This is a genomic window from Paenibacillus sp. Y301, from assembly GCF_059445505.1.
The window spans coordinates 288,358-382,556 of the sequence record NZ_JCAIUL010000004.1 but is presented as its reverse complement, the minus strand read 5'-3'; the positions used below and the strand labels follow the sequence as shown (position 1 = coordinate 382,556).

Below are 94,199 nucleotides of genomic sequence, written 5' to 3'. Positions count from 1 at the left end.
TGGGCCGTGTCTCAGTCCCAGTGTGGCCGTTCACCCTCTCAGGTCGGCTACGCATCGTCGCCTTGGTGAGCCGTTACCTCACCAACTAGCTAATGCGCCGCAGGCCCATCTGTAAGTGGCAGATTGCTCCGCCTTTCAGTATCTCCTCATGAGAGGAAACAAATTATCCGGTATTAGCTACCGTTTCCGGTAGTTATCCCAGTCTTACAGGCAGGTTACCTACGTGTTACTCACCCGTCCGCCGCTAAGTTGTTTTGGAAGCAAGCTTCCAAAACAACTCCGCTCGACTTGCATGTATTAGGCACGCCGCCAGCGTTCGTCCTGAGCCAGGATCAAACTCTCCAAATTATATTGATTTCAAATCAGCTTTGCAGTGATTTGGAATCAATTTAGAAAGAGCGATATGCTCATTTAAAACAAACTGACGAGAAATTACTTTCTCTATCAAATGATTTCTCATTTGTTTTGACTTCACTTTCGTGAAATCTACTCACTCGTTGTTCAGTTTTCAAAGACCAATTTGTTCATTTTGTTGTTACCAGTTGTTCTCGGCGACAACTTCTATAATATATCATGCTCGCCGCCATTTCGTCAAGAAGTTTTTTTCAATTTCTTTTTCAACGACTGATTACTGACTTGTAATCTGTGTCTCCTGTTTAATGGGGCGAGATATAATTTAACACAGAAACTATAGCAGAGTCAAATTTAATTTAAACAAAAAATATATGTTAAAAAAATCCTAATTCGTCTATTCATTAATAGTTTCTGCTAATAACAGATTGATGTGCTTTTATACAAAAAAAATAAGGAAAAGTATATTAACTCTTCCTCGAAGTCAGCTTCATATTATACTATATAGGATATCTTGGTTACTATGTGATTTCACTTCGTTCCCAATCTTCACTTCTTTAATAATCGATCGATATACTAACTTACGGAGTACAAGTGGTAGTTCTGCACCCATGATGTCTAATTCCGGATGTTGAATCAAGTCTTCTATACTCCATGGTTTTGTGCGACTGCCCATTACTTTTATGAGTAAAACGGAACACTCAGCCATTTTGGATATTACGGAAAACTCACAACCCAAGAGTACCAACTCGACTCGTTGCTTCAATGTTTCTTGGCTGACCGTTAATTCTTCATATAGTTTATGCACAGCTGTTTTTAATCCGCGTACTTGTTCCCATACATTAGCCTGAGGGCGAATCCCTCTTTCAATTAATTCAATTCGTGCCCAATGATGAAGGGATTGTATTACGCTATGGTAAGCATCCATAATATGACCTTCGTTCATATAACGTTTAGCTTCTAAGTATAAGCACAGAAATCGTGAGAACTCCAAGAACATTTCTTGATCACGAAGGGGTTGCTTAAATTCCTCAAATTCTAAACAAAGATTCGCTAGACATCCATCCGTATCCAATACGATATCACCCTCTAACAAGCATTTGACTATATCACTTTTCTCACCTGCTATGAGCCAACGTCTAAGTAATCTCAAGCTTACATATAACACCTGGCAACGTTTCCCCCCGAACATAACATGTTTGACTATGCTCTGCTCTGAGCTTTGTACTACTAACAATAATAGTTCAAAATCATGAAAAAGAGGGCCTTGGAATTTATGATCATGTTGTTGGTACACGATTGCTCCTAGGGTTTCTTCATCAAATGCCTCTTTATACTGTAAATACAGGTTTGATAATTCCACGATTCCCTCCATACATTCCTTGGCGAAAAAATGCCATTTCAGTTATACTATATTTCTACATGAGAATACGAGTTCCTTCTTAGAAAATGAATTATATTATTCTATAGGTTAGGGTGAACATAACCATGATGTTTAAGTCCGCAAAAATTAATGCATTCCGTACATGGGGGCTATTATTAACGATGATTGGCATGGGACTTATGATCCTAGGAACAGCAGGTATCGTGTTCTGGGGGCACTCCGGTAAAGCCTTTGCTGCAATAGGTCTTGTCATCGGTCTGATTGCCATGGTAGGAAGTCTTGGTATTTACTTCTGGGCTGGTATGCTATCTACAAGTGCCATCCAGATCCAGTGTCCACAATGTAGTAAGTTAACAAAAGTGTTAGGTCAAACCGACCGCTGCATGTTCTGCAGAACTATACTGACATTGGATCCAAAAATCGCCAATATCACTGCTGAAGAGTTGGAGAAGGAAATTACCCAACAATCTTTCAAAGGATAGCGTGATACGAATTTTTTCTATTATTACAATAAAACCGGCTCTCCTTAAAAGGATGCCGGTTTTATTGTGAAATTATACTTAGGTATGATGATAATGATGTCAATAAACGTAATACATACATTCCTCTTTAAGGATTAATCGACTTAAGAACTTCCCACGCTTTTTTATTAGCGAAGCTTCGATTCCATGAACCGATCCCTCCGAGCTCCAAAGTCTTAGCTAACTCTACTCTCGATTTCAAAGATACTTCGTCTTCAATCCATATCTTCTTAAGTACATTCTCTTCCTTATACTCAACGTAATTCTGCTTAGGACTCTCTAAATAAGTGGGTTTCAGCTTCTTCGTCTTTATAATGTCAGCTACAGAATCCATACTTAAGGCTTTAGAACTAACCTTCGTTTCTCCATCTTTAATCTCTTCACTCCATACGCGCGTATACAAAGGAATGCCAAGAATTAGCTTCTCTGGAGGCACCTTATCTTCCAATAGGATACGTTGCATTGACGACTTCACCCAAGGGAGTGATGCAACTGAACCTGCTACTGGGCTTGATGCCCAATGCTCATCATAAGCCATTACAATAAGAAAATCTGTAACTTCTGCTAGTGCTTGTCTATCTAAAAAAAGAGACCACATTTCACTTTTTGATTTAGGTGTTACGTCTATCGATACAATGAGTCCTTTAGCTTCCGCAAGTGGTTTCAATTCACGTACAAACTGAGTGATGTTATTGCCATCTTTCGTATACACATTCTCGAAATCAAGATTGATACCATCCAATTCATATAAATCTGCATACTGTAACATCTGTTTGATAATGTTTATTCTACTTACAAAGCTACTCATTGCTTTAGATGTCAGATCGGGTTCAAAACTATTGCTAAGAAGTCCCCATACCTCCATGTTCTGTTTATGTGCCCATTTGACATACTCCAGATCTGCTTGGCTTCGTACATTTCCTTCTCCATCAATCATACTGAACCAAGTAGGACTTAGTACGTTAACGCCTGGAAGTTTTCCAATGGATTCAGGAGTAGGCTTCTTCTGGTATACAGCTTCCCATACCAGATTAACCTTTTTCCCTTTCCAACTTCTCTCCGCACGTGTAGGTGATGGAGTAGGCGATGCTACTATTTTGCTCTCTCCCATAACTACATTAGCCTTCTTGATATATCCTGTATAACCGTTATCCAATTGTACATAGTACCAATCTTCTTTCGTCTCCCATACCCTTAATTCAGTCCCATGAGGTACATCTGAAATAATAGGAGCATGGATCGAATCTTCTTTACGCATCGCGATTGTGTTATCTTCCTTACTCGCCTTGACCGTTCCCATTGGGATACTTTCTCCCGCTTTCATAAGTATAACGGCACCTGTGTTGGTATCCTCATGCACAGCCAATCCGTATAGTTCTTTTAGTAGGCCTATAGGTAGGTACATTATGCCATCTGACTCTTCAGGAGCAACTCGGAGCTGAGTAGGTTCATTGTTTATTTCGGCTTTCGTCTGATCTGTAGTCAAATAAACTAACTTCTCCAAAGTTGTAATAATGATGGATTCTGTCTCCGATTCATATTGGATATGAGGATCTATTTCCTCCTGTAACATCGGTAATGGAAGTTTTAAATCTTCACCCGTCCCCAAAGCGGAGTATTCAAGTAATTCACCTTTCACAAAAATGGGACTACCCTTCCCTTTCCAATCAGGTTCTACATGCTGGGTGTTAGGAGCAATTTGCGTATATGCATAATACCCAGCTATCAAAATTAGACAACCAATCAAAAATGGACCGACTCGCCTTTTTCTCATCGTACTGTGACTTTGTTTTCTTCTCATCAACCTATAAACCCTCCGTAAACCCATGATTGTGAAATCTTAGAATAAAAAATAAAACATGAAGAATCCTTCTAGGAATCCACATGTTTTATAACGCTTCTTACTACCTTAATGTTTCTTGCACTTTTCACAGACTCCGTAAAGTTCCATTCTTAATCCTTTTACTTGAAAACCTGTTGCCTCTTCTGCTACGTGTTCTACATCAACCAATGAAGGATACATGAAATCCTCAATTTTACCACACTCTTCACAAATCACATGGTAGTGCTCCGACACATTCGCGTCAAAACGACTTGATGAATCGCCGTATGTCAGTTCACGAACCATTCCAGACTCCATAAACATCTTTAAATTATTATAGACTGTTGCTACACTCATACTAGGGAACCTAGGTTCTAAAGCACGGTATATCTCATCAGCTGTAGGATGAGTCATGGATTCCATTAAGAAGTCTAAAATCGCATGGCGTTGGGGTGTGATCCGGACACCGGTCGTTTTCAATTGTTCCAATGCATGTTGAACTCTTGTTCCCATCTATCCTGCCACCTTTATAACATCTAGATTAGTATCATTATTATTATATTACGGTTATTATCTGATAATTGTCAACGATAGGCCTTCCTCTAAATCCTAGTTATAGAAATATTATAAGGCATTCATTCAAAAGCTATTCACATTTAAATCGCTATTTCCCTCTACACGAATGTCATATTCGCCTTCTCCAACGGTTCCGTAAATGGTTTTATTTTCAATTGTAAATGCCGGTATAGAAGAAATAATATTGCCAAATGCAATGGAGCCTTTTAATTTATAATTTGCTTCTAATGGTAAATGTAGATTCATGACACCCACAGCACTATAGATATCCCAATCTCCGCCGATCTGATGAGAATACACGGTGATCCCACCATTAAGAGATTCAATCTTCAATTTCTTTTCAGGTTGACTTGCGTATATATTCCCATTCTTCGTCCTGATATCGACATCGTTGTGCGCACGTATAGCCGATATATTACCCACCTGTGTCGATAACTTGAGTGTACCAGATATATCTGTAGCTTCCATATTACCTTGGCTTGAGGTGATTTCAACATTCCCTTCAACCTTAACCGTTCGAACGATACCGTTTGAAGTCTCACCTTTAACGTTTCCTAACACATTATATAGTTCTAACTTCCCGTTAGCACTTTTCAATGAGATATTCTCAATGGCATTTACATTCACAAGTTTGATATTGCCATTCATCGTTTGAACTTCTAAATTGAAACGTCTATTCTCTGGAAGTGCAATGTCGAGATTCATCCTAGGTTGCCGTTTACCCGACTGCCCATAGGCTTTCCCTGATGCTATAATATTAATAGTCTTACCTTCAGTAACCTCAAGTAATGACTGTTCAAATACATCCTCTCTTTCAGGACCTGTAATCTGATCAATCCATACTTTAGTGGAAACTTGTATATTATCAATGGGTTCACGATGTAACAAAATATCACCGTTTATATTATTAATTTTGATATTCTCACTGTCTAGGGCCACGGGTATGACTTGATCCTCTTTATTAAATTCTGCTCCGTCTTGTTCGCTGTAGTCTACTGCCGAAGCAGTCAGGTTCAGACTCACTTTATTCCACAAATATAAATAGTGCTCTTGTTGAGTCACAATGAATACACTAGCGGTTAAAAGAATGGATAAGGAAAGACCTTTAACATCAAGGCGGATCCTAGATCCATTGCCTTTTTCAGATCTCCTCAATAAATAGATAAGAATGGATTCAACTCCCCACATGATCGCTATGAGAGGCCACCATTTAAGCAAAAGAAGCATGTATTCACTCCCTTGCACTTCATCTATGATCAACAACGTTCCTGTTATCATTAATAAAAGTGCTGCCGTATAGCGTCCCACACGAATTCTGTGCTGTTTACCATTCACTCTCATCCCTCCCTTTTCCTAAGTAGAGCTTTTCTTTCTTTGAATTACAACTTCTCTAACGATTAGTACGAAACCAATAGCGACTATTCCACATGCGATGCTTATTTGTCCATAACGTTCAATATATAACCCTAGCCAACTAGGCTTCTGATGAAATAAGGTTAAGATAATCCCACCCATCACAAGTAAAATACCGAAGGAGATACTTCCTTCACCCGCAAAAGGGTTATGACGTCTTTGACCTGTTCCATCAGTCACATCTAAATCTTCTTTTAGACGTCGAGTAATCGTATAATCTGCTGCTTGAAGCACATCGTAAAGATTATAGAAATAAGAAATAGGAATCATTAGTCCCAAAATAATCAAGAAAGGTACATTGATATGCATCCCTGTAGATGAAAAATATAGCAAAGCTGAGCAATCTAATATAAGAGCAAAGATAAAAGATATCCCTTTTTTAAATAACCCTAAATATATATGTCCCAAACCAGGTAAAAGTGCTGCTAACAACCCTGCTACAAACTTACGTTTACGCGTGACAAATCTCCTTGAACGCTTTGTAGGTTGATGCTGTTTCAAGGGTTCATTCATTGTGGATGATTTCTGTTGCAAGAGGTCCATCTTTAGTATCCCTCCTTTGCCTAATACTGTTCTAAAGATAATTTAGATAATACCTCATTACGTACTTATAGTAACTGGTAAACAATTGGGTACTGTATATTTACCCACCAAGTAAAACAAGCATCCACGACAAATGACCTCGCCATCCTATAGCGGCGAAGAAACGTTTAGCATTGAAATATAAGCCTATTTAGAAGCAAAAATAATTATCATTTGTGCTATTTATATAAAAACGGGTACGTTCCCAAAGGAATGTACCCGCTTATTCATTAGGAATCCATTTATTCTAAGGATATCATCGTTACCCCAACTAAACTCTGGATTTTGTACGATATATAGATGGGATCAAAAGTACGTTTAATTAAGACATGCATCGTAAGTTCAATCGTCGTCCCTGGAGGCTGTAACTCTCCATAAGGTGCCGTGTTACGTTCGTTCACAATACATTTCTTGATCGTAAAGCCCTCTTCTTTAAAAAGCGTAGAGACATCGTCAAGAAAACCGGGAGAGCTTGTGGCGTGAATGGTCACGATGTGCAACTTATTTCCTTTAATATATCGTTGCTCGATTTTGTTGAACAATATCAATGTCAATAAAATTAAGACCGTAGCTGTTATAGCAGCAAAGTTAAATCCAGCACCCACAGAAAGTCCTAGTGCAGCTACAACCCAGACTGATGCAGCTGTTGTTAGTCCCGTAATGGATTTCCCAGTAAATAGAATAGTTCCTGCCCCTAGAAATCCAATACCAGTAATAACAGCTGATGCTAGCCGCGCTGGATCCATACGAATATTCGTTTCATTTGCGAATTCTGCGAATCCATAAATGGAGAGCATCATAATAAGAGTCGAACCCAAACACACCAGAATATGTGTGCGTAGTCCTGCCGCTCGGTTAGAACTTTCTCTCTCTAATCCGATAAGTCCACCTAACAGCATGGATAATAGTAACCGAAGGAAAATATGAAGATTATCGATTAACCAAGGATTATTCACACGTAGCCCTCCCTTAAGAAAATAAAGATCAACTATTTATGAGGAATAGGAAGAAGTTACTGATGTCTATGAAAGGTAGTCAATTCAACACCTGGCGCAACTTCATAGGTATCGAAAGGAATAAAGCCATACTTTAGATATAACGTAAACGCTGGAGCATTCCGTTTGCCTGTAGAAACGATAAATAATGGAACGTCAGTATGGGAATCAAGAACGTATTGAATCAATCTGCTTGCAATCCCTTTACGGAAATGAGAGGGGTGTACCATCATTCGAGTGATCATCATTGTTCCTGGAGTCTCGCTACTTATGGCTATAGCTCCTTCTAGTACACCGTCTTCATCTACTTCACCATAGAAAGTCTCGCCGCATTGACTAAGTGTCTCTGTGGTGTCCAATAGCGGAGGAATATCGTTAAATCCGATAATCTCGGCTTCTAATCGATAAGCAACTTGCTGTAACCGCCATATTTGGTGAACAACATCTTCATCAGTTAATACAAGTTCTATGATCATACTTCATTCTCCATTCCAAAAACATGGTAGCTACCTCCGTATTTATAGACAAAAGAGCCTGTCATGATCGACAAGCCCCTAATTGACTTCACGTTTAACGGCTTAGAACATCAATAAGCAGCTTATTGACCAATCCTGGATTTGCCTTACCCTTGCTCTCTTTCATTACTTGCCCCACAAGGAATCCAATTGCCTTCTGTTTACCCGCATTGTAATCTTCTATCGATTGCGGGTTAGCCGCTACGACCTGTTCTACAATACTAAGGATCGCTCCTTCGTCACTGATCTGAACTAGACCTTGTTCCTCAACAATCTGTTGTGGTAATCTCCCCGACTCCAACATCTCTTTAAATACGATTTTGGCGATTTTATTGCTGATCGTTCCTTTCTCAATCAGACCGATCATCTCACCAAGTCCCTGTCCAGAAACCTGTACCCCAGACAGCTCAAGGTTACTGCTATTTAGATATCCTAGCAGATCACCCATAATCCAGTTAGATACAGATTTCGCATCCCCTGTATACTTCAAACTCTCCTCGAAGAAGTCTGCTAAGGGTTTAGATGCTGTAATGACTGCTGCATCATAACTAGGTAAACCATATTGAGACGTATATCGTTCTTTACGAGCATCCGGTAATTCAGGGATCGATGAACGTATACGCTCTTTCCATGCATCATCAATATCCAAGGTCACAAGATCTGGATCTGGGAAATAACGATAGTCATGAGCTTGCTCTTTGCCACGCATGGTAATCGTCTTTCCTTGTCCTTCATCCCATCGTCTTGTTTCCTGGACAACGACTCCACCATCATCCAGAATTTCAGCTTGGCGGAATTCTTCATATTCCATGCCCTTCTGTACACCACGGAATGAGTTCATGTTCTTCAACTCTGCTCTTGTACCGAACTCCTTCTGTCCGTATGGACGAAGACTGATATTGGCATCGCACCGAAGAGAACCCTCTTCCATCTTCACATCAGACACTTCGCAATATTGCATAATGGCTCTGATTTTCTCGAGATATGCACGAGCTTCTTCAGGGGAAGACATCTCTGGCTCAGATACAATTTCAACTAGTGGTGTACCTACGCGGTTAAAGTCCACTAATGATGCATAGCCACCGTCGATATGCGTCAGTTTGCCTGCATCTTCTTCTAGGTGAAGACGAGTGATACCAATTCTCTTGGTCTCTCCGTTCACTTCTATATCAACCCAACCATGTTCACCAATCGGTTGGTCGAATTGGGATATCTGATACGCTTTAGGTGAATCGGGATAGAAATAGTTCTTCCGATCAAACTTACTTCTGTCACCAATCGTACAATTAAGAGCCATGGCTGCTTTCATTGCATAATCCACCGCTTGGCGATTCAATACTGGCAATACGCCGGGATGTCCAAGACAGATAGGACACGTATGGGTGTTCGGTGGTGCTCCGAATTCAGTCGAGCAACCACAGAAAATTTTGGAATTTGTATGTAACTCAACATGGACTTCTAGTCCAATAACTGTTTCATATTTGGATGTAGACACGCCTTATTCCCTCCTTTTCTACGATAGATCGCTACACGTTAGGTCGTTTCGTATGATGATCCGTATTCTGTTCGAAGGCATGCGCTACACGTAGCATTGTAGACTCATCAAATGCCTTACCAATGATTTGCATACCGACTGGCATGCCATCTGCGAAACCACATGGAACACTTACAGCAGGAACACCTGCAAGACTGACCGGAATGGTTAGAATATCATTTAAATACATCGTAAGCGGATTATCTACCTGCGAGCCTAATTTAAAAGCTGTCGTAGGAGCCGTTGGTCCGATGATAATATCATACTTCTCAAATACTTGATCGAAGTCACGTTTGATTAATGTACGTACTTTCTGTGCTTTTAAATAATAGGCATCATAATACCCAGAACTTAAGGCATACGTACCCAACATGATCCGTCGTTTCACTTCTGGACCAAACCCTTGACTACGAGACTCGTGATAAAGATCAAGTAGGTTCGCTGGGTTCTCTGCACGAACGCCATATCGAACACCATCGAATCGCGCCAAATTCGAAGAAGCTTCAGAGGATGCAAGCAAGTAGTAAGTAGCTACTGCATATTCCGTATGTGGTAAGGAAACTTCTTCCCATACTGCACCCAAGCCCTCAAGTACTTTCAAGGCATCCATAATCTTCTCTTTAACTTGAGGATCGACACCTTCACCCATGTATTCCTTCGGTACAGCAATACGAAGCCCTTTGACATCTCCAGTTAAAGCACTTAGATAATCAGGAATAGTCACATTGGCTGATGTTGAATCCATAGAATCATACCCAGCAATAGCCTGTAATACGTAAGCAGAATCTTCAACGTTCTTCGTTATTGGTCCGATCTGATCTAGTGAGGAAGCAAAGGCTACTAATCCAAATCGTGATACCAAACCATACGTTGGCTTCAAGCCTACGACACCACAATATGAAGCAGGCTGGCGAATGGAGCCTCCTGTGTCGGAACCGAGTGTGAAATAAGCTTCACCTGCTGCTACAGAAGCAGCAGAACCACCACTAGAACCACCTGGTACATAGTCTAGATTCCACGGATTACGAACAGGATGGAAACTTGAATTCTCGTTAGATCCGCCCATAGCGAACTCATCCATGTTCAATTTACCAAGGATCACGGAATCGGCATGACGTAGTTTCTTCGTCACAGTAGCATCATAAACAGGGTTAAAGTTGCGAAGGAATTGACTTGCACAAGTCGTACGCAGACCTTCAGTCACGATATTGTCCTTAAGACCCACAGGTAGCCCGAACAGTAATCCCCGCTCCCCGCCTGCATTCAGTTGGTCATCTAGTCTACGTGCTGTAGCTCTTGCCTTCTCTTCATCTAACGTAAGATAAGCCCCAACACGGTTATCACGTTCATGGATCGTCTTGAATGCCTGATCCACCAAATCCGTAGGAGACAATTCTCCGTCATTCATCTTGTTATGTATTTCAGATAATGTATAATCGAACAGGCTCAACTGTAAATCCTCCCTTCCATAATAAGACCCTTATTCCAAAACGGCCGGAACTTTAAATTGTCCATCTTCATCTTCAGGTGCATTAAGGAGTACCTTCTCAATCGGTAAGCTCTCGCGTTGCTCATCCTCACGCATGACGTTGCTAAGATGAAGAACGTGTGTGGTCGGTTCAATACCTTCCGTATCCAATCCATCTAACTTCTCTGCATATTGCAAAATCGCATTCAACTGCTCTGTAAACATTAGCTCTTCCTCCGAGCTTAAGTTAAGTCTCGCAAGCTTGGCCACATGTTGAACATCTTGGCTCGATATATTCATGTAATTTCTATTCCTCCCTATTCTTTCTCAAGTAGTACAGGATTAAAGCCACTGGCCTCAGGATAATGTTTATAATTATAGGATAGAACTTATCACAATTCAATCACATGGAATCAACAACCTTATTCTTATTAGCAAAAAGAGTCGGCATATGCCGACTCTTCTATATCCATGCACGAAGATTTACCTGTTTAATAAATTCTGCCTGGGACAATGCTTCTGTCGAAAGCATCTCGTCTTCTTCAACAGATTCTGGATCGCCGTTCATCACATGATGAAATAGCTCCTCATTATATGTCGCCAATGCGTAATCGATTAGCGCTTCTTGTGTTGTACGCTCAACTTCCTCTTGCATGAGCCTTTCTTCCAGCTCAACATCATCATTAGGTACGAAAAAGTTACGATTCACTTTCGGTACACGAATGACATAATCAAATGCATTATCGGGATTGCGGTCATAAGCAATAATATAACCATATTCACCGATCGGAAGATTCTGCTCAAAGGCGTCCTCGACGATTACAATTTTTTCCCCAATACGTAGCATCGTCTACCTCCTAGATGTCAATAAGATAATCTATAGTCTACTAAAAAAAGATAGTGGTGTCTATGGTAGCTATAAAGATTAACTCGTAACTAGTTGGGAAGTCCCCTTCGTTGGAGGAGACGGGATGCGCCAAGAAGTGAAAGAACAATGATACCCATGGTCATTATTGAGCACATAACGATGGAAGATATGGATACAACATTACCAATCAACGCTTCTGTAGCAAGGCTTGTTAGGCGTGCTGGGCTCCATACCAACCATTTAGGAAGAATGCTGTGCAAAAGTGAAAGTAAGGCTAGAATAGCTATAGTGACGAATGCCGCTGGCGCTCCTCTCAGAATGGTACTAAATAAGAGAGTAATCGTCACCCCTAATATAAGCCAAAGAGCATATAATCCAAATGATAGTAGACCACTCTTCCACGATAAAGCCCCTATCATTTGATAGGTATAGTAGAATGCCGCCACATATCCAACACCAAAGGCAATGAGTAACTGTGTACATAGGGCAAACCACTTAGCTATGATGATAGAAAGAGATGAAATAGGTCGTACCATAATTAATTCTGCAGTTCCCCCATAGCGTTCCCCTGATACACTATTCATACCTGCAAGTACGAGGATTAGAATACCTAGTGTGCTATATTGGCTTAACACTTGAACCATTACCTCCGATGGGGCTGGTGTCGTATACAATGAGAACATCTCTGGTGGGACTCCCCCAGACATTTGCAATATATCCGGCATAAATAGGCTTACAACGGGCTGCATAATTCCTAAGAGGGCAAATACGATGGGAATCCATAGGAGTTTGAAGCTACGGGACATGTCTAGCAGTTCTTTTCGATAAAATATCCATGAGCCTTTCATTGCCCACTCACCACCTTAACAAACATATCCTCTAACGTAGAGCTTCCAGCTTCGAACTTCACAAGAGGAATATGTTTCTCCATAGTTTCTCTTATAAGTTCATCTCTTGCGGATCTCAGATCATGGACTGTTAGTTCCGCAATATCTCCCTTCATCTCGGCCTGTATGACATACGGTTTATCCTTCAACGAATGAAGCCATAATAATGCTTCCTGTTCTCTCTCCACTTGAACGATCACTTGGGGCTGGCGGTACTTCTCTCTTAACGAAGTGAGAGATCCTTGTTCCGCTAATTGTCCTTTGGCCATAACAAGGATATCATCACAAATCTCTTCAGCGTCATGTAGAACATGCGTGGAGAATAAAACGGTTGTCTCTTCCCTGATTTGACGAAGAAGGTTAATCACTTCCCTCCGTCCAATAGGATCAAGGGCAGAGACCGGTTCATCAAGCAATAATAATCTAGGTTCATGAACGAGTGCTTGCGCTAGTCCGAGGCGTTGTTTCATCCCTCCAGAATATCCAGATATCCGACGTTTAGCTGCATCTAGTAATCCAACCTTCGCAAGGACAATATTTGCTCGATCGGCAGCTTCCTTTGGGTTCATACCACTAAGTCCAGCTGCAAACCGAATATATTCTTGGCCGGACATCCAGCCATAAAATGTAGGATGCTGAGGCAAATATCCAAGCCACCTCCGATAATCTGTGACCCCAGGCTGTTCGCCAAAGATGATCTCACCTGACGAAGGTTGAATAAGCCCTGCAAGCATTCGCAAAGTCGTTGTTTTCCCCGCACCATTAGCGCCTAATAAAGCCACACATCTTCCTTGTTCTAGCTGAAAGGTTAATCCTTTAACAGCACTTTCTTTACCGTAACTCTTGGTCAGTCCTGTCACGCTTAGTAAGCCCATTACGCTTCTTTCCTTCCAATAATGAAATAGAGAATGCTGCCAACTATATTTCCACATACAATAATAATGACCCATATCCACTTAGGACCTAGAACCTTTTCAGCTTTAAAAAGAGATATCAACCCAATCACAGCAAGGACAAGCTGTAGAATTAAGATCGGTAGAATTAATGGTAAATAAGCAACTATTTCTTCCATATTAATCGTCCTTTCTTGCATGTGATTTCTTACGTTCATCAGGTAACCGAACGAAAAAGAGGTAAATCAGGATGGGTGTAGGTACATTCATTAACCCCCATATTCCCCAGAACCATCGCCACTTCCCACGTTTACTAGCATCTATAAACATCCATGTTCCTTGTAACAACACAATCGGAACGATGATTACATAAAACCATAAGGGTAGTTCCTTAAGTTCACTCATTCCATTCCCTCTTTTCTCCGCTGAACGAAAAACCGTATAACAATACCAACGGCCACACTAAAACCTATCCCCTGAATAAGCCAAAGACTCCAAGGAGCTGAGTATGCTAATAGCGTGCCACTGCCAAGGACGAATAATGAGACTAACCAGAACAGCAACAACTCCAACACCATCGATTTCCGACGTCTTTTTTGGAAAGTTTCCTTAATATGATCCTTCACCTGTTCTTTGGAGAGCAGCGAAGGATGATCCAGTACATGATCCATTCTATCTAAACTTTGTCTTAGTTCGTTGAGGATCATCTCTTCCTCCGTTCCTTTCTCATCTGTCCAATCCATGGTTATCTCATCTCCTCTCTTAATTGGCGAATACCCACCGCAACTCTTGATTTAACAGTTCCAGAGGGTATGCAGAGCATCTCTCCAATTTCCTCATAGGTATATCCATAGTAATGTTTAAGTAATACAGCTACGCGATGTTCCGTGGTTAGTCGTGCTAACGACTCTAATATATCGTCCCATTCCTCATTCTTGCTCTCAAACTGCCACTTCATCTTACGAATACCTCGCTCCTTAAAGAGCCAACTTTTCTCTCTCTTTTTACGACGCATCTGATCAATATATAGCCTGGTCCCTATCGTCATGAGCCAAGAAGAGAATGAGGAGGAGCCATCATATAAGCGTATTTTCTCGATACAACGGATCATGGTATCTTGTGTAAGATCCTCTGCCATAACTGGATCCATCGTCACTTTGACTAAGTATTTATATATAAAAGCGTAATGTTCATGTATTAGATCCGCTAGAACATCAACATCTCCCTGCTTCGCAAGTTGGATTCTATCTTGTTCCTCTGTCCTCATCTTCCACCCCTCTTCCATCCACGACACATATAATACGAATAGGTTCACCATTTCGTTCATTTCTCTTTCAATACATACAAAAAAGTTCAAATCTATAACGGTGTTTATAAAATGTATTGATTGTCGCAACCGTAGCGGAGATGACGGAATTGTCCTGGAGAAGCGTTAGTGGTCGCCTACAAGCTTTCTGTAGGAAAGCTACTCCGAAAGCATATGCTTTGTACTCTGATTTCTACCGCCAAGCGGTATATAATCAAGAAATCAGAGTACAACAGCGCTCGGAAGGACAATCCGGCATCGTAGCGTCAAGCTACTCAACACTTTTTTAAGCACTTGTTTTAGTTTTGAACAAAAAAATAAAACACGCAAACCGGGATCAATTCCTCAGCTTGCGTGCTTTTTTGGTTTGTAATTCAAATAACTAACAAGATTGTAACCACTTTGTCATCTTTTGTACAGGTAAATATTCCTATTTCAAATCATATGTTACACGTACGGGTTATTAGAACGTTCATAGCCAATCGTTGTCCGTGGGCCATGACCTGGATATACTTTCACTTCATCTTTTAGTGTAAACAACGTATTGTGTATCGAATCAGACAAATCCCGCTCTCTACCCCCATGAAGATCCGTACGTCCTACCCCAAGTCGAAATAATACGTCACCGGAGAAAAGATCGTCTCCAACAAGGAAGCTAACACTTCCGGGAGAATGCCCTGGTGTATGATACACCGCGAATTGATGCCCTATAAGCTCCAATTGTTGTCCTCCAGCTAAATCATACTCCGCAGGATCGGTAGACAATGGTGGTGAAACCTCTGACCACATTAAAGAGCCATTCAATTTAGGCGTTGTAAGCCAATCACTTTCTAAATCATGTAAATAGACCGGACAGCCTTTGAGTTTACGAATCTCGTCGACTCCACCCATATGATCGAAATGGGCATGGGTTAAGAGAATAGCTTCGATCTCCAAGTTCTCAATTTTTCTAATAAGTGCAGCAGGATTCATACCCGGATCTATAATAATGGCCTTGCCCTGTTCTTCATTCGTTAGCAAATAGCAATTCGTCTGTAGGGGACCTAAGGAGTAACTATCCATTTTTAACATCGTTATTATATTCCCGATATCAATTCGCGCAGTTCTTTAAGAATAGCTGCACGGATATCTACTCCTTCTCCATAAGCATCGACCATTTGTGAACGTACAATAGCCATATTCTCGGCATAATCTGCTGCTTCACGATCTGGATTCTCTTGCTTAAAGGCAATCATGTATTGTTGCACATGTTTCGGACGAGGTCCCCAAGACCCTAGAACATGTCCTCCGGTATCTACAAAGATGACTACAGGAACTGATCTTCCGCCCATGGTAAGGAATTCGTCCATCACATCGAAGTTCTCTTCAAGGATCAAGACTTCAGTAGGAATCCCTGCAGTGTCTAGTGCATGGAATACCACCGGTACATTACGCACCACATCTCCACACCAATCCGCAGCCAGAATGAGTACACGTAAATCATCGCGATGATTCAAACTTCCAAAAAATTCGCGTTCTAGAGTACTGTCCCATACGAATTCATCATAGTTGGCTTGGAACGTCTCTTTATTCTTTTGCATGCCGTCTATAAATTGTTGGGGAGAAATCCCGGTTCTAAGCTTATCAGCCAAATTAGTTCTCATAGACTCATCCCTTTCTTCTTGTTTCTAACCCACTTCATAAGGAAATATACAATTAATAAAGCAAGCGCTATTAAGAGAATCGGTGTAATGTAAGGGCCTGCTGTTTCATCAATATTCTCCCACTGTGCTCCTAAGTAATTCCCTAGATATACAAACAAAAATGACCAAGGGATAATTGCCAGAGTCGTTAATGCCGTGAATTTACCTAGATGCATACGAGACATTCCTGCTGGAATTGAAATCGCATGTCGTACAATCGGAATAAATCGTGCTGTGAAGATCACGCCTGCACCATATTTTTGAAACCATGCTTCTGACGCATCGATCTGTTTCTTATGAATGAAAATATATTTCCCATATTTCTCGAGTATAGGTCGACCACCATAACGGCCAATCCAATACACAAATATTTGGGCTATAACTCCGCCAATGACACCAAATAAGACAGCTCCAAAGAAATTAATTTGGCCCGTAAATACAAGGTAACCGCCATAAGCAAGTACAATTTCACTAGGAATAACCTCTACCATCAATCCAATCATGATACCGAAATAACCTAAACTCTGAATCCAATGAAATAACTGATTAACCATTTCTGAAATAAGCTCCACTCTGTCCCCTCTTTCATTATGTATTTTTATAAGCTAATGAATCTCCTATCCTAATTCCTATTCTAGCATAGAGAGGACATCCCTTCTACTTGAGCCCAATTAATGTAATATGGGTGTCTTCCGTCTATCTTCACGCATACGTTGTGGATGAGAGGAGTGAGGATAATGCCCACTAGTCATACGTCAAAAAATGATAGACCCCTTCCAACACCACGTGGGATTCGTAGAGCTTGTAATAAAGAGCTGTACCGTACACTCAAACGAATGAAGACACATATTCCAGAGCCACTGTTAAAACAAGGTGAAGAATATTACTACCGTAAGGTCATCGGAAATCTAATCTGGATTCATGAGAATCATAGCAACCGTAAAATGCAATACCAGTGGTGGGAGCGTGAGGTCAGCGAAGAATTAGCAACAATGTGGCAAGTCGACCACGAGAAGTTGTGTCACGCCTTTCGCGATGCTTTCGGAGGTTAAGGATTAGATGGTTATAAATCGGGCAGCGATTGTGCCAGCATATCCAGCTGACTGCCCCATTTCTTAGCTTCCTTTGTTAATAGAAATTGTCTATCATTATGTAATTGTTCTTGGTGTCGCACTAATTCTTCAACCTTATCCTTGTAATCGTTATACTGGCTAACCCCTATTCGGACCAATCGATCGGATTCATCTCGATCCCCTCTAGATAATTGATCGAGGGATAAGGTAAGTAATCTCTCCAGACTATGACTTTGTTTATCCGTATTGTAAGGATCTAAAAGAATGCTCTTGGACAACCATTTTATATATGGCTCACTTTCACCTAGCTCTCCATAAGCGTATGCTAACTTCCATACTAGACCAGGATGTTGTGGGGAATAGGATAAGCTTTGTATCAGTATCGGGATCGCTTCCTTCGGTGTAGATATCTGCACGAACTGAAGTGTTGCATCCGTGTTCATCGGATTCCAGCGTAAGGAAGAACGAAGTAGTCTCTGAGAAGATTCAGCATCCTGCGTCTGCATAGCTTGTTTCTGCAAAATACTACTCATCTCTCCACGAAGGGATAATCCAGTCAAACCTAACGTTATACATAACCATATAATACAAATGACTGTTGGCATGATTAAGTTCAAACGATATCGAGTAGATAAAGACTCTACATTTGGAACCGAAATATCAGTGTCACTTGCGGTAAGTGTAACTCCTTGATGAGCATGATTGCGATACGAGAATCCCCATGCTGCTAACCAAAAGATTAGAAGCCATACGAGCCCAAAACTCCAATCAAAATCTACTGCTGCGTGAAGAACGAATACCAAATAAGTAGGTACTAATGTGCGTTGTTGCTTATATAACATCCAACCGATCCCAATCAACATGAACACCACAATCATAAATCCAATCATTCCGGTATTTAATAAAAGGTCTAGGTATCCACTATGAACTTCACTTCCTACATAGGGTTGGGACTGTATCGAAGCATAAGACATCCGCCAAGTATATCCTCCTTGGCCTAACCAGGGTGCTTGTTGAACTAGTCTCCATGCATCTCGGTAAATGACCCAGCGTGCTGATACCGTTCCATAGTTTGTGGTGAGTCTCTCGTTCACCGTCAACCAGACTGTAACACAACTCGCGATCCATAGAACCACAGCAACGAACATCATCATGATCCTTCGAGTACGAGGATGGCTGAGATGGCTATTGAGCAAGAACTCGCGACTATGTGAAGTAGAGAATGTACGAGCGCGGCCGTGTACCAGCCGCGACAGTCCTAGGCCGGCGAGCGTGCTGCCGGCCCACAGCCCAGCCAGCCACAATAGGCTGGGCCAAAGAACTGGAGCCAGCTGCACCTGTGCCAGCTGGCGGTACAACAGAGCCGCGCCTAAGCATGGCGCGGCAGCAAGAACGAGCGGCGGCACCAGCCTCCGCCGCTCAAGCACGAAGCCGGCGGCCGCGGCCACGCCGGCAGCCACCCAAGCGCCGCGCGACTCGCTGAGGAGCAGCGCGGCGGCATAGGGTGCTATCGGCAGAATGCCTAGTAGCACCCTAGGGTTGGTGGGCCGCTGCTTCATAAGCGGCACCAATGCGAATAGCCGCTCCAACAGGAAGGCGGCCATGATCGCACCGAATGTGTTGGGATACTGGATCATCCCAGCTAATCTTGCACCTGTAGCGCTTATTTCAGGATTCGATGTGAACACAATATTGAAAGGAATATGTATAAGTCCGTAGATATCAAAGATGGCACTAAGTGAAAGTAATAATCCCATACTATGCCAGCCTACTTGAAGGAGAGTTCTCCCCTCTTTCTTGGATCCCACAGCATAAGCTATAACAGCAACCGTCCCTAGCCATCCCCATTTCAACAGTTCAACGGTCGTCCCTTGAGCAGATAGCGGTTCAGATAATCGATGTATGACAAATAGGATCGTTATAAGAAAAGGACATAGGAGTATCCAAATATCAGGAAGTTTCGTTGTATTCTCCCCGATCTTATTGCTCCGAGTTAGCACAGACATGCCAAGGACCAAGGAGATCATACTTATCCCAAGTACAACCCTATATAAGTCCGTTGCAAAAAAGGCCCCTGTCTGCAAGCAACATACAACACCCATCACAAGCAAACCAACACCTGATAATCTTCGCTCCCAACGATTCATATGAACAACCATCCCATCCCATTCGATATTGAACCTATTAAACTTTCACATCGTTTCACAAGCATAAACGGCTTCGCCGTCCTTTAGCGGCGATGAAACGTTTAGCGTTGAAATATAATCCTATTTATAAGCAGAAATACTTATAAATTCTTATATTTAAAAAAAACCGCCCAGCACGGGCGGCTCTTTCTTTATTATAGGAAGTTATGGATATTGTTATACTTCATTCTACTGACGATTAGATCCGGATGGAAGAAGATCTGCACAGGCCTTTTCTAAATAAGGAGATATATGCAGGAAATCACGGAACTCCGTGTATTCTTTCCATAACTGAGTCCGATCACCACTATCCCCTTTTACTGCTCGAATAAGGATATTCTTGGGGGTATGTTCCATGTCAATAAACTCTAGCAGTTGCGTACGGTAACCCATAAGATCTAACAATTTAGCACGCACACCATCTGTCGCAAGCGCAGAGAATCGTTCCTTCAATATGCCATGGGATAGCAACGGGTCTAACAAGGAATTCTTCACTTGATTGAATACTTCATGTTGGCAACACGGTACAGATAGAATAACCGATGCATCCCACCGAATGGCTTTCTCAAGTGCGGCATCTGTTGCTGTATCACAAGCATGAAGAGTGACTACCATATCGACCTTCTCTAGTTCGTTGTAATCTGCGATGTCTCCCACAAGGAACTTTAGATTACTATACTCCAATTTGCTAGCTAACTGATTACAATGTTCAATGACATCTACCTTCAGGTCTAGTCCAACCACATTCAACGTTCTTCGTTCTTGAATAGCTAAATAATGATAAAGCGCAAATGTTAAATAAGATTTACCACAACCGAAATCCACAATGGTCAATGGACTATCCTCAGGCAAGTTTGGAAGAACATCCTCGACCATCTCGAGAAAGCGATTGATCTGTCTGAATTTATCATATCTGCGAGCCAATACTTTACCATCTTCATTCATGATTCCGAGTTCTACTAAGAAGGGAATCGGTTGTCCCTCTTCTAGTACATACTGCTTCTTTCGATTATGAGATAAGTCTGCTTCTGTCTTAGAAGGAGATTTGGTCAGAATCGAGACCTTGAACTTCTTGCTAATTAGAATTTGATAATCCGCTTCAGAAGTACAGATAATTCCTTGACGGAACGTCTGCTCAAAAAGTTCTTCTAAAAGAAGTGTAGCTTCCGAAGCCGTGACATTCTTATGAACCACCTTGTTACTGTAATAATAAGCAAATTGATAATGCAGTACTTTTTTCAGCTCTACCAGTTTAATCTGTACTTTGGTATATGAAATGCCTTCTTTCTTGCGAAGTTGGCTTATCGTTGCCGTAATCATAGAAGAGTCGTCAATCACCTGTTGAATAAGTTTGCGTAATGATTCCAAAAGAGTACATCTCACTTTCTAAAAGTTTGTCTTATCCGTTACAATACCATATTAACTTGGCTCATCCAAATCATTCTTACTCCTATTTTGCTGCATTTCAATTAACCCTTCCATCACTTCCACTCTTGGAAGCCTACCTTGCTCTAGCCTTTCATCTTCTTGACCCGTGAGTCGTTCATAGAATGAGATCCCCTGTGCTGGATCGATTCCGTCTTGTTCTAAAAGACGAAACAACCCATCCTCAGCTTCTGCGTAACTTCCTATTTTCTCATGATATTGAAATAATAGAAGCTCTGTTTTTAACGGAAGGCGATAATCCTGGGTCTGTGTCCGGAGGTTAGCAATCTGTTCTGGGAGGTGTAACAACTCCTTATTTGCACCATGAATATCCGCAATTAAATATAGATGTAATGATTTCATATAACGTGTCAGACCTTCATCGCTTTGTCCTAGTTCCATATATATTTTTCCCTCTTCATTTAGAAGATACGCAGCACCCTGTAGCTTGTCAGATTCAACCGTACCGCCAAAACGAAACATATCCGTTATTTCTTCCGCTGGTAATGAATTTAACAGACGTGAATTAAGAAGAAACTCTTTACTCATTAATTCATCTATTTCCCATAGGGCCTCTGTATGTTTCCGTTCCTTTTTTAAATCAAATACTTTGGCAACCATTTGGGTCATTTCCTCAATCATCCTAATGATGTAGTCTTTACGAAACATATAAATCCCCCTTATAATCCCCAATTTCCGTACGTTTCTTGTTCCACTCATCTTCGATTGTAAGTCATTCATACAAGCAAATCCAGTAAGCTCGCAACGAATGATGTCCCATCCATCGTCACAAAAAATCCGAAGGGCTCAAAAGCCTCCGGATTTGTATGACAATTCGTTATGAAGTTAGTTATTTTTCACCTTGTCCATAAAAGAAATAATACGATTAGCCAACTGATCAGGTGCTTCAATCATACTCATGTGTCCTGCCCCTGCAATCGTTACTTGAGTGACATTAGGTTGGTCCACGGTAAATGTCTTATCTTGTGAAATAATGCCATCCTGTTCTCCTGCAACAAGTAAAACGGGAAGAACGGATGCTGACAACACATCTCGACGATCCGGACGTTCACGCATGGCCATTGCAGCACCAGAAGCCCCCTGCGGTGGTGTTCTATACCCAATTTCTTTTGCAATGTTTATCCATTCTGGATGTGATTCCACATGATCTGGAGCAAATAAACTAGGAATCATGTTATCCACAAAAGATGTGATTCCTTGCGTCTGTATACTACTTACCGCCAGAAGACGTTTCTCCTTTGCCTCTTCACTATCCGGGAAAGCGGTAGAGTGAATAAGTCCAAATCCATTCAATCTAGAGGAATAACGCTGAACAAATGATAGCGTAATATATCCACCTAGCGAATGCCCTAAGAGAGTTACTTTGGAAAGCTCCAGTGAATCTAATAAGTGAAGAACATCATCCGCCATTTGCTCAATCGTATATGCTCCCATGGGCGCATCTGAACTTCCATGACCTCTCAGGTCAGGTACGATACAGCGATAGTGATCGGATAACAATGGAACAACTTGATCCCAATATTCCGAACTTCCACAGAATCCGTGCAGCAGCACTAGAGGTTCTCCTTGGCCTTGTTCTTTATAACAAATTGTATTTCCATCACATAATACTTTTTCCATAGTTAGTCCTTCTTTCTGTTTCGTTCTGTATCGTTTCATATGTACTATTAATCCAAGAAGCGTCATCTTGAAACCGTTTAATTAATAATTCAAGATTCCGAAGCCTTTCATTATAGATCGCGAAATTTGTTGAGCCATGTTCATAACTTGATATAATGAAGTAACTTGCAATGTCCAATAAGGTCTAGGACCGTTCGAATTGACCACTGCAGCTACACTATAGTCTCCTACAGCAGGAAGATTCAATCCGACGGATTGAGCCGGTTGTAATGGTTCGCTAGAGATGTAATAAGATCCTATAGCCGTCGTTTGTCCTAAGCATGCATCGATCGCAATAATAGTATGGTCCGATGGTACTTCTGCTAATCGATCTTCCAGATTACCTGCGTCACATGGCATGGCGAGACTTCCCACGACATGAGGAATTCCATATTCCAATAGTTGGCTTCCCACAAGTGGCCCCAAGGCATCACCTGTAGATCTGTCCGTTCCAATACATAGGAATGTAATGTTATCTAAGGAATGCTCTGCTGCGATATGATGAAAGAACTCAACTAATTGCATCTCATTCTTCTTTTTAGAGTGTCCATTTGCAACATTTACAAGATGTACATCCCTTACCCTCATTGATTCGATCCCCTCCATCATAGGAATTCATTAGAAGTGCTAATTACCTCATTGTATTCCATAATAGAAGCCTTGAGAAGTAACTTAGACGATAGGATTACACCTGAATCATGGAGTGATTAGTGAAGACATGTTACAATACAGGAAGTGTATTTCATATCAAGAGAGGATGGTCCCATTAATGGATTTATCGAATAAAACACCAGAAAATATTGAATATATGATTGAAGAGATTAAAACAAAGTTAAGAATGGCAAGTGGAGCAGCTATGCAGGCTTCCGCATTCTCAATAGATTATTACGAAGATATACAAGATATATACGAATTAGTTATGAAGAAGAATAACCTTAGCATTTCGGAAGTAGAATCCCTTGTATCCGAACTTGGACGGTTACGCCGTCAGTAGAATGAAAGACATAACAATAAGGGTGCCCTAGCCATCATTATGGTATAGGAACACCCTCTTTGTTATGATATAGACTTTTAGATACAACTACTCAAGGAAGATCTACAAGAATGAACTCCGATTTCCCCTCGCTACTACTTCCTTTAATATGCAAATCACATGATTTATGAATTCGTGCTGCGTCTCCTGGTTCTAAATGAAAGGTACCCTCATCGCACTTTATTTCTAAATGACCAGAAATAAGATAGAGATGTGTTCTTCTCTCCTCTTTTTGCGGAAAAACAAGTTCTTGTCCTGTCTCCAAAGTTGGTAAGTAGATGGATACATCTTGTTGGATAGACAATGAATGATCTTCTGGTTTAATGACATTCTGACCAACGACAACCGGTGCCCATTGATTAGTCATTGCCTCTTTAGAGAAATCCCTGTATTCCCATCTTGGTTCTAAATTAGGTTGAGAGGGCAGAAACCACATTTGCAAGAAGCGAACAGGCTCTGTAGTTGATGGATTAGTCTCAGCATGGCTTACTCCTGTTCCTGCACTCATAACCTGAACGGTACCTGCTTCTAATACGTGTTGATTGCCCAGATCATCCTCATGTTGTAACGTTCCTGAGATAACTAGACTCACAATCTCTAGATCATGATGTGGATGTTTCTTAAATCCTTCTTGAGGTTGTAACTGATTATCATTAAGAGCAAGTAGGCAACCGAAGTGGGAATTACTCGGATCATCATAGTCTGCAAATGAGAAGCTAAATTCACTATGAATCCAACCCTTCTCCGACGTATGGCGTTCTGCTGAAGTTACGATCTTAATCATTTCAAAACACCTCCATAGTTTACATAAATTGATTGTGTGAATTTGATATTTATTACTTACCCGTGGCTATATTACTTCAATCATTTTAAAAAAAGCCTATGAATGACTTCCTATAGATGGGCTGATTTCTGCCCCTTAATTCAAGTTATAAGAAGAATTAACCTTGTTTCATCCGTCCTCCTGTAGTTTAATTAACAAGTAAGCAAGACAACAACAACATAACATTTAAACCTAAGGAGGTCTTACTATGTGGGGTATAATTATTAGTATAGTAATGGCAATTATTATCGGATTTATCGGCGACGCGCTGGTAGGTAATAATATGCCGGGAGGTATAATAGGATCTATGATTGCCGGTTTTGTCGGAGCATGGATCGGAGCTTGGTTATTTGGTAGTTGGGGTCCTCAAATTGGTGGATTTGCAGTAGTACCAGCGATTCTGGGAACAGCCATTTTTGTTTTCTTACTAGGTTTATTAAACCGTTTATTTAGACGTGCTGCCTAGATCTACAATATACTTATTACCTATTAAAAATATAACTTAGGAGTGATTTCGTATGAATCAAGAAGAAAAAGACTATCCAGTTCAAAGTGGCGGTACATTCTTTAAAGGTGCATTGATTGGTGGATTAATTGGTGCTGCAGCAGCTCTATTGTTTGCTCCAAAACCAGGTAATGAACTACGCGGAGATTTAAACGACAAGTTATCCCTTATGACTGACAAGACAAAGGAAGTTGCCTGTGTTGTAGGTGATAAAGCAACTGAAATTGCTAAAACAGTCTCTACTAAATCTTCTGATGTCGCTAAAAGCGTTGTTGAAGGTACTAATAACATCGTAGATACCGTAAGAAGTTCTGCTTCTGATGTATCTGAAGAAGTAGCTCATGTGTCTAACGACGTTAAAGAAACTTCCAAAGATGCCGCTAAAGATATCAAAGACACTTCCAAAGATGCTCAGAAAGAACTGAACGCTACAAAATACTAAGCCGTTCGTTCACAGGAAATAGCCGGCTTTCTAAGCTGGCTATTTCTTGCGTCAACATATATGATTTTCCACATTTCACAACGAAAGTGAGGATGTCTTATGACAAAAGTCAGAAATTATGAAGTGGATGAACATCCTTTTGAACTCAGGCATGAGGTAAAGCATCTTAATACTCGACTTGACCAAATTGCCGATATGCTTGATAAAGCTGAATTCAAAGACATCGTTGAGAACTACACTAACCCCAAGAAAAGGATCATTACTAACTTTACAGCAGGTCTCTCACGTGGTCTGGGGTTATCTGTAGGAACTTTTGTTGTTCTAGGTATTCTTGGTTATATCCTAAGTATCTTCGTGGATATGCCTCTCATTGGTAAATACCTTGGCGACCTGCAGAAATATATTGATGCTTACAAGTAGAGACAGCTGCGTGATCCTTCTCCAAGGACGGCATCCGTTTCAGCGGGATATAAGAAATGGCCTGAAGAAATCCTTACACAAGGAATCTTCAGGCCATTTCTTACATCAGTAGTAGTGAAGTTATACATGCTTTTCCTTCGAATTTGCCTTAAGAAGATCACCGGTCCATCCCTTCTTACGCATCCATAAATACATTACTGTCGTTGTTAATCCAATAATCGCTATCATTCCTACAAACCCCCAAGACACTTTCGAGAATGGAATGATGTCGAAGTTCATACCCCAGATGGCACCGATAACAGTAGCTGGGGTAAATACGGCTGTTAATATGGTCAATGTCTTCATGATCTCATTCCCTCTAAAAGCGGAAACGGCATTATCAATTGAAATTAAGGTGTTTATTTCATTATTGTAATGAACAAATAAGGTTTCCATTCTGTCCACTCTATAGAACAATTGATTATAGAACCGGTTATCCTTCATCTCATCATAATATGCTTCCTTAGAAGCAACAACCAACTCTTGAAAAGAGATAAATAAATTATTCCAAAACAGCAAATCATAACGCGAAGCTAAGATCTCATCCATTAGATATCGTTTATTACTTCGTTCCATCTCTTGTTCTAATTCACGCAAATTGCATTCAAATACATCCATCCCTTTATGGAGATAGTGAAGAACCGTTCGAGCGATGACTAATAATCCTTCTACAGCTTGCTCACATTGCTGCAACATCGTCAGTCGATTCTTCCTATTCAATTCCTCCCATGTCTGATCGTCCAGGTTAATCGTAATTAAGGTATCTTTATATACAAAGTAATGGAATTTTCTCACTTCACGTTTATCATTGTGCTTTGTCGCATTCATCGCATATTCTATCGTTCCAAATATACTCGGATTCTTGCCATCCGGAAATCGAACGCTTATGTAATTGGTCTTGAGATGTGGCAGCATATCAAGCCATTCCACTGCGTCAGGATGATCTCTCCGGAGCTTCTCCACTTCTGGTGATAACCAATCATCTGCGACTAAGTCGTGCCACTCCCATTGCTCAGCCACGAATAACAAATTATATTGCCTTCCCCCTATCTTACCCTTCAATGAAGTCCCCTCCTTAGATATATATATCATTCCTTATAATTTCAAAAAGGACACGCTCCTATTCTGCTGAGAGAATATTAGCGTGTCCTGACGAAAGTGAAATTGATCTGTGTCATGTACTGTTGCTTCATAAATTTCCTTTTATAAAGAAGCATTCGTAATAATTTCTCTTAGCTTCTCTGTAGCTCTCTTTTGGATTCTCGATACACTCATTTGAGATATTCCTAACTTCTGAGCAATCGATCTTTGAGATTCACCATCTTGAAAAGCAAGTAACAATACCTTTTGTTCTTGATCCTTAAGCTGATTAAGAGCCTGTTGTAAATCCATACGTTTCTCAACGGAATCATAATCATTGACGTCAGAACTAATTAATTCACCTAAAGTTGCACCCGAATCCTCCTGTGAAAGAGGTGAATCTAACGAAACATAATGATAGCATTCACGACCCGCCAGCACCTCGATCGTCTCTTCTGGTGTTAAATCTAGATATTCAGCAATTTCCTGAACATTAGGAGAGCGTTCGAATTTGACTGTCAATTCATCAATCGCATGCTGAACTTGGGCACCTTTCTCCTTAATTCTTCGTGGAACTTGAATATACCACGATTTATCTCGAAGAAAGTTCTTCATATGTCCGATCATACTCTTCATAGCATATGGCTCAAATGGAATCCCCATACTAATGTCATACTGTTTCAGCAGACGAATCAAAGCCATCTGACCTACTTGATATAAATCCTCATAAAGATCAGGACGATTACGAGAGATTTTACCTGAAGCCATCTTGACCATCGGTTCATATTTTTTTATAAGTACAGTCGCTATTTCATTATCTTGTGTCTGCTGGTATTCCCAGATCAGACCCACTGCTTCGCTCATGGACTCGGGGGGAGTCACATTCTCACTCATACTACTTCCTCACTTTTCATGATACGCTTCTTAAGTACAACTTTCGTACCATGACCCGCTTGACTTTCTACACTAACATCATCCATAAGCGCCTGCATTAAATAGAACCCTAGCCCCCCAATTTGGGCGTCATCTAGTTCTTTATCATGTAACGAACTACGTTCAGATTGAGCAGCTACACTGTCAAAGCTCTCCCCTTCGTCCTTGACAATAATAGATAAATTATCACCATCTATTTCAAAAGTAACTTCGACCATTCCATCTTTCTGCCCATAAGCATACAGCACAGAATTATTACAAGCTTCGGATACAGCTACTTTCATATCTTCAATTTCCTCATATGAAAAACCCATTTTGGAGGCAATACCATACAAATTCAATCTCACAATATCAACATAATCAGCACTAGCGGGTAATGTTATTACCACTTTCTGAACTGCTTCACCATTCATTTATCTTTCGATCCTTTCCTATTAGGAATTCTCTTTAGGTGCAAAGAACTTGGCAATACCCGTCATATCAAATAATTTTTGAATCTGTGGCGGAACTTCTTCAACAAGAAACTTAGAACTCATCCCATGTCTTGCTTTTAGAATAGATAATAAAATCCCAATACCCGTGCTGTCAATGTACTTTAGGTCTTTTAAATTAATGATAAGATCCCGGTTCGCATCTCCAACCAACGGTTCCATCACTAGTCGGAATTCTGGAGCAACAGATAAATCCAATTCTCCAGAAAGAAAAACTGTGCTTACTCCATCGTTCACTTCCGTTGTAGCATTAAACTTTTCGTTATTATTTATATTCATCGTCATTCTCTCCTGAAAATAGGTTTTTACTATCAATATTCATAACCCTATTTAGTGATGGTTGAAACAACTTACACTCAAAATAACTTTTGTTAATTATGCCCTCATCATAAAAGTTGATTCACCTGTAGGGGGAGATTGTTCGCGTAGAGCGATAATATTTGATTAACACTACTCATGTGAATGGGTTTACTAATATAATTATCCATTCCAGCTTCAGAACATCGTTGTTCAATGCCTTCCATCACATTCGCTGTCATAGCAATGATAATAGGCTGTTCCTCTGCTGAAGAGATAGATGCTCGGATCTTTGCCGTGGCTTCCAATCCGCCCATTACAGGCATCTGTAAGTCTATGAATATCACTTTGTAGCCATTGTTATTCTGAATCATCTCTAAGGCATGTGACCCATCAACAGCGATATCAGCTGATAGGCCTAACTTATAGAGCATACTTACCATCAGTTTCTGGTTCACAGGATGATCGTCCACAATTAATACGCTAGCCTCAAGCCGCTCTCTTTTGGCTACTGGCAATCCCAGATTATCTACGAGACACAGTTCACGTTCTTCATCATTCAACTGTCGAACAACGATGTTGAATACAAACGTAGCCCCTTCTTCATCCATTGATTCCGCGTAAATGCTACCACCCATCATTTCAACCATGGATTTGCAGATGGCAAGGCCAAGGCCTGTACCTCCATATTTACGATTCATAGATGAATCCAGTTGAGAAAATGGTAAGAATAATTTATCAAGCTTGTCATTGGAGAGTCCAATTCCTGTATCTTTTATCGTAAACTCGATCGTCAAATGATCCTCATCGCTTTGTTGGAGTGATACCACTAGGTAAACCCCACCCTGAGCGGTGAATTTGATGGCATTGGAGATTAGATTAATAAGAACTTGCCGAAGTCGGTTCATATCACCATATACAACTTCAGGGATATTATCATCCATAAAGTAAACCAACTCCAGATTCTTCTTACTTGCATCCATTGCAAAAAGACTAATTACTTCTTGGACACAAGCCTGTACATCAAATGGATGTTCTTCAAGCTCCATTTTACCTGATTCCATCTTGGTGAAGTCTAGTATGTCATTTATGACAGCGACAAGAGCATCTGCACTCGTTCGAATAATCTCAGAATACTCCTTCTGATCATCTTGTAGTTCAGTCTCCATTAGAAGATCAATCATTCCGATAACGCCATTCATAGGGGTACGAATTTCATGACTCATCATCGCTAGGAATTCAGTCTTTGCTTTCACAGCAATTTCTGCAGCTTCCTTCGCCACAATAAGTTCCCGATTCATTTTCTCTAGTTCTTGCGTTTTTTGTTGAAGTATCATGGACTGCGTTTTGTGTTTCTTATTCGTCAAATACATTTCCACAAATCCCTCAATCTTAGACTTCAAGATTTGAGGGATAAAAGGTTTGACCATATAATCGATTGCTCCAGCGGAGTAACCAGCGAATAAGTGCTCTGCCTCTTTACTGTTTGCCGAGATAAATATGATGGGGATTTCCTTCGTCTTTTCCCGTGCCTTTATTAGTTTTGCGGTTTCGATCCCGTCCAATCCAGGCATTTGCACATCCAATATAATCACGGCAAACTCATTTTTCAACAGGCATCGTAAAGCTTCTTCTCCTGAAGTTGCCTTGATAAGATTATATTGTTCACTCTCGAGGACAGCCTCAAGCGCGAGCAAATTTTCTGGTCGGTCATCTACCAAAAGGATATGAATCGGTTCGAGAAACCCCATGCTATCTTCCTCCATTCTTCTCAATCTATTTTACGATATATTTTTTCTACTCGATCCAGTACCTCATATGAACTTCCAAAGTCTGTATGCTGTATGGATTCCTTAGAGCCCAATACTAGAATTCCAAAATGACTCAGGCTCTCGTGAAATAACCCATGTACACGATCTCGAAGTTTATCATTAAAGTAAATCATAACGTTACGGCATAAGATGACGTTAAATTCATTAAATGAGCGGTCGGTCGCTAAGTTATGTTCTGAGAAGATCATGTTTTTCTGTAAAAAAGGTTTGAAAATAACTGAGTTATATTTGGCTGTATAATATTCTGAGAAAGAACCGGTTCCACCCGCTTCTATATAATTCTTGGTATATAATTTCATTTTCTCAATTCCAAATATACCTGACTGAGCTTGTTTTAAAGAGTGATTATTCATATCTGTGGCATAAATACGTGTCTTATCGTAAAGACCCTCTTCATGTAGAAGGATGGCCATAGAATATACTTCTTCTCCCGTTGAACACCCCGCATGCCATATACGAAGATATGGATACGTACGAAGGATTGGAACTACATTTTCTCGAAATGACTTGAACAGTCCTGGGTCCCTAAACATCTCTGTAACAGGGATAGATAAACTATGAACCAAGCGATCAAATGTACCACGGTCATGAAGCACTCTCTCCTGAAGAGAAGAAATGTTTTTCAGTTGATTCATTTTTATGAAATTCCATATTCTCCGCTTTAGGGATGGAGTCGCGTAATCTCTAAAGTCGTGACCGTATAACCGATGCATCCCATCCAACAACAGTTCCAACTCAATATCCTCTCTTTCAGAGTCCATTGCGTTTCCTATTTGGTGTTCATCCTCAGGACCGTTCCATGAAGTCATAATATTACCTACTTCCATATTAAATACCAATATTATTATGCATATAACCATACGCGCATCAATGATAAGAGTTGTTCTGTTTGAATCGGCTTCTTAACATAATCAGAAGCACCGGCTTCAATGCATTTAGATCGATCCTCTTTCATGGCCTTCGCAGTAAGTGCAATGATGGGTAACTTCTGAAATTCTGGAATTTGCCTAATTTGACGCATGGCCTCATATCCATCCATTTCAGGCATCATCATATCCATTAAGATCAGATCGAAATCAGGTTGTTTATCTAAAATATCTAAGGCATCTTTTCCGTTCTCGGCGAAAACGACTTCCATATGATAACTTTCCAATACACTGGATAAAGCGAAGACGTTACGAATATCATCATCGACGAGTAATATTTTTTTATTCTCAAAAAGTGCCTCTTTATTATGAAGTTTCTGCAAAATTTCACGTTTATCATCGGGTAAGTTTGCCTCAACGCGATGTAAAAATAACGTCGTCTCGTCTAATAATCTTTCCGGAGATCGCACATCTTTAATAATAATGGTCTCGGCATATTTACGTAAGATCATTTCCTCTTTCGTATTCAATTCCTTACCCGTATAGATGATGATTGGGAGATCAGCTAACTGTTCATCTTCCCGAATCTGGTCAAGAAGTTCAAATCCTGTCATATCTGTCAGCATTAGATCCAAAACCATACAATCGTATTTCTGTTTGTGAAGTTCTTTCAAAGCATCTTTACCTGATGAAGCAGCTGTAATAGCCACATCATCATGATCTATAAATTCAATAATAGCATTACGCTGTACATCATCATCTTCAACGATTAACAAATGTTTTAGAGAATTCTCTGTGTAAGATTCAATGTATGAAAAGGCCTTTTCTAGCGAATCCTTAGAAGAAGGTTTCTGTAGGTATGCTATTGCTCCCAATCGTAAACCTTGCTTCACGTCATCTACGACAGAAACGATATGAACGGGTATATGCCGGGTAAGGGCGGAGTTCTTCAACACACCCATGATAGACCATCCATCCATGACAGGGAGTTGAATATCCAGAATAATAGCGCTAGGAAGATAATCCTGTGCCATTTTTAATCCTATATCACCTTGTGTAGCAATTAATGCCTTGAACCCTCGTTCTCGAGCCATATCCAATAATATACTTGCAAAATGCACATCATCCTCAATGATGAGTATGACTTTATCCTCTTCACCTATGTTGTCGCGATCATCCTTTATAGGTTCGTTTATCATGACCTTAGGTTCTAACCTCATATTATTTGAAAAATCTGTATCTATACGATGCATTCTACGCGGTATCAAAGCTTCTGAGGTAGATGCTGCTGCTTCCTTTTCTCCAGAGAATACTTCATTCGTAGAATCGATAGGTAGGAATAGCGTGAAACAACTTCCTTCCCCTTCCTTAGAATCTACTGCAATGCATCCTCCAAGAAGAGCTGCAAGTTCACGACTAATGGACAATCCTAGTCCCGTACCCCCATATTTACGGCTGGTTGTGCCATCTACCTGTTGGAATGCTTCAAATATTAGTTCTAATTTATCACTGGGAATACCAATACCCGTATCTTTTACAGCTAGAGCAATATAGTCGACATCCTTGTTTAGCATACTAGGAAGATCACTAGATACTGCTCGGCTTATACGGAAGTTAATAGATCCTTTGCTCGTAAACTTAATGGCATTCGTAAACAAATTACGAATAATCTGTTTCACACGATGATCATCTGTCATGATTTCATCAGGAAGATCTGTACCATATTCAACATGAAGTTCTATCTGGTTCTTGTCTGCTAATGGTTTGAAATTCTGTTGAACAAATTCATCTAAATTGGTGAGCTTGACCATCTCTTGGTTAATATCCATTTTACCTGCATCAACCTTGGATAAGTCAAGAATTTCATCAATCATTTTAAGTAAATCAGCACCCGACATATAAATCGTCCGGGCATATTCGATCTGCTTACTTGTGAGATTGCCACCTTTATTCTCCGTTAGCAACTGTGACAGAATAAGCAGGCTATTGAGTGGTGTACGTAATTCATGTGACATATTAGCTAAGAATTCCGACTTATATTTACTAGTAACTGCTAGCTGGACGGTCTGTTTTTCCAACTGAGAACTTGTTTTTTCAATTTCAAAGTTCTTTTCTTCTAACTGTTGCATTTGATCTTCCATTGACCGCGACTTCGCAACTAACTCTGTATTGAATTGTTCAAGTTCCTCTTGTTGACTCTGTAACTGCACTTCAGATCTCTTAAGCGCAATTGTCTGCTCTTCTAAATGCTCGTTCGAACGACGTAATTCTTCTTGTTGAGACTGTAGTTCCTCTGATTGACATTGTAATTCTTCTGTTAAAGCCTGTGACTCACGTAACAAGTGTTCCACATGAATTCGACTGCGTATATTATTAAGAATAATTCCTAGACTGCTACTCAGCTGTGCTATTAATTGTCGTTGGAGTGGTGTGAATTCTGACAATGAGGCCAGTTCTATAACACCCAATAGATCATCTTCAAATACCACTGGATAGATCATCAAACTTATAGGTAATGATTCTCCAAGCCCAGATTTGATAGAGACATATTGATCAGGAACATCTGTAATATAGATAGGTTTCTTATCCATGGCGCTCTGGCCCAGTAGTCCTTCTCCAATATCAAAGTACCCTTTCGTCAGTACCTCTTCTGATCCAGCATAAGTTCCGTATTTAAATAGACGATTAGGTTTGTCATTTTCACCTTGAATATACACCACACCATAATGTGCCCCTAACACGGGTGTGAATTCATTAATAAAGGTCTGAGATACCTGCTCTAATGTATTCACTCCACGGAGTAACTCCGTGACTTTGCTCGTATTAGAACTAAGCCAACTTTGATCCTTTTGGGCTTCGAGATAGCTCTTCTCGAGTTCTTGTTTTTCCTCTATATCTTCTGCCATCTGTTTAAATACTCGCCCAACATCACCAATCTCATCCTTAGAAGTAACTTTCAGACGACGAATCATTCTAATATTTCCTTTGCCAAAACTATGAATCATCATGTTAACCGTTTTAAGACCCTTACTGATACTTGGGATAACCCATAGAATGATACCCAGTCCTATCATCAGTCCTGCAACCATAATGCCGGTTGTTATTTGAATAGATCGGTTATACTCAGCATTAGCCGTATTCATCTCTTTATCAATCATGCGATCTTGATAAGTCGCCAATTCATTCAAATTATCTAATGCTTCCATCTGGATCGATAGCCCTGTATTATCTCGGTATGTTGTTGCTTCCTCATACATGCCATTCGTCATTAATTCTAGTTCTTTTTGTTCAAATATAACGAATTGATCCCAAGAGACTCGTACACGATCCAGCATCTCTTTCTCATCTACATTGTTATTGGATTCACTAATTGTCTGCAATCTCTTTTCTGCATTAGTCATCGCTGAAGATAGTTCTTTACGTTCGTCTAAACTAATAGCAGAATTCGCATCTTTACTAAGCAATAGGTTAACGAGAATCCGCGAAGCATTATTCACTTCACCGCGCATGCCACTCGAATTCCGCACCTTCGTATATCTTTGCTCATAGACTGTATCCAATTGCTTATTCATATAATCTAACCGATCATATCCCACAAGCGTCAATATCATCAGAATGACCATCATAGAACCGAATCCAAGCAACAATTTTGTTTTTAATCTCATTTAGGCATCTCCCCCTTCTTTAAGTGAGATCCACACCAGACATTTGTCATCATCACGTTCTTGTTCTAATTCATTATTAAAAAAAACATGTTTCATCTTTTCTTCATTCCAAACATGACTACCCTCGAAATGCCCGATCAAGAAAGTCATCTGTTCATCATGGTCACCTGCAATAATCTCCATCAGACCATCTGTATATAATGCTATATGGCTCTCTCCTTCATAATAAAAAGTTTGTTGCTCCACTTCGATCTTATCAAACAGTCCCACAGGGCAACTTCCTTGAGTTAGCATCTCTACACTTCCATTCTTTTGGAAAAAGAGTGCTGGTGGATGCCCTGCATTCACGTAGTCAATTCTCTTCATACGGGTATCCACTACTAAATATATCGCTGTGAAATAATATTGAATGAGCTCATTCTCAATATATAGTTGATTACATCTTCTATTCAATTCCTGAATGACTTTCTCAGGTTCGACATACGTGGTGACCGTATCCTTTAATACGGATGCTATAAACATACAGACTAGCGAAGACGAAATACCGTGTCCCATCATATCAAGCAGAATAACACCATATCGTCCATCCCCTAGTCGATACCATACATACAAATCTCCTGCTAATTCTGCCGAAGGTTGATAAAGTGCATGAATTTCAAATAAATCATCTTCAATAGGAGGACTGAGAACGGCATTCTGAACCAAAGCAGCTAATCTTAGCTCCTCTTGAATCCTTTGATCTCGCTCCTTATGCCAATCGTTCTCTTTTTTAAGACGTAACGCAAGGCGAATTCTTGCCATGAGCTCCACTTTATTGATCGGTTTGGTTACATAATCTGTAGCCCCACTGTCCAACGCTTCAGCAAGCTTCTTGGAATCTCCTACTGCCGTCACCATAATGATCGGAATATCCTTTAAATGTTCATACTGTTGGATAATACGGCATGCTTCAATTCCATCCATTTCAGGCATCATCATATCAAGTAGAATGAGATCGACATCGCTCTTCTTAGGTATAACCTCATCGGGATGATTAGCAATCCCTAGAAACTCGAACATCCCTTTAGCAGATGGAGCAGTAAGTGTATCTAAATAGCTTTCTTTTTTCAGAATTTCACGTATAATAATGACATTCGTAGGATTGTCATCCACTATTAATATAGACATAGTTCGCTCCTTAAGATCATATTAACGGAATACCGCATTATCGAAACTAACATAACAAGCCGTGACTTAAGGCCTGAGTATTCATCATATTTCTTTTTTTCATACTATATAACTATATACCATAACCAAGCTTTAATCAGAGGAAACTTCTTTCATTACAGTGATTTATATGGTGTACAACCAAGGTTATGTGGTTATATGTTCCATTAAACATAGATAAGGAATGGGGCAATCCCCCCATTCCTTATCTATGTTTAATATACATGTTAGCTACTTATATGAATTTGTTGAAGCCTATTATTTTTTCGCAATAATGAGAACTTTACCCAAATCTAGTTCTTTTTCATAAAAATTAGCTTCGGCATCTGTAAATCCTAAAGAAGTGATTTTTGCTCGAAGTTCATCCCCGCGGGAACGAAATAAGTTAGCCAGTGAATCGAATACGCCTTCTTCTTTAATACCAATCTCATTCGCATTCGCCGTATCTGCAATGCGATCTGTGCGATCTTCATCATGTGCCAAGACGAAGATATTATCGTACACATACCCCGCACTTTGCAATTGCTTAATTTCTTGTACGGCCTTAACGCCGTTATCTACCACTTTAGCATATGAGTTTAATTGAGTTGAATCCATTGTCTTCACTCTCCTTTAAAATTTCTGCTTCGGTAGTATATTACCCCTGAAATCTAAAGTTGAATCTCAAATGGAGACTTTTCAGAAAGATGTATCTGCGAAAAAATCTATACCTTGAATTGTTCCCGTACTAGAACCTTTAAATACTTTAATGGCTTGATCTCCTCTGATGTACACTTCTCCATCTTCTGCATGAAACTGCGGTGAGCCCAACGCTTCAGAGATCTGATTCTCATTTATAGTAATAACCATCTCATTAATTCGATCCAAGAGAGAAATACCATTTAACGTTTCAAAGGAATCCCCACTCGTCAGTGTCTGATTAATTGAAGAATCCACCGGTGCTTTTAAAACAGCATTCTCTATGTTGCCTGTAGTGGAAATGTTGCTAATGCTCGTATCCATTAGGGATGTTCCTCATCCTTTCTGGTAACCATAGTGGAATACTCATTCCATCTTAACGACGAAATTTCTGCCAAATCCCTGCTGCTACATCAACATATTTCACCCAGCTTGTATCTTTAGTACTTTTAGTCTCATTCAATGCTGCATACGATTCAATGGTTCGTTGTTCGGGCGTACTTAATTGTGTATTGGAAGAGGCCTTAACATTGGTTTTTTTGATTTTATCCATAACTGTAGTGGAAAGTTGCTTGGCCGCATATGTAACCTCACTTAACACTTCACCGAGATTGTGCACAGAATCCAATACAGGATCAATTTGTTTCATCTTCGCTTGTAAATCAACGGTAATGTTATTAGCATGTCTTACGGTTTGTTTCACTTCATAACCTAATTCATCAATCGTCTTCTGAACTTCCTGTAATGTTTGCGTTGTTTTCTCTAATGAATGTGTAGCTGCCTTTAAAGTTTTAATAAGAAATAAAACAAGTACCGCAAATGCAATAGCTATAATAAGGACACTAATTTCGATCATCATACAATCTCTCCTTCTACCTTCTGGAATTTATATTGTTCAATGCTCTTAGTTACCCGTTCCGTAAAAAGGCGAAACAGTAGCCAATGAAGTGGAACAAGCTTTGGTTAATCATCAAAAATTGAATTGTTTCATTTCTGTATGCCTAGGTTAAATACCGAATACAAGGACGACGCGGCAAGCACTATAGGCCGCACACAGGATTCTCCTAACCTTATGAAGGAAAGCGAGAAAATATCCTATGCAATACTAATTTTAAAGAAAGAATGGTGAAGGAACATGTTGAAATGGTCTGTTATATTATTAATCGTTGCGGTAGTTGCAGGAATATTTGGATTCTTTAATATCGTTGCAGCTGCAGCATCTATTGCGAAAGTACTCTTCTTTATCTTTATCGTATTATTTATTATTTCACTCTTTACAGGACGTTCAAGAAACTTATAACCATCCACTATGTATGTAGTATTCATTTATTAGAGAGATAAGAAAAAGGTTTGAATATCATATCATAGAACCCCAAGTTGCTTTATTAAGCGATTTGGGGTTCTATGATGTTTGTTTTATTTAAAATCAAGTAGAAATTGTGGGATAATCGACCAATCTATTTTAAACGTTAGCATCATACTATTCGGTTTGAAATGAATTTGATCAATACCAACAATATCGGGTACATGTTCTTTTAAAGAAAAGGTAATCGGATCTAAAGAAAATCTAGAAACAGGAATAGTCACTTGTTTTATTCTCGTAGACTTATGCTTCAAGATCAAATCACTTCCGCTAGCCTCCATATGAAAATCAAGGGTTACACCAAAGGGAATGATCGCCCACTTCCCATTCAGATTAACTTCTAATTCCTGATCATGAATCACAAAGTTTGTCCCTGTTATTTCTACACCTTGATCATGTATGTCCAGATATTCTATTATTTTTTTCTTAGCGAGATTATTCAATTCCTCCTCTGATAATTCAATCTCAGGCACTTTAGTCTTCACCATGTTCCATACTTTAGTCTTCATATCCACTTGCTCGTAGTTCATATCTAGTTCATTAGCCGGTCTAATATAGACTATAATTGCAACAGCCAGTACAATAACTAATACTAGAAATAACATCACAAATCGTTTTAAAATCCTCATTCACTGCCTCCTTCCTTTCCACTTTCCATCCCTACATTTGGTTCAACTATACCAGCTAACACGGATTATCACTACCTCAAGTAGGTATGTATAGTAATATAATGACGTTCTTGGAGTGAATAAGTTGAATAAACCATGCTCAAATTAGCGCAGAGGACGGAATGATTTCGTAAAAGCGGAGCGTTCTCTCAGAACACCTAAATTTCATGGGACACCCCCTTTTATTCTTAGATATACCTCTACTTATTTAGGCTCCACATGGACCTGAACTTGCATGATGTTATGATCTTTCCTCATTTCCTCTTCAATTTGATCTGCAATCTTATGTCCCTCAATAATACTTAGATTGGAATGAACCTCGATTACTACATCTACAAGGACATGATTGCCATGTACTCGCGCTTTTACATCCTTAATTCCTTCCACACCTGGGATACGAGCGATAGTACTCCGTAAATCCATGATCTGATTCTGATCAAATCCATCGGTTAGACTATACGTACAATCCTTGAAGATGCCCCAGGCAGTGCTACAGATAATGATTCCTACTACAAATGCAGCTACGCTATCTAGCCACGGTAGTCCAAACTGTGCTCCGACTATCCCCACGGTTGCTCCTACACTTACCATGGCATCAGACAGATTATCTTTAGCCGCAGCCATCAATGCTTTATTATTTATTTGACGAGCTAAACGACGGTTGTATAAGTACACGCCCAACATGGCAGCGGCACATATAAGCGCTACACCTGCAGACCATGGGTTAGGAGGTAGTACCTTTTCACCTTTCCACAATGTACGTATACTTTCTACAATAACTTGAATACCAACCATAGCCATAATAAAAGAAGCCATTAACGCTGCCACTGTCTCTGCCCGAAAATGCCCATAGGCATGATCAGAGTCTGGGGGTTTCTGAGAGATCCGTAAGCCGATTAATACCGCTACGGATGCAACGATATCGGTTAAGTTATTTACACCATCAGCCACTAATGCACTAGAAGCAAACGAATAGCCGCACGCTAATTTGAATCCAGATAGAATGAGATACGCTCCAATGCTTACCCATGCGCCTCTCTCACCTTTTCGTATCTCTTCATAAATATCCAAATCGATGTACCACTCCTTCAAATGCCGTTATCACACATCTTTTCCTGAACACCATGATCATATTCCTGCAGAGTGTAGAGCAAGTAAGTTGTCTTTTGCAAGGGAGATGTGCATAATCCCTCTTGTGGGGATAATTAAAAACGATTAAAATGAAGACACACGCCCAAAGGGAGGTTTTCACATGAGCGAAAACAATGAAGTAAAGAAAGTCAGTTTGGCTGATGCCATTCGAAAAAAACTAGATCAGAAGAAACAACAGTCTGCTTCAGGTCAATCGAATACTTTTCAAGCCGGTTCTGCTAAGCAATTAAAAAATCAGAACAACACCAAGCCGACTACCCAACGTCGTCGTGCGGGTAATTCGTAACTCTTCTTTAGATAATATGAAAAGAGATGGCTCCTGAATTCAGGAGCCATCTCTTTTCGTTAACAATTTATTTCCCTCGATTTAAATCTTAGGCTATTCTTCTGCTGGATACATTTGTTCACGAAGAGATTTAACCTCTTCGCTATCCAAGTACTCATCATAGCTCATCGTACGATCAATAATTCCGTTCGGAGTAATCTCAATAATACGATTAGCGATCGTCTGAATGAACTGATGGTCATGTGATGTAAACAAGATTGTTCCATCAAAATCAGTAAGTCCGTTATTTAGTGCTGTAATGGATTCCAAATCCAAGTGATTCGTTGGTTCATCGAACACAAGAACATTGGCACCATTAAGCATCATTTTAGCTAACATACAACGCACTTTTTCTCCACCGGAGAGTACGCTTGCCTTCTTCAATGCTTCTTCTCCAGCAAACAACATTCTACCCAAGAAACCACGTAGGAAAGTTTCATCTTGATCTTGGGAATACTGACGAAGCCAATCCACCAAGTTCATATCCACGCCATCGAAATAACGGGAATTATCCTTCGGAAAGTATGCTTGCGTTGTCGTAATACCCCAAGTGTATTCACCAGCATCCGCAGTTTGCTCACCCATCACGACATCAAATAATGTGGATTTAGGCAGACTGTTTGGTCCGACAAAAGCAATCTTGTCGCCTTTATTAACTACGAAGCTCACATTATCAATAACCACTTCATCGTTAACCGTCTTATTTAGACCCTCAACAGTAAGAAGTTGCTTACCAGCCTCACGTTCCGGTTTGAAATGTAGGAACGGATACTTACGGCTAGATGGACGAATATCATCCAATGTAATTTTCTCAAGTTGTTTCTTACGTGATGTTGCTTGTTTGGATTTCGATGCATTCGCCGAGAAACGTTGAATGAACGCTTGTAGTTCTTTCATCTTCTCTTCTTTCTTCTTGTTAGAATCGCGTGACAAACGTAGAGCAAGTTGGCTGGATTCATACCAGAAGTCATAGTTACCTACGTACATTTGGATTTTACCGAAGTCAATATCCGCAATGTGTGTACATACTTTGTTCAAGAAGTGACGGTCATGGGATACGACAATAACGGTACCTTCATAATCCATCAAGAAGTTCTCTAACCAACCGATCGATTCAAGATCCAGATGGTTGGTAGGTTCATCAAGTAGCAAGTTATTCGGACGACCGAACAATGCTTGAGCTAACAATACACGAACCTTCTCATTACCACTTAGCTCTGTCATCTTCTTATCGTGAAGTTCACGAGGAATACCAAGACCAATCAAGAGTGCTGCAGCATCCGGCTCAGCATCCCAACCATTCAACTCAGCAAATTCACCTTCCAATTCGCCGGCACGAAGTCCGTCTTGTTCTGTGAAGTCAGTCTTAGCATACAGAGAATCTTTCTCTTTCATAATCTCATACAGACGAATATGACCCATGATTACAACTTCAAGCACAGGGAATTCATCATATTCATAATGATTCTGTTTGAGAACTGCCATACGTTCTCCTGGTGTCATATGAACATCACCAGAGTTCGCTTCAATTTCTCCTGATAGGATCTTCAAGAATGTTGATTTACCCGCACCATTTGCTCCTATGAGTCCGTAACAATTTCCTGGTGTGAATTTTATAGTTGCATCTTCAAAAAGTGCGCGTTTTCCATAACGGAGGGTCACGCCGCTTGTACTGATCATGAAATAATCCATTCCTTTCAAATTTAACTCCTCACATTATATCACAAAGGTGACACCTTTTCGAAGTCATAAGAAAACATTCAGCGATACTTTTCCTTTATCTTGTAATCACTTCCACCAAAACATGAACAATATTTTTTATTCAGATGGAAATGAGGTAAAATAACGTTGAAAAGGGAGGTTATAAAACGCATATGAAGATTACTTTTATTGAACCAACACCAAGTCCCAATACAATGAAGCTCCATTTGGATGAAACTATAGAGAATGGGTTACGAAGAACATACACACTAGATAATGAGCGCTCTGCCCCCGTATGGATACGGGAAATGCTACATATTCCTGGTGTTAAAAGTGTGTTCCACACGACGGACTTCGCAGCGCTTGAACGTAAAGGTAACGCCGATTGGTCAACGATCTTAGGCGAAGTACAAGAACGACTCGGACAAGATGGGTTAACAACCACTTGGTTAGAAGTGGATAACGAAATGGGTGAGCATTACGGTGAAGCTGAGGTCCTTGTACAATATTTCCGCGGCATCCCCATGCAAATTCGTGTGAAGGCTGCCGGTCGTGAAGAACGTATTGCACTATCAGAACGATTCACTAAGGCAGTAACCGCAGTTGCTATTGCAACCATGATTAAGGAACGTAAGCTTTCCGATTACGGTGTTCGTTATGGTGAATTAGAGGACATTGCACGTGAGGTAGAACAAGAACTTGAGGCAGCATATCCTCCTGAGCGTCTTGAGAAAGTCATTCAGCAGGCGATTGCACATGGAGCTAGTAACGAAGAATTCATGGAGAAACGCACAGAACTAAGCGATCAGGAACTCGAAGAGGCTCTTCAGAATGACGATTGGCGAATTCGTTATGCTGCATTAGATGGTATGAGTCCTACACCAGAACGAATTCATTTCATTATGACGGCATTACAAGACCCTAAAATGCAAATCCGTCGTCTAGCTATCATCTATCTTGGTGATCTGCGCACAACGGATGCTATGGATCTATTGTATATAGCATTAAGAGATAAATCTGCAGCTGTTCGTCGTACAGCAGGTGACACCCTATCGGATATCGGGGATGCTAATGCTACGCAACCTATGACTGAAACCTTAAAGGACACAAGTAAACTCGTTCGTTGGAGAGCTGCTCGTTTTCTTTATGAAGTAGGTACGGAGGATGCCCGATCTGCGCTAGAAGAAGCGGCACAAGATCCTGAATTCGAAGTCAGCTTACAAGCCAAGATGGCACTAGAACGGATTGAGTCAGGTGAAGAAGCTGCCGGGACCATATGGCAACAGATGGCTAAACGTACGCGATCCTAATGCAATATTTAACCATTGATCCTACACAGACAAATGATTATACTTAGATATTGTTCAGTATAAACAAGTAAAGATATCCTCATCCTACTAAGATGAGGTAGAGGTCGCGAACCGCGATGAGTAGACCGTGAAGAGGCGTTAGAAGCCGCCGTATGATTCACGATCGAAAGGCGCCCTTCGCCGAAGTGTATAGGCAGCTTCTTTTGTCACGTACGCTGGGTCTGTTTTCCGAATAGGGGCAGAACTGTCATGGTTTCCTTCACAGGATACCATGTTGGGCTATCTTTCATGGAAGTTGGGTGCGGATCATATAAATAGAAGACATGTTGCCCCTTTACAAGGGCATACATTTGTTACGATATCTATTAATAAGACCGCCGGTGTTCTTTCCAGCGGTCTTTTTGCTGTGTCCCTTTCCTTCCATGACAAAATATTTAATTTTTTTTGTAGAGGGAGTGTAATGATTAATGAAGACCCGCAACGATTCAGAAGTTTCACTGAAGGCAAGTCTCAAAGCACGACATATGACCATGATCGCTCTAGGTGGATCCATTGGAACAGGACTCTTTCTCGCTAGTGGAAGTGCCATCTCCTCTTCAGGTCCTGGTGGAGCCCTACTCGCTTATGCTGCAGTAGGTTTAATGGTATATTTCCTCATGACCAGCTTAGGTGAGCTAGCAACCTATTTACCAGACTCGGGTTCATTCAGCACGTATGCTTCAAGGTTTGTTAGTCCCGCCTTCGGTTTCGCTGTAGGCTGGAACTTCTGGTATAACTGGGCCGTAACCATCGCAGCAGAGTTAGCTGCAGCTACGGTTATTATTAAATATTGGTTCCCAGAAAGCTCCTCCGCATTATGGAGCCTCTTATTCCTACTTATTATGTTCGGATTGAATTTCCTATCTACTAAAAGCTACGGGGAGTCAGAATATTGGTTTGCTATCATCAAAATTATAACGGTCGTTATTTTCCTTACTGTAGGCGTACTGATGATCTTTGGGGTCATGGGCGGAGAAGCTGTAGGAATGAACAATTTCAATCTTGGAGGCACACCATTTCACGGGGGTTTCTTTGCCTTCGTTGGCGTATTTATGGCTGCAGGTTTCTCCTTTCAGGGAACGGAATTAATAGGTGTTGCTGCGGGTGAAAGTGAGAATCCTCGCAAGAATGTGCCACGTGCTATTCGTCAAGTATTCTGGCGCATTCTTATTTTCTATATTTTTGCTATATTCGTTATTGGAATGCTAATCCCTTATACCGATCCTAGTCTATTGAATGCTGAACTGAATAACATTGGAGTCAGTCCATTCACTCTAATCTTTGAGAAGGCTGGACTTGCTTTTGCCGCGGCGCTCATGAATGCCGTAATTCTAAGTTCTGTCCTCTCAGCAGGAAACTCGGGGATGTATGCTTCAACACGTGTCCTTTATTCTATGGCTAAGAATGGACTAGCACCTAAGTTCCTTGGCAAGTTGAATCGACGTAGCATTCCAATTAATGCACTACTCCTAACGACTGCCGTAGGAATGCTAGCCTTCCTTGCTTCCTTCTTCGGTGATGGTATAGTATACAACTGGCTACTTAACGCTTCTGGTATGTGTGGATTTATCAACTGGCTAGCTATAGCGGTCTGCCATTATCGGTTCAGACGTGCTTTTCTAGCTCAAGGACATTCCCTTGCTGAGCTTCCATTTCGTGCGCGTTGGTTCCCTGCTGGTCCGATCTTTGCCTTTATCTTATGTTTAATCGCAATATTTGGACAGAATCTTGGTGCTTTTAGTAGTACATCAATTGATTGGTACGGCATTGTCATATCTTATATCAGTGTTCCCCTCTTCCTCATGATCTGGTTCGGTTATCGATGGGTGAAGAAAACTAAGGTTATTCCATTAGATCAATGTGATCTAACTACCATAGATAAACCATAGATAAAATTGATCTTGACTAATTGTATTCCACTGATGTAAATTTATTGAAATCATTCAAATCATTTAAAAGCGTTAAACAAGGACTTAAGCTTCAATATCGAATCGTACCAGAGAGGAAATCCCTGTGCTGAAAGGTTTCCCCCTTCCGATTGAAGTCTCCCTACCTTGTAGCTGTAGTAGATATTTATTATCTCTACCGGGAACATTCCCGTTATCCAATAAGTAATCGTCCGATCCATAAGGACGACTAAAATTAGGGTGGTACCACGAATGCATTCGTCCCTTTCGAATGCGTTCTTTTTGTTGTCCAATAGAATAGGAGGATTTGTATGCGCCAGAGTCATTTATTTGCACCAACATTACGCGAAGTACCTTCTGAAGCCGAAGTAATCAGTCACCAACTCATGCTAAGGGCAGGTTATATCAGACAATTAGCCTCTGGAGTGTATACGTATTTACCATTAGGCTGGCAAGTACTACGTAAGATCGAACAGATTGTCCGTGAAGAAATGGAACGTGTAGGGGCTCAAGAGCTACTCATGCCTGCTCTCCAGCCCGCCGAACTATGGAAAGAATCAGGAAGGTATTCGGAATATGGGCCAGAACTTATTCGATTACATGACCGGCATAATCGTGAATTTGCTCTTGGTCCCACACATGAGGAAGTTATAACGAACTTAGTAAGTAACGAGATTAGCTCCTATCGGAAATTACCGGTGACATTGTTCCAGATTCAGACCAAGTTCCGTGATGAACGACGTCCACGTTTCGGCTTACTACGTGGAAGAGAATTCATTATGAAGGATGCCTACTCCTTCAACCCAGATTACGCTAGCTTAGATCAATCCTATCGGATGATACATCAAGCTTACACAAATATCTTTCATCGTTGTGGATTAAATTATAGAGCGGTAGAGGCCGACGCGGGTGTCATTGGAGGCGAAGGTGAAACGCATGAATTCATGGCGTTGGCCAACATCGGAGAAGATACGATTGCCACATGTACACACTGTGATTATGCTGCAAATCTAGAAAAGGCAGAATCAGGCCCGATACGTACGTTATCTCCAGATAACATAGGGAATGCTGTGGAGAAATTCCATACGCCTAACGTTCGTACTATTCATGAACTCATGGTATCTCTACAGATCGAGGCACAACACATATTTAAGACCTTGATATATGTTGTGGATGGCAATCCAATAGCTGTTGTAATCAGAGGCGATCATGAAGTGAACGAGGTTAAGTTGAAGCATTATCTTCATGCTCAACAGATAGAATTAGCTGATTCATCCACAACCGCACAGGTAACGGGAGCCCTTACTGGATTCGCTGGCCCAATTGGATTAGTAATCCCTATTCTAGTCGATGAAGTTGTGGCTCATAGTCACCATGGAATTACGGGTGCCAATGAACAAGACTATCATTGTCGCTATGTTCGTCCGGGCTCTGATTTTCCACTTGATCACGTAGGTGACTTTCGTAATGTTGCGGAAAGTGATCCATGCCCACGTTGCAACGAAGGTTCATTGAATTTCTGTCGGGGTATCGAAGTAGGTCATATATTCAAGCTAGGGACTAAATATACAGAAAATCTGGGCGCTGTGTACTTAGATCCTACAGGAAAAGAACAAGTCATGGTGATGGGATGTTACGGTATCGGTGTGTCTCGCATATTATCAGCTCTCGTGGAACAAAGCCATGATGTGCAAGGGATGATATGGCCTATATCCATTGCACCGTTTCAGGTGCACGTCATCCCTGTTTCCATTAAAGACTCAGCGCAGATGGAGATCGCCGAACATATCTACCAATCTTTATTAAATCAAGATGTCGAAGTCCTATTCGATGATCGCGATGAACGTCCTGGCGTTAAATTCAAGGATTCCGACTTAATGGGGCTTCCTATTCGGATTATAGTTGGTAAACAAGCAATCCAAGGGAATATTGAATTTAAAGAACGTATCCACACAGAATCTAGCATCATGACAATTGAAGACTCATTATTACGCGCTTTAGAGCTCGTTAATATGATGTAACAAGTAGAAACTTATTCTCGCAAGATACTGCTACGGCGGATTGTCCTTACGATCGCTGTTGTCATCATATTTCTTGATTATATACCGCTTATAGCGGTAGAAATCCGATGGCAAAGGCGAGCACTCCGTTTCTCCAGGACAATTCCGCCCCCTGCGCTACTTCTTATTCTGATAGCACTGATTATGATTTAGAGCCTTTTTAAAAAAAAGAATCAGTTTTTGGTTTTATTCTTAAATGAACTTATACAAGCTAAAATAGGCGACTTTTCGTTTGATTTATGAACGGAAGGTCGCCTATCTTTACGCTCTGGTTATCCTTTTCAAAATAGGTATCAACAATCCCACAAATAGATTGTGTGAATGATGCCTAAAAACGGAATCACTATTAAGTTCGAAGTAGCGAAGAGAACGGAATTGTCCTGAAGAAGCGTTAGCGTTGCCTACAAGCTTTCCGTAGGAAAGCTACATCGGAAGCATAAGCTTGCCCATCGGATTTCAACCGCTTCAAGCAGTATACAATCAAGAAATCGGAGGGCAACAGCGATCGTAAGGACAATCCGTTATCGTAGCGGCACACTAACAACTTTTTTCTGTTCTTTACTTTGTATCTTTTATGGAATCATTAGTCCCATATCATGTGCTGCTTCTACTAAGTATGGCGCATACTCATGAAGTGTATCAATAGAAAGTCGGTTAACCGGTCCTGATACAGAGAGAGCCGCAGTCACGATGCCCTGTCGATTCGCAATAGGTACTGATATGGCTGCCGCACCTGGCTCTCTCTCCTCGAAGCTCATGGCATATCCACTAGCCAGAATCTCCTGTAATTGTTCCATATAGTTATTACGATCAATCCATGCAGGCCATTCTGGATCTTCTAGCAGTTTCTTTTGCTCCTCAGCTGACGCATATGCAACAAGAACTTTACTTGATGCACCCACATATAACGGAAGTCGTGCACCCACTTGAGCTACACGCCGAATAGCTTGGTTACTCTGTACCGCCTGAATACGTAGTCTTTCTTTCCCTTCCCGTAAATACAGGCTAACCGTTTCACCTAAGCGGTCTCGTACTTTCTCCATGGCTGGTAACAGGATTACCGCAGGATCATCGCTTCGTGACAAATGCGTGGATAATTCCCATATCTTCATTCCAAGACGATACTTCTCCGTTGCAGCATCTCTACTAACAAAACCTCTCTCTTCAAGCGTCGACAACAAGCGATGTACGGTGCTCTTATGAAGCCCAATTTTCCCTGCTATTTCCGTCAACCCCAGATCAACATTGGTAGTGAAACATAATAATATATCAAGTGCCCGTTCTACGGACCGGACTGTCAATTTGCGATCTTCCAATCTGAATCGCCCCTCTTTGTCGTTTCATCACGTGAAACTTGGTTACATAAATTATATGAAATTACCTGAGGAAAGTCTACATATTACAATTAGCTAACAATTGTCCAAACTACATTGACATTATTTTATGAGGGGCATACGATTAATAAGACCTAAGGAGGGGCTCATATGAACATGTTATCTAGGACTAATGCCCCACAATCTGAACCAATTCAACAATTAATGGAGAAAGCACCACCACGATTTATTCGTGTTAAACATATTATAGTTGCTTTAGTTCTATCGATTATTTTTTTTCTAGCGTTTTGTTTCGTTGCACTTCATGCTTACATTGCTTGGGTCTTATCCAATCCTACAGTAGCGCCGATCTACTCCGATCCCTTAACTGCCAAATCAATGGAGTATGAGGATGTTGCCTTTCCTGCTCTTGATGACAGCCGTATGATGCATGGTTGGTATATCCCTGCTGAAGGATCCAAAAGAACCATCATATTCAGCCATGGTTATGGAGCGAATCGCGAGGAATCATGGGTTCCTATGTATGATCTTGCTCATTATGCACATAGTCTCAACTATAATGTACTTATGTTCGACTACGGTTTTGCTGCTGAGTACAATAAAGACGTTGCTACGGGTGGCAAAATTGAAACACAGCAATTACTAGGCGCTATTGAACTTGCTAAAGAACGTGATGCTGGACAAATCATCGTATGGGGCTTTTCTATGGGGGCTGGCACAGCACTTCAAGCGGGTCTGCAAACAGACGATGTAGATGCCATGATTCTTGATAGTTCCTTTCTTTTGGAACCCGATACGTTATATCACAATATAAAAAACCAGATAGCTCTACCACGTCATCCTTCGTTAGAAATATTAGAACTACTCTTCCCGGTATTAAATGGAACTAGCCTCAGTCAAATTCCATATAAGCAAGTGAAAAGTGAAGATTACCCATTCCCTACTTTCTTCATTCATGGTACAGAGGACGAGAAGGCTCCTTATGGCATTGCCGAATCGTTAGCCTCTAATCAGACTAACCCGCTCTCCGATGTGTGGATCGTAGATGGAAGTCATCATGAACTTATCTTTCGCGAGCATTCTCGGGAATACTTACGACGCGTTTCTTCATTCCTTGAAGATGTGAAAACCAACCTTAATACCTCGCTTCTAGAGGAATAGCCATATGCTGTATTACAATCATAAGTTTTGAGAAGCCCGGAATCCTCAGATTCCGGGTTTTTCATTATCATATCAACATATAAAAACCTCTGCTGAATACAATGTCGTAATGACATGTTTTTAGGGAGGATAATTATGCTATACGGGTATGGATCTATGTTGCCAATACGCATTTTAGAAGAGATACAGTTTTGGAAAAACCAAGAATCTGAACACACGGTATTCGTCCAAGCGGTCATTCCTAATCTAGAGATCCCTTATGCAAATCTACTTACCGAATGGGCGTCGGTATTTCATGAAAGTGAACTCAGCGCGAGGACGCTATTAGATCAATCTCTTTCATCTGATACAACTTCATCCCCATTTCTTCTAATAGAGACAGAACAGTTGTTATCTCTCTCATGTCTTCAATCCCATGAATTTATTCGACACCTATTCAGCATTAAAGAGCACAGCGTTGCCATACGTGAAAATTCATTGGCCAATACTGTGCTTCTACATATTATTCGTGAATCAGAATACTTCTTACATACGCTAGATACATTAAATCAACCTGGTATATTTCAGAATCAACTTCTCCAACCCACATCTTCCCACTCAAAAGAAGAAAAGGTCGTTCATCTTCATACATCATCAGAGGCTGAACCCCCTATTAAGAAACGATGATCGGTATTCGACTAGGCTGCTTCTACGATAACGGATTGTTCTTCCGTTCGCTGTCAATCTCAAAAGCACATTGCCTCTTGTGAAGGCAATAGAGATAGAGCAGAACAAAAGCATAAATGGCCTCGCCGTCCTTTAGCGGCGAAGAAACGTTTAGCGTTGAAATATAAGACTATTTATAAGGAAATACTTATAAATTCTTATATTTTAAATAAAGGCGATTTCCCATTCGATTCCGAATGAAAAGTCGCCTTTATTTATTTGAATGAATTGAAGTGGTCTCCTCAAATCGCCAGAGCCACTTGATCATTTGGAGTGAATTCCTGTTCATGCCGTTTTCCTATCCTTTAACGAGGGATAGGAACTCCGCACGACTTGCAGAATCTTCACGGAAAATCCCTCGTACAGCGGAAGTAACCGTCTTGCTTCCCGGTTTCTTAACACCACGAGAGCACATGCATAGATGCTCGCCTTCTACGACAACCATCACGCCATTTGGTTGTAATACTTCGTTAATAATATCTGCAATTTGAGATGTTACACGCTCCTGTACTTGCAAACGGCGAGTTACAGCCTCAACTAATCGTGCAAATTTACTAAGCCCAGCAATTTTGCCACTTGGGATATATCCGATGTGAATTTTACCAAAGAATGGCGCCATGTGATGCTCACATTGGCTGTAATACACAATATCTTTCACGATGACAAGTTCCTCATGGTTCTCATCAAAAGTCACGCCTAACACATCACGAGGATCTACATCATACCCTGCAAAGATTTCTTCGTACATGCGAGTAACCCGCGCTGGTGTCTCAAGGAGTCCCTCACGCTTAGCATCCTCACCAATTAGATTCAAAATTTGTTCAATATGATATTCAATCTTCTCACGATTATTAACGACTTCATTATTTACATAATCTTTAACTCCAGACACAAGTATACCCTCCCCTCACGGCCATTTCCCGGATTGAAAGATTACTTACCTTTACGGCTTTGGCCTTTCTTTGGAACAGCCGGCTGATTCTTCATCATCTGCTGTGCTTTCTGCATCTGTTTACCATTCAGATTATATCCCATCTGTTTGGCCATTCTTTGCAACATTTGTGGATCACTCTGCATCTTTTCCATCTGTTTGCGTAAATAAAACACGCCTATAAAAAATCCCCCAACTAATCCAACAATTAACGTAATAATAGGAAGTGCAATATTCATTTCGGCCACCTCAATATTTACAATAGTTTGTCTAACTTGTGTAGACACGAACATATCATAGCATGTCTACAAGAGGCTAGCAAATATAATTCTAGATAAGGACTTCCTCAATAAAGACGGTCGTTTCTATGGCTAAATCGATCTCTTTTACATCTAGATGGTCACCGATACCACTTCTTATAATACGTATTACAGGTCGTCCAGGTAGACCTCGATGTTGACGTACAACAACACCCGTCTCATTCGTTGATAACCGAACTCCCGTACCATTCGGATAGATTGAAACCATTCTTGTAAATTGAATCAGCACTTCCCGATCTAGTTCAATTTCCGACATAGCCATCATCTTCTCACAAGCCTCATGTGGAAGAAGTGCCGTTTCCCCATGCATATAACTGATCAAATGATCGAAGGTATTAGCAACCGCAACAATCTTAGCATAAATATGAATCTCATCCCCTACAAGTCCTCGGGGTTGACCTAACCCGTCTACCCTTTCATGATGTTGCAAAGCAACGTGAGCAATTAAGAGGTTAAGTTCTCTCTTATTCTTCAGTTTCTCAAATCCACGCCAAGTATGATGATTTCTCATACCAGGAGTTATCTCTGCATCCCTTGAAATCTTATTCTTTCCAATGTCATGTAGCAGTGCACCTGTAGCTAACTCTTTAGTCTGAATGTAATTCAGCCCTATATTAATGCCCATAACGGTAGATAATAGACAGACGTTCATGGCATGAACATATTCTGCATTATCGGCAGTTCGAATGTCCGTTAAATGAACAAGTAATTCTCTGTTACTCAATACATCTGTCATGAGCTCATCGATATTCTTACCTATTCTTCGCGTGTTCCACTCCTTACCAGAGCGTACAGCTTTAAACGTATCACTTATTCCCTGAATGAGACTCTGCTTCGTGGCTTCTTCTAACATTTCACCAGTCTCTACATCATCATATAGAGGATCCTGGATATACAACATCGTTACACCAATTCGATTGAGCGTATTGATCATAAATACGGTTAATTGAACCCCTGCGCCGAGTAGTACCGTCCCATTTGACGTGTACACAGACTTTCCAAGGTACTGCCCTGTCTCTACATCTCCAATACTTACATATCTCATAAATCTTCCCCTTACATTTCCTAATTAACTTATTATCTGTCGGGTAAAGCCCCCTCTAAAGACAACAATTGACTCTTGATCTCGTGGCCGTAAGCATAGCCTGCAAGAGAACCATCTGTACCCATTACACGATGGCACGGTACGATAATCGATACCGGATTTTTATTACTAGCTCCACCAACAGCTCTCACCGCTTTAGGACGCTCAATGGCCTCCGCTAATTGTTCATAAGAGCGAGTCTCCCCATAAGGAATATCGGCAAGTTGGCTCCATACTTGTAGTTGAAATAATGTACCTCTTAAATCTAGTGGAAGATCAAATTGTTTACGCTCACCATCAAAGTATTGATGTAATTGAGTTTTGGCCTCAGATAGACGGTCGCCATCCTGTATAAATTCAGCGTTTGGTGCCCAGTTTCGTGCCCATTGCTGTATGATTGCCTCTTTTGTAGTAAAAGAATCCATTTCAATTAAACATATTCCCTTGGATGATTGAAACACCGTTAATATCCCAATGGGTGAAAGCATCTCATCATAATAAATAATCTCGTTAGAACGCTCTTCTACCATCGTAATTACCGGTTCTAGATTTTCTTTCGCTTTCATTAACATTTCTTGTACGTTCACATCTTCTTCTACGTGTATTCCTTTGTTTATGCTATTCAAAGCTTCCTCTCCTCCAATACGTCCTAGTGCCCATGCAGCGGTTCCTCTCATTTCATAACGAGGGTCCTTTAACAGCACTTCTTCAAGTCTTGGTACGGCGGATCGATCTTTAAAATTACCCAATGCAATAATTGCATTGCGCTGCATAGGTTTCTTTCCTCTCCAAGCCGCCGCACTCTCTCCGAATTTCTCTTTGAATTCTCGGTTACTAAGATCAAGAATGGGTAGTAATAGTGGTTTCGCTATTTCAGGATCAGGAAGTAACTCCCTGTTATGATCCCAGCTCTTCCCCTTATTCTTAGGGCACACAATCTGACATGTATCACAACCATAAAGGCGATTTCCGATCTTAATCATTTGTTCTTCTTCTAATAGGCCCTTTGTTTGTGTCAAGAATGATATGCAACGTTGAGCATTAAGTTGTCCTGGACCCACAAGAGCTCCCGTAGGACAAGAATCAATACATTTCGTACATTCCCCACAATCTTCAGTTACAGGGGTGTCTGGTGGGAATGGAATGTTGGTAACCATCTCCCCTAAGTAGATCCAAGAACCCCACTTCGGAGAGATCGTTAGGCAGTTCTTACCACTAAACCCTATTCCCGCTCGCTGTGCTACAGCTCTATCAACTAGTGCACCCGTATCTACCATACTTTCAATCACGGCATTAGGGACACGTTCTTTAATGAAATTCTCAAGCTTGCTCATCGCTTCTCTTAATACGTGATGATAATCTCTTCCCCATGCAGAGCGAGCTAATATCCCTCTATTAGCTCCGGGTACCGATTTCGGTGGATTTACCATTTTGGATGGATAAGCCACTGCAATGGCAATCAATGATGTCGGTTGTGATGAAGGTAAAGCAGGTGTTATCCTTTTATCTAAATCAGGTTCTTCAAAACCTGAATCATATCCATTATCTCGATGCTGCTGTAAGATGGACTTCAATGAAATAAAAGGATCTGCCGTAGCAAATCCTATATCATCTATTCCAAGACTAGATGCAGCTAATTGAATATCCCTTTTTAGTTGCTCCCATTCGGATAGCGAGGGAGCATACAGCGACTGTACATGTTCTAATGTCATCTCCACATCGTCTCCCTTTTTATATAATCAGCCTATAGTCCTTTAAGTTTGTTTAATGGCCAGAATACAAATTCTGCTCTTCCCACAATCAAATCTGATGTAACTGTCCCGAAATAACGACTGTCTTTGCTCGCTCCTTGGTGACGATTATCACCCATAACGAAATATTGATCTTCTTCTAATGCGATCTCAGAGAAGTCTTCATCTTGAATGCTCACATCAATGTATTCTTCTTGTTGCAACTCACCATTTAAATATAACTTGTGTTCTATAACTGCTACCACATCACCCGGAACACCGATCACACGCTTAACAAGGAACTCTTTTTTAGTATCGTCATCACTTGGATCGTGTAGAACAACCACTTCACCCTGTTTAGGTGACGTGAAGTCATATATTATTTTGTTTACAAACAAACGCTCTTGCTCTACTAAAGTAGGTTCCATCGATTGCCCTTTGACCATGGATAAATTAAATACAAATACATTAAGCAACATCATAATTGCAAAGACAACTACTACTGTTTTTACCCAATCCCATAATTCAGACTTCCACCCTGGTTTAGATTGTTCTGGCTTATTGGGGGATGTAGAACTACCCGATGTTATGCCATTTTCTTGGTTCATGATACACCTCTTTTTATACTAATTTGTTGAAATCAGCCTATAAATAGAAAAGCATATCTGCTCCGCTTTTGCAACGGTTGCGAGATATGCTCTATATTTAAAAAAGTAAAATGCCCTGTTTATTTATATCTCTATTGTAACTAACTCTATACATGTGCAACAATACTAAGTTTCTGGAAAGCTTCAAAAATTTTGTTAGCACCATAACCCATTGCCTCAAATAAAGGCATTGCGGTAAGATTATGCTCATCTCCAGCAATCATAATACGACTTACTTTACGTTGTTGGAAACGTTGTTCCATAGTAGTAACAAGGGCTTTACCTATCCCTTTGCGGCGATAATCTGGGTGAATAGCAATTCTAAAATAGCACCCGTGGTTGTTCTCAATCGTTCCGATTAAGGCCCCCACTATCTCGCCATCTCCTTCTGCTACCATGATCAGGTCAGAATCCCATGAAAGTTGTCTAGAAAAAGGTTTAATCGTATTTTCAAAACAATCTTCCGACAAAGCAACCTTAAGAAGTTCAGTTACTGGATTACAGTCACTTAACTGAAAGGAACGAACATGCATAAATTAAATCTCCCTTTTCGTCAGCTTTATTCGGTTTACAATAAAAGTTACTTAACGAACCAACTTTACATATCCCGAATATATTAATTACGACAAATAACCTGAAAATCCTTCTTGCTAGTCCATTAAACCACATTTCTCTCCATAAAACACTTGTTTTCTTATGAAAGCGCTTTATATCTCTCTTTTTTTCTATATAATAGAAGACCAACTATTGATTTCTAGTTTCTGTTATCATAATTTTTTATCAAATAGGATATCATAACTAAGGTTTTGTAATTAAAATTGAACAAACCGACTTTACAAACATAAATGTTGATTTAATCTGTTAAATACGGTTTAATAATATAGTAAGTCTACATATGTTGATGAAGGATGCTTACGCATTTCCTTTATTCATAGATAATCAATCAATAACAATACGCAGGAGGTAATTTACCATGGCATTTCAACTACCATCACTACCTTATTCAAACGATGCACTAGAACCACACATCGATGCACAAACAATGGAAATTCACCACGATCGTCACCATAACACTTATGTAACAAACTTGAATGCAGCACTGGAAAAAGCTCCTGAGTTGCAAAACAAAACAATTGAAGAATTGCTTACAGGTCTAGGAAGTGTACCTGAAGAAATTCGTACTGCAGTTCGTAACAATGGTGGTGGGCACGCAAACCACAGCCTTTTCTGGGAAATCATTGGTCCAAACGGTGGAGGCAACCCTACTGGAGAATTAGCACAAGCGATTGATAGCGAACTTGGTGGTCTTGATAAATTCAAAGAAGACTTTGCTAAAGCTGCTACAACTCGATTCGGAAGTGGCTGGGCATGGCTTGTTGTTGGTAAAGACGGTAAGTTAGCTGTAACAAGCACACCGAACCAAGACAACCCACTTAGTGAAGGCCTAACCCCAATTCTTGGTCTTGACGTATGGGAGCATGCTTACTACTTGAAATATCAAAACAAACGTCCTGATTATATTTCTGCTTTCTGGAACGTAGTAAATTGGGATGCCGTTGCTAAACGTTACGCAGCTGCTAAATAATTTCAATATAATAAGTTAAAAATGATCCACCCTATGAGGGCGGATCATTTTTTTAAATATATGAAGTATCTAAATATTTATAAAGAGCTACAATCCCCTATTCGTTCGCTGTTCTTCGAAGTAAGCATTAATAATCTTAAGAAATACATTAGGGAAAGCATATGATGTCATTTCTTCTTCAGTAATCCAGCGATAATCAGTGATGGTATCTCCAATTTCCGTCACATCTATCGTATAGGGCCCTATTTGCTCCGTTACTAGTAACTGATCCTCTTCCTTGCATTTATACACTTGTAGATGCCAGCGAATGTGACTGAAGATATGTTCTGCATCCATGAAATGATCTATAGGTCTCGCTGGAATACCCTCGGTTAGTATCTCAGCACCTAATAACTCCTGAGCACGTTGATCCGCCATTCTAGCTCCTCGACTCACTGGGGATAGGATATGCGGAAGTTCCCACATTCGAGCTAATAATCCACTCTCTGGACGTTGTCTAATTAATATTTGTCCAGTATGATTTCCTTCTCCTTCAATTAAAGCAACAAATCTTTGTTCCGGACGCGGTGGTTTACTCTTCGATTTGATGGGAAGCTCACTTTCTTTCCCTTCCAGTCTTCCTTCACAATGCTCCATAACAGGGCATGTAAGACAACAAGGCGACTTCGGTGTACATACTAAAGCTCCAAGCTCCATAAGCGCCTGATTAAAGTGAGAAGCCTGTCCCTCTGGAATGAGCTCCACCACTAATCTCTCCATTAGCGCGCGTGTACTTCCTTTCATGATGTCCTCTTCGATTAGAAAATAACGAGATAACACCCTCATTACATTTCCATCCACGGCTGGTTCAGGTTGATTAAATGCAATACTTAGAATGGCTCCAGCTGTATAAGGACCTACACCTTTCAGGGCAAACACACTTTCCTTGTCATTCGGTACCTGACCTCCGTGTAAATCTAGTACTTGTTGGGCAGCATATTGTAAATTACGAGCACGCGAGTAATAACCTAACCCCTCCCAACACTTTAACACGTCTTGCTCCGGGGCATTAGCCAAGTCCGCAATCGTAGGAAACCTCTCTATAAATCGATTAAAGTAAGGAATGACGGTATCTACGCGTGTTTGCTGAAGCATAATTTCAGATATCCAAATATAATAAGGGTTACGATGGCGACGCCAAGGTAAATCCCGTCGATTCTCGAGATACCATCTCAGTAGATTCTCACTAAAATAGTGTTGTTGTTCAATGTTAGACATGGTGGTTCTCCTTCTCTATCTTATATTCCATGGGGAGTTAATCTAATCTTGTTCATGTAACCGCTCGACGACTGCAAAGGCAGACGCAAGGTCTTTCTGGTGGGTAATACTCAAATGAATACCATAATCCTGTGGTTGTCCAGGAAGGTTCAACTTCTTCCAAGCTTGTTCACTCACATGAACCTCGGGTTTCCCCAAAGCATTTGGAAGGATCTCTATATCTCCAAAACCAATCACAGCTCCAATGCCACAACCGAATGCTTTAACTATAGCCTCTTTGGCTGCAAATCTTCCTGCTGTAAATTCTACCAACTTCGGTCCGCGACTTTGAGCTAAGGTATATTCCTTAGATGTGAGTACTCTTTTCATAAAAGGTTGGCCTATTCTTTCGCTGAGTAGCTTCTCGATTCGCTTAATCTCAAGCACATCATGACCGATTCCATAAATCATTACTTCTCACACCTTCCATCCGAACTTACATTCCTATTGTAACAGTCGTTTGCTGATGTTGCGACATTTCACTAGACATTCTACAAATAATAAATGGAGTGCAACAACTGTTTCCAGTGTACACTCCATTAAAACACCTATTTTACTTATATGTTCAGGAAAACCCTACTTATATTCCCGGGATGGCATTGCGCTTGTGAGCTGTTTTGGTGTAGAAGTCTTCCAGACGTTTCTGAGATGCAGGATTAATTTCCTTACCTTCTAGATAGTCGCTATTCTCATCATAAGTTAGACCTAGTTCATCTTCATCAGTCTGACCTTCCCATAACCCTGCTGTAGGAGCCTTATCAAGAATAGACTGTGGTACGCCTAAATATGCAGCAATCTGACGTACTTGACGCTTATTTAACGAACTTAGTGGTGTGATATCAACAGCACCATCTCCCCATTTGGTATAGAACCCAGTAATCGCCTCTGAGGCATGGTCCGTACCTACTACAATCAAATTGAGTTCGAAAGATAAAGCGTATTGCATCACCATACGTGTTCTTGCTTTGACATTTCCTTTGCCTTTAGGGCTGATATGGCGATGTACCCCAATAGCCTTAAGACCTTGCTCTACTTCCAATGCCACTTCAGTTACAGAATCCTCAATATTGGTTTCCACCGTATGTTTCAGATCAAATGCTTTGGCTACCGCATAACTATGATCGATATCTTCCTGTGTCCCATAAGGTTGGAATACACCTAGTGTCATGTAGTCTTTGCCTGTTTCTTTGGATAATTCATCTGTAGCTAATTTGCACAAACCAGCAGCCACTGCACTATCAATTCCACCGCTAATCGCTATTAGAAGTCCTGTGGAGCCAGCATTCTTCACATAATTTTTAAGAAAAGCCACTCTTTCCTTCACTTCTGATTCCACATTAATAAAAGGCTTAACCCCTAGTTCCGCAATGATCTGTTCTTGTAAACTCATTGTCAAAGCCACCCCGTTTCTCAAAAGTATGTACTCCGTAAATTCATTCCGTAATCATTTCGATCATCGTATAATAAACCCCGGAGTTGTAGGAATACCAACTTCGGGGTTATTATGCAACGAACGCTAGTTATTATTTACACAAACGGTCGAAAGCTTCGGTTAGTTCTGCTGAAATTTCTTGCGCTGATCTGTCTTCAATTTGATGACGTTCGATGAAATGTACAAGTTCTCCATCTTTCATCAATGCAATAGAAGGTGATGATGGCGCGTAAGGAGCGAAATACTCACGTGCTTTCGCTGTTGCTTCTTTATCTTGCCCTGCAAACACCGTAAATAATTGATCTGGTACTACATTATGTTGCAATGCATTAGCTACTCCTGGACGACATTGCCCTGCAGCACACCCACAGACTGAATTAATAACAATCAAAGTCGTACCTTTAGCGTTAGGCACTGCTGCCTCAACTTCCTCAGGTGTAGTAAGTTCCTTAATTCCTAGACTAGTTAATTCATCCCGCATAGGTTGAATCATATCTCTCATATATCGATCAAAAGACATAGACATTCTCATTCACTCCTCTTATAAGCATAGATACAATTATAAATCATTAATATGATTATACCTATTCTGAATGTTTGAAAGCAAGCAACGGAGCAAGATGAGCCACACTTTTTACCAATATATCGCTTACTACAGGGAAAATACGATTACAAAAGTAGTACCCTTACCCTCCTCAGAATGCACCGTAATTTTACCATTATGATGTTCAACAATACTAAGGCATAATACCAACCCGAGGCCTGTACCTTGCTCCTTCGTAGTGAAGAAGGGAACAAATAAATTATCTAACTTATTCTTCGGAATACCACATCCTGTATCCTTAATAATCAGTTCTACACTATTTAGTTTCACTATAGTCTGTATGGTAAGTTGCCCATTCACATTCATGGCTTCCATTCCATTACGGGCTAAATTTAGAATTAACTGTTTAATTTCTTTGGCATTCAAATGCAGATCAGGGATATTCTCTTCGAGCTCTAGCTCAATCGTCTGACCTCGTAAATTAGCATCTGCCCACAATAGTGGACTCAGGTCATATATAATTTTATGTAGGTTATATTCTTCTTTCTCAGATGCTCGGTTCTGTGCAAGGGATAAGAAATCATTAATAATACCGTTAGCACGATCTAATTCTTCCATAACAATCCGATAATAATGATCTAGTGAACTTGGGCTCTTCTCATTCATAAGTTGCAAAAAACCACGTACAACAGCCATAGGGTTACGGATCTCATGGGTAATGCTTGCGGCCATTTGGCCTACTAAGCTAAGTCCTTCTATGTTTCCGAGCTCACTGCGAAACTTCTCAAGCTCTGTAATATCTTGAATGACTAATACAGCTCCCAGAATCTCACCTGTAAAGGAGTTCGTAAGTGGCGAAATGTTCATATAGTAAATTTTCGAGTCATTCTGTGTCAATTCGTGACCCATAATTACGCCTTGAAGGGCTTGAGCGATTCGAAGTTCTATTTGCTGCTTCTCCACCATATCGTCCGTAAACATGGTTATGGATTGCCCAAGAACGTCCATTTTTGTCAATCTAGGTTTAGTTGTCTTAAACAAACTCATCATCATTTCATTAACACTAGACACTCTTCCATTTCGATCTAAAGAAGCCATGCATAGTGGCGCAACATCCATGACTTGCTGTAATTTATCCTCTTCTCGCAAATATTTCTCTGACATCCCCATAATCTTTTCCTTAAGAAGTAGCCTCTCAAATGAAATTTCAATCAAATAGATAACCATTGCTCCCCATAAAAGACTAATAAAGAAATAGATGGTAATCATAATAATAGTATTCATATCGTAGAAGCTAGGATCCCCCCCATATAGTAATGGAGAGATGCATAGCAATAACATGGCAGGTAATAAGCATAAAATAATTCGCATCATTTTTTCTTTTAGAGAAGCTTTTAGAAAATGAGAAGAAGTCCAAAATAATACAGGGTACATGATCATACCTGTATGAAGAAATACGCCTCCTACAGAGCAAACTTCTGTAAAGATAAAATAAAACGTAATATGAAGAATAGCCAAGGGTACACCTGATTTATAACCCCCATACAGAATGGCTACAAAAAGAGGAATAATACCCATATTCAGCGGTATAACCCCCACATAAATCTCAGATGAAAATAAAGAACATAACATCATACTCACGGCACTAGATAAAACGATAACCATCGTAAAACCAATGGAGTCTAGGTTCTTGGAATTGCGTTTTCGGCGTACATATTTATCAAGGATCAGAGGAAAAAGAAATACAAATGAGCCGGATATTAATACCTGCAACAAGATATTTTTAAGGATAATATAAATATCCATCCCTCCTCTCCTACCTAAATACTATTCACGTGTTTATTAACCCGATTAAATCATAGCCTTCAAGATATTACAATATATTCTAATTATATATCTTACTAGAGTTGTTGTAACCTATATCTATTTGGTATGATCCATAATAGACAAGAATGGAATGATTGTTCAACTAAGATCAGGGTTACATGCTAAAGGAGATTATGTAATGAAATATGATGTAATTGTTGTAGGTGGAGGCCCATCTGGACTCATGGCCTGTGTAGCGGCTGGTAGTAAAGGTGCTTCCGTTCTACTTATAGATAAAGGAGATAAACTTGGCCGTAAGCTAGGAATATCCGGTGGAGGACGTTGCAATGTGACGAATGCCAAGGAGACTGAAGATTTAATTGCCCATATCCCAGGAAATGGTCGCTTTCTCTATAGCGCGTTTGGGCATTTTAACAACCGTGATATTATGGCTTTCTTTGAAGGTCTGGGTATTGCGCTGAAAGAAGAAGATCATGGAAGAATGTTTCCTGTCACCGATAAAGCATCTAGTGTGGTCAACACGTTATTGAGCAAAGTACGCGAATTGGGAGTCAAGATCATGACGCATAGTCCGATTGCGGAGGTTCTTTACGAGAATGGGCAGACAGCGGGCGTGAGGTTAATCTCGGGAGAGCGGATAAAGTCTTCTAGCGTTATCGTTGCAACAGGTGGTAAATCAGTACCACAGACTGGCTCTACGGGAGATGGATATGCGTGGGCAGAGGCAGCTGGACATACCATTACAGAATTATATCCTACGGAGGTTCCTATTGTTTCGAATGAACGTTGGATACACAGTCGTGAGCTACAAGGACTTTCTCTTCGAAGTGTGGAACTATCGGTGTGGAATCCCAAAGGGAAGAACGTAATTCACCATCGTGGTGACTTTATATTCACTCATTTCGGAATATCAGGTCCAATTGCGTTACGCTGTAGCCAATTTATTCGCCAAGTACAAAAGAAGTTCAACGTCAAGGAAGTAGAAATGTCTGTGGATCTCTTCCCAGACTACTCCCCGACAGAACTCGATGCGCTTCTTAAGGAACGTCTAGAATCTGAGCCTAAGAAGGCCATTAAGAATGTATTAAAGGGCCCCATCCCTGAACGGATGATCCCTCTTCTCTTATCCAAGGCAGAATTAGACGGAGATATCACGTATGCTCATTTACAAAAAAATCAGTGGCAAGCTTTCTTAGCTACTCTAAAAAAGTTTAGCTTCTATGTTGTCGGGACCAAATCACTTGATGAAGCTTTCGTTACTGGTGGAGGTGTCCATCTGAAAGAGGTAAATCCCAAAACGATGGAATCAAAGTTGATGCCTGGATTATTTTTTTGCGGAGAGATTCTAGATATTCATGGCTACACTGGGGGATATAACATCACCGCCGCGTTCTCTACAGGTTATACTGCAGGAATGCACGCAGCAGACAACTAATTAATTAAGAAGTAGCGCAGTTATAAAGGCAGTACGCCTTTTACTGCGCTATTTATTTAGGATCTAGATCTAGATAAGGTCAACAGCGCCAAAATGTAACTAGTAAACCCATACAAGGTAAACACTAACGGGACCACAAGTAGCCAGCCCCAACCCATACCCAACCAAGATAAAGAAAAGGTCAACGATATAACCACTGTAAAAGGTAGAAGCAGCGTTCGAATGGCTATCGTACGTGCTTGTGCCGTCAGATCTAGCGACCATGGAAGGAGTGCAATCCATTCATCATTGACAAAACGTACCCAATATAGATAATGCCAATAGGTAAATAATATATATGTAGCCAACAGCAGTATACATTTGATTATGATAGGTGGCCAAATCATAGCTAGTACACATACACCGGTAAATTGTACATATAGCTTCAGATCTTGTGGGTTGCGAAATGAGGCTTTTACAGCCGCACCTGCCAAGCGTCTTTCCGCTGAGCGTGAACGGTACAGATATGGTGAGTTTCTGAAAAGCCATGTTTTGGTCCGCGTTGCACGAGGTTTATCGATCGCTTGACTTAACATCAGGCCAGTTAGCCTTACGCGCAGTTTACTATCCTCTTGTACATCATTCATGAACGTACCCTGCATCTTCAATCGGACGCTAATGAACAGAAAGACAATACACAACAATACGAAAGAGATGAGGAGCAATTTCTGCGGCTCCTCCATCCATATGAAAGTAACCTGTGCGTATAAAGAACAGAGAACTCCAATCGTAGGAATTAGAAAGAGTTGCCGTCTCCATCCTACGTAATTCACACTTATCATATGGCGACTCCAAGCAACGATCCAACTCGCGGTTATTGAAAAAATCAAGTAACTTAACGCTTCAACAGCATTTAAGTCTAACCGTTGTACTAGGAATGGCAATAAAATAACAAATACTACAGTACTCGTGATTATAATCATCGTCATACTATATATTGCGCCGCGAAGCATGATTCCGGACATAAAACGATGGGCCCTCCGAATGAACAGTACATCACCCTCTTGCACGAAGAGAAGTATACTCGCTCTGTACATCAAAAGTACCATGAGAGATGGAAATATCGACCCTGGCAGAGCTTCACTCCAGCTTGGTAGCCCCTCCACCCATAAACCATAATACAATCGACCAGATAATAAGACCCCTGGAATTAGAACATAGAGCCATACAGACCAATCCGAAATGGATCGAAAAACAGTCATCTGGTTTCGAGCATGTTCCTTCAACCGACGCCAAAATAGATTGCTGGGTCCTGTAAATTGATAGGTTCCTCTCGACTTCATCCTATTCCCTTCCATTACATCAACCTATCGAAACACTCAAATAACGATGCTTCTGCTGGTTGCTCTGCAATTCTCCGAATATCCCCCAACGTCCCTTGTGCAACTACTTTACCTTCCGAGATCATGATAAATGCATCGCATATTTTCTCTGCCGTATCTAGTACATGCGTGGACATCAATACGCCTGCACCTCGACGGCGCTCCTCCTCCAATAACCCCAGGAAATCTATCGTTGCACGAGGATCCAGTCCGATAAAAGGCTCATCTACAATATATATATCAGGGCATGCTAGAAACCCAATCATCAACATCATCTTTTGTTTCATTCCTTTAGAGAAGCCTGCAGGCAATAGATTCCTCGACTGAGTCATACCGAAACGCGTAAGTAGTTCCTCTGCATGGTGGACAAAAGTTTCATACTCTATTTCATAGGCCGCTGCAGCAAGATCCAAGTGTTCCCATAATGTTAAGTCCTCATAAAATATAGGTTGCTCTGGAATATATGCATATTTACCCGTACCGCCTCCAATAGACACCTCTGCTTGCACATGCTTCAGAAGCCCGAGAATTGATTTGATTGTAGTACTCTTACCCGCTCCATTCGGTCCAATAAGTCCTAATAATTCACCTTGCTTTACCTGAAAGGAGATATTTGAAATACAAGATTCACCCTCGTCGTATCCTGCCCGCTTAATACTAACCTCTAGCACTGTATTCAGTCCCGGTTCGCTAAACATATCCATACATATCTCCCCCACAATCTTTCCCCTCTTATATAGAAGAAACTTTTGTACACCCCTTCAACATTGCTTAACGTTTCGAAGTAACGAAAAGCTTCAATATATTATTAAGAGGCCATCTCTGTTAACCCTTTCGATTGGGCAATGTCGGTATCCTTCTTTTCTATCCAGAATCTAACGAACAGTACACCTAGTCCCAATATGAACATCAAAGAACCGGAGACAATGAAGGCTGCGCCATAAGCCGTTACTAATGCGCCACCTACTATAGGACCACCAATCATCATAGGAATAGCCACGCAAAGCGAGAAAATAGTGATCTCCCACGGAGTTGCATTCCATTTAAAACCCACCAAAGTGAAGATTGCTAGGATATGTAACCAATCTCCTAAATTAGAAATAATCTGTGCAGTAATCAGTACTACAAATGAGCGATTGCCTAGTAAGGGCATTCTAGTGGTCATATTAACACGATTGGATTGATTCAATTCTTCCACTCCTCTAAGGTATAAATCTATATCTATACGATAAGGGATGTGGTCTTGCTCACCATCGGTCTACAGGATGAAATAAGACTTATACGCAAGAATGATCTTATGTGAGACTGTAGAGCGATAATTGCTTTATTTTTAAATATTAAAAAGTGTTGTGATTGTGACAAATCACATGTCCATCATGATAACACTTCGCTTAGTATATAAATATAGTCATCAAATTAAGCCATTTATGAATGTAAAGGCGGTGAGAAGCTTGATTCAAATTCAAGAAGTAGATACTCAAATCTCTCTACACTTGTACCGTGTGTTTGCCAAATCGTTCAAGAGTGTGAATGAGCATGCCGTAATGGGAAGTAAGATCGAAGGCTTCAACCCAACAGCGTTTGCTGTGATGGAAGTTCTCTATTATAAAGGAGCACAACCCATTCAGCAGATTGGCGCTAAGTTGTTACTACAGAGTGGAAATGTCACCTATGTTATAGATAAATTGGAGGAGCGTGGTTACCTCCGTCGCAAGCCTTGCCCTACGGACCGTCGTGTTATTTTTGCCGAGCTGACTGCTGAAGGCGAGCAGCTTATGAACGATTTGTATCCCAAATTCTCAGAACGAATTCATCGAGCACTCAGTGGACTAAATGCCGAAGAGAAATGCCAAATGATCTTACTGCTCAAGAAAATGGGAATTCAAGCGGAGAGACTTTCTCCTTCTATGCGGAAATAGCAAATACGTAAAGAGGTTCCAACTTATACAGTAAAACAAGAATAGATCGACTTTCTTATATTTGAACAAAAGAACCTGAGGGAAAACTTCCCTCAGGTTCTTCGTTATGTTACTACATAAGTTATGATTGTTCTGGAGTCAACGACTCTCCTTCTTCGGAAGGAACTTTATTTCTAAACCTAGTCACTACCAACATGCTGATGATTGCAACGATGGCCATAACGATAAAGAGCGAATGCAAACTTCCCTCCATCACGCTGCGCATACTGAGCCACACAGACTCTGATATGCCCTGATTACCTTCAGGCGTGAGTAACTTATTAATATCTGATTGGTCCAGGTTCTCTGCACCCGGTGTATCTTGTATTAAGTTTGCCATTCTCAAATTGATCCATGAACCAAAAGCAGCTACACCCACTGTCTGCCCAAGCGAACGAATAAACGTGTTGAGCGCTGTAGAGGAACCTCTCAGATGATAACCCACAGAAGACTGTGCAATAAGTGTGAATACCGTGGAAGTAAATCCGAATCCCACTCCATAGATAAATGTAAGACTCAACAAGATCACACTCTGTGTCTCTCCAGTCATGAATGCCATGCCTAGAGCACCGATCACGATACCTAACATGCCAATCACAGTTGTCTTACGCGAGCCTGCTGTAATTAACATTTTCCCACCAATAATAGACCCTATAATCCAACCGATGGACATAGGAGCCATGGCTAGACCCGAGAAGGTGGCATTCTTGCCCAAGACACCCTGAATCCACAGAGGAGTATACGTTGTAAGTCCAATTAAGAGCGCGCCAATGAGCAAATTTGCAATAGACGATACGGCAATATCGCGAATTCGAAAGAGCTTCAGTGAGAGCATTGGCTCCTCTGCTTTGTTCTCTACAATAAAGAACAGAATTAAAAAAATAACTGCAATCACCATACATCCAATTAATAATGGTGAATTCCATGCGAAGTATTGCCCTCCTGTAGCTAGTGAGAACAATAATGCCGTAACACCAATCGTAAATGTAACCGCACCTGCAATATCAACCTTAGCTTTGCGACTTACATTATGTTTGGGAAGATACCGTAGTATAAGGAGGATCGATAAAATACCGAATGGCACATTAAATCCAAATATCCAGCGCCAGCTCCAATAATCAACAAGATAACCTCCGATTAATGGCCCAACTAAGGAAGAAATACCCCAAATCGAGCTAACTAACGCTTGAGCCTTAGCACGTTGTTCAATAGGATAGATATCACCAATAATCGTAAAGGATACCGGAACAATTGCCCCTGCGCCAATCCCCTGAATTGCACGAAAGATGATGAGTTGCTCCATACTCTGGGAGAATCCACACAGCAACGATCCAATGACGAAGATTAGCGATCCGGCTATAAATACCGGTTTGCGACCATAGATATCGCTAATTTTTCCAAAAATAGGCGTGGTGACTGCCATCGTTAGAAGGTAGGCGGTAAATATCCAGCTCATCAGTTGCATCCCACCAAAATGACTTACTATGGCCGGACCCGCAGGTCCAGTAACCGTGCCCTCAATTGCTGATAAGAAGGTGGATAGTAGAATACCCGCCATAATGAAATTTCTTTGTTTACCTTGTATTGAATTCACAACATTTAATTCCTTTCTACTGTTCAATGAAAGATATGCCTCTAGTATTTTACAGTAAATCTAACATGAATGCATCGACTATTTGTTGAAATCCTAACGACTAAAATGCGAAGGGGTTCCAGATCCCTAAGATGTATCCACTTCTGAATCAGAGCGTCCCACTCATCCACCCCAAAAATACTCCATTTGTGAGAGCAGTCACATGGGTGTCGTACAACTCGTTGTAGAGTAAATGAGGAAGATAATAAGGGGGGCAAGTCCATGATCGTTAAAATGAATACAAATGCAGTCTTGGAGAAAATGGCGGAGCTTTGCTCAGCGTTACTGCAACAAGACGAATATAAGGAATTGCGACAAATGATCGACCAATTCACAGAAGACGAGAGCGCGATTGAGCAATATGAGCGATTCTTGGAGAACCATCGTACCCTTCAGCAAAAGGATGCTCAAGGATTAGTACGAACAGAGGCGGAGATCAACGACTACGAACAGGAGGAACGTGCCTTATACAATAATGATGTCATACGTAGATTTCTATATGCACAGAAAGAATTCAACCAACTTCACAATTCAATTAGCAAGTATTTCACTACAGCCATTGAACTCAACAAAATACCAGAGACTAGTGAAATGCAAGCAGGTGGTTGCGGTTGTGGGGGAAGCTGCGGTTGTGGCGGAGAACACTAACTGCATAGCAAACAAGTAGAAACGGGTGCCGTTCTTTTTAAGAATGGCACCCCTTTTGGTGGAAATATAGGGGATAGAGTATTAAGTGAAACCTTTACTCGCTTATAATATAAAGAAAACGGTAGCCCCAAGCTTATGGGACTACCGTTTGCGCTTTAATTCCTCACCTTCTGTTACACAGAAGTATTCATCACGCGCGGAAACAAAACATTATTCTCTAAATGTATATGTTGAAACAGATCCAACTCTAACTCCTGCAGTCTTTGGTAAGTCAATTTATGGGTGGCCGATGCTTCTTCGGGCAGTGTATAATCCCCGGTTATTTCCCGAATTTGTTTAAGGATGGACTCACACGATTCATGCTCATCTTCAAGCTTCTCGATCATACGTCTGCATTTCTGAAATATGAGACCCGATTGTTCTTGCTCAAATCTCTTAATCGCTGGGAACATATCCAGTTCTTCCTTCGGCAGATGACTCATCAGTTCCTTATGCATCTCTGTGAATAACATGCGAACCTTGGTCAGTTCCTGATGACGCGTTCCATCGACATTCTCAATTTCATACAGATATTGTTCGATCTCAGGTAGCGTTCTGTACAAATAACCATGATGCACATTCACGATATGATCAATTAATTCGCTGAATGAACTTTCCATAAAATCAATCTCTCGTGACACTGTTGAAGAAGTTATAGCGATATGCTTCATATTTATACGTACCTCCTGTACTGTACCGATTTCCGAATTCCATCTGACTTTTCCGTCGGCAATCGCCGCCCAACGTCAATCCTTACTTCGGTAATCAATTTATCATGCATTTCCGCTAATGATTGTGATACCAATCACGATCTTAATGCTCTGATCAACAGATTAATAATAATCACAGAGTTATGCAACAAATGTGTAGAATTCGAATAGGACCGATCCAATTTGTACAATTTAACCCTGTGACTGTCCTCACTAAGACGCACTAACCTCTACTCTATAATTAAAAAGAAAGAATTTAATTAGCAGCGCTAATGCGCAGTAAAGTCAAAATCGAAAAATAATAAATTGGAGTTGGTCGAATGGTTAGCTTCATCCAACAAAAAGCAGCCAATCTATTTCCGGGCTATTTCTCAGTGATTATGGCTACAGGAGCTTTGTCTATCGCAACATTTCTACTCGGAATGACCCCGATTTCCAAGGGTTTGTTGTATTTCAATATCGTGGCCTACGCAACATTATGGTTATTAACACTCATTCGTATATTCTTATACTTTCCCAGAATAAAGGAGGATTTGACCAGCCACATTGCTGGTCCCGGATTCTTCACGATCATTGCTGGGTCCTGTGTCTTAGGATGTCAACTTATTATCGTCAATAATAATTATTCCGTCGCCTTTTTTTTATGGTTTCTAGGTATTTCATTATGGGTATTGATCATGTACACATTTTTCTTTGCGGTCACCATTCGAAAGAATAAACCTACTTTAGCAGAGGGGATTAACGGGGCTTGGTTAATTGCAGCAGTCTCAACACAATCCATATCTGTATTAGGTACCTTGCTCTCTCCCTATGCAGTAAATGAAAGAGAAATCATCTTATTCTTTACGCTATGTATGTACTTGCTGGGATGTATGCTGTATCTGAACATCATTGCACTCATCTTTTACAGATTCACTTTTGTGGAACTGAAATTCGCTGCGCTTACTCCTCCTTATTGGATCAATATGGGTGCTGTTGCGATTACTACGTTGGCTGGCTCTACTTTAATCCTTCATTCACAGCATTCGCCTCTCCTCATACTGATTACGCCATTTTTAAAAGGATTTACTTTATTCTTTTGGGTTACAGGAACATGGTGGATTCCTTTGCTATTTATCCTTATGATCTGGCGTCATCTATATCACCGCTATCCATTAACCTATGACCCTCAATTTTGGGGGATGGCATTTCCACTTGCCATGTATACTACGAGCACTTATCAGTTATCGAAAGCCTTAGAAGTTTCCTTTCTTCTAGCTATCCCCCGATTCATGGTGTTTATCGCAATGGCTGCATGGTTACTTGTCTTTAGTGGACTTATACATCATTTATATCTTAGTTTGAAACAGCACTATAGCTCATCGCTTGAGCCTCCAACATAATCATAACCGCAAGAAGAGGATCGAGTTGAATCATCCACAACAACCATGAATGTACGGAAGTAATCGTCGCGACGTCCCCTTATTTATGCTTATGTAGCCACTCGCTATACAGTAATGAATAAATGTAGACATCTTGAAATCCTTCTTCCGTATGTCGATAATCCCGAAGGCGTCCCTCCCGCTGGAAACATTGAGATAAGAAAAGTTGACTTGCCCGTTCATTTCTAGGATCTACTAAAGCCTCTATACGATGGAGCCCCATCACTTCAAATCCAAATTCTAATAACAAACCTATAGCTTCACGCATGTACCCATGTCCCCAGTAAAGGCTAGACAGCTCACACCCGATTTCCCCACGAAATGCCCCTTCCAGTTGCCACATATTGAAGCCACAACTTCCCATCCATTCACCGCTTGCTTTGTTCACAATGCCCCATCTCAACCCATCTTCTGTCTTCGACAAGACGTTCAGAAATTGAATCATCTCCACCGCGCTAGATACATTCTCAAGTTCGGGAATCCCTGAGTATTCACGAACCTCATCTCTCGACCAACATTCAAACAACAATAAGGCATCCTCAACTTCCATCCTGCGAAGCAGAATTCGTTCACTTTCAAGCTTCGGAATGTTCCCGTCGCATATGTACATGTTACACAACTCCCTGTTTTTCCTTGAATATCAACACTCTACCACTAGAATGACCTTTTTCAAACCGAAATATATATATCCCTTCATATGAGAACAAAAAAAGGATAGAGAATCGGGATGTACCCCGAAACCTCTATCCATCTTTCACATCTCTCGTATCTGCTTACATCTCTTCTTGAATATGTTCTTCTTCTAGATCGATCTCTTCATCCTCTTCCTTGACTCTACCGACCAATAGCAACGTAATGATCATCACGAAAGCAATAAGTGCAAGTAAGGGAATCGTAATGAATCCGAACCAATCTAGATAATCTACATTACAAGGTATTCCCACAGAACATGGTGCAACCTTGGCAAATGAAGGAACCATCTGCTCCAAGTAATGATATATCGATATACATCCACCAAGGATACTCAAAGGAAGTACGTAGGAGATGATGTTTCGATCATCTTTATAACTAGCTATCCCCAATAGAATCACCTGAGGGTACATAAATATTCTCTGGAACCAGCAAAGTCTACAAGGCTCAAATAACATGACTTCACTTAAATATAAGCTACCACACGTTGCAACAATAGATACAACCCAAGCTAAATATAGGGAATACGTTCTGAAGAACCCTTTACTTTTCATGGTTATTTCTCCTCTTGCCCCGCACTTTGTACTGTTATTTCCTCATTGATTGCCTTTGCAAGGTCATCATAGTTATAGCCATTCGGATTAGGTATAAATTGCTTACCATTAATAAAGAACGAAGGTGTACTACGCACGTTATTATCATCCGCAATATTCTGGTGCTCGTCTACTTCCTTCTGATACGTCTTCTTCTTAATATCTTCAGCTAACTTATCATAGTCAACAGCAATCTTCTCTTGGCGAGCGAGTTCCACAAGATATTCTGGTGTAGCCCACTCTGTATTCTCATCCTTCTGGTTATCATACAGAGCATGATAATACTTCCAGAACTCTTCATTATTCTGATGGTATACCGACTGTGCTGCCAATGCAGCTGTGTTGGAATCCTTATCTGGATCTATAACTAGGTAGTTCATATAATAAAAAGATACGAGGCCTTTATCTACGAAATCCTTCACTAACTGAGGCTTGAAGTTCTGACTAAAATATTGACAGGATGGACATTTATAATCGCCAAACTCTACTATTTTGACAGGCGCATCTGGATCCCCAACGATCGGTAGATTATCATATGCAAATGAAACCGTGTTGTCTTTCGAACTATCATCCGAATTCGATTGTATGACTAAGAGAACAATCGCAAGGATGACAATACAGGCTCCCGTAATCCACATAATTTTTTGCGTAAGCTTTCTTTGACGTTCTTTCTCGGCCTTACGTATGGCCATTGCATTGGCATTTTTCTTCGGTTTCATGAACCTCTTCTGACCCCTTCCTTCTCACACATTAGATTGTCAACCAAACATCTCACATTTTACCATAAAAAATCTATTTAACTATAACAATTATAGTAACTTACTAGGTTCAAGTCAAACCTTTATAAGCTATATTTCACATCAAAATTGGCTCGTAGAGACTCATTTCTACTATAATCATAGTAGGCTAGTAAATAATAGGTGAGGGGTTGTCGTCATGGCATTATTTCGATGTAACTTTTACTCTGAGGTCCTTGGTTTAAGCACTTCTATGACGGTTATTCTGCCACAACAAACGAGAACGCAGATTGGCATGAGCAACAATATATTAGGAGATAAACATCCAACATTGTATTTGTTACACGGACTCTCCGATGATGATTCAATCTGGCTGCGCCGCACTTCTATTGAGCGATATGTGGCTGAGATTGGACTTGCTGTGGTTATGCCTCAAGTTCATCTGAGCTTCTATACAGATATGGCTCAAGGAAATCGCTATTGGACCTTTCTAAATGAGGAGCTACCTCAACTAGCAAGGTCTTTCTTCCCGTTATCCGATGCAAGAGAAGATAATTATGTAGCTGGATTATCTATGGGTGGATACGGAGCAATGAAGTTAGCACTTCGCCGTCCCGATCAATATGCTGCAGCTGCTAGTCTGTCTGGCGCGTTAGATATGGCTAATGTGATCCATCGGCAAGAACCCCTTGTGAACTATACACACATATTCGGTGATCAAGATATTCATGGCACAGATAATGATATCCTTCATCTACTTCAGCAGTGTAATCAAACAGAAGGGCCTAAACCACTTCTCTATCAATGTTGTGGAACAGAAGATTTCCTATACGAGGACAACCAAACCTTTAGAAAGGCCTGCGCCCACACGGATTTGGATCTAACGTATGAAGAAGAGAGCGGGAGCCATGATTGGGGATATTGGGATGCCAAAATCCAAGATGTATTGAAGTGGCTACCTATACGTAAGCAAGTATAAGCAACTACTCGATCAACACAAGCATAAACGATCTCATCGTCCTTTAACGACGAAGAAACGTTTAGCGTTGATATAAGCCTATTTATAAGTGGAAATACTTATAAATTCTTATATTTTAAAATAAACCTGACGAAGAAACGCTCGTCAGGTTTATTTATGCTGTTAAATATTATATAGGTTAACCAATCGCTCTAATCTCTACATCAATATTACCTCGAGTTGCATTTGAATAAGGGCATACCTGATGGGCAGCATCGGCTAGTTCTTGCGCTTTGGCTAGATCAACACCGTCAACTTTAACCTCCATCACAACAGCAAGTTTAAAGCCTTCACCCTCTTTGAAAATAGAAACATTCGCCGTCACTTCAGTTCCTGTTACTTCGTTGACTTGCTTCTTCTCAACAACTAAATTCAGAGCACTACCGAAACATGCTGAGTAACCCGCTGCAAAAAGTTGTTCTGGGTTCGTCCCATCTCCACCTGTACCACCTAACCCTTTAGGAGATACAATGTTCAAATCTAATTGTCCATCAGAAGAGACAGCTCTACCCTCTCTTCCACCCTTTGTTGTTACCGTTGCAGTATAAAGTGCATTCATATTCATGTCCTCTTTTCTTTGTAAACATTTATTGGCGCCCTCGCCGTAACCCAATACTAAGTATTACCCCAATGAAAATAAACAAAACAAAAACAGGGCCACATTTATATGACATAGAAAGGGCACATTCGCGAAAATCACTAACGAATGTGCCCTTTATTTCACTATAGATCAGAACTTGAATTACCTAGTCGGTTGTCTCTTGCCGCATATCCCGAATGTTAACATGAGTGCTATAGATCATGGAGTGACTGACTAACTTAAAGTCGGAATAATTCTCCTCTGCGTCAAGTCGCAGAACACTTTCATAGAAGAGCTGATGCTGTTGGTCGATTACAAAGGAAAACGAACCGGCATCCATTGCAACATCGTATTTGCCCCCCTGATTCTGAATAAGCAGTGTGGTAACACCATCACAACCACATCCTTCATTATCATAGAACATTTTGATAACACCAGATTGCTCTCCAAGATTCTCTAGAAGTCTGCGCTCAGCCACAGGTGATATATCCAACTTAATCATCACTACAATTCTCCTTCTTATCCTAATCCATATATTCGTTCAGTTTCTGCATGTTGGAAATCGTAATCTCTCGTGTGCCGTTGATCTGGATAATGCCCAAATCCTCAAATTTGCTGAACTTACGACTGATCGTTTCACGAGTAACACCTACGTAGTTCGCCATTTCTTCCCGTGATAGAGGTAACTTTACCTTGGTATGCCCTTTGTTCAACTTCCCATATTTATGCCCAAGTTCTTGAATCATATAGGCGATACGAATTTCCGGGTCTTTTGTAGCCAGACTTTGGGCCAAATTCTCCGTATGTGCCAATCTTTTAGTAATACTCTTAAGTAGTTTCAGTGAGATGTCCGGATTCTCATCAATGATGTGCTCCATGTCACTCTTGGTCAGCATACAGATCTCCGTATCCGTTAGAGCATACGCACTGAAGTTACTTAATTCATCGCTATTAAAAATGTTTAACTCACCGAAAAAATCACCCGTTGAGAGAATGTGTAAAATCTGCTCCTTACCTTGAGGTGTTATTTTCAAAAGTTTAACATGACCTTGTTGGATGATATATAGTGTATCCGAAGGCTGCTCCTCTACGATCAAAGCTTCTCCCTTACTGTACTTTCTATGCCTTATCATGGCACTGACCTTGGCAAGGTCTTCGTCAGATAACGATGTAAAGATAGGAACTTTGCGGGCGCAGGGTTCCTCCGAGTATTGGCAAGAATGCTTTGTCATAACCTTTCCCCCACAATCATTACTATTCTTCAATAGGAGCAAACTGATCCTGGTCTTCACCGCATACCGGGCAGACCCAATCCTCAGGAAGATCCTCGAATGCTGTGCCCGGCATGACGTCTTCGTCAGGATCACCTATTGCTGGATCATAGATATAGCCACATGGCTTACAAATATATTTTTTCATATTATTATCTCCTTATATCTATATTTAACGTGTTATTTCTATGATCTATTGCTGAATTCTACCATAATTTCATCCAGGCTAGTGTGATTGAGATCAATTCCATCAAGCTTAACATTCTTTTCAATCAACGACTTATACGTGAGCGAAGCAGCAACACCCTCGAAAGATATCACGCCCGATAGAGCACCCTCTTTCATAAAAATACGTGTGTAAGGCTCTTCTTCTACCCGATGTACGCTAGCATCACATTGATGATCATCCACTTGACCCATAGAGAAAAGAGGTGTCTCAAACGAATTGAACAACGTAACTGGCACTGGACGTTGGTAAGCAACTGTGTTGTTGGCCATATTGGCTCCGGCAATCTTCCCTTGTTCAATCGCACTTCCCCATAAGCCTTCTACTTTACCCTGAAATTCGGCAGCATCACCTGCCGCATATATATGAGCAGCGCTGGTCTGCATATTTTCATTTACAATGATGCCCGTCTGTACCAGAATACCTGCATGTTGCGCGAGGGTAACATTCGGTATAATGCCTATGGAGTACACGACGTGCTCACACGGAAGAAATAACCCATTTTCTAGCTCTACACCCTGCACGCAATCTGTCCCAATAATTTGTTTAACACCCCGCCCAATCTCTACATTAGCTCCATAGCTCGTGACTCTCCGTTTAAGGAGCTCTGAGGCTTGCGCATCAAGTTGTCTACCCATAAGACGCGGGCTAGCTTCCACAATCGTTACCTCATAACCCGCATCAATAAAGGACCATGCGGTCTCTATGCCTTGCACACCGCCACCAATCACGCAAATACGATCTCCGTGCTGCAAGCTTGCCTTTAACCGATCCGCATCGTTCATATCTCTAATATTGTGAACATTGCGTAGTGTGGCACCTGTTATGGTTAGCTTTCGATTTGTCGCTCCAGTACATAAGAGAAGCTTATAATAAGAAATAACCTGCCCGTCTGAAGTCACCACTACTCTGTCATCCGGATCAATCTTACTGATTGTAGTCCCGTTATGCACATCAATTCTATTCTCTCGATACCATTTATCCTTCTTTATTAACACTTTCTCGCTGTGGAGATCCGTGAATAACCCTTTGGAAAGCTTAATTCTATTGTAAGGTAGCGTTTCTTCTTCCCCATATATGGAGATTATCGCATCACAGTCGTGGTCCCTAATTGCCTTGGCTGCATGTACGGCAGCTGTACCACTACCGACAATAACATAACGTTTCTCTGTCATTTATATCTTCCTTTCACTTCCTTTTTATGTGAATCAAATCGCGCTGAGCAGTAGATCTGAGACGAACTCGGCTGCATTTCTAATCAAAGTGATTTTCTCCTGCTCCTTAGGAGAAAAACGGACGCGGATTGGGAATTCCACATGGGTCATTCCTGTTGTTTTGATAACGTGTGAAGTACTCTGTACCGTCATGTTCGTGCCGTTCAGATAGTCCTGTACCACCTCAATCGCTTCACCACTCCAGCCGTAAGATCCGAAGGCAGCTGCAATTTTCCCTTCCAGATTCATAGGTTGTAACTTACGTAAAATACCTTCCAAATTTCCGATCATATCCGCATATTTGGTTGATGTTCCGATAAATACAGCATCGGCGGTTTCAATGCTATTGAGAATATCCGTTTCTTCTGCCTTATCCGCATCCCAGAGCTCCACCACAATGTTGTTCTCAGCAAAACAATCTTGCAAGATATGCGCCATCTTCTTGGTATTATTCTTGATTGTAGTATAGACGATAGCAACCTTCTTACCCTCCGTCGTCTCAGAGCTAAATGTGTCATATAGATCAATGTATTTGGAAATGTCATTCCGAAGAATATATCCATGTGAAGGGGCAATCATGTCAATTTCAAGGTCCTTAACAGCCTCAATCAATGTCCGCACATATCTTCTGTGTGGGTGAATGATTGCCTGATAATAACCCGTGAAGTCATCCATAATATCCAATTCGGATTCATCTTCGAAGAGGTGATCTACAGCTACATGTGTACTGAAGATATCGCATGGGAATAATATTTTATCTTCGATACAGTAAGTGATCATCGTTTCTTCCGTATGAAGATAAGGTGTCTCTTTGAACAACAGTGTCTTCCCACCGATATCAAGCTGATCTCCATCTTTGATGACTAAGAAATTCCGATGCTGAAGCTTGTACATTTGTTGAATCTCAGGTACGGCAATCTCCGTACACACGATGGTGGCGTTGGTTGCTTTTGATGCAAGTGCAGCTAATCCCCCCGAGTGATCAGGTTCTGTATGGTTGATGACAATATATTGTATATCCAACGGATCGATTAGCTCGGCCAATTGTTCTGCAAACTCTCTTCCGAATTCCATATCCACAGTATCAATAACTGTAGGTTTGCCCGTTTTGAGTAAGTAAGAGTTATATGTGGTCCCTTTTGTTAAAAGAAGACGGTGAAAAGGAACCTCACGTTCATCAATTTTTCCCACCCAATATATATCCTTTGCTATTTTAAATCCTGGTTTCATCTGAATAACCTCCTGAGAAATAATATTTATTTATAACTTGATTCTATTCCCTCTCTTCAACTTAAAAATTGATTGAAATCAAATTTTAAATATAAATTGGCAGACCAAGGATGTATACCTTGAGCTGCCAATTTGTATTTGTACGTCATTTTGTTCTGAATAAAGATTGTTTACGTGCTATGATCCGTCGCTGATAACACTTCAGTGCATCTATTCCCCTACTAATAGGGTATTTTTCTCTTTTCTCTTGACGGGAGGGGGCGCACTGTACTATCTTTTATAATTAACCCATGGTTAAAAGAAAGGTGGAGTGTAATGTTTCAAGCGATTCCATACGAAGGTGACCGTAGTAGTTCATTTACAGCTGTGTTAGAACAATTAAAATCACTTATTCATGACGAACCTAACTCCATCGCTAATCTCGCAAATGCATCCGCATTACTTAACCTATTTATGAAAGATATTAATTGGGTTGGGTTCTACATTTATGATGGTAAGGAGCTCGTTCTGGGTCCATTTCAAGGATTACCTGCGTGCATACGCATTCCATTGAATCGTGGAGTCTGTGGTGCTGCAGCAAATGAGCGCCGGACATTCTTAGTCGATGACGTTCATGAATTCCCAGGCCATATTGCCTGCGATGGTGCCACAAACAGTGAAATTGTAGTTCCTATTATAAAAGATGGAGAATTATACGGGGTTCTAGATATTGATAGCCCTCTAAAAAGTCGATTTGACGCTAAAGAACAACAATTCCTAGAGAAATTCGTAGACATTCTAACGGCTCAACTGTAGTTCATAGGATTAATCATACAAAAAGAGGTTGCCCTTTCCGATAGCACTTATCGAAGGGCAACCTCTCCTTGTATAATATTATAATTGTTGCTTCGCAAATATTTTCATTCCTTCACAAAAATATTTTGCAAGATCTGGATGATAGGAATCATATATTTTTTTGAATTCGGGTTGATTCACATATAACTCGCCTAGACTAATATATACATCCGCGCTAGGGGTATAGAATCTTCCAATGGACTCAAAGTGTTGAGCAATAATGTGTTGGGATTGGGGACTTCCAGGAGCAAGTCCAGCCTCAAGGACCCCTTTTAATTGAATATTTATTTGATCCACCTTGGCTTGAGATTCCAAATAATCTTCCTTAGTCCATTGTTGCATTTTCTCTTTACTCTCATCAATTAAATCCTGTGAATCATCATCTCCATATCGTTGTAAGATATCTTGTTCAAATGGTTCTTGCTCATATCTGTCCTGTTCATATTGTTCCTGTTCATCCGCATATACCCCCGATTGCATTTCATCTGGTTTCATAACATACCCCTTCCATATGGACGATCTCTCTATCCATTCTTATTTTTAGTACAAATCTATTTACTCCTAGGATAAAATCATCAACCATCGTACGAGAAGTATCATCCATTCACCTTTTATCCAGGGAAAGTATTATATTGAATAGCCTTACATATCCCATTTACCCGCATGAATATAATTAAAACAAAAAACTCCAATTATTTTTGAGACTTTTCAAGAAAGGCTTGTCTATCCATAAAAATGCGATTATTAGACTCAATTTAAAATATTTACTAATTTTATGTTCATTTTTGTAACGGCTGTTCGAGGTAAAAATAATTCGAAAAAATGACCCGCAGGATCGGTTTTTTCATAACCAAGTGACTATCCCACGGGCCTTTATTCATTTCAACAGTTATTCATGAACATAGAAAATCATCATCATTCTTCTCCTGGTCCTCTTGTAATATGCAGTCCCTCTACGTGTTTACGTTCCATAGTTCGTCTCTTCTTCCGATTCTCTTTGGAATCAAAAATAATACTCATATCATAATCATCGGGGTACAGTTCACCTTTCTCCAGAAATAATTGGAGTCGTTTCTTGTTCACTTGGTGTTTATGTTTCTGAATCATCACGCCTACCATGCCCATGCTGTCTTCTAATTTATAGACAATCCCTGTCTTCCCGAAGGTGCTCACATAGACACTATCACCCACTTCGAATGTAGCAGAGGGCGCCAGTTTCTTCTTTGTATTGTTGTCATGATCCGTTGCCTCTCTCATCACACGTTTTCCTGTTCCCATTGGGTATCCTTCACCCGATGGTTTGATTTTCATAGATTCCGCTTCAGCTACATTCTCACTACCTTCGATGAACACATGTTGCGCCCAATCTCCGGACATGGGATGATCCTGCTTCGTGATGATGTCCCGCGATCTATTTACGATGACAGAAGCCATGCCAAGTTTCTGAGCAATCTCAATCGCATAACTCTGCCCTGACTCTCCGATCGTGAGACGGTATAAGGGTTCCAACGTCTCTACATCGAATTCCATACGAGCATTCTGAAATCCATCCGTTCGAGAAGCAAAGGTCTTCAACTCATTAAAATGGGTTGTGACCATCATACTGGCACCTTTACGATTTAATTCTTCCAGTATCGCAATGGACAATGCCATGCCTTCACCCGGATCTGTACCTGCTGCCAACTCATCGATCAATAAGAATGTAGACCGACCCGCAGCACTTACCATATGGGTGATCCTCTGAATTTGCGCTGAGAACGTGCTAAGTGATTGTTCGATACTTTGACCATCACCAATGACAGTCATAATATTGGAGAATACAGCGAACATACTACCAGCCTCCACAGGTACCAACATGCCGGATTGCGCCATGAGTGTGAGTAGGCCCATTGTTTTGAGAGCAACCGTCTTACCACCTGTATTCGGTCCCGTAATGATTAACGATCGATATCCCTCTCCGATCTCAACAGATAACGGAATCATCTTCTGTAGTAGTAAGGGATGTTTGGCTCCACGAACACTGATGATGCCCTTATCATTCAACTGGACAGCCATCCCTCCAATGGACCGTGCATACTTCGCTTTGGCAATAATGAAGTCATATGTCCCTGTGATCTCGATATTCAGATGTATCGCTGCCACGTCCGCCTCGAGTAAAAGAGTTAATTCATACAGCACTATTCCCTCTTCCCTTGCTTCGTCAGCTTCTAACATATTCATCTCGACTTGAAGATCTGAGATTTCATCTGGTTCCATATAAACCGTTTGTCCGCTAGTCGATTGATCCAACACGACGCCCTTGACCTGCTTATGATACTCCTTCTTCACTGGAATAACGTAACGCCCATTTCTTACACTTACTAAGCTCTCTTGTAGAATGGCTTGGTGTCTAGATAGAACGCTCGCTAACTTTTTCTGAATACGTTCCTTAATGACCACGATTTTCTTCCTAACTCGCTCCAGATTCTTACTCGCTTGGTCCGTCACTTTCCCATATTGAATACAACGCTCAATCTCACTCCTCACTTTAGAGAGATCATCGAGTGACAAGGCATACGTACTAATAACAGGTGCAATGTGCCCCTTACTCGCCATATACTTCTTCAACTGGTTGCAACTATTGAGAAAGGTATACATCGCCATCAGATCCTGTTCCGTAAACATGTAACCTGTATTCAATAAAGATACGACGTACTCGACTCCCTCTAAGGAAGGTAGTGGAATGCTGGCACCTTTCTCTATCAGCGCTCTGGCCTCATCTGTCTCCTCCATCGCACGTTGAATCGCCCTGATCTGATCCATGGGATGCAGTTCTGTAACTCTCTGTCTTCCGGCATAGGATACCGCATATTCCATAACATTTTCCTTCATCTTGTCATACTCCAACATACTTAAAGTTACATTATCCATGTTGTACATGAACCTCCTTTTATTATGAAAAAACAAAAAGAGGGCAAAGAAATGACGAATGTCATTCTTTGCCCTCGAATCCAGTTGTTCATTTCCTATGTAAACGCAAAAAATCGTGCTCCAAGAGCACGATCGCGTATAGTCCGAATAGAACGTCTCCTCATCATCACATTACGTGACGAGGAACTCCCATTCATTCTATATTTACAAAGAAATAAACAGCCAAAGGCGCCGTTTGATGCTTCGCGTGTTCTTAACTAGTCCAAGACCACCATACGGCATAAGAATCGTAGATTCGGCTTCATCGTCCTTATAAGGACGGTATCCGTTTCAACGAGAAATATAAGAATTAAGTATGAGATTAACTTAAATTTTCTTATATTTAAATAAACTCGCTCTCTCTCGAACGAAATTTTCTTAGCGTACAATCAGTCCATATGGAGTTTTATTAGTTAAGAACATACCCCGTCATCAAAATTTCTCCCCTTTGGTTAGGATGAAATTAATTTACCAATATTCCCATCTAAAGTCAATGGGCAGATGGATGGCTTTATAATTGTATCTGCTGCAATTTACCGGCTGCCATCAAGTAGCTTCATAAGATCTGTGGGAAGATGAAACTGCTGATTATTAATCATAATCCGTTTCAATTCATCCATGGAACCTTCATGTTGAGCATCCTTTATTTCTTGAATCTCATCATTAAGTCGCTCCATCTGTATGTCTAACGCATTAGCAGAATCTGCAGCAGCCTTCAACTCTTGGATAAGTTGTTCGGGTACAGATTGATTATACTTGTAGAATATTTTGTGCTCTAGACTTGCCCAGAAATCCATGGCAATCGTACGAATCTGTACTTCGACACACACATGTTCCACGCCATCCGATAGAAATACGGGAACTTGAAGCAATAAATGAAGACTCTTATACCCATTGGGCTTGGGATTCTTAATATAATCTTTCACTTCTAGGATGATCAGGTCATCTTGCTTCTGTAACATGTCTTGGATGCGATAAATGTCTGAAATGAAAGAGCACGTAATACGCAGACCAGCAATGTCTTTAATATTATTCCTCATACCTTCAAAGGATAGATCGAAATTTTTGCGAACCATCTTTTTCATAATACTCTCTGGTGACTTTAACCGCGACTTCGTATGTTCAATGGGACTATAATCATGTAATGTCTGAAATTCTTCCTTCAATATTTCAACTTTCGTCTCCATTTCATCTAATGCAAACTTATAAACCATCATAAACCGAGTAATATCATGCTTAAATTGTTTCAGTTGTTCGATCTGTGATTGAGTGTTCATTTCTAACTTCCTTCCATGGGTCAACAATAGATAAAAGAAGTCCCGCTACAACTAATACCTTTGTCTTAAGTATAATCATCCGTGATCATCTTTTCAATTTTAGCCATCACCAAAAAAAGACTGATCCGATACAAGACCCGCAGAAAATCCATAACTGGTGTAACATGCCGCAATGATAGCCAACTGTCCTCACCATCACAGTCGTCACATCGTATATGATCCCTTATTCTCTGCAAATCTCCACGATTACTACTTCGTAGTCATCCGATACACCCTAGCTTCGTATGGACGAAGAGGTAAAGACTTCAGATCCTCCTCACAACGTACCTGATAGTTAGAAATGATCACGTCGCCTATACTCTTCTCATCCAAATGGTTTGGCAGCTCGAAAATGGACTCTTTTTCAAAAAAATTCAATATAACAAGCAGATGCTCATGCCCTAAAGTCCTTGTAAATGCATAGATCTCAGAATGTAAAGGAAGGATTAGCTTATATTCACCATACACGATGACCTCATGCTCTCGTCTTAACTTGATCAGTTTACGATAATAATGATAGATCGATTGAGGATCGTTAAGGCTCTGGTCTACATTAATCTCACCATAGTTAGAATTGATTGCGATCCAAGGTGTGCCTATTGTAAATCCTGCATTCTCGGTGTTATTCCACTGCATGGGCGTACGCGCGTTGTCTCTGCTCTTGTCCCATAAAGCTTGCATAATCTTCTCTTCCGGTATTCCTTGTCTCATCGACTGTTCATAATAATTTAACGTCTCCACATCTCGATAATCATCAATGGATTGTAAGTGAATATTGGTCATGCCAATCTCTTCTCCTTGATAAACGTACGGCGTTCCTTCCAGCATATGATTGAAGGTCGCTAACATCTTCGCTGACTCCACTCGATATTTCCCATCATTACCGAAACGAGATACGGATCTAGGCTGGTCATGATTAGATAAGTAATTGGCATTCCATCCGTCTATGTGGAGAACAACTTGCCAATGGCTAATAATCTTCTTCAGTTCAAGTAACGTCCACGCTCTTCTCTCCCATTTCCCAGTTCCAGAAGATTGTGAATCTAACTTCATATGTTCAAATTGAAATACCATATTAAGTTCACTGCGCGATTCGCCGACATAATCCAGTGCCTGCTCTGGACCAATCCCAGATGTCTCTCCAACTGTCATAATGTCATAGTGAAACAGCACGTTGTTATGTATCTGATGTAATGCTGTATGCACATTCTCTAGATTGGAGAACATGTCATAAGCTTGTACTGTGGGCAGATGGTCAGGATTAATTGCATCAGGTAGTCCTACTGCCTTTACAATATGTGCGATAGCATCAAAGCGGAAACCATCAATCCCTTTTTTGAGCCACCAATGAATCATGTCATAAATATGATCAACAACCGCGGGGTTCTCCCAATTCAAGTCCGGTTGATGTTTCGAATACAAATGAAGATAATATTCATCGCTACTCTGGTCATATTGCCATACAGAACCACTGAAATAAGACTCCCAATTGTTGGGTGGTCCCCCATTCTTCCCTTTACGCCAAATATAGAAATCTCGCTTCGGATTATCTGTTGAAGACCTGGATTCAATGAACCATGGATGCTCATCTGACGTGTGATTCAGAACAAGATCCATCATAATCTTCATGCCGCGCGCATGGGCCTGAGTGAGTAGACTATCGAAATCCTCCATCGTCCCGAAATCACTCATGATGTCACAATAATCACTAATATCATACCCATTATCATGATTAGGTGACTTATATACAGGACAGAGCCATAACACTTCTACACCGAGATTCTGTAGGTAATCAAGCTTAGATATAATCCCTGGAATATCCCCTATCCCATCACCATTACTATCCATGAAGCTTACGGGATATATTTGGTACACAACACATTCCTTCCACCATTGTTTAATCATTTCAATACTCCTTGTTGTAAATTTCATTATCCTCTATAATGGCACTATTGATTTATTAGATGACAGACAGCCTGCCATGAGCGGGCTATTTCTGCCGTTGTTGTAAACCCAAGAATTATAGGAGGCTTGTATGGAACACCAGACGATTCTAGCTGTAGGTATCTTCCTCATTGCATATGGATTTATCATATCCGAAAAAATACACCGTACGATCGTAGCCATGATTGGCGGTATCCTTATGGTCATCTTAGGAATTGTTGACCAAGAGACCGCATTACATCATATTGATTTTAATACCTTAGGTCTCCTGATCGGTATGATGATTATGGTCAACATTACGGCTGAGACGGGATTATTTAAGTACATTGCGATTTGGGCTGCAAAGAAGGCCAAGGGACATCCCATTCGTATTCTGATCTCACTGACTGTCATTACAGCACTATCATCAGCATTCTTAGATAACGTAACGACTGTATTGTTAATGGTTCCCGTTACATTCAGCATAACCCGTCAATTACGAGTTAATCCTTTTCCATACTTATTTGCTCAGATTTTAGCTTCTAACATTGGTGGAACAGCCACGATGATTGGGGATCCACCGAATATTATGCTCGGAAGTGCTGTAAAAGAATTAACGTTTATGGCCTTTATTGAGAATCTAACGCCAGTTATCATCATTATTATGTTAGTTATGATTCCTGTTCTTATTCTCATTTTCCGTAAACAATTGAAGACAACACCCGAGTTAATGCAGGGCCTGATGGACATGGATGAGAAATCCGTCATCACGAATCATACACTCCTTATCAAATGCTTGACGATGTTAGGAGCTACGATTATCGGGTTCTTCACACATCAAATGCTACATCTAGAATCAGCTACCGTCGCTTTAACCGGCGCTTTTCTATTGCTTCTTCTAACGGGTGAACATTTCCTTGAGGAGGCTTTTGCCAAAATCGAATGGACAACCATATTCTTCTTCGTCGGATTGTTCGTACTCGTGTCAGGGTTAATTGAGACGGGTGTTATTACTGCCTTAGCAGAACATGCTATAGCTCTTACAGGGGGCGATGTGGCATCCACATCTATGCTCATCCTATGGCTAAGCGCTATCGCCTCTGCTTTTGTAGATAACATTCCCTTTGTTGCCACCATGATTCCCTTAATTCAAGATATGGGTTCGATGGGTATAAGTAATCTCGAACCCGTATGGTGGAGTCTTGCTCTAGGGGCTTGCCTAGGTGGGAATGGGTCCTTAGTTGGGGCTAGTGCGAATCTCATCGTCGCGGGGTTATCTGCCAAAGAAGGACAACCCATTAAATTTGTGACATTTCTTAAATACGGATTCCCACTCATGATTCTGTCTATTGTCATTTCAACGATCTATATCTATCTTCGCTATTTGTTGTGATGCATTGCATACGAAGAATCGTGTCCTATAGTTGAATCATTCGGATAAACACAAACCAAAAGCAGGACCATGAAATAGGATGGTCCTGCTTTTGGTTTACACCTTTATTTTTTCAAAAAAAATGTGAAACGTATCAATCAATATCAATCACTTCAAACGCATGCCCACATGCTGGGCAATAACGTGCCGTCATCGGAACTTTTTCACCACATGCACATTCTTTCTGATCACCCACATAACCAATATGCTCCTGGTTCTTCTGAATCTCATCTTTCAGCGTAAGTATTTCCTGTACTAAGGATTCTAGTTGTTCATCATTCAATGCTTGATCCTTATTCGTTAATGACTGAAAGACGGACTTCCCAATCTCTTGGTACCGTTCTTCGATCTCCCTCTGCTTAGAGCTGTTCTGCATCTTAAGACGATTAACTTCTACAGCGATCTTAGCCTTATTTCCTGCTTCAGACACACCTGATTTCAATTTATCAAAAAAACTCATCGTTCCTTACCTCCTTAGGTTCTATTCAACTTGTTCAAGGGCCGTTACGTATTGATCATTCACCGTTGTAAGCTCAGACTCTAGCGTCCTATGTTCATTCTCCAACTGTCGAAGTATCTCATTTATGGCGTACAACTTATCTTCCACTTGATCTAATGTATCATTAATTCTCCCTTGGACCATCCAATCCGTGATGAACCCATCGAAGAAATAATCACTGAATTTAAGAAAGTCACCCATATCAATCTCAATAGATGTCGTCATCTGTACATCTCTCAGTTCTTTTGAGAATCGGCTCAATTCCCACTGTGCACCGTGGATATAATCCATGGCATCATCAATATTGTTGTGCTTCAAATGGGTCGATATCATTCCGCCACCAAGCATATCATAAGTACCCCAGTTTCTCGCCTTCTGAAGTCCATCTGTTGCACGTTCCAGATTCTCCACGACCAAGATTCCTGCTTGAATTGCTTCCTTCAACTCTTTCATAGTTCGTGTTAGTTCCGTTTGTCGGTCAACAAGCACCATCAGTTCCGTATTATTATGCAGAATGGATTGTTCCTTTTGGCGTAAGATTGCTGCATATTCCACCTTCCAACCTCTTACTTGAGAGAGATCTTGATGCACCTTTTGTATCTCGTCTTTCGTAGCCTTCAACGTACGTAACGCTTCATCATATTTCGCCTTCGCTTCAATAACCTCAAGCTGTTCACGTTCGAGCTTATCTTCTTTCTTACCCAACATACTGTAGATTAGATTAGATAACGTCATACCTGTCAGACTCTCTACATCATGTTCTTCCTCGTCGAGCCGCTGTTTCCAGTTCTGCGCTTCACTCTCATACCGAGATAAGTCCTGTTCTAGCTCTGCAATGCGCTTTTCCCACTTCTTGTACTTGCGACCTTGCTCTTTCACTTCCGCGAGACGTACATTTAAATCTTGAAACATGATGTACCCTCCAATCAATCATTCACATTATAAATATTAAACGTGACTAACCCTACATTGGTTTCATTTTTTGGTAGATGTAAGAAGCTCACTTGAGGTAAACTAGATTTTTCTGCAAAAACTCGATATGATAAGACAAGATTTGTAATGAAGGAGTGAGACAGCATTTATGAAAAAGAATCATGTATTATTGCCGTTAATTCTGCTTATTTCCGCAGCTCTATTACTGGGTGCTTGCGGTAATAACAACGCAAAATCCGGAGAGACAACATCGGATCAAGCGGCAGGTAACACGACAGAACAAACAAAGCCAGCTGAAGAAACACCTTCTGAACAGGCTCCTGCAGCACAGGAAGCAAAGAGTTGGGACAACCCTCCAGCTATGGAGATTGACGTCAACAAATCCTATGAAGCTGAAGTGACAACTTCAAAAGGAACATTCACCATCGAATTATTTGCTAAAGATGCACCAAAAACCGTCAACAACTTTGTATTCCTATCTAAACAAGGGTTCTACGACGACGTGATCTTCCACCGTATTATGGAGTCCTTCATGATACAGACTGGGGATCCACAAGGTACAGGCATGGGCGGACCTGGGTACCAATTCGAAGATGAGAAGACTAGTTATCAATATGAACCTGGTATTGTAGCTATGGCTAACGCAGGTGCAAACACGAATGGTAGCCAATTCTTCATCTGTACTGGTGATGATAGTCTCTCATTGAACAATCAACCGAACTATACCATCTTTGGTAAAGTAACGAATGGAATGGATGTTGTGAAAAAGATTGCTGCTACACCTGTTGAGGTAGGGAACGGTGAAATGAGCGCGCCAACCGAGAAGGTTCAGATCGCAGGAGTTAAGATTAACGAGAAATAAATGAAGACAGCTTACGGAAGAAAAAGATGTCCATACTAATGCAGTATTGGAATAGCAATAGACCTCGTGATCCCTTTATAGGATCACGAGGTCTATTTGTTGACTCCGATAATTCATAAGCCGACGACTATTACACTTTACTAAGCAAAGGTATGAACCCACTAATTCGGCACTCTAACGACGTCCCCGCAGCCTACGGAAATAGCAATACCTGCTTGCTTCAATCTATTCACCTTTAAGGATACCAGCTTCATGTACAATTACCATTGATTTCATACTCTCCTCAGGCTATATCCGACACAGCCTGACTCACGACGGCGGCTGTCCCTGCTATCACTACAGTCCCTACCTCTTCTTCCTTACTTCCTTCTTCTTTAAAAAAATACTCCACTCATTTCGAGTGGAGTATATCTTCTCAATTCATCAATTATTCAGGTCTGTTAGTATTTCGTTGGTTGGTTGGTTGGTTTTATTGAGATATTAACCCAATAAAAATTCGTTCTCAATATTTTCAAATTCCTCATTTGCTAATTTATCTTAAAACTCACTAAATGAGATTGCTACTTGCGGAAGACATCGTTTTATTAAGTCATAAGTTAAGACAAGGGGTTCGTCATCAGAATAATTATTAGCAATTTCGTCAGGAATGTTAATGCACTCATATCGACTCTAGCCCCATTAATATTACCCCTCCGCTTAATGCAGGTAAATATTGAGGTTCAAAGTTACGATAAAATTCCACAATAGACTCTGGAACAGAGTATCTTTTTAAATCTTCTAAATCATCATCATTATAAAAGGCAGACCACTCGCTAAACGTCTCAAATAAATTAGTTAGATACTCTAAGTCTGCGGGCTTAGCTTCTCCGAATGCTTCTTTTACTTCAATCTGACTTATTCCATCTCTTAAAAAATTTTGTTCAAAAGTATGAACTATCTTATTAAATTCAGCCATTCTAAATACTCCTTTTATGTGCTTTCCATACTTGTTTAGGAGTGGCATTTTAATGGCCGCTCTTGCAGTTTGTGATCTTGTAATTTCAATCAATTTTTTTTGTATTGAATCATTGATATTTTTACCCGTCCCCTAAGAAGTAATCATAACCCCTACTGAAAGAAAGTATCCACCTTTTTTACCAATTATAACTACTATGTCATCCGACTTTTAGTCTCGTCAGTGGACTCGCCGCCTTGTTCTCGGTTTTGTACTTCATCATGCTATATATGATTGCTGTAGAATAATCTACAGTTGCGAGTAGCTTTGTAAAAGCGCAAGAACACAAAAATAAAAAACAAGTCAATCATGGTGGTTTCTGACCATAATCGACTTGTTCTGTGTAACTAATGCGTTATTTATGTGAATCAAAAAAGATGTGTTGCTTCACTGCGCTTATTTCTTCTGCTGATAAACCAGTATTTTTTGAAACCTGTTCAATATCTTCCATACCCACACTTCTAATCTCATCATAGTGCTTTGATGCAAGCCTGTAATTTGCTTCATCAAATATAGTCTCAAAGGTCGGTTTATAATTATCTATTCCCAGGGTCATTAGATATGACATTCATTAAAGAAGATGGGGAAATAGAACTCGATCTTGCCCCAACATTACTTGGATCTACGCTAACTTTAACACCCAAACGTACGGGGCAATCTGATATATCTCTTGTTGCCACAGATTCTGAAGGCGGAACAGTGACTGCTCTCTTCCACTTCTCGATAGAATCCAAATATACGATCTACAAAATCATTGGCGCTGCCGTGGCTGTTATTGTCATAGCTGGGATTCTTGTATTCTTCTGGCTACGTCCGAAACCTGAATTTGCTGGACGCCTAGAGGGCTACTTCTTAAATACTGCTAGCGTTACAGACATTCCAGTTAAATCATGGCCGTTAACTTCTTTTCAAGGAAAACACCTCTACTTAGAAATAAAAAAGAAGCCCTCCACTTCAATGATAAATTGTATATTACCTTTGAAGATGGAAAGACCGAAATTGAACTTCGTTGCAAAGCAGTTAAACCCGTTACTACCATTTATACAGGAAACGATAGCCAACACTCCGCCTAATCCGAGTGTTGGAGCTCTCGTTCCTTCGAAAGTGAGTGCGATTCGACTTAGGGTTTACGACCCATTAGTCGGATCGCGCTTTTTTTGTGCATCATATATTCTGCTTGAAGTGCCACTCTAAACCATCGTAAAGAACTACATCTCTTATTCGCGGATAGCCCCAGTCCCCGTCGAATGACGCGTGACAAGACAGGTGAAATACCCCGATTCCCAGCACGAACCGAATCTAGCTTATCCTCAAATAGTCGTGTGGGTACAGCTGTAGGTGCCGAACCTAAACAACAAAAGTGCAAGGTAGCCGCTAAACTATAAATATCCGTGACAGGTGTCTGTAATGACTTCTCTGAATACAACTCAAGTGGTGAGTAACCGGCCGTAGTGAAGATGGGATATTCGGTATCAGAATCTGTATAACGAATAACAGACCCGAAATCAATCAATTTACCGCATCCATCCTCTCCGATCACAATATTAGAAGGCTTAATATCCCGGTGAACGTACCCTTGTTGATGAATGTATTCCAGCGCCTTGATCAAGGGAAGCATGATCGTTCGTAGAGATTCAGCATTCAACCCCTGATTACTCTTACTTACGAATCGTTCCAACGTTATCCCCCGACAATACTCCATCACTAGATATAGTGTTCCGTTCGCTTCGAAATCATCCTCATAACGTACCACGCCTGGATGTTGCAACTCTCGTAACGCCATTACTTCTCGTTGGAATGCCTCCTGTAACTTCATATACTGTGGAGAAAGAAATGCATTCAGACATTGGATCCTCTTCCCATCAGAAGAACGTCGAGCTAAGGCACTCGGAAAGAACTCTTTGATTACGCTAGTTGTACCAGTCTGCAAATGACGTACAATGTACACAACGGATAGTTCACTTTGAGATAAGACTTTGCGAATCTGGTATTGATGATCTGTTCCAAGCTTCGCATTTCGAGATAAAACGCCAGTCATCGATTCTTTTCTCACGGTTACCTCTCATTTCAACCCCTTCATGAAGGAAACAGCTCTCTACACTCACGGGTTTGATAGAATTGTGTCGAATAATTACATTCACACTTATAGTAACAGAGAACACATATATTTCCAAGCTTGGAATTCCAATTCAGAGCTTCAGATTTCAGACTTATCGCCTACGATTCATATTCTTCCCATAATAAATTTCATTCATTTCTTCCGTTATTCTCTCCGTAATCTTATCTTGTTCCATAGAGTCTAACGTCCCCTTCGTATACCCAAAGAGATAGTTATCTAAGTCGAATACTTTGAGCTTACATTTGGTATGGAATATATTCTCTTGATACACGTTAACATCGATCATGTCATATAGCCCACGGACTTCTTCGGGAATGTAATTTTGAATAGTGTTAATATCATGATCAATAAATAACTTGTGTCCACTAATGTCTCTTGTGAAGCCTCGTACCCGATAATCAATTGTCATAATGTCCGTGTCGAACGAATGAATGAGATAGTTGAGTGCTTTAAGGGGTGAGATCTCTCCGCATGTAGATACGTCAATGTCTGCGCGGAACGTACTTATGCCTTCATCGGGATGGTACTCAGGATACGTATGAACTGTAATATGACTCTTGTCTAGATGCATGACTACCGTTTCTGGTAATGGACCTGGCGATTCTTTAAAAGATTCCTTCGGTGCTGTTTCCACGGGGCCTTCGGATACGAGCATCGTTACACTGGCTCCTTGTGGGAAATAATCCTGCTTCGCAATGTTAAGTACATGTGCCCCAATAATGCTAGACACCGTCTGTAGAATTGTAGTTAAGCGATCCGCATTATATTGTTCATCAATATACTCCAGATAAGCTTCGCGTTCTTCTTTGGTTTTGGTATAGCAAATATCATACATATTGAAACTCAAAGATTTCGTCAGGTTATTAAAACCATGTAATTGTATCGTTTGTTCTGGTGTTATTTTCATAGGTCATATCCTCTCGTAGTTCCAACATTAAAGATCTAATATACCCTTTTCACCCGAAGTGAACTAGTACTGAAT

101 protein-coding genes, 1 rRNA gene and 1 riboswitch are annotated in these 94,199 nt (G+C 40.6%); of the genes, 24 read left to right on the top strand and 78 right to left on the bottom strand.

Going from position 1 to position 94,199, the window contains the following annotated elements:
- Positions 1–348, bottom strand: a 16S ribosomal RNA gene (locus AC1D69_RS10310); the annotation flags it as partial.
- Positions 349–841: 493 nt separating this feature from the next.
- Positions 842–1,714 carry a nucleotidyltransferase-like protein gene (locus AC1D69_RS10305; RefSeq protein WP_495456046.1) on the bottom strand — a complete coding sequence of 291 codons (873 nt, stop codon included), beginning with the start codon at positions 1,712–1,714 and terminating at the stop codon, positions 842–844.
- Between the two features lie 125 nt (positions 1,715–1,839).
- Between AC1D69_RS10305 and AC1D69_RS10300 the strand changes: the two genes are divergently transcribed.
- Positions 1,840–2,217, top strand: coding sequence for a YgzB family protein (locus tag AC1D69_RS10300; protein ID WP_495456045.1), 378 nt, complete (start codon positions 1,840–1,842; stop codon positions 2,215–2,217).
- A 127-nt stretch (positions 2,218–2,344) separates the two neighbouring features.
- On the opposite strand, the gene AC1D69_RS10295 is transcribed toward AC1D69_RS10300, so the two are convergent.
- From AC1D69_RS10295 to sigY, 16 genes are all read right to left on the bottom strand, one after another.
- Positions 2,345–4,057, bottom strand: coding sequence for a glycosyl hydrolase family 18 protein (locus AC1D69_RS10295; RefSeq protein WP_495456044.1), 1,713 nt, complete (start codon positions 4,055–4,057; stop codon positions 2,345–2,347).
- A 108-nt stretch (positions 4,058–4,165) separates the two neighbouring features.
- Positions 4,166–4,591 carry a peroxide-responsive transcriptional repressor PerR gene (gene perR / locus AC1D69_RS10290; RefSeq protein ID WP_495456043.1) on the bottom strand — a complete coding sequence of 142 codons (426 nt, stop codon included), beginning with the start codon at positions 4,589–4,591 and terminating at the stop codon, positions 4,166–4,168.
- A gap of 126 nt (positions 4,592–4,717) precedes the next feature.
- On the bottom strand, positions 4,718–5,989 hold the full coding sequence (locus AC1D69_RS10285) for a DUF4097 family beta strand repeat-containing protein (protein WP_495456042.1): 1,272 nt from the start codon (positions 5,987–5,989) through the stop codon (positions 4,718–4,720).
- Between the two features lie 18 nt (positions 5,990–6,007).
- A complete protein-coding gene (locus tag AC1D69_RS10280) occupies positions 6,008–6,610 on the bottom strand; it encodes a hypothetical protein (RefSeq protein ID WP_495456041.1) in 603 nt (200 codons plus the stop codon).
- A 281-nt stretch (positions 6,611–6,891) separates the two neighbouring features.
- Positions 6,892–7,605, bottom strand: a complete 714-nt coding sequence (locus AC1D69_RS10275) for an MgtC/SapB family protein (RefSeq protein ID WP_495456040.1) — start codon at positions 7,603–7,605, stop codon at positions 6,892–6,894.
- A 56-nt stretch (positions 7,606–7,661) separates the two neighbouring features.
- Positions 7,662–8,120, bottom strand: coding sequence for a GNAT family N-acetyltransferase (locus AC1D69_RS10270; RefSeq protein ID WP_495456039.1), 459 nt, complete (start codon positions 8,118–8,120; stop codon positions 7,662–7,664).
- Between the two features lie 94 nt (positions 8,121–8,214).
- Positions 8,215–9,654 carry an Asp-tRNA(Asn)/Glu-tRNA(Gln) amidotransferase subunit GatB gene (gene gatB / locus AC1D69_RS10265; protein ID WP_495456038.1) on the bottom strand — a complete coding sequence of 480 codons (1,440 nt, stop codon included), beginning with the start codon at positions 9,652–9,654 and terminating at the stop codon, positions 8,215–8,217.
- 31 nt (positions 9,655–9,685) lie between these two features.
- Positions 9,686–11,143 carry an Asp-tRNA(Asn)/Glu-tRNA(Gln) amidotransferase subunit GatA gene (gene gatA, locus AC1D69_RS10260; RefSeq protein WP_495456037.1) on the bottom strand — a complete coding sequence of 486 codons (1,458 nt, stop codon included), beginning with the start codon at positions 11,141–11,143 and terminating at the stop codon, positions 9,686–9,688.
- A gap of 30 nt (positions 11,144–11,173) precedes the next feature.
- Positions 11,174–11,461 carry an Asp-tRNA(Asn)/Glu-tRNA(Gln) amidotransferase subunit GatC gene (gatC, locus tag AC1D69_RS10255; protein ID WP_495456036.1) on the bottom strand — a complete coding sequence of 96 codons (288 nt, stop codon included), beginning with the start codon at positions 11,459–11,461 and terminating at the stop codon, positions 11,174–11,176.
- Positions 11,462–11,624: 163 nt separating this feature from the next.
- On the bottom strand, positions 11,625–12,008 hold the full coding sequence (locus tag AC1D69_RS10250; RefSeq protein WP_495456035.1) for an ATPase: 384 nt from the start codon (positions 12,006–12,008) through the stop codon (positions 11,625–11,627).
- 89 nt (positions 12,009–12,097) lie between these two features.
- Complete coding sequence (locus tag AC1D69_RS10245; protein WP_495456034.1) at positions 12,098–12,877, bottom strand: ABC transporter permease; 780 nt, start codon at positions 12,875–12,877, stop codon at positions 12,098–12,100.
- Positions 12,874–13,791, bottom strand: a complete 918-nt coding sequence (locus tag AC1D69_RS10240) for an ABC transporter ATP-binding protein (protein ID WP_495456033.1) — start codon at positions 13,789–13,791, stop codon at positions 12,874–12,876. The genes AC1D69_RS10245 and AC1D69_RS10240 overlap by 4 nt, the downstream gene beginning before the upstream one ends.
- On the bottom strand, positions 13,791–13,988 hold the full coding sequence (locus AC1D69_RS10235) for a PLD nuclease N-terminal domain-containing protein (protein WP_495456032.1): 198 nt from the start codon (positions 13,986–13,988) through the stop codon (positions 13,791–13,793). Before AC1D69_RS10235 ends, AC1D69_RS10240 begins: the two co-directional genes overlap by 1 nt.
- Position 13,989: 1 nt before the next feature.
- On the bottom strand, positions 13,990–14,214 hold the full coding sequence (locus AC1D69_RS10230) for a sigmaY antisigma factor component (RefSeq protein ID WP_495456031.1): 225 nt from the start codon (positions 14,212–14,214) through the stop codon (positions 13,990–13,992).
- On the bottom strand, positions 14,211–14,552 hold the full coding sequence (locus tag AC1D69_RS10225; RefSeq protein ID WP_495456030.1) for a YxlC family protein: 342 nt from the start codon (positions 14,550–14,552) through the stop codon (positions 14,211–14,213). The genes AC1D69_RS10230 and AC1D69_RS10225 overlap by 4 nt, the downstream gene beginning before the upstream one ends.
- Positions 14,553–14,554: 2 nt before the next feature.
- On the bottom strand, positions 14,555–15,076 hold the full coding sequence (gene sigY / locus AC1D69_RS10220; RefSeq protein ID WP_495456078.1) for an RNA polymerase sigma factor SigY: 522 nt from the start codon (positions 15,074–15,076) through the stop codon (positions 14,555–14,557).
- A gap of 149 nt (positions 15,077–15,225) precedes the next feature.
- Between sigY and AC1D69_RS10215 the strand changes: the two genes are divergently transcribed.
- Positions 15,226–15,405: a hypothetical protein gene (locus tag AC1D69_RS10215; protein ID WP_495456029.1), complete on the top strand. Its 180-nt coding sequence runs from the start codon at positions 15,226–15,228 to the stop codon at positions 15,403–15,405.
- A 157-nt stretch (positions 15,406–15,562) separates the two neighbouring features.
- On the opposite strand, the gene AC1D69_RS10210 is transcribed toward AC1D69_RS10215, so the two are convergent.
- Genes AC1D69_RS10210 through uptA form a run of 3 tightly spaced genes read right to left on the bottom strand, consistent with a single transcriptional unit; the run spans position 15,563 to position 17,351 of the window.
- Positions 15,563–16,186, bottom strand: a complete 624-nt coding sequence (locus tag AC1D69_RS10210) for an MBL fold metallo-hydrolase (protein ID WP_495456028.1) — start codon at positions 16,184–16,186, stop codon at positions 15,563–15,565.
- Between the two features lie 5 nt (positions 16,187–16,191).
- Complete coding sequence (locus AC1D69_RS10205) at positions 16,192–16,758, bottom strand: thioredoxin family protein (RefSeq protein ID WP_495456027.1); 567 nt, start codon at positions 16,756–16,758, stop codon at positions 16,192–16,194.
- The gene (gene uptA / locus AC1D69_RS10200) at positions 16,755–17,351 is read right to left on the bottom strand and encodes an undecaprenyl phosphate transporter UptA (protein ID WP_495456077.1); all 597 of its coding nucleotides are present in this window, start codon (positions 17,349–17,351) and stop codon (positions 16,755–16,757) included. Before uptA ends, AC1D69_RS10205 begins: the two co-directional genes overlap by 4 nt.
- Positions 17,352–17,534: 183 nt before the next feature.
- On the opposite strand from uptA, the gene AC1D69_RS10195 reads away from it, so the two are divergent.
- The gene (locus AC1D69_RS10195; RefSeq protein WP_495456026.1) at positions 17,535–17,849 is read left to right on the top strand and encodes a dehydrogenase; all 315 of its coding nucleotides are present in this window, start codon (positions 17,535–17,537) and stop codon (positions 17,847–17,849) included.
- An 11-nt stretch (positions 17,850–17,860) separates the two neighbouring features.
- On the opposite strand, the gene AC1D69_RS10190 is transcribed toward AC1D69_RS10195, so the two are convergent.
- From AC1D69_RS10190 to yyaC, 5 genes are all read right to left on the bottom strand, one after another.
- Positions 17,861–20,017, bottom strand: a complete 2,157-nt coding sequence (locus AC1D69_RS10190) for an O-antigen ligase family protein (RefSeq protein WP_495456025.1) — start codon at positions 20,015–20,017, stop codon at positions 17,861–17,863.
- A 228-nt stretch (positions 20,018–20,245) separates the two neighbouring features.
- Positions 20,246–21,424, bottom strand: coding sequence for a class I SAM-dependent methyltransferase (locus AC1D69_RS10185; RefSeq protein ID WP_495456024.1), 1,179 nt, complete (start codon positions 21,422–21,424; stop codon positions 20,246–20,248).
- A gap of 51 nt (positions 21,425–21,475) precedes the next feature.
- A complete protein-coding gene (locus AC1D69_RS10180; protein WP_495456023.1) occupies positions 21,476–22,150 on the bottom strand; it encodes a DUF6483 family protein in 675 nt (224 codons plus the stop codon).
- Between the two features lie 177 nt (positions 22,151–22,327).
- On the bottom strand, positions 22,328–23,122 hold the full coding sequence (locus AC1D69_RS10175) for an alpha/beta fold hydrolase (RefSeq protein ID WP_495456076.1): 795 nt from the start codon (positions 23,120–23,122) through the stop codon (positions 22,328–22,330).
- Between the two features lie 81 nt (positions 23,123–23,203).
- Complete coding sequence (yyaC, locus tag AC1D69_RS10170) at positions 23,204–23,749, bottom strand: spore protease YyaC (RefSeq protein ID WP_495456022.1); 546 nt, start codon at positions 23,747–23,749, stop codon at positions 23,204–23,206.
- A 181-nt stretch (positions 23,750–23,930) separates the two neighbouring features.
- Here yyaC and AC1D69_RS10165 point away from each other — a divergent pair, with 181 nt between their 5' ends.
- The gene (locus AC1D69_RS10165; protein ID WP_495456021.1) at positions 23,931–24,155 is read left to right on the top strand and encodes a DUF1128 domain-containing protein; all 225 of its coding nucleotides are present in this window, start codon (positions 23,931–23,933) and stop codon (positions 24,153–24,155) included.
- Between the two features lie 91 nt (positions 24,156–24,246).
- Here AC1D69_RS10165 and AC1D69_RS10160 read toward each other — a convergent pair whose 3' ends face one another.
- Positions 24,247–24,978, bottom strand: coding sequence for a pirin family protein (locus AC1D69_RS10160; RefSeq protein WP_495456020.1), 732 nt, complete (start codon positions 24,976–24,978; stop codon positions 24,247–24,249).
- Positions 24,979–25,225: 247 nt separating this feature from the next.
- On the opposite strand from AC1D69_RS10160, the gene AC1D69_RS10155 reads away from it, so the two are divergent.
- The 3 genes from AC1D69_RS10155 (at position 25,226) to AC1D69_RS10145 (ending at position 26,384) form a co-directional block, all read left to right on the top strand.
- Positions 25,226–25,483, top strand: a complete 258-nt coding sequence (locus AC1D69_RS10155) for a GlsB/YeaQ/YmgE family stress response membrane protein (RefSeq protein WP_495456019.1) — start codon at positions 25,226–25,228, stop codon at positions 25,481–25,483.
- Between the two features lie 52 nt (positions 25,484–25,535).
- A complete protein-coding gene (locus tag AC1D69_RS10150) occupies positions 25,536–25,964 on the top strand; it encodes a YtxH domain-containing protein (RefSeq protein ID WP_495456018.1) in 429 nt (142 codons plus the stop codon).
- A gap of 99 nt (positions 25,965–26,063) precedes the next feature.
- Positions 26,064–26,384 (top strand): DUF5665 domain-containing protein, encoded by a 321-nt coding sequence (locus AC1D69_RS10145; protein ID WP_495456017.1) that lies wholly within the window; start codon positions 26,064–26,066, stop codon positions 26,382–26,384.
- A 120-nt stretch (positions 26,385–26,504) separates the two neighbouring features.
- Here the strand turns inward: AC1D69_RS10145 and AC1D69_RS10140 are convergent, their stop codons facing one another.
- The 11 genes from AC1D69_RS10140 to AC1D69_RS10090 form a co-directional block, all read right to left on the bottom strand.
- Positions 26,505–27,485, bottom strand: coding sequence for a magnesium transporter CorA family protein (locus AC1D69_RS10140; RefSeq protein ID WP_495456016.1), 981 nt, complete (start codon positions 27,483–27,485; stop codon positions 26,505–26,507).
- Positions 27,486–27,626: 141 nt separating this feature from the next.
- Positions 27,627–28,397 (bottom strand): sigma-70 family RNA polymerase sigma factor, encoded by a 771-nt coding sequence (locus AC1D69_RS10135; protein ID WP_495456015.1) that lies wholly within the window; start codon positions 28,395–28,397, stop codon positions 27,627–27,629.
- Complete coding sequence (rsbW, locus tag AC1D69_RS10130) at positions 28,394–28,849, bottom strand: anti-sigma B factor RsbW (RefSeq protein ID WP_495456014.1); 456 nt, start codon at positions 28,847–28,849, stop codon at positions 28,394–28,396. Before rsbW ends, AC1D69_RS10135 begins: the two co-directional genes overlap by 4 nt.
- Before the next feature lie 21 nt (positions 28,850–28,870).
- Positions 28,871–29,206 carry an STAS domain-containing protein gene (locus AC1D69_RS10125; protein WP_495456013.1) on the bottom strand — a complete coding sequence of 112 codons (336 nt, stop codon included), beginning with the start codon at positions 29,204–29,206 and terminating at the stop codon, positions 28,871–28,873.
- A 107-nt stretch (positions 29,207–29,313) separates the two neighbouring features.
- The gene (locus AC1D69_RS10120; protein ID WP_495456012.1) at positions 29,314–30,975 is read right to left on the bottom strand and encodes a response regulator; all 1,662 of its coding nucleotides are present in this window, start codon (positions 30,973–30,975) and stop codon (positions 29,314–29,316) included.
- 20 nt (positions 30,976–30,995) lie between these two features.
- Positions 30,996–31,865, bottom strand: coding sequence for a CheR family methyltransferase (locus AC1D69_RS10115; RefSeq protein ID WP_495456075.1), 870 nt, complete (start codon positions 31,863–31,865; stop codon positions 30,996–30,998).
- 35 nt (positions 31,866–31,900) lie between these two features.
- Positions 31,901–35,587 (bottom strand): response regulator, encoded by a 3,687-nt coding sequence (locus AC1D69_RS10110; RefSeq protein ID WP_495456011.1) that lies wholly within the window; start codon positions 35,585–35,587, stop codon positions 31,901–31,903.
- The gene (locus tag AC1D69_RS10105; protein WP_495456010.1) at positions 35,588–36,754 is read right to left on the bottom strand and encodes a SpoIIE family protein phosphatase; all 1,167 of its coding nucleotides are present in this window, start codon (positions 36,752–36,754) and stop codon (positions 35,588–35,590) included.
- A gap of 297 nt (positions 36,755–37,051) precedes the next feature.
- Positions 37,052–37,390 carry a YflT domain-containing protein gene (locus AC1D69_RS10100; RefSeq protein WP_495456009.1) on the bottom strand — a complete coding sequence of 113 codons (339 nt, stop codon included), beginning with the start codon at positions 37,388–37,390 and terminating at the stop codon, positions 37,052–37,054.
- An 81-nt stretch (positions 37,391–37,471) separates the two neighbouring features.
- Complete coding sequence (locus AC1D69_RS10095; protein WP_495456008.1) at positions 37,472–37,795, bottom strand: hypothetical protein; 324 nt, start codon at positions 37,793–37,795, stop codon at positions 37,472–37,474.
- 52 nt (positions 37,796–37,847) lie between these two features.
- Positions 37,848–38,330 (bottom strand): DUF948 domain-containing protein, encoded by a 483-nt coding sequence (locus AC1D69_RS10090; protein ID WP_495456007.1) that lies wholly within the window; start codon positions 38,328–38,330, stop codon positions 37,848–37,850.
- 276 nt (positions 38,331–38,606) lie between these two features.
- Between AC1D69_RS10090 and AC1D69_RS10085 the strand changes: the two genes are divergently transcribed.
- A complete protein-coding gene (locus AC1D69_RS10085) occupies positions 38,607–38,771 on the top strand; it encodes a DUF1328 domain-containing protein (RefSeq protein ID WP_495456006.1) in 165 nt (54 codons plus the stop codon).
- Between the two features lie 116 nt (positions 38,772–38,887).
- On the opposite strand, the gene AC1D69_RS10080 is transcribed toward AC1D69_RS10085, so the two are convergent.
- Both AC1D69_RS10080 and AC1D69_RS10075 read right to left on the bottom strand, forming a co-directional pair.
- Positions 38,888–39,463 (bottom strand): hypothetical protein, encoded by a 576-nt coding sequence (locus tag AC1D69_RS10080; RefSeq protein WP_495456005.1) that lies wholly within the window; start codon positions 39,461–39,463, stop codon positions 38,888–38,890.
- Between the two features lie 243 nt (positions 39,464–39,706).
- Positions 39,707–40,573 carry a cation diffusion facilitator family transporter gene (locus AC1D69_RS10075; RefSeq protein WP_495456004.1) on the bottom strand — a complete coding sequence of 289 codons (867 nt, stop codon included), beginning with the start codon at positions 40,571–40,573 and terminating at the stop codon, positions 39,707–39,709.
- Between the two features lie 181 nt (positions 40,574–40,754).
- On the opposite strand from AC1D69_RS10075, the gene AC1D69_RS10070 reads away from it, so the two are divergent.
- Positions 40,755–40,940, top strand: a complete 186-nt coding sequence (locus tag AC1D69_RS10070) for a hypothetical protein (RefSeq protein WP_495456003.1) — start codon at positions 40,755–40,757, stop codon at positions 40,938–40,940.
- A gap of 93 nt (positions 40,941–41,033) precedes the next feature.
- Here AC1D69_RS10070 and AC1D69_RS10065 read toward each other — a convergent pair whose 3' ends face one another.
- A complete protein-coding gene (locus tag AC1D69_RS10065; RefSeq protein ID WP_495456074.1) occupies positions 41,034–42,659 on the bottom strand; it encodes an ABC-F family ATP-binding cassette domain-containing protein in 1,626 nt (541 codons plus the stop codon).
- Between the two features lie 194 nt (positions 42,660–42,853).
- Here AC1D69_RS10065 and AC1D69_RS10060 point away from each other — a divergent pair, with 194 nt between their 5' ends.
- Positions 42,854–43,990, top strand: a complete 1,137-nt coding sequence (locus AC1D69_RS10060; RefSeq protein ID WP_495456002.1) for a virulence factor — start codon at positions 42,854–42,856, stop codon at positions 43,988–43,990.
- 90 nt (positions 43,991–44,080) lie between these two features.
- Positions 44,081–44,280: riboswitch (Lysine riboswitch) on the top strand.
- Between the two features lie 177 nt (positions 44,281–44,457).
- Positions 44,458–45,918, top strand: a complete 1,461-nt coding sequence (locus tag AC1D69_RS10055) for an amino acid permease (protein WP_495456001.1) — start codon at positions 44,458–44,460, stop codon at positions 45,916–45,918.
- A gap of 84 nt (positions 45,919–46,002) precedes the next feature.
- Here AC1D69_RS10055 and AC1D69_RS10050 read toward each other — a convergent pair whose 3' ends face one another.
- The gene (locus tag AC1D69_RS10050; protein ID WP_495456000.1) at positions 46,003–46,278 is read right to left on the bottom strand and encodes a hypothetical protein; all 276 of its coding nucleotides are present in this window, start codon (positions 46,276–46,278) and stop codon (positions 46,003–46,005) included.
- Here AC1D69_RS10050 and AC1D69_RS10045 point away from each other — a divergent pair.
- Positions 46,248–47,957, top strand: a complete 1,710-nt coding sequence (locus AC1D69_RS10045; RefSeq protein ID WP_495455999.1) for a proline--tRNA ligase — start codon at positions 46,248–46,250, stop codon at positions 47,955–47,957. The two genes, AC1D69_RS10050 and AC1D69_RS10045, sit on opposite strands and share 31 nt — an antisense overlap.
- Positions 47,958–48,568: 611 nt before the next feature.
- Here AC1D69_RS10045 and AC1D69_RS10040 read toward each other — a convergent pair.
- Positions 48,569–49,312: an IclR family transcriptional regulator gene (locus AC1D69_RS10040; protein ID WP_495455998.1), complete on the bottom strand. Its 744-nt coding sequence runs from the start codon at positions 49,310–49,312 to the stop codon at positions 48,569–48,571.
- A gap of 222 nt (positions 49,313–49,534) precedes the next feature.
- Between AC1D69_RS10040 and AC1D69_RS10035 the strand changes: the two genes are divergently transcribed.
- Both AC1D69_RS10035 and AC1D69_RS10030 read left to right on the top strand, forming a co-directional pair.
- Positions 49,535–50,491, top strand: a complete 957-nt coding sequence (locus AC1D69_RS10035) for an alpha/beta hydrolase (RefSeq protein ID WP_495456073.1) — start codon at positions 49,535–49,537, stop codon at positions 50,489–50,491.
- Positions 50,492–50,626: 135 nt separating this feature from the next.
- A complete protein-coding gene (locus tag AC1D69_RS10030; protein WP_495455997.1) occupies positions 50,627–51,157 on the top strand; it encodes a DUF2935 domain-containing protein in 531 nt (176 codons plus the stop codon).
- A 337-nt stretch (positions 51,158–51,494) separates the two neighbouring features.
- On the opposite strand, the gene folE is transcribed toward AC1D69_RS10030, so the two are convergent.
- From folE to AC1D69_RS10000, 6 genes are all read right to left on the bottom strand, one after another.
- Positions 51,495–52,088: a GTP cyclohydrolase I FolE gene (gene folE / locus AC1D69_RS10025; RefSeq protein WP_495455996.1), complete on the bottom strand. Its 594-nt coding sequence runs from the start codon at positions 52,086–52,088 to the stop codon at positions 51,495–51,497.
- 41 nt (positions 52,089–52,129) lie between these two features.
- A complete protein-coding gene (locus tag AC1D69_RS10020) occupies positions 52,130–52,366 on the bottom strand; it encodes a YneF family protein (RefSeq protein ID WP_495455995.1) in 237 nt (78 codons plus the stop codon).
- A gap of 91 nt (positions 52,367–52,457) precedes the next feature.
- Positions 52,458–53,492: an HD-GYP domain-containing protein gene (locus tag AC1D69_RS10015; RefSeq protein WP_495455994.1), complete on the bottom strand. Its 1,035-nt coding sequence runs from the start codon at positions 53,490–53,492 to the stop codon at positions 52,458–52,460.
- 32 nt (positions 53,493–53,524) lie between these two features.
- Complete coding sequence (gene queG / locus AC1D69_RS10010; RefSeq protein WP_495455993.1) at positions 53,525–55,243, bottom strand: tRNA epoxyqueuosine(34) reductase QueG; 1,719 nt, start codon at positions 55,241–55,243, stop codon at positions 53,525–53,527.
- 32 nt (positions 55,244–55,275) lie between these two features.
- On the bottom strand, positions 55,276–55,869 hold the full coding sequence (lepB, locus tag AC1D69_RS10005; RefSeq protein WP_495455992.1) for a signal peptidase I: 594 nt from the start codon (positions 55,867–55,869) through the stop codon (positions 55,276–55,278).
- 146 nt (positions 55,870–56,015) lie between these two features.
- On the bottom strand, positions 56,016–56,441 hold the full coding sequence (locus AC1D69_RS10000) for a GNAT family N-acetyltransferase (RefSeq protein ID WP_495455991.1): 426 nt from the start codon (positions 56,439–56,441) through the stop codon (positions 56,016–56,018).
- Positions 56,442–56,881: 440 nt separating this feature from the next.
- Between AC1D69_RS10000 and AC1D69_RS09995 the strand changes: the two genes are divergently transcribed.
- Positions 56,882–57,493, top strand: coding sequence for a superoxide dismutase (locus tag AC1D69_RS09995; RefSeq protein WP_495455990.1), 612 nt, complete (start codon positions 56,882–56,884; stop codon positions 57,491–57,493).
- Between the two features lie 87 nt (positions 57,494–57,580).
- On the opposite strand, the gene mutY is transcribed toward AC1D69_RS09995, so the two are convergent.
- From mutY to AC1D69_RS09970, 5 genes are all read right to left on the bottom strand, one after another.
- Positions 57,581–58,750, bottom strand: a complete 1,170-nt coding sequence (mutY, locus tag AC1D69_RS09990) for an A/G-specific adenine glycosylase (protein ID WP_495455989.1) — start codon at positions 58,748–58,750, stop codon at positions 57,581–57,583.
- Positions 58,751–58,792: 42 nt separating this feature from the next.
- Positions 58,793–59,200: a holo-ACP synthase gene (acpS, locus tag AC1D69_RS09985; protein ID WP_495455988.1), complete on the bottom strand. Its 408-nt coding sequence runs from the start codon at positions 59,198–59,200 to the stop codon at positions 58,793–58,795.
- Positions 59,201–59,369: 169 nt separating this feature from the next.
- Complete coding sequence (nadE, locus tag AC1D69_RS09980) at positions 59,370–60,179, bottom strand: NAD(+) synthase (protein ID WP_495455987.1); 810 nt, start codon at positions 60,177–60,179, stop codon at positions 59,370–59,372.
- A gap of 133 nt (positions 60,180–60,312) precedes the next feature.
- On the bottom strand, positions 60,313–60,747 hold the full coding sequence (locus AC1D69_RS09975) for a BrxA/BrxB family bacilliredoxin (RefSeq protein ID WP_495455986.1): 435 nt from the start codon (positions 60,745–60,747) through the stop codon (positions 60,313–60,315).
- A gap of 126 nt (positions 60,748–60,873) precedes the next feature.
- On the bottom strand, positions 60,874–62,571 hold the full coding sequence (locus tag AC1D69_RS09970; RefSeq protein WP_495455985.1) for an ATP-binding protein: 1,698 nt from the start codon (positions 62,569–62,571) through the stop codon (positions 60,874–60,876).
- 199 nt (positions 62,572–62,770) lie between these two features.
- On the opposite strand from AC1D69_RS09970, the gene AC1D69_RS09965 reads away from it, so the two are divergent.
- A complete protein-coding gene (locus AC1D69_RS09965; protein ID WP_495455984.1) occupies positions 62,771–64,027 on the top strand; it encodes a BaiN/RdsA family NAD(P)/FAD-dependent oxidoreductase in 1,257 nt (418 codons plus the stop codon).
- 56 nt (positions 64,028–64,083) lie between these two features.
- Here the strand turns inward: AC1D69_RS09965 and AC1D69_RS09960 are convergent, their stop codons facing one another.
- The 3 genes from AC1D69_RS09960 to AC1D69_RS09950 form a co-directional block, all read right to left on the bottom strand.
- Complete coding sequence (locus AC1D69_RS09960) at positions 64,084–65,349, bottom strand: ABC transporter permease (protein WP_495455983.1); 1,266 nt, start codon at positions 65,347–65,349, stop codon at positions 64,084–64,086.
- A 14-nt stretch (positions 65,350–65,363) separates the two neighbouring features.
- Positions 65,364–66,092 (bottom strand): ABC transporter ATP-binding protein, encoded by a 729-nt coding sequence (locus tag AC1D69_RS09955; RefSeq protein WP_495455982.1) that lies wholly within the window; start codon positions 66,090–66,092, stop codon positions 65,364–65,366.
- A 104-nt stretch (positions 66,093–66,196) separates the two neighbouring features.
- Positions 66,197–66,577 (bottom strand): hypothetical protein, encoded by a 381-nt coding sequence (locus AC1D69_RS09950; RefSeq protein WP_495455981.1) that lies wholly within the window; start codon positions 66,575–66,577, stop codon positions 66,197–66,199.
- A 262-nt stretch (positions 66,578–66,839) separates the two neighbouring features.
- On the opposite strand from AC1D69_RS09950, the gene AC1D69_RS09945 reads away from it, so the two are divergent.
- Positions 66,840–67,307, top strand: coding sequence for a MarR family winged helix-turn-helix transcriptional regulator (locus tag AC1D69_RS09945; protein ID WP_495456072.1), 468 nt, complete (start codon positions 66,840–66,842; stop codon positions 67,305–67,307).
- A 121-nt stretch (positions 67,308–67,428) separates the two neighbouring features.
- On the opposite strand, the gene AC1D69_RS09940 is transcribed toward AC1D69_RS09945, so the two are convergent.
- Entirely contained in the window at positions 67,429–68,904 is a 1,476-nt protein-coding gene (locus tag AC1D69_RS09940) for an MDR family MFS transporter (RefSeq protein ID WP_495456071.1), read from the bottom strand.
- Positions 68,905–69,201: 297 nt separating this feature from the next.
- Here AC1D69_RS09940 and AC1D69_RS09935 point away from each other — a divergent pair, with 297 nt between their 5' ends.
- Positions 69,202–69,627 (top strand): YlbF family regulator, encoded by a 426-nt coding sequence (locus AC1D69_RS09935; RefSeq protein WP_495455980.1) that lies wholly within the window; start codon positions 69,202–69,204, stop codon positions 69,625–69,627.
- 173 nt (positions 69,628–69,800) lie between these two features.
- Here AC1D69_RS09935 and AC1D69_RS09930 read toward each other — a convergent pair whose 3' ends face one another.
- Positions 69,801–70,337 (bottom strand): hemerythrin domain-containing protein, encoded by a 537-nt coding sequence (locus AC1D69_RS09930; RefSeq protein ID WP_495455979.1) that lies wholly within the window; start codon positions 70,335–70,337, stop codon positions 69,801–69,803.
- Between the two features lie 359 nt (positions 70,338–70,696).
- Here AC1D69_RS09930 and AC1D69_RS09925 point away from each other — a divergent pair, with 359 nt between their 5' ends.
- Entirely contained in the window at positions 70,697–71,758 is a 1,062-nt protein-coding gene (locus AC1D69_RS09925; protein ID WP_495455978.1) for a tellurite resistance/C4-dicarboxylate transporter family protein, read from the top strand.
- A gap of 79 nt (positions 71,759–71,837) precedes the next feature.
- Here the strand turns inward: AC1D69_RS09925 and AC1D69_RS09920 are convergent, their stop codons facing one another.
- The 3 genes from AC1D69_RS09920 to AC1D69_RS09910 all read right to left on the bottom strand — a co-directional run bounded on the left by AC1D69_RS09920 (position 71,838) and on the right by AC1D69_RS09910 (position 73,799).
- Positions 71,838–72,407 (bottom strand): GNAT family N-acetyltransferase, encoded by a 570-nt coding sequence (locus tag AC1D69_RS09920; RefSeq protein WP_495455977.1) that lies wholly within the window; start codon positions 72,405–72,407, stop codon positions 71,838–71,840.
- Between the two features lie 163 nt (positions 72,408–72,570).
- Positions 72,571–73,041 (bottom strand): disulfide oxidoreductase, encoded by a 471-nt coding sequence (locus AC1D69_RS09915; protein ID WP_495455976.1) that lies wholly within the window; start codon positions 73,039–73,041, stop codon positions 72,571–72,573.
- Between the two features lie 2 nt (positions 73,042–73,043).
- A complete protein-coding gene (locus AC1D69_RS09910; RefSeq protein WP_495455975.1) occupies positions 73,044–73,799 on the bottom strand; it encodes a DsbA family protein in 756 nt (251 codons plus the stop codon).
- 217 nt (positions 73,800–74,016) lie between these two features.
- Between AC1D69_RS09910 and AC1D69_RS09905 the strand changes: the two genes are divergently transcribed.
- The gene (locus AC1D69_RS09905; protein WP_495455974.1) at positions 74,017–74,796 is read left to right on the top strand and encodes an alpha/beta hydrolase; all 780 of its coding nucleotides are present in this window, start codon (positions 74,017–74,019) and stop codon (positions 74,794–74,796) included.
- Between the two features lie 178 nt (positions 74,797–74,974).
- Here AC1D69_RS09905 and AC1D69_RS09900 read toward each other — a convergent pair whose 3' ends face one another.
- The 6 genes from AC1D69_RS09900 to AC1D69_RS09875 all read right to left on the bottom strand — a co-directional run bounded on the left by AC1D69_RS09900 (position 74,975) and on the right by AC1D69_RS09875 (position 79,356).
- On the bottom strand, positions 74,975–75,394 hold the full coding sequence (locus tag AC1D69_RS09900) for an organic hydroperoxide resistance protein (protein WP_495455973.1): 420 nt from the start codon (positions 75,392–75,394) through the stop codon (positions 74,975–74,977).
- A 187-nt stretch (positions 75,395–75,581) separates the two neighbouring features.
- Positions 75,582–75,917, bottom strand: coding sequence for an iron-sulfur cluster biosynthesis family protein (locus AC1D69_RS09895; protein WP_495455972.1), 336 nt, complete (start codon positions 75,915–75,917; stop codon positions 75,582–75,584).
- A gap of 22 nt (positions 75,918–75,939) precedes the next feature.
- Positions 75,940–76,647, bottom strand: coding sequence for a Crp/Fnr family transcriptional regulator (locus AC1D69_RS09890; RefSeq protein WP_495455971.1), 708 nt, complete (start codon positions 76,645–76,647; stop codon positions 75,940–75,942).
- Between the two features lie 22 nt (positions 76,648–76,669).
- On the bottom strand, positions 76,670–76,834 hold the full coding sequence (gene rd / locus AC1D69_RS09885; RefSeq protein WP_495455970.1) for a rubredoxin: 165 nt from the start codon (positions 76,832–76,834) through the stop codon (positions 76,670–76,672).
- Positions 76,835–76,872: 38 nt separating this feature from the next.
- Positions 76,873–78,087 (bottom strand): NAD(P)/FAD-dependent oxidoreductase, encoded by a 1,215-nt coding sequence (locus AC1D69_RS09880; RefSeq protein ID WP_495455969.1) that lies wholly within the window; start codon positions 78,085–78,087, stop codon positions 76,873–76,875.
- Between the two features lie 33 nt (positions 78,088–78,120).
- Positions 78,121–79,356: an FprA family A-type flavoprotein gene (locus tag AC1D69_RS09875; protein ID WP_495455968.1), complete on the bottom strand. Its 1,236-nt coding sequence runs from the start codon at positions 79,354–79,356 to the stop codon at positions 78,121–78,123.
- Between the two features lie 315 nt (positions 79,357–79,671).
- Between AC1D69_RS09875 and AC1D69_RS09870 the strand changes: the two genes are divergently transcribed.
- Positions 79,672–80,151: a GAF domain-containing protein gene (locus tag AC1D69_RS09870; RefSeq protein ID WP_495455967.1), complete on the top strand. Its 480-nt coding sequence runs from the start codon at positions 79,672–79,674 to the stop codon at positions 80,149–80,151.
- 78 nt (positions 80,152–80,229) lie between these two features.
- On the opposite strand, the gene AC1D69_RS09865 is transcribed toward AC1D69_RS09870, so the two are convergent.
- The 4 genes from AC1D69_RS09865 to AC1D69_RS09850 form a co-directional block, all read right to left on the bottom strand.
- The gene (locus tag AC1D69_RS09865; protein ID WP_495455966.1) at positions 80,230–80,685 is read right to left on the bottom strand and encodes a TipAS antibiotic-recognition domain-containing protein; all 456 of its coding nucleotides are present in this window, start codon (positions 80,683–80,685) and stop codon (positions 80,230–80,232) included.
- A gap of 420 nt (positions 80,686–81,105) precedes the next feature.
- On the bottom strand, positions 81,106–83,100 hold the full coding sequence (locus tag AC1D69_RS09860) for an endonuclease MutS2 (RefSeq protein WP_495455965.1): 1,995 nt from the start codon (positions 83,098–83,100) through the stop codon (positions 81,106–81,108).
- A gap of 572 nt (positions 83,101–83,672) precedes the next feature.
- Positions 83,673–84,416: a GTP pyrophosphokinase gene (locus tag AC1D69_RS09855; protein ID WP_495455964.1), complete on the bottom strand. Its 744-nt coding sequence runs from the start codon at positions 84,414–84,416 to the stop codon at positions 83,673–83,675.
- Between the two features lie 249 nt (positions 84,417–84,665).
- Positions 84,666–86,360, bottom strand: coding sequence for a glycoside hydrolase family 13 protein (locus tag AC1D69_RS09850; protein ID WP_495455963.1), 1,695 nt, complete (start codon positions 86,358–86,360; stop codon positions 84,666–84,668).
- A 130-nt stretch (positions 86,361–86,490) separates the two neighbouring features.
- Here AC1D69_RS09850 and AC1D69_RS09845 point away from each other — a divergent pair, with 130 nt between their 5' ends.
- The gene (locus AC1D69_RS09845; protein WP_495455962.1) at positions 86,491–87,771 is read left to right on the top strand and encodes an ArsB/NhaD family transporter; all 1,281 of its coding nucleotides are present in this window, start codon (positions 86,491–86,493) and stop codon (positions 87,769–87,771) included.
- A 133-nt stretch (positions 87,772–87,904) separates the two neighbouring features.
- On the opposite strand, the gene AC1D69_RS09840 is transcribed toward AC1D69_RS09845, so the two are convergent.
- Both AC1D69_RS09840 and AC1D69_RS09835 read right to left on the bottom strand, forming a co-directional pair.
- Complete coding sequence (locus tag AC1D69_RS09840; protein ID WP_495455961.1) at positions 87,905–88,270, bottom strand: zinc ribbon domain-containing protein; 366 nt, start codon at positions 88,268–88,270, stop codon at positions 87,905–87,907.
- 21 nt (positions 88,271–88,291) lie between these two features.
- Positions 88,292–89,221 carry a hypothetical protein gene (locus tag AC1D69_RS09835; protein ID WP_495455960.1) on the bottom strand — a complete coding sequence of 310 codons (930 nt, stop codon included), beginning with the start codon at positions 89,219–89,221 and terminating at the stop codon, positions 88,292–88,294.
- Between the two features lie 169 nt (positions 89,222–89,390).
- Here AC1D69_RS09835 and AC1D69_RS09830 point away from each other — a divergent pair, with 169 nt between their 5' ends.
- On the top strand, positions 89,391–90,104 hold the full coding sequence (locus AC1D69_RS09830) for a peptidylprolyl isomerase (protein ID WP_495455959.1): 714 nt from the start codon (positions 89,391–89,393) through the stop codon (positions 90,102–90,104).
- Positions 90,105–90,762: 658 nt separating this feature from the next.
- On the opposite strand, the gene AC1D69_RS09825 is transcribed toward AC1D69_RS09830, so the two are convergent.
- On the bottom strand, positions 90,763–91,059 hold the full coding sequence (locus tag AC1D69_RS09825; RefSeq protein ID WP_495455958.1) for a hypothetical protein: 297 nt from the start codon (positions 91,057–91,059) through the stop codon (positions 90,763–90,765).
- Between the two features lie 394 nt (positions 91,060–91,453).
- A complete protein-coding gene (locus AC1D69_RS09820) occupies positions 91,454–91,666 on the bottom strand; it encodes a hypothetical protein (protein ID WP_495455957.1) in 213 nt (70 codons plus the stop codon).
- Here AC1D69_RS09820 and AC1D69_RS09815 point away from each other — a divergent pair.
- On the top strand, positions 91,660–92,292 hold the full coding sequence (locus AC1D69_RS09815; protein WP_495455956.1) for a hypothetical protein: 633 nt from the start codon (positions 91,660–91,662) through the stop codon (positions 92,290–92,292). The genes AC1D69_RS09820 and AC1D69_RS09815 overlap by 7 nt on opposite strands.
- Here AC1D69_RS09815 and AC1D69_RS09810 read toward each other — a convergent pair.
- Together AC1D69_RS09810 and speD are read right to left on the bottom strand one after the other, a co-directional pair.
- Positions 92,219–93,151 carry a serine/threonine protein kinase gene (locus AC1D69_RS09810; RefSeq protein WP_495455955.1) on the bottom strand — a complete coding sequence of 311 codons (933 nt, stop codon included), beginning with the start codon at positions 93,149–93,151 and terminating at the stop codon, positions 92,219–92,221. The genes AC1D69_RS09815 and AC1D69_RS09810 overlap by 74 nt on opposite strands.
- Positions 93,152–93,308: 157 nt before the next feature.
- Complete coding sequence (gene speD, locus AC1D69_RS09805; protein WP_495455954.1) at positions 93,309–94,124, bottom strand: adenosylmethionine decarboxylase; 816 nt, start codon at positions 94,122–94,124, stop codon at positions 93,309–93,311.
- Positions 94,125–94,199: the final 75 nt, after the last annotated feature.

What these genes read in the sequence shown, in the direction of transcription:
- AC1D69_RS09910 (WP_495455975.1), bottom strand. Translation starts at nt 73,799, where the DNA reads ATGAAACCGAAGAAAAATGCCAATGCAATGGCCATACGTAAGGCCGAG.
- AC1D69_RS10115 (WP_495456075.1), bottom strand. Translation starts at nt 31,865, where the DNA reads ATGACTTCATGGAACGGTCCTGAGGATGAACACCAAATAGGAAACGCA.
- perR (WP_495456043.1), bottom strand. Translation starts at nt 4,591, where the DNA reads ATGGGAACAAGAGTTCAACATGCATTGGAACAATTGAAAACGACCGGT.
- AC1D69_RS10300 (WP_495456045.1), top strand. Translation starts at nt 1,840, where the DNA reads ATGATGTTTAAGTCCGCAAAAATTAATGCATTCCGTACATGGGGGCTA.
- AC1D69_RS09915 (WP_495455976.1), bottom strand. Translation starts at nt 73,041, where the DNA reads ATGAAAAGTAAAGGGTTCTTCAGAACGTATTCCCTATATTTAGCTTGG.
- AC1D69_RS10020 (WP_495455995.1), bottom strand. Translation starts at nt 52,366, where the DNA reads ATGAATATTGCACTTCCTATTATTACGTTAATTGTTGGATTAGTTGGG.
- AC1D69_RS09960 (WP_495455983.1), bottom strand. Translation starts at nt 65,349, where the DNA reads ATGAAGTCGAGAGGAACCTATCAATTTACAGGACCCAGCAATCTATTT.
- AC1D69_RS10190 (WP_495456025.1), bottom strand. Translation starts at nt 20,017, where the DNA reads ATGAATCGTTGGGAGCGAAGATTATCAGGTGTTGGTTTGCTTGTGATG.
- AC1D69_RS10120 (WP_495456012.1), bottom strand. Translation starts at nt 30,975, where the DNA reads ATGGGGTTTCTCGAACCGATTCATATCCTTTTGGTAGATGACCGACCA.
- AC1D69_RS10235 (WP_495456032.1), bottom strand. Translation starts at nt 13,988, where the DNA reads ATGGAAGAAATAGTTGCTTATTTACCATTAATTCTACCGATCTTAATT.
- AC1D69_RS09850 (WP_495455963.1), bottom strand. Translation starts at nt 86,360, where the DNA reads ATGATTAAACAATGGTGGAAGGAATGTGTTGTGTACCAAATATATCCC.
- AC1D69_RS10145 (WP_495456017.1), top strand. Translation starts at nt 26,064, where the DNA reads ATGACAAAAGTCAGAAATTATGAAGTGGATGAACATCCTTTTGAACTC.
- mutY (WP_495455989.1), bottom strand. Translation starts at nt 58,750, where the DNA reads ATGTCTAACATTGAACAACAACACTATTTTAGTGAGAATCTACTGAGA.
- yyaC (WP_495456022.1), bottom strand. Translation starts at nt 23,749, where the DNA reads ATGAGGGTAAGGGATGTACATCTTGTAAATGTTGCAAATGGACACTCT.
- AC1D69_RS10180 (WP_495456023.1), bottom strand. Translation starts at nt 22,150, where the DNA reads ATGTTTCGTAAAGACTACATCATTAGGATGATTGAGGAAATGACCCAA.
- AC1D69_RS10055 (WP_495456001.1), top strand. Translation starts at nt 44,458, where the DNA reads ATGAAGACCCGCAACGATTCAGAAGTTTCACTGAAGGCAAGTCTCAAA.
- AC1D69_RS10205 (WP_495456027.1), bottom strand. Translation starts at nt 16,758, where the DNA reads ATGAGAACTAATTTGGCTGATAAGCTTAGAACCGGGATTTCTCCCCAA.
- AC1D69_RS09970 (WP_495455985.1), bottom strand. Translation starts at nt 62,571, where the DNA reads ATGGATATTTATATTATCCTTAAAAATATCTTGTTGCAGGTATTAATA.
- AC1D69_RS10295 (WP_495456044.1), bottom strand. Translation starts at nt 4,057, where the DNA reads ATGAGAAGAAAACAAAGTCACAGTACGATGAGAAAAAGGCGAGTCGGT.
- AC1D69_RS10030 (WP_495455997.1), top strand. Translation starts at nt 50,627, where the DNA reads ATGCTATACGGGTATGGATCTATGTTGCCAATACGCATTTTAGAAGAG.
- AC1D69_RS10175 (WP_495456076.1), bottom strand. Translation starts at nt 23,122, where the DNA reads ATGGAAAAAGTATTATGTGATGGAAATACAATTTGTTATAAAGAACAA.
- AC1D69_RS10210 (WP_495456028.1), bottom strand. Translation starts at nt 16,186, where the DNA reads ATGTTAAAAATGGATAGTTACTCCTTAGGTCCCCTACAGACGAATTGC.
- AC1D69_RS10080 (WP_495456005.1), bottom strand. Translation starts at nt 39,463, where the DNA reads ATGAGGATTTTAAAACGATTTGTGATGTTATTTCTAGTATTAGTTATT.
- AC1D69_RS10125 (WP_495456013.1), bottom strand. Translation starts at nt 29,206, where the DNA reads ATGAATATAAATAATAACGAAAAGTTTAATGCTACAACGGAAGTGAAC.
- AC1D69_RS10050 (WP_495456000.1), bottom strand. Translation starts at nt 46,278, where the DNA reads ATGTTGGTGCAAATAAATGACTCTGGCGCATACAAATCCTCCTATTCT.
- AC1D69_RS09855 (WP_495455964.1), bottom strand. Translation starts at nt 84,416, where the DNA reads ATGAACACTCAATCACAGATCGAACAACTGAAACAATTTAAGCATGAT.
- AC1D69_RS09940 (WP_495456071.1), bottom strand. Translation starts at nt 68,904, where the DNA reads ATGGCGGGTATTCTACTATCCACCTTCTTATCAGCAATTGAGGGCACG.
- AC1D69_RS09965 (WP_495455984.1), top strand. Translation starts at nt 62,771, where the DNA reads ATGAAATATGATGTAATTGTTGTAGGTGGAGGCCCATCTGGACTCATG.
- AC1D69_RS10225 (WP_495456030.1), bottom strand. Translation starts at nt 14,552, where the DNA reads ATGGATTGGACAGATGAGAAAGGAACGGAGGAAGAGATGATCCTCAAC.
- AC1D69_RS10045 (WP_495455999.1), top strand. Translation starts at nt 46,248, where the DNA reads ATGCGCCAGAGTCATTTATTTGCACCAACATTACGCGAAGTACCTTCT.
- AC1D69_RS09865 (WP_495455966.1), bottom strand. Translation starts at nt 80,685, where the DNA reads ATGAAACCAGATGAAATGCAATCGGGGGTATATGCGGATGAACAGGAA.
- AC1D69_RS10000 (WP_495455991.1), bottom strand. Translation starts at nt 56,441, where the DNA reads ATGCATGTTCGTTCCTTTCAGTTAAGTGACTGTAATCCAGTAACTGAA.
- AC1D69_RS10240 (WP_495456033.1), bottom strand. Translation starts at nt 13,791, where the DNA reads ATGGGCTTACTAAGCGTGACAGGACTGACCAAGAGTTACGGTAAAGAA.
- AC1D69_RS09825 (WP_495455958.1), bottom strand. Translation starts at nt 91,059, where the DNA reads ATGGCTGAATTTAATAAGATAGTTCATACTTTTGAACAAAATTTTTTA.
- AC1D69_RS09955 (WP_495455982.1), bottom strand. Translation starts at nt 66,092, where the DNA reads ATGGATATGTTTAGCGAACCGGGACTGAATACAGTGCTAGAGGTTAGT.
- AC1D69_RS09900 (WP_495455973.1), bottom strand. Translation starts at nt 75,394, where the DNA reads ATGAATGCACTTTATACTGCAACGGTAACAACAAAGGGTGGAAGAGAG.
- acpS (WP_495455988.1), bottom strand. Translation starts at nt 59,200, where the DNA reads ATGATTTATGGAATCGGTCATGATGTGCTTGAGATTAAGCGAATCGAG.
- speD (WP_495455954.1), bottom strand. Translation starts at nt 94,124, where the DNA reads ATGAAAATAACACCAGAACAAACGATACAATTACATGGTTTTAATAAC.
- rsbW (WP_495456014.1), bottom strand. Translation starts at nt 28,849, where the DNA reads ATGAATGGTGAAGCAGTTCAGAAAGTGGTAATAACATTACCCGCTAGT.
- AC1D69_RS09840 (WP_495455961.1), bottom strand. Translation starts at nt 88,270, where the DNA reads ATGAGTTTTTTTGATAAATTGAAATCAGGTGTGTCTGAAGCAGGAAAT.
- AC1D69_RS09845 (WP_495455962.1), top strand. Translation starts at nt 86,491, where the DNA reads ATGGAACACCAGACGATTCTAGCTGTAGGTATCTTCCTCATTGCATAT.
- AC1D69_RS10155 (WP_495456019.1), top strand. Translation starts at nt 25,226, where the DNA reads ATGTGGGGTATAATTATTAGTATAGTAATGGCAATTATTATCGGATTT.
- AC1D69_RS09935 (WP_495455980.1), top strand. Translation starts at nt 69,202, where the DNA reads ATGATCGTTAAAATGAATACAAATGCAGTCTTGGAGAAAATGGCGGAG.
- AC1D69_RS10105 (WP_495456010.1), bottom strand. Translation starts at nt 36,754, where the DNA reads ATGTCTATATTAATAGTGGATGACAATCCTACGAATGTCATTATTATA.
- AC1D69_RS10100 (WP_495456009.1), bottom strand. Translation starts at nt 37,390, where the DNA reads ATGGATTCAACTCAATTAAACTCATATGCTAAAGTGGTAGATAACGGC.
- AC1D69_RS09930 (WP_495455979.1), bottom strand. Translation starts at nt 70,337, where the DNA reads ATGAAGCATATCGCTATAACTTCTTCAACAGTGTCACGAGAGATTGAT.
- AC1D69_RS10135 (WP_495456015.1), bottom strand. Translation starts at nt 28,397, where the DNA reads ATGAGTGAGAATGTGACTCCCCCCGAGTCCATGAGCGAAGCAGTGGGT.
- AC1D69_RS10280 (WP_495456041.1), bottom strand. Translation starts at nt 6,610, where the DNA reads ATGGACCTCTTGCAACAGAAATCATCCACAATGAATGAACCCTTGAAA.
- AC1D69_RS10270 (WP_495456039.1), bottom strand. Translation starts at nt 8,120, where the DNA reads ATGATCATAGAACTTGTATTAACTGATGAAGATGTTGTTCACCAAATA.
- gatC (WP_495456036.1), bottom strand. Translation starts at nt 11,461, where the DNA reads ATGAATATATCGAGCCAAGATGTTCAACATGTGGCCAAGCTTGCGAGA.
- AC1D69_RS09815 (WP_495455956.1), top strand. Translation starts at nt 91,660, where the DNA reads ATGACATTCATTAAAGAAGATGGGGAAATAGAACTCGATCTTGCCCCA.
- AC1D69_RS10060 (WP_495456002.1), top strand. Translation starts at nt 42,854, where the DNA reads ATGAAGATTACTTTTATTGAACCAACACCAAGTCCCAATACAATGAAG.
- sigY (WP_495456078.1), bottom strand. Translation starts at nt 15,076, where the DNA reads ATGAGGACAGAGGAACAAGATAGAATCCAACTTGCGAAGCAGGGAGAT.
- AC1D69_RS09905 (WP_495455974.1), top strand. Translation starts at nt 74,017, where the DNA reads ATGGCATTATTTCGATGTAACTTTTACTCTGAGGTCCTTGGTTTAAGC.
- nadE (WP_495455987.1), bottom strand. Translation starts at nt 60,179, where the DNA reads ATGAGTTTACAAGAACAGATCATTGCGGAACTAGGGGTTAAGCCTTTT.
- AC1D69_RS10195 (WP_495456026.1), top strand. Translation starts at nt 17,535, where the DNA reads ATGCCCACTAGTCATACGTCAAAAAATGATAGACCCCTTCCAACACCA.
- lepB (WP_495455992.1), bottom strand. Translation starts at nt 55,869, where the DNA reads ATGAACCAAGAAAATGGCATAACATCGGGTAGTTCTACATCCCCCAAT.
- AC1D69_RS10165 (WP_495456021.1), top strand. Translation starts at nt 23,931, where the DNA reads ATGGATTTATCGAATAAAACACCAGAAAATATTGAATATATGATTGAA.
- AC1D69_RS09890 (WP_495455971.1), bottom strand. Translation starts at nt 76,647, where the DNA reads ATGACAAAGCATTCTTGCCAATACTCGGAGGAACCCTGCGCCCGCAAA.
- AC1D69_RS10245 (WP_495456034.1), bottom strand. Translation starts at nt 12,877, where the DNA reads ATGAAAGGCTCATGGATATTTTATCGAAAAGAACTGCTAGACATGTCC.
- rd (WP_495455970.1), bottom strand. Translation starts at nt 76,834, where the DNA reads ATGAAAAAATATATTTGTAAGCCATGTGGCTATATCTATGATCCAGCA.
- AC1D69_RS10065 (WP_495456074.1), bottom strand. Translation starts at nt 42,659, where the DNA reads ATGATCAGTACAAGCGGCGTGACCCTCCGTTATGGAAAACGCGCACTT.
- AC1D69_RS09820 (WP_495455957.1), bottom strand. Translation starts at nt 91,666, where the DNA reads ATGTCATATCTAATGACCCTGGGAATAGATAATTATAAACCGACCTTT.
- AC1D69_RS09925 (WP_495455978.1), top strand. Translation starts at nt 70,697, where the DNA reads ATGGTTAGCTTCATCCAACAAAAAGCAGCCAATCTATTTCCGGGCTAT.
- AC1D69_RS10160 (WP_495456020.1), bottom strand. Translation starts at nt 24,978, where the DNA reads ATGATTAAGATCGTAACTTCAGCAGAACGCCATACGTCGGAGAAGGGT.
- AC1D69_RS10095 (WP_495456008.1), bottom strand. Translation starts at nt 37,795, where the DNA reads ATGGATACGAGCATTAGCAACATTTCCACTACAGGCAACATAGAGAAT.
- AC1D69_RS09975 (WP_495455986.1), bottom strand. Translation starts at nt 60,747, where the DNA reads ATGTCTATGTCTTTTGATCGATATATGAGAGATATGATTCAACCTATG.
- AC1D69_RS09895 (WP_495455972.1), bottom strand. Translation starts at nt 75,917, where the DNA reads ATGATTAAGTTGGATATATCACCTGTGGCTGAGCGCAGACTTCTAGAG.
- uptA (WP_495456077.1), bottom strand. Translation starts at nt 17,351, where the DNA reads ATGGTTAATCAGTTATTTCATTGGATTCAGAGTTTAGGTTATTTCGGT.
- AC1D69_RS09830 (WP_495455959.1), top strand. Translation starts at nt 89,391, where the DNA reads ATGAAAAAGAATCATGTATTATTGCCGTTAATTCTGCTTATTTCCGCA.
- queG (WP_495455993.1), bottom strand. Translation starts at nt 55,243, where the DNA reads ATGACATTAGAACATGTACAGTCGCTGTATGCTCCCTCGCTATCCGAA.
- AC1D69_RS10110 (WP_495456011.1), bottom strand. Translation starts at nt 35,587, where the DNA reads ATGAGATTAAAAACAAAATTGTTGCTTGGATTCGGTTCTATGATGGTC.
- AC1D69_RS10035 (WP_495456073.1), top strand. Translation starts at nt 49,535, where the DNA reads ATGGAGAAAGCACCACCACGATTTATTCGTGTTAAACATATTATAGTT.
- AC1D69_RS10150 (WP_495456018.1), top strand. Translation starts at nt 25,536, where the DNA reads ATGAATCAAGAAGAAAAAGACTATCCAGTTCAAAGTGGCGGTACATTC.
- AC1D69_RS10085 (WP_495456006.1), top strand. Translation starts at nt 38,607, where the DNA reads ATGTTGAAATGGTCTGTTATATTATTAATCGTTGCGGTAGTTGCAGGA.
- AC1D69_RS09875 (WP_495455968.1), bottom strand. Translation starts at nt 79,356, where the DNA reads ATGAAACCAGGATTTAAAATAGCAAAGGATATATATTGGGTGGGAAAA.
- AC1D69_RS10230 (WP_495456031.1), bottom strand. Translation starts at nt 14,214, where the DNA reads ATGAGTGAACTTAAGGAACTACCCTTATGGTTTTATGTAATCATCGTT.
- AC1D69_RS09920 (WP_495455977.1), bottom strand. Translation starts at nt 72,407, where the DNA reads ATGTACATATGCGACGGGAACATTCCGAAGCTTGAAAGTGAACGAATT.
- AC1D69_RS10070 (WP_495456003.1), top strand. Translation starts at nt 40,755, where the DNA reads ATGAGCGAAAACAATGAAGTAAAGAAAGTCAGTTTGGCTGATGCCATT.
- AC1D69_RS10250 (WP_495456035.1), bottom strand. Translation starts at nt 12,008, where the DNA reads ATGCTACGTATTGGGGAAAAAATTGTAATCGTCGAGGACGCCTTTGAG.
- AC1D69_RS09835 (WP_495455960.1), bottom strand. Translation starts at nt 89,221, where the DNA reads ATGTTTCAAGATTTAAATGTACGTCTCGCGGAAGTGAAAGAGCAAGGT.
- AC1D69_RS09870 (WP_495455967.1), top strand. Translation starts at nt 79,672, where the DNA reads ATGTTTCAAGCGATTCCATACGAAGGTGACCGTAGTAGTTCATTTACA.
- AC1D69_RS10090 (WP_495456007.1), bottom strand. Translation starts at nt 38,330, where the DNA reads ATGATGATCGAAATTAGTGTCCTTATTATAGCTATTGCATTTGCGGTA.
- AC1D69_RS09995 (WP_495455990.1), top strand. Translation starts at nt 56,882, where the DNA reads ATGGCATTTCAACTACCATCACTACCTTATTCAAACGATGCACTAGAA.
- AC1D69_RS10015 (WP_495455994.1), bottom strand. Translation starts at nt 53,492, where the DNA reads ATGAGATATGTAAGTATTGGAGATGTAGAGACAGGGCAGTACCTTGGA.
- AC1D69_RS09860 (WP_495455965.1), bottom strand. Translation starts at nt 83,100, where the DNA reads ATGGATAATGTAACTTTAAGTATGTTGGAGTATGACAAGATGAAGGAA.
- AC1D69_RS09880 (WP_495455969.1), bottom strand. Translation starts at nt 78,087, where the DNA reads ATGACAGAGAAACGTTATGTTATTGTCGGTAGTGGTACAGCTGCCGTA.